The following is a 115343-nucleotide window of genomic DNA, read 5'->3' as shown; positions in this document are numbered from 1 at the left end:
TTGTCATATCTTTTTTATCGTATCCTTGCGTAAGCAAAGTATCGACTGTTTTTTCTAATTCTTGTATAGTTAAATAACTTCCTTCGATAAAATGACTCATTTGTAATTCCTCCTATTGATACTTGCAATATTTGGTTATATGGCAAGTATAAGGAGGATAAAGATTTTATACAAACTATATGCCTTCTAGTGAACGTTTGTTATTTTTATTACATTTTTAAGAAATTTAATAGAAATAATTTTAATATTCATTCAACAAAAGGAGTAGAAGAGGTTATATAGTTAAAGAGGGACTGTTCAATAAAGTGATGTTCTTGTTTATGGATCAGCTCCAAGTATATGTATAAAAAAGATCGAGTGAGTCCATCAAATTATTTAAAAAACATTGAAGTTTGTCGATTAACGATAATTATCTGTTGTTATTCAGTTATATGAATGATATAGTTTCAGTAAATTATTAAAGAAAGAAGATGAATTATGAAGATTAGGACGATTGTATTAAAAATTACATTAGGCATTTTGGCTATAGGAACAATTGGATTTAACTTTCTAGTCCTGCCTTGGGTTACGAATTTACTTAAGATCACTCTGCCAGACATGACGGTTTTACACCCATTGACGCAAGGCGCTTTGATTATTACGGGTGTTTGTTTTTTGTTCATGCTCGCTCAATCGTTCAAATTGATTGTACATATAGATGAAAACGAAGCATTTTCTGTGAGTACCATTAGTTGCTTGAAGAATATAAGAAATGCGGCCTCTATTATGACAGGCATTTATTTACTATTACTGCCAATCGTGTATTTAGTAGCGGATCGAGACGATGCACCGGGGCTTATTCTAATAGGATTGTTCTTCTTGTTTTTTTCTGCAGTTATCGTAGCGTTTGCGGACGTTTTGAATATCTTGTTTTCCAATGCAAGAGCATATAAATTAGAAAATGACTTAACGATATGAGGGGATTATAATGGGAATTATCGTAAACTTAGATGTAGTATTAGCAAAAAGGAAAATGTCCGTCACAGAGCTTTCAGAAAAAGTGGGCATCACCATGGCGAATATCTCAAACTTAAAAAATGGGAAAGCAAAAGCTATTCGGTTTTCTACTCTGGAAAAGCTCTGTGAAGTACTAGAATGCCAGCCAGGAGATATACTTGAGTACGGCCTGACGAGTATTAAATGAAGCAGCGATAACAGGAGACGGAAAGAATAAAGAACGTACACGCAAGTTCACTGGGAACTGTGTGTACGTTCTTTTAAATAATCAATTAAAGTCCGTTTGTTAGATCATGATCTTCATCAACAGAAACGCTTCCGGGAGCATCGTCATTATCTCCAACTGGAACATCACCTGGTGTAGGGTTATCACGCATTGTGTCTGAGTTTGTACCTGTAGTTAGTTTGGAATTCGGGTTAGGATCTTCTGCCGGACTATCCGCCTCATCATTCGTAGCGCCTGTTTTCTGATCGTTATCAATACTTGGATCTTCTTTTACTAACGCAACAAGATGCCCCTGTTCAATGTCTTCCTTGTAAGAAGCTAAAGCTTCGTGTGACGCATCCGTTGAAATATCGATGTCCAAATCTGAAGGAAGTTCCGACTTTTTGGATTCACTTGTCACAAAAGTGATATCTTCTCTTGAGTAACCACGAGTCACCATGGCATTTGTAGCTTGAACCGCTTCTTTCATAGAGGCGTAACTGCCTTCTACAAAATGAGTCATAATATAGTCCTCCTAAAATTTATATTTATTTCTAGTATTATGGTCGATGAAATAAATCGCTATTATCAATATAGATATCCTGGTCTTGATCTTTCTTAAATCCGTCAGTTGTTTGAGGGATAGGGTTAATATCCGGATCTTTTATTGAGCTGTGGTTATCATATCCGCTCGTTGGATCCGTTGTAGGGTCTCGATCCACATCAGAATTGAGCTCTGCCAAAACGATGGTGTTGCCTCGTTCAATGTCTGTTTCGTGATCAGCTAACAAATCAGATACTTTTTTTCCTTCTGAATGATCGTGATCAGAATGAGGCGTTAAGGTATCTTTGATCTTATCCATCGTTGACTGCTCTGCGTTATTCTCGTCTTGCATCAGTAAGGATTTGGTTGTCACTTTGACTTCTGTTTTTGAAGATAGTTCTTCTTTTTTGGAATCATGGGTGACAAGTAATAAGTCTTCCTTTGCATAACCTTGAGTATAAAGTGCATTTACTGCTTGAACGGCTTCATCAATTGTTGCGTAACTACCATCAACAAATTTATCCATTGAACAAGGTTCCCCCTTTATATACGAAGCGAAAATTCAAACTAATCGTTTAGTTGTTAGTCAATTTTTCTAGGCTATTTAGATTATTGTAGAGGTCTACCAGCGCCGATATCATGATCGTCGATTTTGACGGTATCACTTGAAGAATCTTGATCCTCTTCTGTTGAAACGTGCTCCGAGTTCTCATTGCCAATCTCATCAGTTGAAGAAGCCGTAGAATCCAAATCCGGGTCTGGCGCATGGTCTTTAACTGAGCGGTTTGGTTCGTCAGTATGGTCACCAGCGACTAAGTCATCATTAATGCTTGAATCTTCGTCGTACAGTAAAACCAGTTTCCCTGAATCAATTTCACCTTTGTGGTCACTTAATAGCTCTTTGTAAGCAGTAGAGGCATAATCTTCAATATTCACCGCAACTTCTTCCGCATGATTTTCTTTGAGTGTTGAAGTGTTACCAACTAAAACCATACCTTCTTTTGAATACCCATCTGTGACAAGTCCATTGATTGCTATGATCGCTTCTTTCATTGATGAATACGTTCCGTCTACATATTTGCTCATTAAAAATTCCTCCTTAAAGCGATATAATGCTTCTTTGATTTTCAGTATATAAACCATAAAAAAGATTTACAATTCATATGCACTCAATAGAGTTTAGGAGTGACTATATTTGATAAATATTTGGATTATGTAAAAAAATCATGTTTAAAATATAGTATTTCAATAGAGACGAATAAATTTAAATTCCTAAAAATTAGGATTCCGAGAATACTGAAGAAGAAGTTGAAGAATGGATACTAACCTAAAAAAGGTGTCGGCTTTAAATAGCCGACACCTTTTATTAAGCTAGTTAATCTTCCTGATTGCGAATAGCACCTTTTAGTAATTCTGAAGATGCTGGTGGGTTATCGATCAGCTCACGAACTTTATCAAGATCCGGTTCAACATTCCATGTAAGAATTCCGACTGGTTTGTCATCTTTAAGGTAATAAACGACTTTTCCACCGTCTACCTCATCAATAAGTAAATCTAATGATAAGTCGAGTGTTCCGATTGCTTTCCAAGAAATATCAAAGATCATAGAATAGAAGTATGGGGTATGTTTGTACGGTTCATTGATACCAGCCATAATTTCACCTACAGCAGTCCCTGAATTTCTAGCATGGTCCACATGTTCGATACGTTGTCTTCCAAGAATCGGATCTGGATAAGAAGCGATGTCGCCTGCTGAATAGATATCTGGATCAGATGTACGAAGGTACTCGTCAACAATAACGCCATCATCTACGTCAAGGCCAGCTTCTTTTGCCAGGTCCAGTACAGGAGTTACGCCTAATCCTAGAACAATAGAATCAGCTTCCACAGTGGTTCCATCATTTAGGTGAAGAACAAAAGTATCGCCTTCTTTGGTATATTTTTCTGCACGTGTCTTACTGATCATTTCGATACCGTGATCTACATATGTTAATTCATATTCTTTGGCGATCTCTTCTGGGAAACGATTGTCGCCCAATATGGTTTGCGGGTAGATCATTGTAACTTTGGTATTGTTCAAAGCTAGATTTGCTGCAAGCTCTGTCCCAATATAGCTACCGCCTACAACGGCAACGTGCTGATTTTTTCCAGAAAGACTGCGAAGATTAGTGTAATCTTCAAATGATCTGAATGCGAAAACTTTGTCATCTTCAGGACCATCGATTACTTGAGGTTTCCCCCCCGTAACCAGTAATAATTTTTTATATTTAACTACATCACCAGTATGTGTCGTGACGGTGTGAGCTTCTTTATCAATAGAAGTCACTTCTGTTTCAAGCATGAGTGTCGCTTGATGCTCTTCACGAACATTATAGAAAATCTGATCTGTTGTGAAAGAATCATCAGTCCATAACTTTTTAGATAACGCAGGACGCTCGTATGGTCTGTCAGAATCAGCAGAAATAACGCCAATTGTTCCAGCTTTGTCGACTTCACGGATTCCAGCTACAGCGTTCCCAGCTGCAATTCCACCACCGACGATTACATAATCAAAATATTGTTGTTCTTTATCCATAAATAACTCTCTCCTTAGTTAATTGTAGCTACTGAACCAGCATCTACTCTATAATTTGAACCATTGACGAATGAAGCTCTATCTGAACATAAAAATGAAATCACTGCTGCGACTTCTTCGGCTTTACCACGACGTTTCAATTCAAGATGCGGTCTTTCTTCGTCTAAGAAAGTTTCCACAGCTTCGTCAAATGAAACACCCATTTTTTCTGAGCGTTTTTCCATCATTTCATCCGTCATTGGAGTTTCAATAAAGGCAGGAGACACGACATTTACTAGTAAGCCTTCTTTTGCGTAAGAACGAGATAACCCCTTGGCAAAAGAAAGAACGCCAGCTTTTGCGGAGTCATAAGGTAGTTCGTCTTTATAAGGTTGTACAGCATTTTCAGAAGCTAAGTAAACGATACGACCCCATCCACCATTTCTCAGGTCAGGCAAGAATTCTCTGGTTACACGAACGGGTCCAAGCAAGTCGACCTCAATGGTTTCTACCCAGCCAGCATCGTCGATCTCGTGGAACATACCTTGAACGCCAGAAGTTCCAGCGTTTTGAACTAGAATATCAATTTCTCCAACGGTTTCTTTCGTATAGTCGTGCAGTGCTTTTATACTATCAACTTCCGTAATATCTGCCGGATAAGCGTAAACAGTTCCTAAATGTTTTAGTTCTTCAGCGACTTTTTTTAGCTGATCTTCTTGCTTATCCGTCAAAATAACGACTGCCCCTTCGGACAACAATTGTTTTGCTGTTGCTTTTCCAATACCTGAATCAGATCCCGTGATTAGTGCGATTTTACCTTTGATGCCTAAATCCATTAAGAACGCCTCCGTTTATAATTTGCATTAAAAAGTTAAATAGAACTTGTTACCTTTCAGATTACTATTAAAAAAATAAAACTGCAATTAATCGGCTTGTAAGGTAATAGACAAAAAACAGGTATCTCCCAAGAATAGATAGGGAAGATACCTGTTTGTAATTAAATACATTAAGTGAACTGTATATAAATGTCGACATCGTAAGGTTCAAATGCCTCGACAACTTCTTCTTTTGTAGTATCGTACTCTTTGTAGTAGCCGCCAACCACATATGCATAGGCTGTCAGCATAAACTGATTGTAATATCCGCTAAGCTTACCACTGATTGATTCGGGGAGTGTACCTATAGAAATGCCTTCTACGGAAACGGTGAAGGTCTCATTTTGAGGAACTAAATTTACATTTACTGTCGTAATCGCATCATATTTATAAACACGTTTTGACATTGGTGTAAAATCAGCATCTTTTTTACCTGTATAAAAGTTCTTAAAGGGATCTTCTTTGACCATTTTCGAAACGATCATTTCAATCACTTCTTGGCTACTTGTGATTTTTTTTGCAGGGATTTTAGTTTCGTACTGGATTTTCTGACATTTATTGTCTTGAGTTTTTTCGGGTCTACAAGAGGAGGTGGAGGCTTTTGACTTTGATTTGAAAATATTTAATAGTCTCATAATTACGCCTTTCTATATAAGCTTTGTTCCATTCGAATAGTGGTCAGATCTAATATATCTACCTTATACTAGAATACTTAAACTATAAAATTTTGTCAAACAATACCTTGTAGTTTTGTAAAAATATTAATATAATAAAGATGTAAGATGGTATATTTGAAATAGAATTACCATGATGAGACACTAGATGAAACGATGGAAAAGGGGATAGTGAAATGATGCAACAAATCCTTCTTGAAGAAAATAAACCTTATCCTAATAATGGTCTGCCAGTATTAGTTTATCCTGAAGGCTTCAAAGATTTAGTCAATCAAAATCATCCAGCACAGGCTGTAATAGACCAGTTGGCGGAACATCAGTATACAAATGCATGGGTAAACGGTATTTTTGATTACCATCACTTTCATTCAAATACCCATGAAGTATTAGTCTGTCTTTCAGGAGAAGCAACTGTCCAACTCGGAGGTCTTAGTAGCAAAACCATTACGTTTACTCAAGGAGACGTGATTCTTTTGCCAGCTGGTACAGCTCATAAAAGACTGAAAGCTTCCAAAGATTTTAGTATTGTAGGTGCCTATCCAAATGGCAAAGAGTTCGATACGTACAAAGAGAAAGACGTTCAATCAGAAGAACAGTTTTGGAAAATCAAAAGAGAAGTGAAAAAAGTTGATTTACCTCAAAGAGATCCCGTTCAAGGTAAGAACGGTGCTGTTCAAAAATACTGGGGATAGAAAAAAAGACTATTCCTTCTTGTCAGTTTAACTATTAAACCAAACAAAGCGGTCGTAACTCCTACAAAGGAATTACGACCGCTTTTTCTACTAGTTATTAAAAGTCTAAATCATCATCTTCTTTTTTCGTTTTATAGCTTTCATCTGGTTGTGCCGCTTCTTTGTCTTTCTTCAAAATATTTCTCCACCAGACGAATAGAAGACCTACAAGAACTGCACCACCGGCAATGATAGCTGGCGTTATCCAAGGACTTTGCGTTGTTGTCATCATTCGATCTGCAGTTTCTTGGAAGCTTTTAGCAAAGAACTCATCTTCTTCTAAACGATCATCATAATAATATCGTCCCAGATAATCATAAAAGATATCCTGTGCTTCTCGGTCCATAACGCTTCTGGCCTGAGAGCCGATTTCAGTACCGACATAGTAATCACCTAAAGAAAAATTGTCACTTTCAAAGAACAGAACAAGCATATGTGCTTCATCTGTGAACAATTCATCATAGAGATCACTTTTGAATGCATCTAATTCAGCTTCGGTAGGGTTCGTACCACCATTAATTTCTTCTGTGATATAAAGATAAGGTTGAATCCCTGTCTCATTATAAAAATGGCGCATACCATTTTCTAGTGTCGTTGCATTACCGATCCAGCTCGCATTGTCAGTATAGTAATCTGTCTCGTTCACTAGTCCTGATTCTAAAGGTATTCGTTCTCTTGAAGAGGTTTGAATCGAACCACTGTTAGAATTAGAATTAGAGTAGTTAGATCCTCCAAACATACCGACACCACCAATAAAGTTGATCATGATGATGAAGAATATAAATGGACCAAGACAACCTAAAAGACCACAGCCACCACCAGGACCGCCACCATAGTATCTTCTTCGACCCCAGCCACGACCGTAACCCCAGCCGCCACCATAGCCATATCCTCTGTTAAAACCGCCGCCGCCGAAGCCACCACCGCCAAAGCCCCCACCAGATCTTCCGCTTGAGCCACCACGACGTCCACTGGAACCGCCTATACGACTAGAGCCGCCACGGCTACCTCCAAATGAGCCGCCACCAGAACGGCCACCGCCGCCTCCACCTCGTCTACCCATAACATTCACTCCCTCATTTGTTTTATGATAGTTTTATCGTATCACACTTACTAATTGACAAACATCGTACTAGAGTAGGATGTTTGAATGTGAATATCAGTCAGCTACTAGAATTAATACTTCTCTTGGATTGATAATCAATTCTTGTCCAACTTGTACTCCTAAAGATTCTGTTCCAGCGGTATGTCTGTTCGCAATGATCGTCCATTCTTCTGGTAAGGGAAGAGAAGAATGGAGTTGAATGGTTTCAGGCGATAAGCTCGTATTCATAATAACGGCCATTTGTGACCATTTAGGTTGCTCTTCTAACGTATTTGGAATGGTATAAGCAATCAGATTTTCTCTAAGTTCTGTGAAATGCATTTTCTCAGCAGTCTGATTTGTCTGATCTCTTAATGGAGCGTAAGCCTTTCTGATCTGAATCATCCCTCTGTAGTAATCCAGTAAATCTTTGTTTTCGACTACCTGTGACCAGTTCAGTTGATTCGTCTCAATAGAAGAGCTGAAGCTATTCTCGTCACCAAATTTCGTACGTCCAAACTCTTCACCGGCTTGCATGAAGATACCACCCTGAGCTGTAAATAGTAAAGCCGCATTCAGTTTATTTACTTGAATCACTTCTTCGTGGCGATCAAAGTTCTCATCATCTCTCAGTGTCAGTACGAGTTTATCATACAAAGGTAAATTATCATGGGCAGAAGAATAGTTAACGACCTGAGTCGGATTTTTAGCCCAGGCTTTTTCTTCTGGAAGAGAAAAATCACCTACGACACTTTGAGTATTTGCTAGTAAGCTACCAATCAAGTCACCGTTCATATAAGCACTATCTTCATATCCATTAGCGCCTTGAAGAAATGCGCCTTTATGCTCATCAAATACAGGTCCTTTGATAGAGTCACGAAAATCATCATTGAATATCGCAATGCCATCAGCAAGTTGCTGGACATGAAATTTATCAGCAGGCACATTAGGTTCATGAATTTCTACGCTTCCAGCATTCCAAGGTTCCCCGTATAGAAGGAGATCTTCCATACCTGCATCATTAAATGCTTGTCGAATCTGGTTCATTGTATCCACATCGTGTAAGCCCATAAGATCAAATCTAAATCCATCTAAATGATATTCTTTGGCCCAAAAGAGTAGTGAATCAATCATATATTTACGCATCATTTTTCGTTCACTAGCTGTTTCGTTTCCACAACCAGATCCATTCGTAATGTTTCCTTGTTCATCTTGACGGTAGTAATAATTAGGAACAGTGGATTGGAAACAAGAGTCATCATAGGTAAAGGTGTGATTATAAACGACATCTAGTACAACCCCAATATTTTGATTATGCAAGCTCTGAACCATTTGTTTAAATTCATTGATGCGAGAAGCTGGATCGCTAGGGTTTAAGCTGTATTTACCTTCGGGAACCATATAATTCTTTGGATCGTAACCCCAGTTGTACTGAGAACCCATCTCATCATTATCAAAATCGAAAGCGGGAAGGAGATGCACATAATTCACGCCAAGAGATTTCAGATACTGAATACCTGTTGGAGATTCTGAAGATGGGTCGCTGTTCAAATAAGTGTCTGTTTCAGTAAAGGCTAAATACTTTCCTCGATATTCTTCTGAAAACCCAGCATGTTCGTAACTGGAAAAATCTTCCACATGTACTTCCCAAATCATAGCTTCTGTGATCGAAGGTTGCTTAACAAAATGGTCTTCAGACCAACCTGCGGGATCAGTAGTAGATAAATCCAGAATTGCGGATCGATTGCCATGAAGGCCGACTGCTTTACTATAGACATCTTGAGTCTCAGTCTGCGTTCCTGAACTATGCTGGAATTGATAAGTGTAAAATTGGCCAGCTAGATCTCGATTAATCGTGACTGTCCATACCTTATCTTTTTCAACCATTTCAATCTGTTCGATCAAGGTTTCTTCATCAAGATTCCCAGTTTGATATAGGTTCAAGGTAACAGATCCTGCAAGTGGAGACCATACTTTAAAAGTAGATTGTTCTTTAGAATACGTCAATCCAAGATCAGCTTTGTCATATGCCTGTTCTTCTAAGTAGACAATTTTCTGTTGAATAGAATCAAATGTTTTGTTCAAGTGTTTTTCCTCCGTTAAATACCAATATAATCGGTCAAAAAAGTAAAAATGACCGTGAATAGGATGATCAATACCGTAACTGGCATTGAATTTCCTTTCATTAACTATAGCAATCTTGAAAAGTAAAAGCTTGTAAAAACATTTGAAAATTGATCTAGAGCCCATAGACGCAAAAGCTCTTAAGTAAAAAAAGATACAAAAAAAGTGAGTGTCATAAAGACCGCTCACTAATGATAAGGTTAAGATTAGGATACTATTTTTACGAGTATTTTAAAGGCTGCCTTGTGACTGATGAGCGTTTCTAGACCTTCAGTAGACTGCAAGGTCAATGGACCCTCGTATGGCTCAATTTCTTTTAAAACATATTCGTTTCCTAGTTGGACATTTTTATGCAGTAGATATTCTAGAAACTCTTGCTGATCATTTACTTCTTTGATGATAAAGTGGGTGCCCGTCTTGAGTTCGACAAGTGGTGTATGATCTAGCTTTTCAGTCGTTCCATCTTTATTTGGAATCACGCCACCGTGAGGATCGTATTGTGGTTCACCTAAAAAGAGATCGAGCCTTTCAATCAAAGCATCAGATGAAGCATGTTCCAGTAAATCGGCATCTGCATGGACTTCATTCCAGTCGTAGCCCAATTTTTCTGACAAGAAAACTTCCCAGAGACGGTGCTTACGAATGAGTTTATGGGCGATCTGTAGACCTTTAGGAGTGAGTCGCACGCCTTGGTAGGGTGTATGAGTCAGCAAACCCTCTTTTAAGAGCCGACCGTTCATCTCAGTAACAGAAGCAGCTGAGACCGAGAGAGCCTTTACAAGGCTTTTATTTGTGACGACATCATTTTCGCCGCCATGCTCATAGATTGCTTTAATATAGTCTTCTTTGTTTGGTGTCATGGATGTTACTCCTTATATAAGCTTTATTATAGGTATGATCGACTGCATCTTGTACAGAGAATCGAGAGATTACGTGTTGCAAAAGATTCATTTTACATTCTTTTACGCTAATTGACAAGAAACCGAGTAGCATTTTTGTCTAATGACAGTATAACGTATGAAGAGGGAAACAGACAAACGCAATTTAAAAGAGTAAACAATCATTTAAGAAATTATTCAGTTGACTATAAAATATTTTTAGGGTAAGCTAAAAATTGTAAATTAAGCATAGTCTAAAATTAGAAAGAGTGCAAATAGAGATGAAAAAACTAATCGGGTTTATGATGTTCATGAGCATGTTGCTACTGACAGCATGTTCGAGTGAGCAAGAAGTACAAAAAACAGGGGAAGAGCCAATCAATGTGGTCGCTACGACAACGATGATAGCAGACTTGGTTCGAAATATCGGTGGAGAATATGTAGATGTTACGGGTCTGATGGGGCCGGGAGTTGATCCACATACTTATCAACCATCCGCTTCAGATGTTTATACAATGGATGAAGCAGATATGATCGTGTACAACGGATTACATCTTGAAGCGCAATTCATTGAAATGTTTGAACAGTTTGAGTCTAGAGGCGTGCCTACAGCCGTTATTTCCGAAGGGATTCCAAGTAGCGAGTATCAAACGGTTGGTGGTGAAGGTAGCACAGAATACGATCCGCATATTTGGTTCAGTGTAAATAATTGGATCGATGCTTCAGAATATGTTGCGGAGCAACTTGCTGAATATGATCCAGAACACGCTTCCACTTATAAAGCGAATGCTGAAGACTATGTCAGTGAGCTAACAGAGCTATCGGACTATATCAAGACAAGAATTGAAGAAGTTCCAGAACAGTCTCGCTATCTGGTTACTGCGCATGACGCTTTTCAGTACTTTGGTCGAGAATTCCATTTTGAAGTCGTTGGACTGCAAGGTGTGAATACCCAGACCGAAGCAGGGACTGGCGATATCAGTGGCTTAGCAGACTTCATTGCAGAGCATCAAATTAGTGCTGTGTTCGTGGAGAGTTCTGTTTCTTCTAGAAACATTGAAGCGTTGATTGAAGCAGTTAGTAGTAGAGGGCAAGAACTGCATAACGCAGGAGAACTGTATTCGGATGCTTTAGGTGATAAGCAACATGATACAGAAACGTATATTAAAATGTACCGCTCAAATATTGATACAATCGTAGATGCCTTAAATGGCTCAGGAAATTAAAGTTTAAAAGATGATGAAAGAAGGACAAAGAAATGAAACAGCAGAACGCTATCGAAATTAGTCAATTGACCGTTGCGTATGATGCAAAACCAGTACTTTGGAATACATCGGTTGGGTTCAGAACGGGAAAACTAACGGCTATCGTAGGTCCAAACGGTGCCGGCAAATCGACATTAATCAAATCGATGCTCGACTTTATCAAGCCCGTTACCGGAAAAGTTGATTATTCTATAGAAGAACAGACGCATACCTATAAAGAAGTTAAAAATCATATTGCCTATGTTCCGCAGAACAGTTCCGTAGACTGGGATTTTCCCGCCACTGTTTTAGATGTTGTCTTGATGGGAAGATACGGCAAACTCGGATGGTTCAAACGTCCAGGTAAAAAAGACAAAGCGATCGCCAAAGATATGCTGAACAAAGTTGGGATGCCGACTTTTGCGAACAGACAAATCAGTCAACTTTCAGGTGGCCAGCGTCAAAGAGTCTTTTTAGCCCGAGCACTTGCTCAGGAAGCGGAAATCTACATGCTAGATGAGCCACTTGCAGGAGTCGATATCAAAACTGAACGCATTATTATGGATCTTTTACGTGAACTGTCCAAACAAAATAAAACGGTCATCGTTGTCCATCATGATTTACAAACTGTGGAAGAATACTTTGACGATGTTGTGTTTATTAACCAAGAAGTGTTGAATAGTGGACCAATTGACCAAGTCTTCTCAAAAGAGACGATTGAAGAAACCTATCGTCAGGATCGGAACCTTGGAGAAGGGGATGAAGTGTGATGTGGAACCAGATCATCGCCTTATTCAGTGACTACACATTTCAAATAGTGGCACTCGGAACAGGCTTTCTTGGACTGTTGAGCGGAGTGGTCGGAACATTCGTAACATTGAAAAAAGAAAGTCTCCTGGGAGACGCCTTGAGTCATTCCGCTCTACCGGGGATTGGGATCGGATTTCTTCTGATTCAAAGCAAGGAACTGATTGTGTTACTACTAGGAGCCGCAGTTTCAGGACTACTTGCTACAGGTCTGATTCATCTGATGAGCAAAAAGACAACCGTTAAATTTGACAGTGCGCTGTCTTTAGTTCTGTCGAGCTTTTTCGGCTTAGGGCTTGTCATTATGACCTATATTCAAGGAAGCCCAAACGCGCAACAAGCTGGGCTAGACAATTTTATATTTGGACAAGCTAGCGCTATGCTGATTCGCGATGTTCGTCTAATAGCCATCGTAGGAATCATCATTTTACTGCTAGTTGGTCTATTCTGGAAAGAGTTCAAACTATTCACATTCGACAGCGACTTTGGCAAGACAATGGGCTATTCAGAACGATTCGTTGAAATGCTTCTGTCTACAATGGTTGTTTTAACGATTATTTTAGGGTTAGAATCGGTTGGTGTGATTCTAGTGAGTGCCTTACTAATCGGTCCAGCAGTAGCAGCTAGACAGTGGTCAGATAGATTGAATATCGTCGTTATCCTAGCAGGAATCGTTGGATTCGTATCTGGGATTTCAGGAACATTGATCAGTTCAATCGGAAATCGAATTCCCACCGGACCTTCGATTGTGGTCGTACTGAGTGTATTCGTGTTAAGCAGTTTATTTTTCTCTCCTAAAAGAGGGATTATCGCAAAACGTTCCTCTTATCGTAAGCAGAAAAGAACGATTGAACAAAAGTTACAAGCATTGAAAGAAGGTCAGATTAAATGAGTATTATAACGGAAATCACACTCATCGCAGTGGTTGTATCTATTGCCTGCGCTCTGCCAGGCGTTTTTTTGGTTTTAAGAGGGACAACAATGGTGTCGGATGCCATTACTCATACGGTTCTTTTGGGAATCGTCATCGCTTTTTTCATCACTAGAGATTTGAATTCACCCTTACTACTCATTGGTGCAACGTTAACTGGAGTATTTACTGTATGGGCAATAGAAGCTTTGCAGAGAACCAAGTTACTTGGAGATGATGCAGCAATCGGTGTCGTCTTTCCATTATTCTTTAGTATTGCGATTATTTTGATCACACGCTTTACCGGAGATATTCATCTGGATCAAGATACTGTATTAATGGGTGAACTTGCTTTTGCGCCCTTTAGAAGATTAACCGTATTTGGAATTGACATTGGAGCTAGAGCATTCGTAACCATGCTCGTCATCTTATTGATTAACACTGGGTTCGTCGCTTTGTTTTATAAAGAATTGAAAGTGACCACCTTTGACGCTGCTTTTGCAGCTGCGCTTGGCTTTTCACCAGCACTGATCTATTATGGTCTGATGACATTAGTTTCGTTGACAGCTGTTGGTGCATATGACTCAGTAGGATCCATTCTTGTGGTTGGCTTTATGGTAGGGCCTGGGCTAACAGCTTACTTGCTGACACACGAATTAAAGAAAATGATTGGACTCGCTGTAGTATTCGCAGTGATCAATAGTGTGATAGGAGTGAGACTGGCTTTTGCAATGGATAGTTCAATTGCCGGGATGATTGCTGTTGTAACAGGAGTAACTTGCTTGATTGCATTTATCTTCTCACCTAAAAAAGGTCTAATCAAAAGCACCATCACAAGAAAACGAGAACAAAAGATTTTCGACGATAAAATTAAAAACATTGGATGATCATGATGCATAAAAAGAACGTTTCAAATTAGTCGACTAATTTGAAACGTTCTTTTACGTATATATGGTTTTATGTGGTTTCACGTTTGATTAACTTGAATTCTAGCGGATAAAGATCCACAGATTCTTTTTTTAGACCGTTCAGTAATAATCTGCAGGCATTTTTGCCTTGTTCATCAATGGCATAATCAATCGTCGTAATGTTCATAAAGTCGCTGATTTCCAGATTATCAAATCCAATGATCGCAACATCTTCAGGAATACGGTAACCGAGAGATTTTAGTCTAGACACCATAACAGCTGCTATTGTGTCGGAATGGGCAACGATCGCATCCGGTTTGTCGGAGGACGTATGGTACCAAGATACAATTTTTTCAGCCTGTTCCGTTCTTAAAATATCCAAAAACGGTTCAACAGGGTGGGGCGTGATGTCGTGTGCACGACAGAAATCTTGATAAGCCTGAATTCTACGCTTCGTATTGAGGCCATATGCGGTACTGTATAAATTTAAAATGTTTCGGTACCCTTCATTCCAGAGGTACTCCAAAGTTTTCATATATCCATCATAATGATCAATAAAGACAGAAGGGATGGTTGCAGAGTCTATATTATGCAAGGTAACGATTGGACCGTAATGCGCGTACTCTTCTAGTACATCCCATTCGTTTGCACGATAAACCAAAAAGATACCGTCCAGCTGTTTAGACTTTAGCATATCAAAAGCTTCCAGTTCACGTTTGCGGTCGCTTTTAGTAATAAACAAGGTAGAAGTATACCCAGACTCATGGGCAAGTTCCATAAACGGATTGATACGAGCAATGGCGGTATCATTGAACTGCGTACTGATAATTCCAAGGTTTTTAGTAGCACCTTTTCTTAAATACTGAGCATTTCGATTTGGCGTATATCTAAGCTCTTTTACAGCTTTTTCCACTTTGATTCTAGTTTCTTTTCCTACGTAACCACTTGAGTTCATCACTCGAGAAACCGTTGCAGAAGAAACGCCTGCAAGCTTGGCAATATCTTGAATAGTCGTCAATCTGATTCCTCCTTCAGCACTACCAGTATAGCAGATTTTTACCAAAGGTAGTATAAAATCAAGAGGCTTATGCTGGTCTTAAAAATAATGCATGAGTCGATTTTGAGAACTGATGGCTTTTTCACCTTCAGGAGTTCTTTTAATATAAGTAGCATCTGGACCAAGAACCCAAGCTTTTGTATTGTCATACAAGTACAGTTTCATGATGTTAATCACGTGTTGTTTCCATTTTTTATCGAGAATCGGAAAAGCGAGTTCGATCCTTTTTGTCATATTACGTGTCATCATATCGGCAGAAGAAAGATAAAGTTTATGGTCGCCATTATTGTTAAAAAAGTAAACGCGACTGTGTTCAAGGAAACGTCCGACAATACTATGGACACGGATATGTTCACTCACACCTTCAATGCCAGGGATCAGGCAACAGATTCCTCTTATAATTAAATCTACTTGTACGCCAGCTTGACTTGCTTCAAAGAGTTTCATGATCATCTTTTTATCGGTCAGTGAGTTCATTTTAGCGACGATATGACCATTACCATAGTGTTTGTGCAAGTCAATTTCATTATCAATCCTATCAATAAAGGTGTCTCTCATTTCAAAAGGAGAGACGTGTAGATACTGATAATCGGCTTGATCGGAGTAACCGCTCAGGTAGTTAAAGAAATCTGCTACATCTTGAGTTAATATCGGGTTGGTCGTGATGATACCCATATCTGTATAGAATTTAGCTGTCTGTTCGTTGTAATTTCCTGTTCCTAGATGAGCGTAACGCTTGAAGCCATTGTGATCTTTTTTGACAATAAGTGTAGCCTTACTATGGGTTTTAAGATTTTTCATTCCATAAATAATATGAGCACCGGCTTCTTCCAATTCTTTGGCCCAGTGTACATTATTGGCCTCATCAAAGCGTGCTTTTAGTTCAACCAGAACCGTTACTTGGATGTCTCGCTTAGCGGCTCTTTTCAGTGCTTCAATAAAAGGAGAAGCACTACTGACTCGATACAAAGTCTGCTTGATGGCAATTGTATTAGGATCTTCAACAGCGTTTCGAACCAGGTCAATAACCGGTTTAAAAGAATCGAATGGATGATGAAGAAAGAAGTCTTGTTTTTCAGCTGTCTTAACAATATTGTTGTTTTTTAAGATGCTTGGATAATCAGGTGTGAAGCGCGGAAAAACTTCATTAGGCAATACATTCTGTAGATTTGAAGCGATGGAAGACAACACAGTCAGATCTAAGGGACCTTCAACGTTGTAAACATCGCGTTCCAATATATCTAGTTCATCCATCAAATAAGCCACATCTTCTTTAAATGTAGCCGTAATTGAACGGGCATCAATTTCTAGTCTTACGACCATTCCAGCTTTACGTTTTTCAAGATAGTCTTCAATAACAGATAGTAAATCTTCCGCGCCGCTTTCCTGAATTTCCAGATCAGCATTACGAGTAATTCGGAAAGTGAAAGAATAATCGAGATCGTATCCTATAAATAGCTCATCAAGAAAATAGAACAGAATGTCTTCAGTGAAAAGTACAACTTGACGGTCTTCGCATTCTAGAACGTGGTATCTTTCGATCAGAGGTGGAACCGGTAAAATGGCGATAAAAGGACCTTCTTTTGTTTTTAGTCGCACAAAAAGATGGACAACTCCGTCATTTAAATGAGGAAAAGGGCGATAAGCGTCCACTCCAAAAGGTGTGATAGCCGGCTTGATATGATTTCGGAAAATCTCTGCAGCTTCTTCCAGTTGTGGTGGAGTCAGCTCAGTTGGCAACTTGAAGTCGACCTTGTTGTCCTCTAGCTCAACTTTTAGCTGATCAAATAATTTGTATTGATCAGCCACCAACGTTCTGTTTTTCTTTGCAATTTCTATTAATTGTTTTTCAGGACCCCATTGTTTTTTTGAGTCTGGTTCAAGAAAACCTAGCTTTAACTGGTCTTGAAGGCCGGCCACACGTACTTTGAAGAATTCGTCCAGATTAGAGCTACTAATAGAAATAAATTTAAGCTTTTCTAGTAGGGGGTTGGTAGGATCGACTGCTTCTGCAAGAACACGAGCATTAAAATCTAACCAAGATAATTCTCTATTTTGATAGTAAGTCGGATTTTGTAAATCAATTGACGAGTGCTGCATGAGATTCCCTCCGAATAACTTGATTAATGATCATTATTTTCCTGTTTCACTCTTAAATGTAATATGAACAGTGTCACCCAGAACACGTTCAAAATGATTTTTGTGCTTGTTGGCACGGTACTTCTCTGCGATGACTTCACCATTGTAGGTTACGGTCAATTCATATTTATCTTCTGAGTCTTTGTTTTTATTTTTAGATAACTGAATATCCTTGACCATATTGACATGAGAATCGTTCAGAGCTTCTGCAAATTTAATCACACTTCCAAGACTAAGCAGTAAATCTGCTTCCTCGTCACTGAACCATCCTTCTACATTATGGATATATTGATTGAATAAAGAACGGTTTTTATAGCTTGCTAGCAAAGCCAAACGAACGCGATCATAGTGATTGAATCCGTGAAGATTACTATTAGAGATAATATAAAACGTATGTTGCGACTTGGAATCGTCTTCGATATAACTTCCTAAGTTGTAAAGAGAAGCTGCGTAATGAACAAGGATGAGATGTTCTTCATCTATATCAACAATTTCTTTATCTTTTAGCAAATTCAACAGACGATCGGAAAGTAAAATGCGCTGGTAAGCCCCAATTGTACGAATATTATATCGTTTGCTCATACGTTCAACCGTTTGACGCTTGATGTCATATAGCTCGTAAGGCTGGTTATCTGTACGATTAATATAATCGATTACCAAGCCTTCTCGTAAACCACGACTACTAATTGCGAAGTCCGTCGAATCCATGAAATCAAATAATTCAAGAAAGACTAGACCAGCAGGTATGATAATATCTTTACGATCTTCGCTTAAGCCATCTAGTTTAGATAATTGTTGAAAAGAGGTATCTGCAATCAGATCAAAGGTTTCCTCTAATTCGTCTCCGGTCATCATATAACCATGGATGCCCGCGATAGGATAATCGTGTTGACGCTGGTGAATATCTGCAAGATTTCGTGCAGATCCTCCAATTCCAATCAAAGCTACTTTGACATCTGGTAACCACTTCAAAGAAGTGAACTGTTCTTTAACCCATTTCCGCGCTTTCTCAATGGCTTTTTTATCGTTATGATCTTTACCATCAAAAAACTGTCTTTTCAAGCTGACGACACCGAACGGAAAACTATGAGAATCGACGACCTGTTTATCTTTAAATAAGGTCAGCTCGGTACTACCCCCACCGATATCTATGGTTACACCGTTTTTAAGATCCATGGTATGCCTAACAGCGTAATTTCCATAAAATGCTTCTTCTTCCTCTGTTAAAATCCGCAACTTAATTCCAGTTTTTTCTTTTACAGTCTTTAATATTGCTTTAGCGTTTTTTGACTGTCTAATAGCCGCGGTTGCTACTGGAATCATTGTTTCTATATGATATCTCTCAGCAATCTCAGTGAAACTTTCAAGAGCTGTAACCAGTACAGAGATTCCTCTTTTGCTCATCGATCCGTCTTTTTCCAGATACTGAACAAGCCTAGCAGGTGTTTTAATATTTTGTAATTCAGTGATTGTTTGATTCTGATCGATTTCAAAAATGACTAATCTGATTGTATTCGATCCGACATCAATTAGTCCGATTCTTTGATTTGCCATGTAAGCGGTCTCCCTTATACTATATAATCTTACTTTCTCTATTATCATACAGAAAAAAAGAGGTGTTTGTCGAAAAAAACACGATATATTACAAAAACATTACATTAAAGGCGGAAAGCGCTACTATCTACTCTTAGGTTACAGAAATCGCGTGAGATCACTTGTTCTGAATTAGAAATAAGAAAGGTTTGTAATAAATTGTAAGACAATCGAAATGTTCAGGAGAAGTATTCTATGTATAATTGCAAAGCAAAGTGCAATTATACGGAAATAATTATTCATAACAAATTTAATTAGGAAAGGTTGTTCTTACACGCCATGAAAAAATGGATAACAGGATTTGCTGTATTAGCAATAGGGTTCACGCAATTATTAACGACTCAAGTTGTATCAGCTGATTCATTAGATGACATCCGTCAGCAGCAAGAACAGAAAAAAAGTGATATCAGTACAATACAACGAGATATTGCCAAAGCGTTAGAAGAAACAAGTACATTAAGCGAAGAAATCGAAAAACTGAATGAAGACATTTCTGAAAAAGAAGGAACGATTCAGAACAAAGAAGTCGAAATCGACGAACAAGAGAAGCTTGTAGAAGCAAGATTAGAACAAGCAGGTGCAAGACTACAATCTCTTCAAAAAAGTGAATCTACTAATAACGTTGTTAAAGCAATACTAGAAGCAGAAAGCTTAACAGATTTGTTTAACCGCACGTTAGTTGTTATGCAATTAACAGATGCTGGTAACCAGCAAATTGAAGAAGCACAATTAGAAGCCGACACGTTAGCAGAAATGCAAGCGCAACTGGTGACAGAAAAAGAATCATTGAATGAAGATTTAGCACTAGTATCAGAACAGAAATCTTCTTACGATGAAAAATTATCTTCTTTAGAGACAATGGTTAAAGATAATCAGTCGCAATTAACTCAATTAGACGATAAAGAAGCTGATGAACTTGCTAAAATCGAAGAAGCACGTCAAGCTGCTCGAGAAGAAGCAATGAAAGCAGCTGAAGAACTTGCAGCGAAAGAAGCGGAAGCTGAGGAAGAAGCGCTTGTTTCTACTTCTTCAAGCGAACCAGAAACTACACAAGAAGAAACTGTAGAAGCTGCTGAAGTTAAACCAGAAGTTAAACCAGAAGTAAAAGAAGAAGCGAAAACAGAAAAACCAGCTGAAACTAAAAAAGCTGAAAACGCAAGCTCAAATGGACGTACTATTCAAGTTAGTGCGACAGGATATTCTACACAACAAGCCAACTTGAGTACACATACAGCTACTGGAATTGACTTGAGAGTGAACCCGAGAGTCATAGCAGTAGATCCATCAGTTATTCCACTAGGTTCGACAGTAGAAATTCCTGGAAAAGGTATTTATATTGCTGGAGATACAGGTGGCGCAATTAAAGGTAACAAAATTGATATCCACTTCTCAACCGTTTCAGAAGCATTCGCATGGGGAAGAAAAACTATTACAGTTAAGATCTTGAACTAATTCAGCATTATAATTAGAAAAAGCAGCTGCTATCATAGTAGCTGCTTTTTTGATCGCTAAATTTTTAGAATGTAGCGCTTAGGATGAATTGACAAACTCGTGACAGAAGAAATAGAGACGCATCTGATCCTGTTTCATATACCTGACAAACGTTCCCATTTCTGCTAAAATAACAGTATTGACTTCAAAAATTAGATGAAACTCAACCTGAAAAGAGGAAACAATATGCCATCCAACGAAATCGAGTTTTACAAAGGAAAAGATGAAGAATTATTTTTAGCCGCTTGGGAGAAAAAGCATGGCGTACTATCAGATGATGCTCAAGAAAAATTGTATTTAGCAATTGGAGACGAAATAGACCGTCAGATTAAAGAGGGCGAACACAAATTTGGTGAAGTATTTAGTTACAAAGGTATTGAACTTGGGAAATCTGACTACAATCATTTTTACGAACTCTATCTGTTTGACGAAAAGTAGTCAGTGTTTTCGCAAAAGGAGGTGTTTCTTTGTCCAAGGAACTGATTGACAACAAATTGAGTCTGCTCCCAGACCTACCTGGTTGTTATATTATGAAAGACAAAAATGAAAAGATTATATATATCGGTAAAGCGAAAAACTTGAAGAACCGCGTCCGTTCCTACTTTAGAGGCACTCATGAAGGTAAAACAGAACGTCTCGTTCAAGATATCGAAGATTTCGAGACAATCATCACTGGGTCAGATAAAGAAGCACTGCTTCTGGAAGTTACACTGATTCAAAAACATCAGCCTAAGTACAATATTCGGTTAAAAAGAGGAACGAGCTATCCTTATCTTAAGATTACAAATGAAAAAGATCCCAAACTCATCATCACTTCAGATGTTCTAAAAGATGGAGCCCATTACTTTGGACCATATCCAGATGTCTATGCTGCTTCTGAGACGCAGCAGCTGATTATGAAAATTTATCCTCTGAGAAAATGTAACGGACACCAGAAAAGAGCTTGTCTCTATTATCACATTGGCCAATGTATTGGGCCTTGTGATCACGAGGTTCCTAAAGAAGAGTATGATCAGCAAATTCGCAAGATTCGTTCATTCTTAAATGGAAATGTGCATGATATTAAAAGAGATTTAAAGCAGAAAATGGATGAAGCGGCTGAAGAAATGAATTATGAGCGTGCTGCAGAATTTAGAGACCAGATTGCGTATATCGAAAAGACTGTAGAAAAACAGTCCATTATTTCAAATAACTTTATGCCACGTGACTTTTTCAATTATTACATGGATAAAGGCTGGATTTCTATTCAAGTATTTTTTGTTAGACAAGCGACATTGATCAAAAGAGACGCTACAATGTTTCCTTGTTACGGCCCACCTGAAGAAGAACTGATGAGCTTTATCTTACAGTATTACAATAATGGGAATAATATTATGCCAAGTGAGATTTACGTTCCTGAGGCGGTAGATACTGATATGCTATCTCAAGCTATTGAGGCTAAAGTGTTGAATCCAAAACAAGGACGTAAAAAAGAACTACTAGATCTTACGGGAAAAAATAGTGAGATGGCATTAAAGGATAAATTTAGACTGATTGAGATGAATCAGGCCAAAACAACCGGAGCTATTCAAGAATTATCCGAAGCAATGGGACTACCTTACATTGAAAGAATTGAGTCTTTTGACCATTCCAACATTCAAGGGTCAAATCCCGTATCAGCCATGGTTTCTTTTAAAGATGGTAAACCGGATAAAAATAACTACCGTAAATATAAAATTAAAACGGTTGTGGGTAGTAATGAGGCTGCGACCACACAGGAAGTTATTAGAAGAAGATACAGCCGCCTACTGAAGGAAGATAAACCTTTGCCAGATCTGATTCTAATGGATGGTGGGAAAGTCCAAGTGAATGCTGCTGTGGACGTACTCGTAAACGAGCTCGGTTTGGATATTCCTGTAGCGGGTATGGTTAAAGATAACAAACACCGTACGGCCAGTTTGATATTTGGGGAAGTATTGGAAACCGTCGTGTTGAATCCTCGGAGCCAGGCTTTCCATCTCGTCCAGAGAATCCAAGAAGAAGTGCATAGATTTGCGATCACTTTCCACCGAAATGTTCGTAGTAAAAATAGCTTCACATCAAGACTAGATGATGTAGAGGGCGTTGGACCAAAAACTCGGACCAAGATATTAAGACATTTTAAATCGATGAAAAGATTAAAAGAAGCAGACCTTGTAGAAATCACCAAACTAGGCATATCAGAAACAGTTGCAGAACGAATCAAAGAAACCCTAGCGAATTACCAAGGCTGATATTTTTAAATTCTCAAAATAATCGATTAAGTTTCGATAGATAGCTATAGATAAACGTGTATTGAAAAAGCGGTACGCAGAAGAGTTTCCTTCTGTGTGCCGCTTTTGCTTTGCTTATTGAAATCAGGTTAAAAGTTAAAAGCTATATATAATTACACCCAAAACACCAGTAGTTAGCATGATTTGAATAGGACTTAGTTTGTACTTAGTAATTAAAAATAGTCCTAATGAGAATAAGGCTACAGAGATCCAGTTGAGATTTGCAAAATCGATCCCACTTGTTTCTCCAAAGAATGCCGTCAGTAAAATAGTAAGACCTGCGGAAGCAATCAGAGCAACAACTGCTGGGCGTAACCCCATGATGACACCTTGCACCATCTTGATATTGCGAAATTTGAAGTAGATGTAGGCTAAAGTGAGTACGATAATAATAGAGGGTGCTGTTACACCAATTGTAGCGACAAGTCCTCCGAATATACCGCCAACTTGGTTTCCTACGAAGGTAGCTGCGTTAATGGCAATAGATCCAGGAGTCATTTCGGATATCGTCAATACATCTATAAACTCTTGAGTGGTCATCCAACCTCTATTGTCAATGATCTGCTGTTCAATCAAAGGTAAAGCGGCATAACCGCCACCAAAACTGAAAAGGCCGATCTGAAAGAAGCTAATAAATAATTCAATATAAAGCATCTAGTTAGCTCCTTTCTTTTCTGAACGAATTTGGTAGTAAGTTGTTAGTCCACCTATGATTGCGCTGAACGATAAAAGGTATAGGATATTGACATTAAAAATGATTCCGGCAATTAAAGCAATGATCATAACGATTACAGGAATCACTTCTTTTCTCTTGATGATCCTCATGGCCATACTATAAACGACATGCACAATGATTGCAGCGACACCAGCTTGCATGCCAAGTAGCAAGTTTGCGACAAGGGGATTATCTCTAACGATATTGTAAACATAAGAGAGTAACGTAATAATAGTAAGAGGAGCAAGGATAGTTCCGAGAACAGTAGTCAATGCTCCTAGAAAACCAGCCATTCGGTAGCCAATTAATATAGAGGCATTGACGGCAAGAGAGCCAGGAGAGGATTGACTAATAGAAATTAAGTCTAGCATTTCATCTTCGTCGATCCAATTGAGTTCTTGAACAAATTTCTTTTCCATTAGGGGGACAATGACATACCCACCACCGAATGTAAAAGAGCTTAGGTATAAAGTGGATGTAAATAATTTCCAATAAACGTTTGATTTTTTCATAATGCCTCCTACAAGTACTTAAACTATTCTAATTTGACTTTTTAACGATATCTTTAGCACATCTGAATCCCATATTTCCTGTAGAAGAATCAATTGTATTTGATGTTCTAGCAGCTACTCTATACCGATTGCAATAGCTATCGTGACAAAGGTAGCTACCTCCTTTAACAGTTTTACTGTTATCATCTATATTACTCAGATCCCAGTCGAAATTGTTAGCGCACCATTCCCATACATTTCCAGCCATTCCATATAGTCCGAAATGATTTTTAGGAAAAGCTTTAACCGGACTAGTTCCAACATAGCCATCTTCAGCACTATTTTCACTTGGAAACGATCCTTGCCATATATTGCACATATGACGCTGGTCTGGATAGAGCTCATTTCCCCATGAATAACGTTTCTGTATCAAACCACCTCTGGCAGCATATTCCCACTCTTTTTCATTCAGCAATCTTTTTCCGCTCCAAACACAATAGGCCATCGCATCATTCCATGATACGTGAACAACGGGATGATCCATACGATTCTTAATGGAAGATCCCGGGCCTTCGGGTTGGGACCAATTTGCTCCCGCTACTACACACCACCAAGGCGTTTGTGCAGGAACATTTTGTACTTGTGACTTTACTTCTTTAGATAAGAGTAGGTGGAATACAAAGGACCAACCATAGATTTCAGCTTCTGTCTGGTAGCCAGTTTTATCTACAAATTTTTTGAATGATTCGTTGGTTACTGCTGTTTGATCAATGAAAAAGGATTCGACAATTTCTTCTCTGATAGGACCTTCACGATCTTCTATATGAGCATCATCGTCTTCGCTTCCCATCAAAAATGATCCACCTTCGATGAAAATCATTGGATCATCATTAGCAGTTTCCGTATTTATCATTTTCGAAAATTCTAGATTTCGGGATTCGTTCGATTGGTTTAATTCAATATGATTTTTCTTTGAATGGTTTGGATTACAACAACTCATGAGTTCACCTTCCACTGAATAGATTACACTAAAAAGTTATAGAAGACGAAAAATTCATCCGTTTTCTATAACCGTTCAACAAGTCTGTAGAACATTTTGAAACGTATAAATTTCTAGAATCGACTATCTCTTACGTGAGGGACGACATCGCTTGTCTCAACAAAATAATTCAACATTCGACCTTGAAGGTCTTTTATAACTGTTTCGAATTTTTCTGATTCAATAATATTCTTACGTTCGTTAGGGTCTTGTTTTAAATCATAAAACTCATCTTGTTCATATAAACGATAAACATATTTATAATCTTGATTACGAATCATAATAGCTTTCGTGTGCTGAGGCATTTTTTCTTGTTCAGTTGTTCTTGCCCAATAGGGATTAGATGGATCATGTCCTGCATCCATCGCATATGCACCCTCTGATTCTAAGCGTCCACCTTCAGCAAATACAACATCTCTATGCTCGTTAGATCCTTCTAGTACAGACTTCAAAGATTGTCCGAATTGAGTATGTTCAGGTTGAATCCCTACTAAGTCCATTATAGTTGCTTGTATGTCTATCAGTTCCACTAATGCATCTGTGTTTCTAGGTACTACTTCCATATTTTTGGATGGTTTAATAACCAAAGGTACATTTGTCAAAATATCTTCGAACGTATTCTGATTTTTCTCAGCTATTTCGAAATCACCAGTATAGTCACCATGGTCACTAAAGAAAATAAAGATTGTATCATCATATAGATCTTTTTCTTTAAGTGTCTGTACCAGTTTACCAATATGATGATCTAATTTCATTCCCATAGCATAATAAACTTGTTTGATTTTTTTTAAGTCTTCATCTGACCAATCGTATAACTCCATGTGTTTTCTAATTCCACGAAGGATACTAGGTTTATCTTTCCATTCCTCTTCACTTAATCTAACAGCATCTGGAACAAGGTCAGGATCAACTTTGTCGAACCATTCCTGATCTATTTCGTAAGGAGGGTGGGGAAGGCTTAAAGCAAGATATACGCAGAATGGATCTTCATTGAAAGTATCGTTCTCCAAGAATTCTATTGCATTTTGAATTTGATCTTGGTCGACATGATGAACAGATTCTTTAACGCCATGGTAGTGAGTGTAATCTGGTTTGACCTCTGTATCTGTAGATTTAGTATTGTCCTTTTTGCCTTTGAAAAGTTTTGCCATAGATTCATAAAATTGATCATTGATTGTATCTGCATACTTAGTACGATCTCCGTCTGCTTTGATCGTATCGTTTCTTCCACCCCAGTAAACATGATAATCATTGTTTTTCAATGTTTTCAAAATGTTTGGTTCAGAGTCATCCATTAGATAATGCATTGTTCTAAATCCTTTAGTATGAGGATACCAACCTGTTAAAAAGGAATTTCTACTTGGAACGCAAACAGGATTTTGACAGTAGGCATTAGTAAAGCCAACACCTTCAGAAGCTAAAGCATCTATGTTAGGTGTTTTAATGGCGTTATTACCAGTGTATCCAAGCGAATCAGCACGCCATTGATCTGCAACGACCATGACAATATTTGGTTTTTTCTGTGTAGTCATAATTTATCCCCTTTTTTATATGTGACTGTTCTTGTATACTAGTTATACATCATTTAGAAATAAAGTTCAAACTATTTTGGAAAAAAGTCCAAAAACGAATGTGTCTATTCCAATCAAAAAAAGATATACTATCTGAGAGGTGTTTTGATGAATCCAATAAGTGTAATAGAATCTAATTTAGAAACATTTACGAATTCAGAAAAGAGGATTGCTGATTTTATTTTAAAAGATCCTATTCGAATCGTTCAATACTCAGCAGAAGAAATTGCGAAAGCAGCTGGCTCGTCAAAATCAGCTTTTATACGTCTCTGCCAAAAATTAGGATATCAGGGTTACTCTGAGTTCAGATTTTCTTTATCTAAGTATTTAATTTCTCATAGGTTGGAAGATGGAGAAGAATCGTCGATTAGCCAATCTATAACATCCGCTTATAGTGACCATATTAAAGAAATAGCACAAAACTTGAGTGATAAAGACATGCTAGAATTGTGTCAACTGATTACAAGTGCAAATAAAATTAAGATTTTTGGGAATAATCGTACAGGTTTAGCTGCGCAACAATTGAGAATGCGAATGGCTAAAATTGGTATGGATAGTGAATTTGTTAATGATACGATGCTTATGCATGATATTACAAGCTCGTTAGCCAATGAAGACCTCGTAATCATTTTTTCGATTAAAGGAATGTCTTATTACGAAGATGTTATAAAACAAGTCAAAACGAATCAAACAAAAAGTATATTGATCACAATGACTCAAAATAGTCCAATCAATAAGTATTTTGATACTGTTGTTACTTTGCCATTAGTTTCGAGGGCTACTAGTCGGTTTTTAGATGATCAGGCCATCTTCTTTGTCTTCATTGAAATATTACTGGCTGAATTAGCTGAATATGAGGACTAGAATAATGTATAAAAAAGAAAACGTTTAAAAACGCTTGCATAAATAAAATGAATCAGTTACTATTAAGTCAATCGAGTGGGTAGTTACTGGTTAAGCAGGCTATACCTTATTGTATATGTGCTTAGTTTTGCATATAAAATAAGGTATAGCCTGTTTTTATTTTTTCAGTGAGAAAGGAGGAGGAAATGTGGCTTGAAAATCAAAAAAATTCTAAATAACAATTCCGTTCTAGTTAAAAAGGAAGGAAAAGATTATATTTGGATAGGTACTGGTCTAGGATTTGGGAAAAAACCTGGGGATGAAGCTGATCAAACGAAAATTGAGAAGGTCTTCATTTTACATCAGAAGTCCTCAGATCGATTAACACAACTATTACAAGATATCCCCATTCAATACGCTTCCTTGGCAGATGATATTATTCGATATGCAAAACAAACCATAGCATACGAGATTAGTGATTCGATTTATATATCATTAACAGACCATCTTTATAATTTAGTTAAATTAAAAAGAGAAGGTATTTTTATTAATAACAAATTGTCTTGGGAAATCAGAAAGTTTTATCCCAAAGAGTTTAAAGTAGGAACTCGCGCGGTAGAACTGATTGAAAAGAAAATGGACATAAACTTAGATGAATCAGAAATCAGTAATATTGCGATGCATTTCATTAATGCTCAGATTAATAGTAATACTGAGGAATTTGATGACATTCAATCAGTTACGAAAAAAACACGAGATATTATTTCGCTACTGAGAATTCACAACAAAATATCTATTGATCAAAATAGTATTGCATATGAACGATTTGTAACGCATCTTCGTTTTTTCTTTAAAAGGTTGAAAAACCTTGAGAAAAGAGAACACCCAGATAATCCTCTTCTTGTACATGTAGTTGAAAAGTATCCAGAAGCTTATGAATCTACTCGTTTAATCGAAAAATATCTTAAAGTAACTTTATATGACGATGAGCAATTATATTTAACATTACACATTCAGAAATTAATTGAAAATGATAATAGTTAAGGTGTTACTGGTAAAGCAGGCAAGACTTAACTGAACCGTCTCCTATAGTTAGGAAAAGGTTTAGTTGGTCTTGTCTTTTTTTAAAAAATAAAAAGTGAAAGAAGGAAGAATAATGGAATTTCAAGAATTGAATCAAAATATATTAGATAATATTGGCGGAAAAGACAACATTAACGGTCTGACACACTGCATAACTCGTTTAAGGTTCAAATTAAAAGATGAATCTAAAGCAAATACAGAAGTACTCAAAAATGTAAGCGGCGTCGTAACTGTTGTGCAAAGTGGTGGACAGTATCAGGTAGTAATAGGTAACCACGTAGGAGAGGTTTATAAAGAGTTTGTTGAACAAGCTGGTTTGCAAACAGATTCAAACGATCAGAGTGAAGATAAGCCTAAAGGTCTATTAAATAATTTTATTGATGTGATCTCAGGTGTATTTACACCAGTTATTAGTGTACTGATGGCTTCAGGTATGATTAAAGGGCTATTAGCCATTTTATCAGCTTTTAGTTTAATTGATCCTGCTTCTGGATTATACTTAATATTAAATGCTACAGGTGATGGACTCTTTTATTTCTTTCCTTTGTTCTTAGGTTATACTGCATCTAAAAAGTTCGGTGGTAAGCCTTTTATTGGTATGGCTATTGGTGCAGCACTCGTTTATCCAACGATCGCAGCAGCGACGGTGGATGTCGAGCCGCTTTATATATTGTTTTCAGGAACTGCAATTGAGTCTCCTGTCTACGTAACATTGTTTGGAATCCCAGTTATACTGATGTCATACACTTCAAGTGTTATACCGGTAATTGCAGCTGCATATATGGCAGCGAAAGTTGAGAAGACATTAGAAAGAATGATTCCAAGAGCAATTAGAAGCTTCTTTGTAACCTTCGCGACTTTATTGATAACTGTTCCTGTTACCTTTTTACTTGTTGGTCCAATAACAACTTGGGTTGGACTATTAATTGGTCAGGGATTATCTTCAGCATATGAGTTTAGCCCCGTTATTGCAGGGACTATCATTGGTGGATTCTGGCAAGTATTTATTATGTTTGGTCTACACTGGGGATTTGTACCAATTGCATTAAACAATTATGCTACTTTAGGTTTTGATGTTGTTATGATGGCGGGATTGGCAACGCCGCTCGCAATGGCTGGTGTTACTTTGGCAATTTTCTTCAAAACAAAAGACAAAAAATTAAAAGAAATATCATTCCCAGCATTTATGTCGGCACTCTTTGGGATAACTGAGCCAGCACTATACGGTGTAACTTTAGCTAGAAAAAAAGCTTTCTACACTACTTCAGTAGCAACTGCTGTAGCAGGTTTTATTATGGGATTATTTAGAACGAGAGTATATATTAATGGAGGAACTGGAATATTTGCGATACCAAGATTTATCAATCCAGAAATAGGATTTGATAATAGTGTAATAGGATTTACAATCGCTAGTGCAGTAGCATTTGTTCTAGGATTTATGATCACGTATTTTTACGCATACAAAGTTTCAGACGATCAAAATATGGCTACAGAAAAATTAGACAAACAATTAGGAAAAGAAGAATCTATTAATGGGGAACTTGGACAAAATATGTTTTATGATTTGATTACTCCGATAAACGGTGTGATTGTACCTTTAAATGAAGTTGAGGACGAGGCATTTTCATCAGGTCTATTAGGAAAAGGGATAGCTATTATTCCAGAAGAAGGAAAAGTATATGCTCCTGCAGACGGTGTAGTAACAACACTATTCCCTACCAAACATGCTATTGGTATAACGACTACGGATGGAGTAGAAGTTCTGATCCACGTAGGAATGGATACCGTAAACTTGGAAGGTAGATACTTCGATTCTAAAGTGAAACAAGGAGATGAAGTGAAAAAAGGAGAACTGATTCTCTTATTTGATAAAGATGCCATTGTTAAAGAAGGCTACCCAATTATTACACCCGTAATTATTTCTAATACAAATCAGTATATGGATATTGTACAAACTGATAAGACAGATGTTGATAGTAAAACAAATGATACTTTACTGACAGTTATAGCATAAATTACAAAAGTAAGAGCCCACACAAACTAAGGTATTTCTTAGTTTGTGTGGGCTCTATTTATATACGTAAAGATTTTAAGTTGTCACAACACGTAAATTATCTACTAGTAATCCAGAACGACCTTTAAGTTGGAAAGTATTCATTTCTTCTCTGTAGTCAATAGAGGGATCCTCGTCTAAAAATTGTTTGTTTTCTGGCTCTACATAAATAGGTCCTAAGGGAGTATCTAATGATTCAGCAGATTCTGAAATGCTTTCAGTTATTTTAAGCTGAAATACACCTCGAATACTACAAGCATATGAACCTTGAAAGTCTTCATTATAGTGAAGAGACAATTTACCTGAGTGATTCTCTAAAATATTTGTAAGTTTTTTCTGTGCAGATGGTGTAATAACTAATTCCATTGATTTAGCCTCCTAAAGATTTTCTACTATTATGTTCTCATAAATGGAATAATCAAGCAAAAATCTAGTTTCGTTTACTTATTTGAAAAAGGTGAAGGGGTGCATGAAACCTAGGCTATATTTTTCTTTTTTGTATTGTTTCCAAGGAGTATCTCTTTTAGCAGAATAGTGATCGATGATGACAGCGAGTACGCAGCAAAGTGGAGCGTACTCTTCTTTTTCAATCGTTAGTGCATAAAAATCTCCTTGAAATGAATAGTTCTTTTCAAGACGCATGATGACTCCAGATGCACCTCTGACAACATATTTTTGCTCAACGAAATCACCTGTAATAACCCAGTTCAGCTGGCTAACAACATAATAAGGTTTTTTTAGGCCTTGAATGCCTGGAATTTTTTTAACAGTAGCTTTTTTCTGATCCTCTATATAAAAATCGAATTTTGGAAATAGAGATAGCAAAGTTTGTTTTGCCTCTACTAGCCGGTCACCACTCATAGAATAAAGAGAGAGTGCATCTTTTGCACGACCCCATTTTCCTACAATCAAATAGGTGTTTTGTCCAGATGCAGATTTGACGATCATACGATTCTGCATAGACATGTAAGCATGATTAATGAATAGACGAACCATTTTTTTCACCTCTGTGTTCGTTTGGCTTTTACTGCTAGTGATTACTCATATTATACCACCGATACTATAAAAATCGAATAGGCTATAAATAAGGAATTTTTTCGAAGATAAACCTTTCTTTACAAAAAAAGCCACAATCTTATGATTGTGACTTTTACAAGTTTAATGGTTCTTTTGAGTGAGTACAGCCGTTAGTTGATTAACAGCTTGCACGACCGCATTCAGTTTCGCTTCCATACGGTGCAGTAGAAATAATGAGATGAAAATTGGGAATCCAACATTTTCGATCATTTCTATGATCGTAATGAAGATATCTGCCCTTGGTTCCATTGATTCGTCCTTTCCGCTATCCCTTAACTATAATAACGTTTTGAAAGAATAATCTGTTACCTTCGATTGTTTTTTGAATAAAAAACAGCGACGCTTTCCTAAGAAAGAGTCGCTAAAATTTATTAGGATATTAAATTCCTTTTTGCTGATCAAGTCTGTATCCACTGTGGAAAACAGAACCAACAAATTGATTGTATTCGAATCCATTTTTGATTGCAGCAGTTACAAAGTCTTTGGCTTTAAGAACAGCCTCTTTAGGCTCAAGACCTTGTGCAAGACCTGAAGTGATGGCTGCAGCAAATGTACAGCCTGCACCGTGATTGGTCGCTTTTTCTATTTTATCTGCTTCTAATATTAAAAAGTCAGAGCCATCATAGAAGATGTCGATCGCTTTGTCACCATCTAGTGCTTTTCCGCCTTTAACGACGACATATTGAGCGCCTTTTTGATGGATCAGTTCAGCGGCTTTTTTCATATCATCTAATGTTTTAAGCGTGCCTAAACCAGATAGCTGACCAGCTTCAAATAAATTAGGTGTAACAATTGTTGCAAGTGGTACGAGCAAATCTCTTAAGGCTTCTGCATTTTCTGGATTCAGAACTTCTGTTTCTCCTTTGCAGACCATAACTGGATCAACGACTAAATTTTCAAGTTTCTTTTCTTTGATGGTTTCGGCAATAACTTTGATAACAGGGACATTTGGAAGCATACCTGTTTTTAAAGCGTCTATTTTGGGTCCGGCTGTTGCAGTAACCAGTTGAGTTCTGACGATTTCAGCATCAATAGGTGTTACGCCATGGCTCCAGTTATTTTCAGGATCCATTGTAGCAATAACGGTTAAAGCAGCAATACCATACGTTCCGTATTCTGCAAAAGTTTTTAAATCGGCACCAATACCAGCACCGCCGCTAGCATCGTTACCTGCGATCGTTAGTGTAATCTTAGGTTGAGTCAATTTGGTTTCCTCCAGTAAACAGATAAGATTAAAACTCTTTATTCTTTTCATTTTATCATATGTCACAAAAAAAGAAACCATTAAGCGAATAATCGGAAACAGAGATTTCAAATTAAACTTAGAAAAAAAGCTTACAAAACAAAGAAACTGTTCGGTAAGCTTTATACATTATTCTTTATAGATTTTTCCACTTAAAACTCTTGATATTGCTTCTGCGACACCATTTTGAGAGTTGTTAGATGTAGAATAATGAGCAGATTCTTTGGCTTCCGATACCGCGTTTTCAACGGCAGTACCATACTTAGCCCATTCCAGCATAGATAAATCATTGATATTGTCTCCAATTGTCATGACCTCGTCAGCTTTGATGCCTAGCTTTTTAGCGTATTTTGCAACGGCAATTCCTTTTTGAGCAGACTCGTGGTTGATTTCAATATTCTTTTTGCTAGAAGCCGTAATGGCTAATTTTGGAACTTCATTCATTAATTGTTCTTTAAGAGGCTTAAGTATAGATGCGCCTTCTTCTGTATGAGCAGATAGTTTTAAAATAATAATACTATCATCTTCTAAAAGGGCATCAAAACTTTTCACAAATTTTACGTTATTTTCTTCGGCGTGACTAATCGCGTTTTGCATTGCTTCTTCATAAGAAATATCAGGATTTAAATCAGCTAGCATAGAAGCAATTGTATCTAACCTTTTTTCTTGATTATTAGAGTAAATGCCTTCGTTTGTCATCAATTCTTCGTGAAGATCCGGATACTGTGCCAGTATGTTTCTGATTTTCTTAACAGTACTTTTTTCAAGACCTTTGTTGTATAGATTGTGACCGTCTACATCAAAAAGCTGAGCGCCATTCAAGGCGATGATCGGACATTCGATATCGTGAGCTTTCAAAGGATGAGCAGCCATCGGGTAGTCTCGACCAGTAGCGATAACGAAGTGAATGCCTTGCGATTGTGCACGTTTAATAGCTTGAGCATTTGACAGTGAAACATCCATATGGTCGTTTAATAAAGTCCCGTCCATATCTGAAGCAATCAGTTTAATCATAATAGTTTTCCTCCAATAATAGATTCCTCTCTAAGTCTAACAGATTGGTGTAAAAAATAAATAGATTTACAGTGTTTACTTAGAAAAGATCCTGTAAGGTTTGTTACAATCAATGTAGAGAATTTATGATATTCTAGTAAAAAGGAGTGGTTCTATTGCCTATACCGGTAAAGAATGACTGGAAACCCATTTTAGAAAAAGTAGAGAAAACAGAAACCTACCAGCAACTTAGAGAATTTCTAGTTGAAGAGTACAACACAGAAACGATTTATCCAAAAAAAGAAGCCATCTGGCAAGCCTTTGAATGGACGCCTTATCACGAAGTTAAAGCAGTCATTCTTGGGCAAGATCCTTACCACGGTGCGCATCAAGCGCATGGACTAGCCTTTTCTGTTCAGCCTCAAGTCAAGTTACCACCGTCTTTGAGGAATATTTATAAGGAGTTACAGAGTGATCTAGGCATTGAGCCAGTGACGCATGGGTATCTTGAAAGTTGGGCCAAGCAAGGTGTCCTACTTTTGAATACAGTTTTAACCGTTCGAGCAAAAGAAGCACATTCTCACAAAAATAAAGGATGGGAATTGCTGACAGACGAAGTCATCAAATCTTTAAATGAAAGAGAAGAGCCAATCGTCTTTATCTTATGGGGATCGCCAGCGCAGAAAAAAAGAACGCTGATCGATGAAAGTAAGCACCATGTGTTAACAGCTGTGCACCCAAGCCCATTAGCTGCATACAGAGGATTCTTCGGGTCGAAGCCTTTTTCGAAAACCAACGAACTTCTGATAGAGAGCGGGCAAGCACCAATAGACTGGAAACTTCCAGAGAACCCTACGATGGAATAAGACTTTTCTGTAATAAAATGAGAATAAGTGTTATGATAAAGAGCGTAAAAACAAACCTTGGAGGGAATTAGAAGTGGAATTATTTGAAAGTTTGAAAGAGAAGATTCAAGGAAAAGAATTGAAGATCGTCTTTCCAGAAGCGAATGACGAACGTATCTTAGGCGCAGCGGTTCGCTTACAGGCAGAAAAGATTTTGAACCCGGTCTTATTAGGAAACAAGGAAGAAGTAGCGAAATCAGCTAAAGATCACGGATTTGATTTAGGCACAATCGAAATTGTCGATCCTCAAAATTATGAAAAATACGATGAAATGGTTGCTGCGTTCGTCGAACGTCGTAAAGGTAAAGCAACAGAAGAACAAGCACGTGAGCAGTTAAGAAATGTAAACTATTTTGGAACAATGCTTGTCTATATGGATTTAGCAGATGGTCTTGTTAGTGGAGCGATTCATTCAACAGGAGACACTGTTCGTCCTGCTCTTCAAATTATCAAAACACGTCCTGGTGTGAGCCGTACTTCTGGTGCGTTCATTATGTTACGTGGTAGAGAACAAGAAAAATACTTGTTTGCAGATTGCGCGATCAATCCGAATCCAGATGAGCAAGTACTTGCTGAAATCGCAGTTGAAAGTGCTCGTACAGCTAAGATGTTCGGTATCGAACCAAAAGTTGCAATGTTAAGCTTTTCTTCTAAAGGTTCAGCTAATGCACCTGAAGTAGAAAAAGTTCAAAGAGCAACGAAACTTGCACAAGAAATGGCACCTGAATTTGAAATCGACGGTGAATTACAATTTGATTCTGCATTCGTACCAGCAGTAGCACAACAAAAAGCGCCTGGTTCTAATGTTGCTGGAGCAGCGACTGTATTTGTCTTCCCGGAACTACAATCAGGAAATATTGGTTATAAAATGGCACAACGTTTAGGTGGGTTTGAAGCCGTTGGACCGATTTTACAAGGTTTGAACAAACCGGTTTCCGATTTATCTCGTGGATGTGTTGAAGAAGATGTCTATAAGACAGCCATCATCACTGCCAACCAATCTATTATGGGTTAATTAAAAAATATGATGAAATAAGCATATGAAATCTTCTTCCTTTACTATTTTGTAGTAAAAGGAAGAAGATTTTTTTGTATCAGTTAATCAATATTATTAAAGTTTAAGTGAATGATTGCACTTATCATTAATAAGTGCTCCCGTTAGAATCTTTAAATCATGAATGTTATAATATATTTGGTGAGAGTAAGCCTTTTCAATAAAACGCAGAGGAGAATGCAAATATGGCTAAGTATATTTTATCAATTGATCAGGGAACGACAAGTACACGAGCGATTATCTTTGACGAAAAAGGAGACCCAACATGGAGTTCTCAAAAAGAAATTGAGCAGTATTTTCCAGAACCGGGTTGGGTAGAGCATGATGCAAATGAAATCTGGCTAAAAACCTTACAAGTTATTGCGAATGTCATGATTGAATCGGGTCTTGAACCGGAAGATCTGGACAGTATCGGAATTACAAATCAGCGCGAAACAACCGTTGTATGGGATAAAGAAACTGGAAGACCTATCTATCATGCTGTTGTGTGGCAGTCCAAGCAAACTTCTGGAATCGCCGATCAACTGATTAACGATGGTCATAAAGAAAGCATCCATAAGAAGACCGGTTTAATCATCGACTCTTACTTCTCTGCAACTAAAGTTAAATGGATACTCGATAAAGTAGAAGGATCAAGAGAACGTGCTGAAAATGGTGAACTTTTATTTGGGACAATCGATACTTGGTTATTATGGAAATTAACAGGTGGAGAAGTTCACGCAACGGATTACTCGAATGCAAGCCGTACGATGTTGTATAATATATATGACTTGGAATGGGATAAAGACATTCTTGAGTTACTAGATATTCCAGAATCTATGCTACCAGAAGTTTTACCTTCATCGGGCATTTTCGGTGAAACAATGGAAGCTGTATTCCACGGTACAAAGGTTCCAGTTGCTGGTATTGCGGGTGACCAACAAGCTGCATTATTCGGCCAGACTGCCTTTGAAAAAGGTATGGTTAAAAACACTTATGGTACCGGAGCCTTTATTATCATGAACACGGGGAAAGAACCGATCCAATCGACCAACGGACTTCTAACGACGTTAGCTTATGGACTAAATGGCGAAGTTTATTATGCCTTAGAAGGTTCAATATTTGTTGCCGGTTCTGCGCTTCAATGGTTGCGTGACGGGATGGATATGTTCAGAGAGTCACCCGAATCAGAGGAAATTGCTAAAAAAGTCGATACGACTGATGGTGTGTATGTTGTGCCTGCCTTTACAGGTCTTGGCGCTCCTTACTGGGATCAAGAGGTTAGAGGTTCTGTGTTTGGATTGACCAGAGGAACAACGAAAAGCCACTTTGTACGGGCAACTCTTGAGTCACTTGCGTATCAAACCAGAGATGTTGTGGATGCGATGAATGAAGATGCAGGTCTGAAAACAGAAACCATGCGGGTTGATGGTGGTGCTAGTATGAACGATTTCTTGATGCAATTTCAGTCAGATATTTCAGATGTGAAAATTGAACGTTCTAAAGTCATGGAAACAACGGCTTTAGGTGCTGCTTACCTTGCTGGTCTTGCAACTGGATTCTTTAAAGATCAGGAAGAAATTAAGGCGAAATGGGAAAAAGCTAGTTCATTTGAACCTAAGATGGATGAAGAAAAAAGAGAAGATTTATATGCAGGTTGGCAAGCTGCCGTAACAGCAGCGCAATCATTTAAATTTAAACCGAAACGTGTCAACAGAGAAGAGTAACTTATACTAGAAAGGGCTGAGTGCAGTATGACTTTTTCGGCTCAAACGCGAAAAGATAATATTGACAAACTGAAACAAACAAAACTAGATTTATTAATCATCGGTGGAGGCATTACTGGTGCTGGTCTTGCGCTTCAAGCAGGAGCAAGAGAAATGAAAGCTGGTCTAGTTGAAATGCAGGATTTTGCGGCTGGAACATCTAGTCGTTCAACTAAACTAGTTCACGGAGGACTGCGTTACTTAAAGCAGTTCGATGTTGAACTAGTCTCAGACGTAGCGCAAGAACGTGCGGTAATTGGCAAAAATGTTCCTCACGTTGTGCAACCAAGCTATATGCTTATGCCAGTCTATGATGAGCCAGGAGCTTCATTCAACGAATTTTCTGCAGAGGTCGTATTACATTTATACGATTATCTTGCACATGTGGAGGATGAGTGGGCACACTATATGGTCGACAAGGAAGCGGTCATAGAAGAAGAGTCGGGTCTAAGAACTGAAGGGTTGCTCGGTGGAGGTTATTATCTCGATTATACAAACGACGATTCGAGATTAACGACTGAAATCATTAAAAAAGCACATGACTTAGGAACTTTGATCACCAACTACGTTAAAGCTATTGATTTTATCTATGATGATGCAGATAAAATCGTTGGGATTAAAGCTGAAGATATCCTAAGTGGAGAAGTGTTTGACATTCACGCTTCTGTTGTCGTTAATGCGGCTGGTCCATGGTCGGATGAAGTACGTAAGCAATCGAAATTCGATACAAAGAAAAAACTGTTCCCGACAAAAGGTGTTCATTTTGTTGTTGATCATAGTAGACTGCCAGTAGGCCGGACTATTTATGCAGACACGGGAATGGATGACAACCGTATGATGTTCTTTGTTCCTCGTAGTGGGAAAACGTACTTTGGAACAACAGATACACCATTTGAAGGTGAGTATCAAGAGCCTGATATTACTCAAGAAGATATTGATTATCTCTTGGAAGCTGCGAATTATCGTTTTCCAGATGCAAATATTACTCTGGATGATATTGAAGCAAGCTGGGCAGGTTTGAGACCTCTTATTCAAGATGAAGACAATTCAGATCCTTCAGGCATATCAAGGGGACACGATGTCTTTGTTTCGGAAGGTGGACTCGTCACTGTTGCAGGCGGGAAACTTACGGATTATAGAAGAATGGCAAATGATACATTTAAAACGATCGATAAAGAGTTCGAACAGTTAGGTCAATCATTCAAGCAAGTAGATACAGCAGATATTCGTTTATCTGGTGGAGATCTTCCAGATGGCATGTCCTTTAGCGACTATGCAGATCAGCAGACATCAAAAGGGATGGAAATCGGCCTGAAAGAAGACGAAGCAAGAGCTTTAGTAAATTGGTATGGAGCAAACGTAGAAATTGTCTACGGATTGAAAGACCAAGTTACAAATAGCGAGTTACCACTAAAAGATGCACTTCAGTTAGAATATGCAATTCAATACGAAATGACTTTACTACCAGAAGACTTTTTATCACGTCGTACGGAAACATTGTTGTTTGATGTTCCTCGTATAGAAGAATTGAAGCAGCCATTAGTAAATCATTTTGCTGAACAATTCAATTGGACGGATGAAGAAAAACACAAACGTGCTGGAGAAATTGATCAGCGTGTATCAGAAACAACGTTAAGTCAGTTTAGATAAAGTGAGATAACAAGAGTAGGAAGGGAAGAGACAGTCTTTCCTTTCTCACTTATTGTTAAAGTGATTTTTTAAAGTTTCAGAAGCAAAAATACACTTTACTCTATGTATGATTTAGTACATAATATTTAATTGAAATAAGTGTATAAGTTATCTCAAATGAATCAGGCATTTATTCAGATAGATTATATAAAAAATGAGAGGGGAAATGATTTTGGACACAACTTTATGGCAACAATTAATTGGAGAATTTTTAGGAACGATGGTTCTTGTTCTTTTAGGAGACGGTGTTGTAGCGGGGAACGTTTTGAAAAAGACTAAATCTACTGATACAGGTTGGTTACTAATTACACTTGGATGGGGGCTTGCGGTAACAATAGCTGTCTATTCTGTAGGTTGGTTATCACCCGCACACCTTAATCCAGCCGTAACGGTTGGGATGGCAATTACGGGTAATGTAGGATGGGGTGTAGTTGTACCATATATTATTGCTCAAGTAGCCGGTGGTTTTGCTGGAGCAACATTGGTATGGATTCATTACATGCCACACTTTGGAGCTACAGATGATCAAGAAGCAATTTTAGCTGTATTCTCTACAGGTCCTGCTATCCGTCGTAGTGCTTATAACTTGATTTCCGAAGCCATCGCAACAGCTGTTTTGGTTTACGGATTACTTGCCTTTACCCAAGGAGAATTCACAGATGGGTTGAATCCTGTTGTTGTCGGTTTCCTGATCGCTTCAATTGGTATCTCTCTAGGAGGAACGACTGGATATGCAATCAACCCAGCTCGTGACTTAGGACCAAGAATCGCTCACCAGATTCTTCCAATCGAAAACAAGGGAACTTCTGACTGGGGTTATGCATGGATCCCAATCGTTGGACCGTTTATCGGTGGTATTGTTGGAGCCTTGTTGTTTGTACTCGTTACAAGTTAAACCTTAGAATATAAAGTTTGAAGAGCAATGAACCGTGTTCATAACGGATCATTGCTCTTTTTTGTAGGAATATTTTGAAATTACAAAATAAGTGATGTGTTTGAATATAATGTGTAATAAAATAGTTGAAATACTTTTTTATTTAAAAATTCTAATAAAGCGGAGAGTGAGATATGAATATTAAAAAAGTGAACTTAGGCCTTGTTCCTAAGCTACTTCTAGCAATTCTATTAGGTGTTATCGTTGGGCAATTATCTTTTATTCCTACAGTGTTAATGAGAATACCCGTAACCTTTTCTAATTTATTCAGTAGTTTATTAGCATTCATTATTCCATTGATGATTATTGGGTTCATCGTTAAAGGGATATCAGACTTAACAGAGGGCGCGGGGAAATTACTGGGATTAGCTACAGTGATTTCATACGGCTCAACGATTCTTGGGGGACTCGTTGCGTATTTCGTAGCCTCTGCAATTTTCCCACTATTTATAAGCGCTCAAGGCCAAACAGATGTACAAGAAGCAGGAGCTGGATTGACTACGCTTTTTGAAATTCCATTGGAACCGATGTTAGATGTGACAGCTGCGATTGCTTTTTCCTTCATTATGGGTATGAGTATTTCATGGTTAAAATCTCAGAACAAAGGTGAAACCTTGTATCATGTATTCGATGAATTCAATTTAATCATCGTAAAGGTATTGAACACAGCTATTATTCCATTATTACCATTTTTTATCTTCGGAAATTTCGTTAGTCTAAGTTATTCAGGGGAAGTATTTGAAATTCTATCAATCTTTTGGAGAGTTTTCCTAATTGTTATTGTACTTCATTTAACTTTGATTACGCTTTGGTTTACGGTCGCAGGTCTATATCGTAGAAAAAATCCAATAGAGCTTTTGAAAAATCAAATTCCTGGATACTTTACGGCCATCGGAACACAATCTTCTGCAGCTACAATTCCAATTAATTTAGAATGTGCGCGAAAGAATGGTGTATCTAGAAAGATTCGCGAATTCATGATTCCACTTTGCGCAACGATTCATCTACTGGGGAGTATGGTCACAATCGTTTCCTGTGTGTACGCCGTACTGACACTTTACGGTATGCCAGTCAATTTAGGGATGATGACAAGCTTTATCGCGACATTGGGTATCGCTATGGTTGCAGCACCAGGAGCACCGGGGGGCGCAATCATGTCAGCATTACCGTTCTTAACTATCGTGGGAATTGACCCTACAGGAATATTGGGTAATTTGCTGATCACACTTTATCTGACTCAAGACAGCTTTGGAACAGCAGCGAATGTATCTTGTGATAATGCCATCACGCTAGTCGTTGAGAAACTTTACTTTAAGTATATTGCAAAAGAAGAAGCAAGTGAACTTGTCGAAGAAGGATAAGTAAGAGGCGAAAAGCTGGATAACGGATGGAAAAGTCCGCTTATTCAGCTTTTTATCTGAATTGAACGATAGGTTAGAAAAAGAGACTTAACGGACTAGGAAATTGTGCTAAAATAATGAAATACGAATAAGTTCAAAGGAGATAATATTTTGGAAAACTGGCAGCATCGCGTGCAATATTACGAAACGGATCAAATGGGCATCGTACACCACTCTAATTCCATTCGCTGGTTTGAAGAAGCGAGGACTTGGATGCTAGATGAAATGAACTTTCCATATAAAGAAATGGAAGCTAAAGGGATACTGATTCCTGTGTTAGAAGCTTCCGCAAAATATATCAGTATGGTCAAGTTTGGAGAAACGGTTGAAATTTCTACTAAAATGGCACAATTCACTGGAGTCAAAATGTTAATTGATTACGAAATTAGAGATATCGTTACAAAAGAACTCAGAACAACTGGACAGACAAAACATGCTTTCTTAGACAAAGAGACGTATCGACCGATATCACTTAAAAGAAACCACAAGGAATTATATGAGATGTTTCAAAATTCTTTTGAAATTAAATGAGCGAGAGTAGGGATAATATGGATCTGATTCTACTTGTAGGTCCACAAGCTGTTGGTAAGATGACAGTAGGAAAAGCTTTGGAAAATAAAATCGACGCTAAACTATTGTTCAATCACGAAACGTTGGATATATTCGCTAGATTTCTAGGTTATACCAGAGAAACATTCGAGTTATCTGACTGGATGCGTAAGCAACTATTCAAAGCATTTGTAGAAAACGAAGAAACCAATCAGACAAAAGGTATCATTTTTACCGTTGTTGTAGGATTTGACGTAGAAGAAGATTTTGATTTCTTGAGAGAAATAACAGATATGTTCACCAATCAAAACGGACAAGTCTATTTCGTGGAATTAGAAGCAAATATAGAAGAAAGACTGGAAAGAAATAAAACAGACTTTAGACTTCAAGAAAAACCATCTAAAAGAGATCTCGTCTTCTCAGAGAACGAGTTGAAGTCGAGTCTGGAAAAGCATCGATTGAATTCTTTTGATGGGGAAATAGAAGCGCAATTAAAACATGTCCATTATCTGAAGATCGACAATTCAACTCTATCTCCAGAAGTTGTAGCAAGAAATATACAACAATGGATATCAAATAAAAAAGCACAAAAATAAGCCATCCGAACTTTTGGATGGCTTATTTTCTAGTTATTCTTTAATTTTTAATTCGTCAAGTTGTGCAACAATTGCATCTTCTCCAACATCAGCTTGAATCAATGAAGCAGCTGTGTAGGCACTTTCGATGAAGGCTGTATCAAATAGCCTGACTTCTTTATCAGATGATTCCATAGCCATTTCAAGATTCATCTTGGCGCTGCCTAAATCGTAGAATGCCCAAACTTTATCTTCTTCAAATGAATCCATCGCTTCTTGAATACGAGCGTAGTCTGTTCCGACTTCTCCATCATTTCCACCGACTGCTTTAATGGTCACACCTTTAGCGACTTGATCCAGTAATGTGGTTAAACCAGTTGCAATTTCATTGACGTGTGAAACGACTAACATACCAATTTCTTTACCCATTTACAACACCCGCTTCCAATAGAGTTTCGAATAGATAAGCACTAGATTGAGCGCCTGCGTCTATATGACCAATAGAGCGATCACCGAGATAAGAAGCTCTACCTTTAGTAGCTTTCATATCTTTTGTTTTCTGTAGACTATCTTGGATCACTTCTGAAGTTAAAGCGTCTCCTTTTATGGCATCAAGAACGGGTACCCATTCATCGATCATTGTTTTTTCACCAGGTTCAGCTTTACCACGTTTTTGGATTCCTTCAAGACCTGCTTCAATAAGTTCTGCTAAGTCGTCAGAATCTTTTGCAACTTTTGCCATAGAGATAAAGGCAGATCCATATAATGGTCCTGAAGCTCCACCAACTTTACTGACTAATGTCATTCCAACGTCTTTGAAAAAATCAGATAAGTTATCATACTCAGATCCGTCAATTTTTTCTTTTACAGCAGTAACCCCACGGACCATATTACTACCGTGATCACCGTCACCAATATCAGAATCTAGCTTATTCAGCGTTTCTTTATTTTCTGTTACTTTGTCTGCAAATAATTCTATCCATTTTTTTAGTGTAGTTACTTCAACCATATTTTTCTTCCTTTCTTGTGTTTGATCTTACCAACCGATAACATTTACGGGTGCATCTAAATAGTCTACCCACTTAGGATCTTCTAATTTCAATACTGTTAAAGAAACACCTTCCATATCGATTGCTGTCATGTAGTCTCCAACCTTACGAAACTCTAAGTTCAGACTTTCTTGATCAACTAGTAATTGTTTCACATCATTCATAAATACAAATTGTTCCATTAATGGTGTCGCGCCCATACCGTTCACTAAAACAGCATATGAATCTCCAGGAGACCAGTCGCACGTCTTTTTGAGTTGCGTCACTAATTCTTTTGCTAAATCTTTAGAAGGTTGCAATTTTTCACGACGATAACCTGGTTCTCCGTGTATACCGATACCAAATTCAATTTCGTCAGCCGCTAGTTCAAAACCAGGGTTTCCGACTTCTGGATTTGTAGCTGGATTTAATGCCAGTCCAATTGAAGCAATATTTGGAACGACTTTGTCAGCTAGCTCTTTGATTTCTTTTAAAGACATCCCTTGTTCAGCGGCAGCTCCTAAAATTTTATGCACAAGAACCGTTCCGGCTACACCACGTTTACCAGCTGTGAAGGTACTATCTTCTACTGCGATATCGTCATCTACAACAATTGATTCTACTTCAATGTCTTCTAACTCAGCCAAATCTTTCGCCATGTCGAAGTTCATAACGTCACCAGTATAGTTTTTAATAACTAAAAAGACGCCTTCGCCTTCGTCAGCGGCTTTAATACCTTCTAATACTTGGTCTGGTGTAGGAGATGTAAAGACTTGTCCAGCCACTGCTGAAGACAGCATTCCTTGTCCTACAAAACCAGCATGTGCAGGTTCGTGACCGCTACCGCCACCACTGACGAGACCAACCTTACCACTTTTTTCATGTTTCCGATGGACGACCATCGTTTCTGGAATCCGCTCTACAATTGAATCATACGCAAAGACTAAACCATTTAGCATTTCGTCTACTATCTGATCTGGATTATTGATGATTTTCTTCATTGTCATTTTTTACTTCCTCCTTCTTCATGATCATTTTCATTGTAATTCATTTATACTATAAGTTCTAATAATAAGGTGTTATAAAAATGAATTTGTTATACTATTAATGGAAAGATTATCAAATAAAAGAGAGTGATCAACTATTTAAAGGAGCATATAAGTGAAAACATTAGTCATTATTTCACATCCAGAATTAGATGAATCGAGTAGTCAACAGTTTCTGGTCCAATCATTTCCAGAGTCAGAAAATGTTACCTTACATCATCTAGAAAAAACCTATCCAGAAGGCAAAATTGATAAAAAAAGAGAACAAGCCTTGCTAAAAGCACATGACAGAATCTTATTTCAATTCCCATTTTACTGGTATTCTTCACCGCCGCTGCTGAAACACTGGCAAGATGAAGTATTAGAAGAACACTTTGCATTTGGTCATAGAGGTCATCATTTAAAAGGGAAAGAATTTGGCTTAGTACTGGTTATTGGGGTAGGAGAAAAAGAATATCAGACAGGTGGCCAGGAAGGCTTCAGCATCAGTGAATTGACTAAGCCTTATCAAGCCGTTGCTAAAAAAACAGGCATGAATTACTTGAAGCCGCTGGAGATTTTTCAATTTCCCTATATGACAGAAGACGAAAAAATGAAACTCTTGATCAGGTATCAGCAGTGGTTGACGATTGACCGACCAGATTCTTTGCGGTCACGAGAAGAATGGATGATTCAGGAACTGGAAGCCATTGATCATCAACTGCTTAACTCTGCTGACAGTGCTTTTGTAGTCGAGAAAGCCATTGAATTATTAGAAGATAATCGAATGGAATTAGATGAGCTTGCGATGCATATCGATCAGACACATCAGTGAAAAAATGAGAAAACGTAAAGGAGACTCAACGTATGGAAGAACAAGAATGGCTACTTAACAAGTTGACGGACTTATTCAGAAGTAGTAGAGATTATAAGCAGAAAGCACTCATTCAAGCGACGATTGAGACAATAGAAGAGCAAGAAAAACGAAAAACACAATTACAGGGAGAACTTGACGGAACGTTGTGGAGTCCTGGAAACTGGAATGGGTCATAATCGTAAAAACGGTACAAAAAACATTAGATATTGGTTAAGATGATCCGAAAAATCAGTCTTAGGTCCGTATGAATGGGATATTTCTTTTGGTAAGATGAAATCAGAAAACAAAAGAAAGGAAAAAAAGATGAAGAAACTAGCGGGTTGTTTAATTGGGTTAGGTATGGTTGTTGGAGGACAAACTGTACATGCAGCAGAAGAAGAAGTGAACACAATGCCATCCATAGACATTGAAGTTGATCTTCAAGAAGATGGCTCAGGTATTATAACTGAGCATAGAAAAATGAATATGGTTGAAGGAACAGAGTTATTCATCAATATGGAAAACCTTAATGATTCAGAGGTCGAAGACTTTTATGTGGAAGGATATACGTACAATCCGGATTGGGACTTTGATAATAGTCGTGAGGAAAAAGCAGGCACCTACGGAATGAGTACAGAAAATGGGTTAGAACTCATTTGGGGAATCGGAGAATACGGCTTAAATGAATATGAATTAACCTATACAGTGACTGATCTGGTTCGTCAACTAGACGACGGACAAGCACTGAATTGGGATTTCAATACGTTTGGTGATATCCCGCCAGAAGCAGTCAGCATAACGATTGATGGACCATTTGAATTCAATCAGGAGAATACGCTGATTTGGGGGTTTGGTTATGATGGCCTTGTGGAATTAGATAACGGCCAACTGGTGTCTTCAGCTAGAACGGCTCTGGACTCAAGTTCTTCGCTTGTCGTCTTGATGCAGTTCCCTGAATCTCCATTCATGGTAGATTTAACAATGGACCAGACGCTTGAAGAACAACTGGAACGTTCGCAAGACGGTGCAACATATAACGAAGCTGAGAGTATCAATACAGGAGCGCTGATTGCGATTTTCGGATTTGTGGGAGCGATTGTTGCTGCAATCGGAGGATCGTTATTCGCTGTAGAATCTCGTAAGAAAAAAGCAGGAAAAATCGTTACAGGCTATGCACGTAAAAGTCAGAATAAGGGTCAAACATATGCAGATATTCCATACGAAGATGGAGACATTTTTGATATAGCCTATTTTTTAAATGAACTTCAACACGGGTCTTTCGAAGATTACTTTTTTGCTTATCTATTGAAATGGTCAAAAGAAGAAAAAATTAAGATCCATAATGTACAAAAAAACAATTGGATCAGTAAAGAAATGACCGTCATTGAATTGGTAGAACAATATACAGAAGACATGGCGCCGTTTGAAAAAAGAGTTTGGGAAATTCTGGAATCAGCATCAGATCTTAGTGGTAAGATTACAGAAGACGATATGAAAAACTGGTCTAAAAAGCATGCTAGGAAGCTAGGTAATCTTGCGGAAGACATTAAAGAAGATTCCAAACAAATTTTGATTGAAAAAGGTTACCTCGAAATGGATTCCATTCAATTTATGGGAGCCGATTCCTCTTTTATAAAAGCAAGTAGAGAAGGCGACCAACTATTTGATCGAATCACTCAGTTTGGAAATCATCTAGATGATCTAGAGTCGGATGATTCATTGGCCTACAGACAAACCTTACCTTGGGTAGACTTTATTATTTGGGCTACATTGTACGGTAAAGGATCAGATATTGTAGAAAGTCTGGAAGAACTTTATCCAGAACAATTCCAAGAATGGGTAGCACACTATCCTGTCTTTTATGGTGGTTATCATAGAATGTATGGATTCTCCAACAGTATGTCATCAGGTATGCAAAGTGGTGGCTATAATGCTTCTGGAGGGGCTGGAGGCTCTACTTCTATCGGTGGCGGAGGCGGCGCTATGGGTGGAGGTGGAGGCGGTGCGAGATAATCGCATCCTCAGCCTATAGTTTTATAAAGGGTTCGACGTGATTGATTAAGCGTCGAACCTTTTTTGTGCTTTACTTTAACAATGTTAAAGAATATAATGATTTTATTAAATAAAAAGTAAATGAAAATTAAATATTGTTAAAGGAGTGAATGGTTATGGACATCATCCCGAAATGGATCAGTAAACTGGACGATGAAGATATTCAGTTTATCAGACGATTTCTGCTTGCGTCAGGATCCCTAAAACGAGTCGCAGCGGAATATAGTGTGACCTATCCGACAGTCAGGTTAAGGCTAGACCGATTGATTCAAAAAATCAAACTGAATGAAGAACAGCAGGCAGATACTTATATTTCTACAATAAAGCAACTGGCATTAGAAGATAAACTAGATTTCAATACAGCTAAACTATTGATTTCAGAATATCGTAAAACAAAGGAGGAAAATGACCATGCTTAATTCTATTGTGGTATTACTTTTATTAGCAGGAGGTATCTGATTACAGATATTTTTATCGAAATCAGAGAAAAAATGGCCAGGATTAGTGATTCCTGCTATATTTTTCATATGCTCACTTTTACCTATTTCATCTATGGGTGGCTACTCTATAGAAGAATCGAGTGTAACTTATATAGATGACGAGGGGAACGAAGTAACTGAAGTATTCGAAAGCGAACCGATCTACGACGACACATCTACAGGAGAATACATAGTTATGGGGGTATCTTCTCTCCTTATTTTTAATGTTCCAACAGCGATATGTCTAGCCATCTATTATAGTGTGAGAGATAAAACGAAGAAATCTGATCAAATGAATAAAACAAAAATTCAGGATTTATAGACTACATAAAGGGGAAATGATTATGGCGATTATAGGAGCGATTTTACCTATTCTATTGATGCTGATTTTAGTAGGTATGATTATTATGTTACAAGTATATCTGTCCAAAACGGACAGTAAATTTCCGGGACTGATCTTACCTTTCATTAGTTTTTTATTCGCTTTGATGACTACTGTAGGTATTGCTAGCTATCTTACCGTTACACCATCATATGAAGAAACAACTTCTATTGAAGTGATGGAAGTAAACGAGTACGATGATTCAGAGGAAGCGGTCGAGTTATCGGAAGGTGAAACAGGGGTCACCTTATTCGGGGAAGAGGATGGAGGAATGGAATCGGGTGGTACAACAACATCTATGATATTAAGCGCTTTAGGTATCTTCCTTCTCTCAAATATCCTGACACTGATACTTATTGTGATTTATATCCTCACGCGTAAACGAATGAATAAAGAAAGATCTGTAAACCGGACGAGAATCCAGGATTTATAATTAAAAAGAGGCCTATTATGACAGTTTCGAATTGTCATAATAGGCCTCTTTTAGTTAACTAATTTAATGATCTGTATTTTCTAGCTCGTCAACAGCATCTAAGTCGAATTTGACGAAATCCTCTTCAGTACTCTCAGCTTCTTTGTCATCTGGAAACAGAACTTCTTCTTCAACGTGTCGATCATGTAGAGCTTTTTCGCTAGCGACTTCAATAGGCGTGTTTGAACCACCTTCAGTCATGTTCGTTGTTGTTTCGTTTGGGATTAAATCTTCGTCTAATGGCATAATATCAGTCCTTTGTTAGTTTATCCGTATCTTATCCTTTTACTGATCCAACTAGTGCACCTTTTACAAAGTACTTCTGTACGAATGGATACACGAGTAACATGGGAACGGTTGCGACCACAATAACGGCCATTTTGATACTCTGGGCTGGTGGAATAACATCTACCGCAACACCCTCTCCTTGCATCCCACTTGATACGATAACGATCTGGCGCAGCAGAATTTGTATTGGCCATTTAGCAGAATCGTTGATATAAAGAATCGCATTCATATAGGTATTCCAATAAGCAACAGCATAGAAGAGAGAAATCGTAGCGACAGATGGCATAGCTAGAGGAAGCATAATTTTTCTGAAAATTAAGAAGTCACTTGCTCCGTCCATTTTTGCTGACTCTTCCAAACTCATCGGTAAACCTTGGAAAAAGTTTCTCATGATAATCATGTTGAAGGCATTGACAGCGATTGGTAGAATCATTGACCATAATGAATCAATGAGTCCCAAACTGTTTACAACAAGGAAAGTAGGGATCATACCTCCACTGAACAACATAGTGAAGACGACTAAGAAATTCATCATACGACGGCCAGGTAAATATTTTCGAGATAAACCATAAGCCATCATTGCAGTTAAAATCATACTTGTAATGGTGCCGGCAACTGTAACAAAGATTGTTACCCAGAGGGAATTAAATATTGTAGGGGTAGACAAGATGTAACGGTAAGCATCAAGTGAAAAGGTCTCAGGAATAATCACGAATGGTTTTGATACGATTTCTTCAGTAGTTGCAAGGGAACTTGCAATAATATTGATAAAAGGGACTAAACAAATCAAAGCAATTAATACAAGAAAGGTTGTATTAAATACGCTGAAGATTTTTGAACTTAATGGTTCTTGTCGTTTAGACAATACGGGTGTAGCTTTTGCCATAAAAATCCTCCTATAATAAAGAAATAAGTTGCTTGTTGTTTTGGTAGATTTGCTAAGTTGTTTGGTATGACACAACAGTATCAAGAATAATGAGTACCGTATATAATCTTTTTGTATGATAAATAAATAAAATGGAAAGTAGCTATAGATCAAAGTCAGAAAAATAATAGTGGTTTATAATCATTAAATCTGATAATTGCAAACATTATTATAAAACGCTTTCATATAAACTTTTTTCAACTACAGAAATGATTATTTATCTAGCAAAGAATCTCATATAAGATAAACTAAACAATAAAGAAGGAGCAAATCATTTTGGTAGAAAATAATATAACGGTTTTTATTGCAGGAGATTCTACAGCAGCAGATAAGTCTTCAACTGAAAAACCGATGAGTGGTTGGGGAGAATTTATTGCAGATTATTTCAATGAGACTATTCAATTTAGTAACCAAGCTATTAATGGTAGAAGTACCAAATCTTTTCTGGAACAAAACAGATTAGAACCTATTCTTTCAAAAGGGAAAGCTGGAGACTATCTATTGATACAATTTGGTCATAATGATCAAAAAATAGATGATCCGGAAAGGTTTACAGATCCATTCGGAAACTATATGGATAACTTGAAGTACTATATTGATAAAACAACAAAGAATGGTATGATTCCTATCCTAATGACTTCCATTAGTAGGAGACAATTCAAAGAGGGCAGACTAGATCCAATGTCGCTAGGATCATATCCAGAGGCGATGAGAAAGGTTGCTACTGAAAAATCTGTATCAATTATTGATATGCACCGAATTACTTCAGCTTATATAGATAAACTGGGAGAAGCTTCCTCGAAAGAGCTTTTCCTGCATCTGGAACCGAACATGTATAGTAATTATCCTGAGGGGTTAACAGATAACACCCACTTTTCAGAAGAAGGTGCGAAAATGGTTGCTTCCCTAATAGCTGAGGAACTTACAAAAACGGTTCCTGCATTCCACAAGAGACAACGGATGACGGAAAGAGCGGGTGAAAGATGAACTTTCCGCTTAATTTAGGGATTAGAGCGCATGATCTCGGACTAATAGAGATGAATCAACTAATTGAAAAACTGAACTGTTATAATTTAAAGCATGTTCAGTTTGCGATTAAAAAGTCTTTTCCAGAAGTTATGGATACTTATGACAAACTAACACCAGGTTTAGCTACTTACTATGCTGAGCAATTCAATAAAGCAGGAATCAAAATCTCCATACTGGGGTGTTACGTCAATATTATTGATAGAAATGTGGAAAAGAGAGAAATTGCTTTAAATGATTTTATAAAGCACTTAAGTTTATCACAGTCATTTAATGCGAGTATGGTTGCAACAGAAACGGGTAGTGTGGGAAAAGGATATACAGAAGAAAACTTCACAACAAAAGCTTTTAATGAAGTGGTGTCTTCTGTAAGAAAGCTGACTACGGTAGCTGAGAAATTTGGAACAATTGTGGCAATAGAGGCTGGAATGAATCATCCTCTGCATTCGGCTAAGTTAGCTTATCAAATGATACAAGAAATTCAATCACCAAATTTGAAGATTATACTCGATTGTGCGAACTTGATCAGTATCGATAACTACGAGCGGCAAAGTGCCGTTATAGAGGAGGCTCTGGATCTTTTAGATGAGCATATCGTAGCTATGCATATCAAGGATTACGTCATCAAAGAAAATAAGGTTGAAATCGTACCGGTCGGAACAGGCGAAATGCAATACGAGAAGATTTTAAGTTTTATAAAATACAAAAAACCAAATTTATTTGTGTCACTGGAAGCAACAAGAGAACCAGCATTAGAAAAGAGTCTCCAACTGCTCAAAGAATGTTACGAGAACGTATAAAAAGCTTAGACACTGACTGAAATTAATTGTCAGATGTCTAAGCTTTTTATGCTATTACTGTAGTTTAACTTGCTTACGATATTGACCAGGTGTTAATTGTTCCCGTTTTTTGAATGAACGTATAAAATTTTGGGAGTTACCGTACTTAAGTTTTTCTGCAATTTCTTTTACGGTTAGTTCTGTTTCACTTAACCAGTCTTTTGCTTTAGTTAATCTGTAATCAATCAGGTAATCACTGAAAGTGATGCCTGTTTCTTTTTTAAAAATACTACTTAGATAATTGGGATTATAGTTTAGTTCTTCGCTGATTGTATCTAAAGAAATATCTTCATCATAGGCTTCGTGAATTTTTTCTTTGATTCGGTGAGAAACCTGTTTGAATTGTTCTGTCGTTCGCTCAAGTATTTTTTTGGACATAGGAACAACCATCTGTGTGACAAGCTTTTCTTCGATGTCGACTAGATTATGGTGAAAGAGTACTGTCTGGTAATAGTCTTCAATCAAATTACGATCAATCACATTGGATTCTAGAGATTGATCAAGTCTGGATAAGTTCATAAAAAAGCGTAATAGAGCAAATTCTATAGATATTGGATCTGGATTATGTTTAAATAAATCTGCTAGAAATGGATAAAGATGTTTTTTTGCATCTTCAACATTTCCTAATTGAATAGACTGGAATATAGGTTTCTCCAGATCTGTAGCATACTGTCCAGAATAAGCATTCGCAGTGATTTCTTGAATATCTTCATAAGCAATAATAGACTGATTTCCCAAAAGGATTTTGTAAGATAAAGCTGCTTTAGTTTGCTTGAAAGCTGACCTAGTAAGATTGAAGTCTGTATAAGGATTACTGATACCAACACTGACAAGTAAGCTCGCTTCTGATTTAGCATTTTTCACGATAGCCTCACTGTATTCAATTATAGTTTTATTGATATCTTCAGTATCAGCATTAAAAACTAGAATAGTTGCTACATGCTCATCGGATAAAACAACTGGTGAGAATAGGTTCAATGAAGGAATGTTTTCTTCTAGAATATGCAGTAGTGTAAATAGGCGTACAGTATCATCTTTGAACTTACGATTGTCTAATTGAGTGATTAGGACGTAATAAATAGGGTGCTTGTAAGTTGGAAAATTATATACAGCTTGTTTCTCGTCAAGGTTTTCTAATGTATTTTTACCAAGCAGAGCATTTAATACAAACTGCCGTTTCAATGCAGGCTTTTCAACATCAAAAACAAGCTCCAATGTATCATTTTTTGTCCTGATCGATTCAAAAGAAGATTTAATGAAATCAAATTCGTTGGTCACAGTACCAATCGGTTCTAAGTTCAGCGCATTCTTTAATTGTTTTAAAGGACGAGAAAGAACCGTAGCGAGTATCCAAGAAAGTCCGATTGAAAATATTATTAGTAACCCGCCTAAAACCAAGAAAGCATTTTGGGTAGGAGAAAGCGTTTCATGAATTTCGTAATCATAAAGCGCAGTCACATAAACAAGATTATTGAATGGAGAACTGTTTGCAAGTAAGGTGAGCGGTTCTTCGCCGGCAATATGTATCGGTAATTCAGTAACTGTTTCTCCTTGCGCTAATAGATTTTCTGTGGAAATTTCAGGAATAACCGTTGTCAAAGTAGAATCTTTGTAGTCAGAATCATATAATAGGTCGCCATCATTATTCATGATCAAAATAGGAAAGTGCATTTCCTGATTATTAATCAGCTGATCAATGTCATTGTCAGCTACATGAGCAATCCCAATACCATTTTTATCGGTGGAGTGCGTTGGTAGAGTAGTCACTACAGACATCCCGCCAGCATCTTTATCCCAATATAGGTTTGAAGCTGTGCTTCCTGTGTAGTAAGTTGTAATATCTTCTAATTCTGAATCGGTTAATTGCAGCAATCGCCCTTCAGAAATAGCCCATCCTTCTCTTAAGCTAATCAAAGTATAAGTCGTATTAGATAAGCTCGGAGTTGAAAAGTAATTCAACTGTGTATTGACGTCTCTATACTGGCTGAAATCACTAGAAGCCAACGGATTTTCTATCACAGATTGATACGAACTTGTCGTACTGTAGGCATTAAAAGCATATTCCACATTTTGTAGTTCTACTTCTAAAGAGTGAGCCATTTGTTCGAGATTATGTCTTCTATTAATCAGAAATTCATTCTCAATATTAGCACGTGTTGATAAATAAAAGGAAGAAACAAAAATAATAATTAGTAAAGAGGTTAAGACAGATAAAAGTAGGAAAAGCGTATGAAATAAACTTCCTTTGTATTTCATTTTTTATCTCCTTTCGTCACACGAATAAATTATAACGCTTACATTAGGCTTATTCAAGGCATTTCTAAAATAAAATCATAATGGAATTTTTAATTGAAAAATCAAGCGATATTTATAATTTACTAGTAATCATCATCTGTGATTACGTGATTAAAGGTAATCATTAAGTGTGTTTTAAAAGGAAAGGCGTTATTGGAAGCGTTATCAATAAAATGATTATAGAAGTTATGTGGGTTGTCCCTTAAAGTGAACTCGTAAGTTGTTTTGGTAGATGCCTTACACGTTTTAAAATGAGTTTCATGAAACAGTATCGATTGATACAACTCAAATCAACGCATTCAAATAAAAGAGTAAAGATTGCTACTTTAAAAGAGTGTTGGATTTGAGGATAAGAAGAAAGGAGCTTTCTATTGGAAGAACAAATTTTAGAGTCTAGTGTAGTGAAGCCGAAAAAAAGGACTTCTGACTGGTGGCAGCATAAGTATCTTTATATGATGATTTTACCGGGTTTATTGTATTTTATTATTTTTAAGTATTTACCTATGGGTGGTCTAATCATAGCCTTTCAGGATTATCAACCGTTTCTAGGGATATTCGGAAGTCCGTGGGTCGGGCTTAAGCATTTCTCCAGATTATTTACTGATGACGTATTCTTTATGTTACTTCGAAATACTTTGAATTTATTCGCACTGAATATTTTTGTGTTTTTCCCAATGCCAATTGTCTTGTCACTTATGATGAATGAAATTGTTAATAAACGATTCAAGTCGATTATTCAGACAATCATCTACATTCCGCATTTCATGTCTTGGGTTATCATCGTTTCCATTTCGTTTGTTCTGTTATCTCTAGATGGTGGACTCGTTAATGAGCTAATTGCTTATCTAGGTGGAGAGAAAATTAGTTTCTTGACTTCTCCAACATGGTTACCAAGAATCTATATTCTTCAAGTTATGTGGAAAGAGCTTGGCTGGTCTACAATAATCTATCTTGCAGCTATTACAAGTGTAGACACACAGTTGTATGAAGCAGCTGATATGGATGGCGCAGGACGTTTAAGAAAAATATGGCATGTTACATTGCCGGCTATCAGAGGAACTATTATTACACTGATGATCCTTAAGATTGGTAATGTATTGAATCTTGGATTTGAGCATCTACATTTACTACTAAATTCTATGAACCGTTCAGTCGCTGAGATTTTTGATACGTATATCTATACTGCAGGACTGCAAAACGGTCAATTAAGTTTTAGTACGGCAGTAGGTATGTTTAAAGGTGTTGTTGGCTTTATATTAGTATGGGCAACAAATAAATTAGCGAAGAAAATAGGAGAAGACGGCGTATATTAGAGGAACAAAATTGAAGTAAGGAATGGTTTGTATGAAAAATGTCGAAAAATTGAATATGATTCTGACTCGAGTTTTAAAGTTAACTTGTTTGAATTTCTTATGGATGATTGGAACAATGATGGGATTAGGGATTTTAGGTATAGGACCTTCAACTGCTGCAACATTCAGTGTTATAAGAGAATGGTTAAGAGGAAATGATGATCTTCCGCTTATAAAAACTTTTATTGCGGAGTATAAGCGTTATTTCAAAAAAAGTAACCTTTTAAGTTTAATCTACATGGTTGCTGGAATCATCTTGATCATGGATTATATCTATGCTAGTCGCTGGGAATTAAGAGTCGTCTTCGGTGTATTGATTTTTCTTTATACAATCTCTGTAACTTACATCTTTCCTGTCCTCGTTCACTACGAGCTGAAATCTTTAAAGGAGATGATTCGGTACTCATTTTTAATTGGATTTTCTTACTTGCAATATACATTGGTTTTGTTTGTCAGCATTCTGGCAATTTACTCCATAGTAGCGAGAGTGTATCCTGCCTTAGTCACCTTTTTTGGAACAAGTTTTCTAATTTTCATTGTTATGAAGATGGCTTATATGGTTTTCGCTAGAATAGAACGAAGTGTGAACGAATCAGAAGCAGTAAAAAATTAGAACATAGAGGAGTATCACAATGAATAGAAAATGGAAACGATATGCAGCTTTAACGATTTTTGGTAGCGCTTTACTAGTTGGTTGCGGTAGCGGTGGTTCAAGTTCAGGTTCCCAAAGTGGAACAAACGCTTCAGGGGAGCCCGAACAAACAACAATTTCATGGATGAATATGTTGCACTCTGCTTCTCCTCCAACAGATACCATCACAAATGCAGTTGAAGAGTATACGAATACCCAACTTGAATTCCAATGGATTCCTGACGCATCTAAAGAAGAACGACTGAATACCGCATTGGCTTCAGGTAATCTGGCAGATATCGTTACGCTTACGATTATGGAAAACTCATCTGTCCGTAATGCACTAAAAGCTGGTCAATTCTGGGACGTAGAGCCGTACTTAGATGACTTCGAAAATCTTGCTGAAATCTCTGAAGAAACTAGACGTTCTGCTTCTATTGAAGGCGTACTTTACGGTATACCTTTCCAGAAACCATTGGCACGTAATGGTGTCATTTTAAGAAGAGACTGGTTGGAGAATTTGGGAATGGAAGAACCGACTACAGTTGAAGAACTCTTTGAAGTAGCGCGTGCCTTCACTGAAGATGATCCAAACGGTAGTGGTCAAAATGATACGACTGGTTTTATGGATCGTGCTGATCTTAAATATGGCGCGTTCAAAACGCTTGCTACTTATCATGGGGTACCAAATGAGTGGAAAGAAGAAAATGGTGCTTTCACACCTCAGTTTGATACACCGGAGTATATCGAAGCAATGGATTACATGAGAGCTCTTTATGCAGGAGGCATGATTAATCAGGATTTTGCTGTTACAGCTAAAACCGATCAACAAGAAAGCTTTGCACAAGGACGTGCTGGAATATATGTTGGAGGACTGATGGATGCAGTAAACCTGTATACACTTGCTGAAGGTATTCAAGATGATATGGATTTAGCACAATTAAACAAAATCAATAAAGATGGCAGCGATGAGTATGCAATCTGGTCAGATAACAATGGTATCGGTGGATTACTCGCATTCCCAAGAAGTGAAGTTGCTGATGAAGACGAATTAAGAGCGGTACTTCAATTTGTAAATGATCTACATGATGAAGAAGTTTACACCTTGATGTCTTCTGGTATTGAAGGTGTTCACCATGAAATGGATGGCAATGTTTCAACACGTTTAGATGAAGACTTATGGCAACAAGAAGTACAACCATTTTCTTCTTCAAGACCAAAAGAAATTGGTTATGACATTGTTACAGGAAATGAACTGAAGTTGTATTCTGATGGATTAATTTTAGAAAATGAGGAAATTGCTGTATTGAATCCAGCTTATTCTCTTGAATCCAATACCTTTACTTCACAAGGTTCTGAATTATCTGTCGCTATCGATGATGCAACTTATCAATATATTCTTGGAGATATTGATTTGGATGATTTTGAAGCAGTGGTAGAAAGATGGTACAGCTCAGGTGGTCAACAAATCATAGAAGAATACGAAGCTGCTTTTGCAGAAATTCAAGAATAGATTCACGTACAGGCTTATCCCCTTTTCCTTTAGAGAAGGGGACAAGCTTATACTTAGGAAAAAAAGAATGTATAGGAGTGGGCGGATGTACATGTTAAAAGAAACGATCAGCTGGTCAACTGAAATGGCAGACACTGTCATTGAGCGTTATCCAGAACTGTATGCATTAAGACCCTATCGTGGGAAATGGTCTTACGATTACGGCGTCGTGTTAAAAGGATTGGAAAAAGTCTACAAAGAAACAAATGAGCAGAAATATTTCGATTATATCCAGAAAACAATGGATTATTTCATCGGAGAAGATGGGAGTATCAAAGATTATGAAAAAGAAAAATTCAACATAGACTTCATTAACAATGGAAAAGTTCTTCTGTTCCTTTATAAAGAAACAAAACAAGAAAAATATAAAAAAGCAGCTGAACGTCTTAGAGATCAACTAGCAGATCATCCCCGAACTTCAGAAGGAGCTTTCTGGCATAAGAAAATATACCCTTATCAAATTTGGCTCGACGGACTTTACATGAGTTCACCTTTTTATCTTGAATATATCAAGATGTTCGAAGATCAGGACTACTCAGACGTGATCAAACAGTTTGAACTCTGTGACGAGCATACTCGTTCGGCGGTTACTCAATTGAGACATCATGCATGGGATGAAAAAGCGGTACAACCATGGTGTGATCCAGAAACTGGTTTATCCAGACATTATTGGTCTCGGTCACTCGGTTGGTATCTGATGGCGCTAGCAGATGTCATTGAATTACTGGATGAAGACAGTGAAGATAAAGAAAAACTAATCTGGATTTTCAGAGATACGCTTGAAGGTGTCATTCGTTACCAAGATCAATCAGGGACATGGTATCAAATTATCGATAAGGGCGGCCGTAAGCCGAATTATCTTGAATCTTCTGGTTCGTGCATGTTTTTATATGCCTTAGCAAAAGGGAGAAGACTTGGTCTACTTGAAGAAGAAAAATGGTTTCATTCAATGGAAAAAGCTTACGAAGGTATTCTAGACGAATTTGTTCTTACAACAAAAGAAGGTTGGCTGAACTTAAACAAATGCTGTGAAGTGGCAGGGCTAGGTGGCGCTGATCAAAGAGACGGTTCCTTTGCATACTATATGAGTGAAGCTGTTATTATGAATGATTTCAAAGCTGTAGGTGCTTTTATTCAAGCGATGAATGAATATGAAAAAGTTACAAAATCTAACTAGAAGGTGAATGAAAATCATGTATTCAATTAAAGATTTCGGCGCAAAAGATGATGGAACTTTAGTAACAGAAGCAATAGATCAGGCAATCCAAGCTGCCAAAGAAGACGGAGGCGGTACGATACTGATTCCTAGTGGAACATATGTAACAGGGTCCATCAGATTGTATAGTCATATGACGCTTCATCTTTCCCCAGGAGCGGTACTTAAATTCAGTACAAATCAAGAAGACTATCCTGTTGTTAAATCAAGATGGGAGGGTGTTTCACGAGAAGTGTATATGTCTTGTGTTTACGGAGATAACGTAGAGAATGTTACGATTTCCGGCAGTGGAACGCTTGATGGAAACGGAGCAGACTGGTGGGACGTATTCAGAAACCGAAGAGAAGAGCTACTGTATCCAAGACCGAAACTGATCAGTTTTGAAGAATCTTCTCGTATTACGATCAAAGATGTCATGATGATAGATTCTCCAAGCTGGACGATCAACCCTATCAGAAGCTCAAATATCACAATCGATAATGTATCCATTCTGAACCCTGCTGATTCGCCCAATACAGATGGCATTGATCCTGAATCTTGTAGTAACGTTAGAATCAGTAATTGTAATATCGATGTTGGAGATGATTGCATTGCGATCAAATCAGGGACAGAAGAAGCTGCTGAAAAGATTGCCTGCGAAAATATTACAATCACAAATTGTACGATGAGTCATGGACATGGTGGTGTAGTCCTCGGCAGTGAAATGAGTGGAGACATTCGTAATGTAGTGATCACTAACTGTGTATTCAAAGAAACAGATCGTGGCATCAGATTGAAATCTCGTCGCGGTAGAGGCGGTACGATTGAGGATATTCGAGTCAGTAACATTGTAATGGAAAGTGTCTTGTCTCCGTTCATTTTGAACCTGTATTACTTCTGTGGACCAAAAGGAAAAGAAAAATACGTCTGGGATAAAAATTCTTATCCCGTTACAGAAGAAACGCCAAAATTCAGACGGATTCATTTTGCAAATATTACAGCTAGAAATGTTCGAGCGTCCGCTGGTTTCCTATATGGTTTAGCAGAACAGTATCTATCAGAAATAACTTTTGAAAACATTGATATTAGCATGACCGATGATGCAGAACCAGGAGTTCCCGCCATGATGACTGGAATTGAACCCGTCACGCATCAAGGTTTTTATATCGGTAATGTGAAAGATGCTTCCTTCAGAAATATTACCATCGAAAATCATAAAGGTCCTGCCTTTTATATGGAGAATTGTCAAGATATTGAAATCCATCGTGCTTATAGCAAAAATACAAAAAAAGAAGAAGAGCTCGTTGTCACTACCCAGTCAAGCGGGAATACAAATGAGTAGGGAGAAGTTATTTTCACTACTTGGTCAACGACCGGAATCAGCTATCAGTCAGTCCATTCAAGTGAACGAAGAGGTTACTCCGGATTATGTGATTGAAACGCTTCTTTTGGAGTTGAACGGGATAGAAAGTGTTCCGGCTTACTTTATCAAACCGATAGAAGTAAACGGAAAACTACCCGTGGTCATTTACAATCATTCTCACGGTGGGAATTATGCACTGGGGAAAGAAGAGGTGATCAAAGGGAACGGTTATCTCCAAGAACGCCCTTTTGCTGAGGAACTCACTAGGATGGGCTACGGGGTGCTGGCCATTGACGCATGGGGTTTTGGTGAACGAAGTGGGAAAAAAGAAAGTGAACTGTTCAAAGAAATGCTGATTAGAGGCAGAGTTTTATGGGGAATGATGCTTTACGATACTATTCATGCCCTTGATTATTTGGAGACACGCTCTGATGTAGATACCCAAAGGCTTGCCACGATAGGCATGTCAATGGGCGGTTTAATGTCTTGGTGGCTAAGTGCAATGGATGAAAGAATCAAGGTAACTGTTGATATCGCCGCACAAGTTGATTTAGAAACTTTAATTGAACAAAGACTACTAGACAAGCACGGCTTCTACAGTTATGTACCAAACTTGCTTTCAACCTTTTCGACTTCAACCGTTCAACAGCTGATATTACCTAGAAATAGGCTATCGCTTGTTGGCAAAGATGATCCGCTATGTCCAATTCAAGGAGTGGAAAAATTGAGAGATGGTATTGAAAAAGTGTGTTTCGAACAAAACATCACAGGAAGTTTTGAACAGATTGTTTCCACTGGTGGTCACCAGGAAACGGCCCACATGAGATCGAGATGGGTGCCATATATACAGAAACATTTATAGGATGTGAGTGGAGTGATAATAGGAAAGCAAGATTTCTGTGACTTTCAAACAATCCAGTCAGCCGTTGAATACCTAGAAAAATTACCAAAAACGGATAGCTGGACTACGATGTATATTCTTGACGGAGTATATGAAGAGCGAGTCACTATGACTCTTTCAAAAATCAGATTGATCGGAATTGGACATGTCGTAATCAAATACAATGCTTATGCAAGGCAAAAAGATTCAAGTGGAATGGAAATCGGGACTTTTGAAACGGCCACAGTGCATCTCGAAGGAACAGATATCCATCTGGAAAATCTTACGCTAGAAAACACAGCAGGGCAAGGTGAAGTCGTAGGCCAAGCACTTGCCCTGTATGCAAATTGTGACACAAGTACCTTCAAAAATTGTCAGTTAAAAGCTCATCAAGACACTTTGTTTTGTCCGCATCTTCCCAGTGCTAGAAAAGATGGTTCTGCCTTTCAAGGGAAAAGAATTGCCTATGAACAGTATAGACAAGTCTTTTCTCAGTGTGAAATTGAAGGCACCGTTGATTTCATCTTTGGAGGGGCAACAGCCTATTTTGATCGATGCGTGATTAAAAGTAAGAACAGAGATTCAGGCAAAGAGAGCTATATTACAGCTGCATCCACACCAGAGAAGCAAGCCTTTGGTTTTGTATTCAATGAGTGCTTTCTTATTGCAGAAGCGGGTAGTTCCCAAGTTTATCTAGGACGTCCGTGGCGACCGCATGCTCACGTCCGCTTCCAGCAATGCTATATGTCTGGTCACATCCACATAGACAGGTGGCATGACTGGGGAAAACCAGAAAATAGAGAAACGGCTAGATTTGAAGAATACGGAACAATCCAGAATCAAACAAAGATAAAGAAGAAAGACAGTTGGTATACAGCGTCGGAATCGGTGGATCATGTACTAAAACTGTCGGATCTATTCGATCATACATTTTATAAAAGAGTAGAAGAGAAAGGGATTTGAAGATGAGGAGAAAAGCGGAAGCGATTATCGGGATGATTGGTGGAGTCCTTTCAATCATTATATTTGGAGGATTTTCAGCAACGATGCTCTCCACAGATAGAGATGTTTTTGAACAGACGTTATTTCCATTATTACCAGATGTTGAGCGTTTTAGTGGAGTCGATGAAGCGTATGAATTGATGACGCAGTTTTCAAACTGGATGGGGATTTTTTTGTTCTTGATGGCAGCAAGCCTTGCGGCAGCTACGGTACTAATCATCAAAAATAAAAAGCCTAAATTGGCCGGTTCTTTTTACGCTGTCTCTGGAATATGCCTCCTAATTGGAACACAAGGACTGGGTTTTATGTTCGCTTTTCTCTTATTTACTTCAGCGCTTTTATCTTTTATCAGAAAACACTTATCAAATGAACCAGAGAGCGTAACACAATCTTAGTGGAGGTTAGCATGAAACAGACCATACAAAATCCAATCCTAAAAGGATTCAACCCGGATCCTAGTGTCACAGAAGCGAATGGTAAGTACTACATAGCTGTCTCGTCTTTCGAATGGCTACCAGGCGTTCGTGTCTATTGTTCAGAAGATTTAGTGAACTGGACACATGAAACAGATATTTTGACAAATCAGTGCGATCTGAGAGGAAATCCATTGAATTGTAGTATTTGGGCACCACAAATCAGTTTCTCAGAAGGTACGTTTTACCTTGTTTATACGGATGTTAAAAGTACGAACCGACCGTTCAAAGATTGTCGAAATTATTTGATTACAGCAACGGACATCAATGGACCTTGGAGTGAGCCGATTTATTTGAACGGATCTGGTTTTGATCCTTCACTTTATCATGATGAAGACGGACGCAAGTGGATACTCAATGCTTTGTGGGATTACCGAATGACAACTTCCAACAAATCAAGTGGTATTGTTTTGCAAGAATATGATCCTGTGAAAAAACACCTGACAGGAGATTTTAAGAAAATATTTGACTGTACCCATCTAAAGAAAACAGAAGCACCTCATATCTACAAATTAGGAGCCTATTACTATCTGATAACGGCCGAAGGAGGGACAGGTATCAATCATTCGGTTACAGTAGCTCGATCAAAAAACATCGAAGGACCTTATGAAGTGGATCCGCATTTCCCGATGATGACATCGAGTGACCATCCAGACTGGCCACTTCAGCAGTCAGGACATGGCAGTCTGATCAAAACAAAAGAAGATGAGTGGTATATGGTTCATCTGGCAACAAGACTAATTGACGGGAAATATCCTATTTTAGGAAGAGAAACGTCTATACAAAAAGTTTACTGGGATAATTCGGACTGGTTGCGTTTAGAACACGGAGGAAAACTTCCAGCTGTTCAAGTACCTGTTCCAGAAAAATATACTGGAGAAGTTGAGCAGAGTACTTCTAGACTATTCAAAGACGTCTTTGATTCCGAAAAATTGAATAAAGAATGGAACACACTTCGAATTCCAGCTGATGAATCTTGGTTATCACAGAAGGTTCATTCAGGGAAATTGCATATGAAATCTGGAGAATCTCTTCAAAGTTTGTTTGATCAGCATATGATCGGAAAAAGACAGGAAAATTTCGAATTCACAGCGGAGACAAGTATGGATTTTGAACCAAAACATTATATGCAAATGGCGGGCATGGCGCTCTACTTAAGTGCGGAGACATACTTGTATGCTTATGTGACTTATGACGAACACTCCGGAAAAGTCTTGCGGATGATGCAATCAGTTGAAGGAAGTTTTCAATTGCTGGAAGACATTGTGGAGTTACCAGAAAACGAATCGGTAAAACTCAGAGTTGAAGTGGATCAGGTACGTGCACAATTTTATTATCAAACAGCAGATGATTCCGAGCCACAAGCATTCAGTTCCGATAAAGACATTTCCTTCCTGTCAGGAGGCTACACCGGAAACTTTATTACCTTATCTTGTCAGGATATGAATCAATTCCAAGGATGTTCAGCGGACTTTGATTATTTTGTTTATGAAGGCAAAGACTAAAAGAGAGGGTGAAGAGTTGTGAGTGAGCAAGTTCAGAAACAGACTTTAATGCTTACGGGTGCAACAGGACAAATCGGAAAAGTACTAACCCCACATTTAGCTGATACCTATCACTTGGTCGTTGTGGATAAAGATTTATCTGAATTAGACAAAGACCTAAGCAATAAGGTGAAAAAGGTTGAGTGTAATCTTTCTGATCCAAAACAAACAAAAGATTTATTGAAAGACATCGACTATGTTGTGCATTTAGCTGGAGATCCAAGGCCGGATGCAGACTTTTATGATTCTCTGTTGGATGCAAACTTTAAAGTGACATTCAATCTTTTCAAAGAAGCAGTAGAAACAAAGAGCGTTGAGCGAGTCATTTTCGCGAGTTCCATTCATGCGGTCGGAGGGTATCCTCTAGACACACAAGTTAACGTAGATATGATCCCAAGACCGGCAGATTTATATGGTGTATCCAAAGTCTATGCGGAAGTGCTGGCGAGTCATTTTGCCTTTAAGCATCAAAAGACATTTATTGGAATAAGGATCGGTGGTTTTGATGGTATAGAAGGGGAAAGTGAAACGCTAGAAAATTTGATCAAGTATCTATCGCCTAGAGATATGTGTCATCTAGTAGATCGATGTCTGAATGCTTCCTTGAAAAAACCATTTTTACTAGTGAACGGTGTTTCAGATAATACCTATAAACGACTAGATATTCAGGAAGCGCGTGAAACGATTCAATATGAACCTCAAGACAATGCTTTTGAACAATATGGTTTGTTTGAAAAAATTACAGATAATATAGGAAACATCAAATAAAACATTGGAGGTAAAAGATGAAGATCAAAGAAGGAACGCTCAGAGAACTTTTGAATACGAAACCAGCATATACACTTTACGAACGCTCGTTTAAACAATTAGAAGACAGTGAATGGGCAATGGTAAAAGAGGGGTTAGAGAAAAAACTACTGGTGTCAGGAAAGCAATCTGTATTGGACCAGCTTGAAGGCGAAATGATTTCAGAACAGATCAAACTGTGTCCGACAAACTACCAAAACCGTTTAGTTCTGAACAAGTACTTCGACTGGACAGTACCGAAAGCCTTTGGCAACAAAGTAACCACAATTGGATTAGGGGATCGCCTGGGATTAGCTTCTCCAGGACATATCTCAGCAATCAGAGACAAAAAAGCGAAGCCGATTCTTGCACAACAAAGTATACGAGAACTGACACTGATGGACCGAACGATTGATGATATCGTAGATGCAGCAAGTTACGCAGTATTTCAAGAAGATTATCAAGATGGATTTGGTGCAGATGGGGATCATCTGAAAGAAGAAGCCGATATCAAGCGTGCACTGGATGCGGGTATGACGATGCTGACGCTGGACTGTTCCGATCACATTGAAAATGCAGTAGCCAATTATACAAAAGAAGAAGTTCAAGCACATTACGATGAACTTCCAGAAGATGAGCGTACAGGATACGAAAAACGTTATTTAGATCAAACGTTCCATATCCATAGCTTTGACCTCTCTTTTTCAAAAGAAGCCTTGATGTTCAATGTACTATTGTATAAAAAAGCCTTGGATTTCACAGTGTTTGTTTTCGATGAATATGTACAGAAAGCAAATCAGGAAATTGATTTTGAATTATCGATCGATGAGACAGAGACAGTAACGAGCCCAGCTTCGCATTTCTTCGTAGCCAATGAACTGGCAGAGCGAGGCGTGAAAGTGAATAGCTTGGCACCAAGGTTTATAGGAGAATTTCAAAAGGGTGTTGACTACATGGGAGAGCTGGATCAATTTGAAGCGGACTTCAAACAACACGCTGAAATTGCCAAGACATTAGACTATAAAATCAGTATTCATTCAGGTAGTGATAAATTCTCTGTATTCCCAATTATCGGTAACCATACTGAAGGACTGTTCCATTTGAAAACAGCAGGAACGAACTGGTTGGAAGCTATGCGGGTACTGGCGCAAACTGAACCTGAACTGTACCGAAAAATGCACAGCTATGCTTTTGAACATTTCCCAGAAGCTCAGAAATATTATCATATTACGCCAGATCTGTCAGGCATTCCTGGATTAGATAAAGTGAATGATGCAGAACTTCCAGAATATTTGAACGACCGTAATGCCAGACAAGTTCTACATGTGACTTACGGCGTATTACTGACAGCAGAAACGAATGAAGGACAGCCACTATTCAAGAACATCTTCTTTGAGAAAATGAAAGAACGTGAAGAAGAATATAGACGAACACTGACTGAACATATTGGAAAACATTTAGAAACCTTAAGGATTCCAAACCAATAAGATAGAAGGACTGATTAGATGTCATTTATAGATAAAGACTTTATGCTGCTGAATGAAACAGGAAAACATCTCTATCATGATTATGCTGAATCTATGCCGATTTTTGACTATCATTGTCATTTGAGTCCACAACTAATAGCTCACAATCATGAGTTTGAAACAATCACAGAAATCTGGCTGGCTGGCGACCACTATAAATGGAGAGCCATGCGCGCTAATGGCATACCGGAAGAAAAAATCACAGGCAATGCTTCCCCAGAAGAGAAATTCAAAGCTTGGGCGGAAACGACTGAAGCAACCATCGGAAACCCTCTTTATCACTGGACGCATCTTGAATTAAAAACCTACTTTGGAATAGAAGAAACCTTGAACAGCCAGAACTGGAAAGAAATCTATGACAAGATGAATCAAGTGATTCGAGAAGAAAAATTAACTACTCAGAAATTGATCCAAAATTCGAATGTGACCTTTGTAGGCACAACGGATAGTCCAACAGATTCTCTGAAATACCATGACCAGATCGAGCAAGATACTGCATTTTCAGTAACAGTTGCCCCTTCTTTCCGACCTGATGAAGCTTTTCATATTCAGGACGAAAGATTCAGTGGGTTCTTGGAACGAATGGAAGTTATTTTTGGAGAGAAGCCAGCAACGTACAATCAACTAATGGAACAATTAAGTGAACGTGTAGACTATTTTGATAAAAGAGGCACCTTAGCTTCAGACCATGCGCTCGATAAAATGATCTTTGAAGAAGCAAGTGAAGCAGAGATAGAAACAATTTTTCAAAAAGCCGTTAAGCAAGAAGCTATTACAGAACTTGAAAAAGATCAGTATCTGACTAGAATTTTAATTGACTTAGCGCATCTTTATCACGAAAAAGGTTGGGCGATGCAGATTCACTTTGGGGCTCTGCGTAATGCGAATCGTTACTGGTATGATCGTTTAGGTCCGGATACGGGATTTGATTCAATCATGGATTCAGTTGGAGAAGCTAAAGCGCTGAATCAATTACTCGACGAGATGGCCTATACAGATTCACTGCCTAAAGTGATTTTGTATAATTTGAACCCGACTCAAAATCATATTGTAGCGAGCGCAGCCAGTAATTTCCAGACTAATGACGAAGGCATCAAGAGTAAAGTGCAATTTGGTGCTGGCTGGTGGTTCAATGATACGGAAGCGGGTATGTTGAAACAGATGGAGGCACTGGCAGATCATGGTCTACTGATGAATTTTGTAGGTATGCTGACGGATTCCCGTAGTTTCTTATCTTATCCGCGCCATGATTACTTTAGAAGGATTTTGTGCGACTTTATTGGAAAACAAGTAGAAGAAGGCAAGTACCCTAAAGATGAAAACTTATTAAAACAAATGATTGAAAATATCTGTTACAACAATGCCATAAATTATTTTAGAAAATCAGGAGGACAAGTATGATGGAAATGACATTTCGCTGGTACGGCAAGGAAGACCCAATCTCACTAGATTACATTAGACAAATACCGAACATGAAAGGGATCGTATCTGCCATTTACGATGTACCTGTAGGAGAAGTATGGTCACCAGGAAAAATACAAGATCTAAAAGAGACGGTTCAAGCAGCCGGTCTGGAACTTTCCGTTATTGAAAGTGTTCCTGTTCATGAAGACATCAAGCTAGGAAAATCAACTAGAGATCAATATATTGAAAACTACAAACAAACGATTCGAAATCTAGGAAAAGCTAATATTCCGGTTATTTGTTATAATTTTATGCCTGTATTTGACTGGACACGCTCTGATTTAGCGTTTGAATTAGAAGATGGCTCAAAAGCTTTAATATTCGATGAGGCAGAAGTCAATAAAATGGATCCACGCGAATTATCTCTTCCTGGCTGGGATGAAAGTTATACAAAAGAAGAACTTAATCAATTATTGGATGACTATAAAAAAGTAGATGAGAATCAGTTATGGGAAAATTTAGCTTACTTTATTAAAGAGATTATACCGGTTGCTGAAAAAGCAAATGTGAAAATGGCCATCCATCCAGATGATCCTCCTTACAGTATCTTTGGATTGCCTAGAATCATTACAGATAAAGAGGCTTTAAATAGATTTGTAGACTTATATGATAGTCCAAGTAACGGCGTGACTTTATGTGTCGGTTCATTTGCTTCTGACCCTAAAAATGATGCAGTGGATATTCTAAAAACGATGCTGGATAAAGACCGCGTTAACTTTATGCATACGAGAAATGTAAAATTAGTCGGTGGTAAGTCTTTCCAAGAATCAGCCCACCTTTCTTCAAAAGGCTCTATTGATATGTATGAAGTGATGAAAGCCTTAGTTGAACACGACTATGCCGGTCCGCTTCGTCCCGATCACGGAAGAATGATTTGGGGAGAAGAAGGCAAGCCAGGATATGGATTATTTGATCGGGCACTGGGTGCGACTTACTTGAATGGACTGTACGAAGCTTGCGTGAAAGTCAAAGGAGGACAAACGTCATGAGCCAAAACAAACATGATTTCACAGACAAAATCGTTGTTTTAACAGGTGCGGGAGGCGTGCTAGTCTCTCAATTCGCTAAAGCTTATGCTGCTGCTGGAGCAAAAGTGGCGCTACTGGATTTAAATAAAGAAGCTGCTCAGGTGAATGCAGACGAAATCAACAGTATGGGTGGGAAAGCATTCGCTTATGAATGTAATGTATTGAAGAAAGAATCGATTGAAGTTGCGCGAAAAGCCATCGAACAAGATCTAGGAAAAGCAGATATTCTCATCAATGGCGCGGGTGGAAACAACCCACGAGCAACAACAGAAAATGAGTTTCACGAAACAGAGGGTCTTGAAGGAGTCAAAACATTTTTTGACTTGGACGAAGATGGAATTTCTTTTGTATTCAATCTGAATTTTCTGGGTACTTTACTTCCAACACAGGTATTCGCAAAAGATATGTTAGAAAAAGAACATGCAAGTATATTAAATATTTCGAGTATGAATGGTTTTACACCATTAACGAAAATCCCGGCTTACTCGGGAGCGAAAGCAGCCATTTCAAATTTCACAGAATGGCTTGCGGTTCATTTCGCACACGTTGGCATCCGAGTCAACGCGATTGCGCCTGGCTTTCTTGTAAGTAATCAAAATCGATCTTTGCTTTTCGATGATTTGGGAGAACCAACTGCGCGCGCAAACAAAATTTTAACTAACACACCTATGGGAAGATTTGGGGAAGCAGAAGAACTCATCGGGGGCGTACTTTACTTAACGGATGAAAAAGCAGCAAGTTTCGTTAATGGCGTCGTTTTACCTATTGACGGTGGGTTTAATGCTTATTCTGGTGTTTAACCTCAACGCTATACAAATTTCTGATGGATTATCCAAAGAACCAATAGATTAATCGATTTAGAAAAAGGAGTTTCATCTCGGCGTAAAAATCGGTCGATTGGAAACTTCTTTTTTTGAAGTGTTATAATGAACCAGACTAAATGAATCTATAAAAAAGGCTGGTATGATATGAGAGAAAACAAGTACTTAGAATTATTAAATGAAAAATTCGAACACCCAGAAGCCATTTATACTGAACTGATCAATCTGGAAGCGATACAGAACTTACCTAAAGGAACGGAGCTCTATTTGTCTGATGTCCATGGCGCAGATCAAGCTTTTAATCACATTTTAAAAACAGGCGCCGGAAACTTAAGAGAGAAAATCGGGAGCTTTTTTAATGAAGACTGGACCGTAGAAAAAATGGACTGGTTTAACTTATTTATCAGTTATCCTGAAGAAGCTTTGAAAAATAGCGAACACGCGCAGCAAAAAGATAAAGATTGGTACATGCAGATGATCAGAGACTTGATCGACTTCATGCAGTTCTGTGCGGTCAAATATACGCGCTCCAAACTTAGAAAAGCTTTACCGGAAGAATACAGTTATGTAATTGAAGAATTACTTTACACGGATTTATCCCAAAATGAAAAAGACCTTTACTACAATAATATCCTTTATAGACTGATCAGCTTAGGACAAGCAGAAACCTTTATGACCAAGCTTTGCCAAGTAATTCAAAGACTGGTCATCGATCATTTGCATCTTGTCGGAGACATCTTTGACCGAGCAAGCGGAGAAAAAGTTGTTATGGAGAGACTAATGACCCATCATTCTATTGATATCCAGTGGGGGAACCACGATATTCTCTGGATGGGCGCGATGTACGGGTCTAAGGCGAACTTAATCACAATGCTTCGAATTGCTGCAAGATACGGTTATTTATTCGAATTAGAAAAGACTTACGGGCTGAATCTTAGACCGCTTTTCCTCTTTGCGGAAGAACAGTATGGGATTCACGAAAACTTCAAGCCAAAAGTCGTCGAACCGACCAATACGTTCCAAGAAGAAAGCGAAGAACTGTTGACTAAAGTACATCAAGCACTTGCTATCATTCAATTCAAACTTGAAGGACAAATCATCAAACGAAGACCGGATTTTGATATGAATGATCGATTGTTATTAGACAAGATTGATTTTGATAAAGAAGCCATCACACTTGACGGTAAAGAGTATACTTTGAATCATTTTCCAGTAAACCAAATTCAAGAAGATGATCCTTATCAATTGAACCTGGAAGAAGAACATATTGTTCAAACGCTACTGGAAAGTTTTCAACAGTCCGAAAAATTAGTGAGATACATGAAATTTCTTCTAAAAAAAGGCAGTATGTATTTAGTCTATAATGGACAGTTACTTTACCATGGCTGTATTCCTTTGACAGAGTCAGGAGAGTTAGACTCATTTACTTTTGAAGGGGTGTCTTTGAAAGGGAAAGACATGCTCGATAAGTTTGAAGAATATATTCGAACAGCTGCTTCATCCAGATCCGAAACAGAAGATTACGCTACAGATCTTCTTTGGTATTCGTGGACAGGGAAAAAATCGCCTTTGTATGGAAGGGACCGTATGACCACTTTTGAAAGATACTACATCGATGATGACTCGGTTGCACAGGAAAACCGTAACCCATATTTCAAACTTCGAGATAATGAAAAGGTCATGACAAACATTTTAAATACATTTGATCTTGATTCAGCGGATGCAAAAGTGATTAATGGACATACACCTGTCAAAGCTAAAAAAGGAGAGTTACCTGTCAAAGCAAACGGAAGACTTGTTGTAATTGATGGAGGGATGAGTGCGGCTTATCAGGAATCAACAGGTATTGCAGGATATTCCTTAATCAATAATTCTTATGGATTTCAGATTGTAACACATCAGCCATTTGAATCGGTTCAGGCACTATTTGAAAAACAAAAAGACGAAACGAGTCTAAAGCATATTATTGACGGTAAACTTGAAAGAAAACTCATCAAGGATACGACAATTGGAGAAAGCCTCCAAGAACAAATCAATGATCTTCAAAAACTGCTTTATTATCTGAAACGCAAATCTTCTAGTAGTGTATAAAGTAATGCGCATGTCTAAATGAAAAAATGCCTTTAACCTATTAGATCAGCAAAACGATCGAATAGTTAAAGGCATTTTTTTACAGTAATACGTATTGATGTTTTTTTTACAATTTAAACTGTTCAATTATAAACTTTTAAAAAATGAGAGCGTTTTATATACTTGGTTTATAGATATCTATGAGCAAGCAAAACCGGCTCCAAGAAGAGGTGAAATAAATAATGAGAGAAAAAATACTAGTTGATCTCTTATTGAACTGCAAGGAACCAATTAGTTTAGCCGATATAGCAAAAAATCTCAGTTATTCTGAAAGTACAATCAGAAAACTAATCAAAGATACAATAATTACCAGTGAAAAAAATGGATTTATCATTGAGCTGAGAAAAGGAAAGGGGTATACCCTTTCGGTACAAGATGAAAAACAATTTACACAGTATCAAGATGAACTAAGTAGCGAAATTGACGTACTAAATTCTGATCAACGTTTAGAGGCGATTTTGTTTCATATTCTTCAAGCAGATGGATATATCACACTAGAGGAACTAGCTGAACGTATACTTGTAAGCCGTTCCACAATTACGAAAGATTTGGTATTTGCAAAGAAAAAATTAGCAGAATACCAGTTGGAACTAATTAAAAGACCACACTATGGTCTGAAAATAAAGGGAAAAGAATTAAATACAAGAAAAGCTTTTTCCAGATATGTCTTGCACTCAACGATTTACTTAGAGCCTACTGCTCAGTACAAAAACTTTTTAAAAAATTGTGAAACAGGAAAATTAAGTGAATTTTTGAGAAATTTGATTGATCGAAAACAAATTTCAGTAAGTGAAGTCATTTTTGAGAATTTATGTACTCATTTGAAGATCATTTTGTTTAGAGCTATGCAGAACAATTATATCAAAGAAGAACAAATCAAAATTAAACAAGTAGATGAGATTTTTGAAGAAACAGCTTTTGAACTAGCAGATTGGATTGAGAGAGAGTTTGGCTTGAAATTACCAAAAGCAGAAGTCGACTTTTTAGCGGCTCATCTTAGTGCTAAATCCAAGACAAAGGAAATCAAAGTTAGAAGTCAAGATCGATTATTTAAAGATCTGAAAGAGATTTTAAATGCATTGGATGAAGAGTTTTTAACCAATTTTTCTAATGATCCAGAACTCATTTTGGGACTTTCACTTCATATATATCCTTTGCTGGAAAGACTATATTATAATCTGCAATTAGAAAATCCATTAGTAGATGAAATGAAATTGAAGTACACAAACGTGCTAGTTGTTTCATTTAGATTTGGTGAATTGATTGAAGAAAAGTATGGTTACACGCTGACTCGTGATGAAATCGGTTATATTGCTCTTCACTTGGCAGCTCATTTTGAAGGAGAAAAGCAAAATCTTCTCGATAAAGTTAAGCGAATCGTTGTCATTTGTTCAACCGGTGGCGGTAGTGCACATCTAATTAGACTTAAGCTGGAAAAATTATTTTCAAGTGCTTTGATTATGACTGTTTCAAATAAAAATATAGCAGCTTTTAAGGAAGACTTACCAGACCTATTTTTATCGACCATTCCGATGGAAAAAGAATTCCAAGGTGTTCCAATTATTCAGATAAAGAATTTTCTTGATGATATGGAAATCAAGCATATAAAAGATTTAACAACACAACAAATTTCCGCTAGAAAGATGAATTCAAGAGTTGTCGGATTAAGAGATTTGTTTTCTAAGGAGTATCTCAACATCCAAAAAAATGGACAATATCTAGATATGATTCGAGAACAATCAGATAAAATGGTTCAGAATAAAATTGCTTCTAAAGATTTTACAGAGCTGGTCATGGAAAGAGAGCAACGATTCTCGACAATATATGATAAAGGAGTCGCAGGTCCACATCCTATTAGTTTAGGCGCAGGTCATAATGTAGTGGGTGTAACAATTCTAAAAGAACCTATCAAATGGCAGCAAAGAGAAGTTCGAATCATATTTTTAATTAATTTAAAAAAAGGACACTTATTCTTGCATAAAGAAATCAGTCGTTTTCTAGCAGTGTTAATGGATGACGAAAAATGGATCGCAAGAATTACCCAGATTCAGTCATTTGGAGAATTTATAACAATCATAGATGAAATGATAACGGAGGATCAGTAATGAATAACGAGCAGGAAATCATGCAAATCATTGTTCACGGCGGAAATGCAAGGTCGAAAGCATTGATGGCAGTGAGAAGTAGTAGAGAACAGGATTTTGAATTAGCAGATGAACAAATAGCGGAAGCAAAAGAAGCAATGGGGATAGCACATAAGGTGCAAACAAAATTGATTCAAGCTGAAACTAGAGGAGAAAAAATAGAGATTAACTTATTGATGGTTCATGCACAAGATCACTTGATGAATGCGATGACGGTGGTTGATTTAGCAGTAGAAATGATAGCAGACAAAAAAGAGAGAGTGGGAAAATAAAATGACTAAAAGTATATTATTAGCGTGTTCAGGTGGATATTCAACAAGTATGTTAGTGGAAAGAATGAAAAAGGTAGCCAGTGAAAAAGGTGTAGATGTAGTGATTGAAGCTACTGCTGAAAGTAGTATTGATACATTTGCGGATAGTATCGATGTTATTATGTTAGGACCACAAATGGCCCATGCAGAAAAAGATTTGAAAGCGAAATATGATCTTCCGATAGCAACAATCGACATGATGGATTATGGAATGATGAATGGTGAAAAAGTTCTGAATACGGCATTGAAATTAATCGAAGGAAACCAATAATCGATTTCTAAGGAGAAGAGAAAACATGAAAGAAAGATCAGAAGGATTTTTAGATAAAACTAGAGGTTTAACAGAGAAAATATCAAGAAATATCTATTTACAAGCTGTTTCTGAGTCAATGATGTCCATTTTAGGGTTGATGATATTTGGTTCAATCATTATCATTTTCCAAGCTTTTCCAATTGCTAGTGTAGCAGAATTTTTTGCCAACGTAGGCTTAACACCAATTTTTGCAACCATCAATACCTTTACAATTGGTTCGATATCTCTTTACCTAGTTTTTTTAATCACACGGAATCTGGTTAAAAAATTACTTAAAGAAGATGGTGTGGCAGCCGGTATTATGGGATTGATGTTCTTTCTGATTCTTACACCACTAGGCGACATCGTACTCGAAGAATCATCTGTTAGAGCCCTCCCAGTAACTTGGATTGGGACATCTGGAATGTTTACAGCAATTATCGTAGGACTTTTCGTCGGAAGAGGGTACACGTTTGTTAAAGAAAAAAACTGGACGATTAAAATGCCTGAAGGTGTACCGCCGATGGTATCCCAAACTTTCGAAGCTTTAATTCCTACATTTTTACTTGGAACAATTGCTGGAATGATTGCATGGGCATTCAGTTTGACTGGGTTAGAAACATTTCATCAAATGATTTTCCAATTTATCCAGACACCACTTCAAAGTGTTGGTAGTTCGATCTGGGCAGTAGCAGCAATCATTGCATTCCAACAATTACTTTGGTTCCTGGGAATGCACGGAACAAATATTATTGCACCAGTCGTAACACCGCTTTGGTTGTCCTTGAATTTACAAAACTTGGAAGCGTTCCAAGCAGGTCAGCCGTTACCACATATCGTAACAGCTTCTTTTGTAAATATCATTTGCTGGAGTGGTTCAGTATTTGGACTAGCATTACTGATGAACTTTGCTAAAAGTAAGCGATACAAAGAGATGGGTAGATTAGCAATAGTCCCAGCTGCTTTCGGAATTACAGAACCAGTTATTTTTGGTACACCATTAGTATTGAACTTCAAAATGGCGATTCCATTTATTACAAATAACAGTATTGCATTATTACTTGCTTATTTTGTAACGAACATTGGTCTTGTAGAAAGAGTAATTGGAGCACAAGCGATTTTCGGCTTACCATTAGGATTCCACGCTTCTGTTGGTGGACACTGGACAATTATTGTTATGCAGATTGTGATTCATGCAGTATTATCTCCAATCTTATGGTACCCGTGGTTTAAACGTATTGATAATGAAGCTTACGCATTAGAAGCTAATTTAGAAAACAACAAATAAAAATTAATGGAGGAATTGCATGCTATTTCCAATTCAAACAACAACCAGAACATTGATCGATCTTTCAGGAACTTGGGATTTCCTACTTCCTGAAAAAGGGCAAGTAGTGGATCCAAATAAGAAATTACCAAATAGTATCACGATGGCTGTTCCGGCATCATTCAATGACCAGATTACAGAATCAAAGTTAAGAGATTATGCTGGGGACATTTGGTACGAAAAAAATCTATTGATTCCTCAGACTCTTGAAGATCAGCGCTTAGTCTTACGTTTTGGTTCAGTATCCCATACTGCAAAAGTCTATTTCAATGGAAAACTTATTGTAGAGCATATTGGAGGGTTTACGCCTTTTGAGATTGAATTAGATAAAGCCTTAATGCAAGAAAACAATGACCTTAAAGTTTGTGTTTCCAGTATTCTGGATTCTTCAACATTACCGAATGCGGTTCACATAAAAAATGAAAAAGAAGAAAAAGTACTTCCTTTATTCGACTTCTTCAACTACAGCGGAATTCATCGCCCGGTCAAGTTATATTCTACACCGCAAACTTATATAGAAGATATTATTGTGAAATATAACGTGGAAGGTAAATCCACAATAATCGAACCAGAAGTTTCAATAACCGGTGACTACAAAGAACTGGAACTGGAATTATTTGATGAAGAAGATGCGCTTTTACTTCAAACGACTAGTGGTCAGATGACTTTGGAAAATACACGTTTTTGGGCACCATTGGATGCTTATTTATACAAATTGAAAGTCAAAGTAAAAGATGAACAAGGAAAAACAATTGATACGTACACGGAAGAGTTTGGAATCCGTACATTCAAAGTTGAGAATGACCAATTTTTGATCAATGGTAAACCATTTTACTTCCAAGGCTTTGGTAAACATGAAGACTTCCCAGTACTTGGTAAAGGAATGAATGAAGCGGCTTATAACTATGATTTCAACTTAATGAAATGGATGGGAGCAAATTCACTTCGTACTGCTCACTATCCATATGCTGAAGAATTTATGAGAATGGCCGATAGAGCGGGTATTGTTGTAATCGATGAAGTTCCTGGAGTAGGGTTGTTCTCCAGATTTAATCCAGATGTAACTAAAAACCAAGGTGCTGCTGGTAATACTTGGGAAATCGTAAAATCGTTTGATAATCACAAAAAAGTGATACAAGAATTGATTGAAAGAGATAAAAACCATGCGTGTGTGGTTATGTGGGCTGTAGGAAATGAACCTGCTGCACATCAGGATGGCGCTAGAGAATACTTTGAGCCATTAATCAATCTTGCTAGAGAATTGGATTGGAATGACCGACCTGTCATTATTCCAAATATTGTTAATGCAACTCCGGATACAGATCTTCTAGCAGACCTGGTGGATGTTATTTGCTTGAATCGTTACTACGGGTGGTATATTGATCATGGAGATCTGGATGCTGCCAAAGTTCACTTAAAAGAAGAAATAGAAAAATGGCGTGAAAAGTATCCTGATAAACCAATCATGTTTACAGAATTTGGAGTAGATACGATTCAAGGATTGAGAAGTATTCATGACATTCCTTATACAGAAGAATATCAAGTCAACTTCTTTAAAGCGCAGTTTGAAGTGATTGATCAGCTACCTTACTTTATAGGAGAGCACATCTGGAACTTTGCAGACTTTGAAACACTACCATTTATTAGAAGAATTGATGGAAATAAAAAAGGTGTCTTTACAAGAGAAAGAAAGCCTAAAATGATTGCACACAGCTTGAAAGATCGCTGGACAAGTACAGATTATTTTGGAATGAAATAGTTGCATCAGAATAAGAGTGCGTATCAGTAATATGCGCTAGTGATAAGAGGTGTGATGGAATAACCGGCTAAACAATGCGGTCATGAACATCACACCTTTTATTGATTAAAAGCTAATGTTAGATTTAACGGATTGTAATAATAATAACCATAATAGGAGGAAAAAAGTATGAAGATGAGTTTTAGATGGTATGGAACAGAAGATGCCATATCTTTGGAGTATATACGCCAAATACCCAATATGAAAGGAATCGTTTCTGCAATTTATGATATCCCAGTTGGAGAAGTGTGGCCGCTTGAGAAAATTGAATCTTTAAAACAGACAATTGAATCTGCAGGTCTAGAGTTATCTGTGATTGAAAGTGTTCCAGTTCATGAAGACATTAAACTTGGGAAACCAACTAGAGATCAATATATCGATAACTATAAAGAGACCATTCGTAATCTAGGAAAAGCGGGTATTCCGGTAGTATGCTATAACTTTATGCCTGTATTTGACTGGACACGTTCCAATTTAGCCTATCCTCTTGAAGATGGTTCTACAGCCTTGATTTTTGAAGAAGAAGAAGTCAATAAGATGGATCCTAGAAAACTTTCACTTCCAGGATGGGATGAAAGTTATACAGAAGAAGGCATCAATCAACTGATGGATGAATACAAAGAAGTAGATGAAGAACAATTATGGAGTCATTTAGAGTACTTTATTCAAGAAATTATACCCGTAGCAGAAGTAGCTAACGTAAAAATGGCCATTCATCCAGATGATCCTCCATACAGTATATTTGGATTACCCAGAATCATTACAGGAAAAGAAGCATTGAACCGTTTCATTAAAATGTACGATAGCAAATATAATGGCGTAACGTTATGTGTCGGTTCATTTGCCTCTGATCCTAAAAATAATGCCGTAGAAATTTTAAGAGACATGTTAGAGAAAAACCGAGTCAACTTTGTACACGCTAGAAACGTGAAATTAACCGGAGGTAAGTCATTCCAAGAGTCAGCTCATCTGTCCGAAAAAGGATCAATAGATATGTTTGAAGTTGTTAAAGCTTTGGTAGAACATGGCTTTGAAGAGTCGATCCGTCCAGACCATGGCAGAATGATCTGGGGAGAAGAAGGAAAACCAGGGTATGGACTTTATGACCGTGCACTAGGTGCGACTTATCTAAATGGATTATACGAAGCAAATGTGAAAATTTTAGATCAGAATCGATAAAAAGGGGCGTAAACAAAATGATAAAGCACGATTTTAAAGATAAGATAGTAGTATTGACAGGTGCTGGGGGCGTTTTGATTTCTCAGTTTGCTAAAGCCTACGCAGATGCAGGTGCCAAAGTAGCTTTATTGGATTTAAATAGAGAAGCTGCTAAAAGAAATGCAGATGAAATCAAAGCATCAGGTGGAATAGCCTTTGCCTACGAGTGTAATGTATTAAAAAAACAAAGTATTACAGATGCTCGAAATCAAATTGAAAAAGATTTGGGAACGGCGGATATCCTTATCAACGGAGCGGGTGGAAACAGTCCTAAAGCTACAACAGATAATGAATTCCATGAAGAAACTGGTTTAGAAGATGTCAAAACCTTTTTTGATTTAGATGAAGAAGGGATATCTTTTGTATTTAATTTGAACTTCCTAGGTACACTTTTACCTACACAAGTATTTGCTAAAGACATGATTGGAAAAAAAGGCGCTAGTATTTTGAATGTTTCAAGTATGAATGGATTCACACCGTTAACGAAGATTCCTGCTTATTCAGGTGCTAAGGCAGCTATTTCTAATTTCACAGAGTGGCTAGCCGTACATTTTTCTCATGTAAATATTAGAGTGAATGCTATTGCACCAGGATTTTTAGTAAGCAATCAGAACCGTGGGCTTTTATTTAATGAAGATGGAACACCTACAGCTAGAGCAAATAAAATTTTATCAAATACACCTATGGGGCGATTTGGAGAAGCTGAAGAACTGTTAGGAGGCGTGCTCTACCTTACTGATGAGACGGCTTCAAGTTTCGTAAATGGTGTAGTTCTGCCAATTGATGGAGGATTCAACGCTTATTCAGGTGTTTAATATACTTTAATAGTGTAAAAAGTAGATCAGGAAGGAAGCATCTAGAATGAATTTCATACACGCAGATTTTATGTTGAATAATAAAACAGCTAAGCACTTATTTCATGACTACGCTAGAGATTTGCCTATATTTGATTACCACTGTCACTTGTCGCCAGAAGAAATTGCAAAAGACCATGCATTCGAAAATATCACTGAGTTATGGCTTTCAGGTGATCACTACAAATGGAGAGCGATGCGTGCAAATGGTGTTTCTGAAGAAAAAGTGACCGGATCAGCTAGTCCAAAAGAAAAGTTTCTAGCTTGGGCAAATACGGCAGAGAATGCGATTGGCAATCCTTTGTTTCACTGGACGCAACTGGAACTGAAAAAGTATTTTGGCATTGAAGAGTTACTTAATAGTGACAACGCGGAACAAGTTTATGAAAAAATCAATAAAAAAATCGAACGTGAGTCTTTGACAGCACGTAAATTTATTCAAGAATCTAATGTAGAGTTTATCGGAACAACAGATTCACCTTTGGATTCACTTGAGTTTCATGAACAGATTGCTGAGGATGATTCATTTGATATCACTGTAGTTCCTGCATTTAGACCAGATGAATTTTTCCTGCTGAAAAAGAGCACAGTGAAAAAATTAGAAGAAATTTGTGGACAGAAAGCTTACTCCTATAAATTATTTATTGAAATGCTCGAAACTAGAGTAGAGCACTTCGACAAACATGGATCAGTCCTGTCAGATCATGGATTGAATGAATTAATCTATAACGAAACAACTTCTGAAGAAATTGAGCATATCTATCAAAAAGTATTAGAGGGACAAACGCTAACAGCGATTGAGTGTAATCAATGGACCACTAGACTTCTTATTGATTTAGCTCAGATGTATGCAAAAAGAGATTGGGTCATGCAAATTCATTTTGGGGCAATTCGCAATGCGCATAGTCAGTTGTTTACTGAATATGGCCCAGATGCTGGAGCGGATTCCATTGCCGACCAGCCTTATCTCGCCGAGAACTTGAATGCTTTATTAGATGCCATGAATAAAAAAGAGGCTTTACCTAAGATGGTTCTTTATAACTTGAATCCAGAATATAATGCAATTGTAGCTAGTACAGCTGCTAATTTTCAGTCCAATGAGCAAGAAATAAAGAGTAAGGTACAGTTTGGATCGGGCTGGTGGTTCAACGATACAGAAAAAGGGATTCTTAGACAATTAGAAACTTTATCGGATCATGGTATGCTTATGCATTTCGTTGGGATGATCACTGATTCTAGAAGTTTTATCTCGTACACAAGACATGAATATTTTAGAAGGATTTTATGTAACTATGTGGGTGAACAAGTAGAGCTAGGTAAGTTTCCTGAAGAAGAAAGCTTATTGAAAAAGCTCATTCAGAATATCTGTTATTTCAATGCTAAAGCTTATTTTAAACCAAGAAGCTCCTAATAATTATGGAAAGTAGTGCTAGCGATGTCTAGGGCTACTTTTTTTGAAATTATAAAGCAAGAAGAATTGGATTGGTTTTTTGTTCCTTTAAGAGACCAATCTCTATTGAGTCAGTATACCGAGTAAGGTATACTAGATATTAAGAAAACGCTAACTATTAGGAGGCAATCATGACTAAGAAACAAGCTATTTTGTCAAAACTGAAAGAGAATTACTTATTTGCCGTAATTAGAGGGAACGCTGCTACTGAAGCAACAGAAATTTCTGAGGCTGTATATGAAGGTGGCATCAAGAATATCGAAGTAACGTTTACGACACCTCAGGCGGACGAATCTATCAGAGACCTTTCGAAAAAATATGAAGGAACAGATATGGTTGTTGGAGCAGGAACCGTTATGGATGACATTACAGCGCGTATCGCTATTATTGCTGGTGCGGAATTCATTGTTAGTCCTAATTTCGTCCCTGAAATCTCTAAAGTTTGTAATACTTATGCCGTACCTTACTTACCGGGATGCGCGTCTGTAACGGAGATCACAAGTGCTATGGCAACTGGTGTTGAAGTCGTCAAAGTCTTCCCAGGAGGAATCTTAGGACCCGCGTTTATTAAAAATGTTCATGGACCGATTCCTCAAGTAGAAATGATGCCTTCAGGCGGCGTTAGTCTAGATAATATGCATGAATGGGCTGCGAATGGTGCTTGGGCAGTAGGTATTGGTAGTGCACTAACACAAAACCTTGCAAGCGATGGCTATACAAGTGTTACTGAAATGTCTAAGAAGTTCGTAGACAAATATAATGAAATCAAATAAGGTGGTGGACTGAATGACAGACGTACTATTACTAGGAGAACCGATGGGGTTGTTTTCTGCAACAGAATACGGGTCATTGAAAGAAGCCACTTCTTTTAACAAATCAGTTGCTGGTGCAGAGATCAATGTAGGAATCGGTCTTTCAAGATTGGGACACACAGTCCAATATATTTCAAAACTGGGCAAAGATCCAATTGGTGAGTATATCTACGAAGCACTTGAAAAAGAAAAAATCGGCACCGATTATGTCACATTTGATGAAGACCATCAAACAGGGTTAATGTTGAAAAATAAAGTCAAAGATGATGATCCTGACACAGCTTACTATAGAAAAGGGAGTGCCTTTTCTACCTTGTCAGTTGAGGACATAGATCAGATTGATTTCGACCAAATCAAAGTACTTCATGTAACCGGTATTCCGCCGGCATTGAGTGCATCTGTCAGAGAAGTGACCGAGCACTTGATGATTAAAGCAAGAGAAGCAGGCACTTTTATCACATTTGATCCAAATTTAAGACCTGCACTCTGGGCGTCAACAGATGAAATGCTAGAAGTTTTGAACACTCTCGCAACGTACGCAGATGTTGTTCTACCCGGTATTTCTGAAGGAGAAACATTGATGGGGTCTTCAGAAATTGAAGATATTGCACGTTTCTACCATGAAAAAGGTGCTAAAGTTGTGATTACTAAGAGTGGAAGCCAAGGCGCTTTCGTCTCTGAAAAAGGACACGAAACAGTCAATGTACCAGGATTTAAAGTGAAAGAAGTTATTGATACAGTTGGAGCTGGAGATGGTTTCGCAGTAGGCATTCTTCATGCTTATCTAGAAGGCTTGAGCTGGAAAGAAGCTGCAAAGCATGCGAATGCAATCGGTTCTCTGCAAGTTCAACATGCTGGAGATAATGAGGGCTTACCTACAAAAGAGGCTTTAACAACATATTTAAATGACCATTGTTAACATAGAAAAAGCTTAGCTGTCCCAACAATGTGGGTAGCTAAGCTTTTTTTACGATAAAAAATATACGCCCTTTTTACTCTCAATTAAAAAGGACGCATATTTGTGAATCGATTATTTAGATGTTTCAGTTGTTTTGGGTACGAGCATATAAGTGATCGCAAACGAAACGGACAGTGCGATGATCATACCGATAATGATAAAGATAAAATATTCTCCAACGTAAGCTGGTAAGCTGAATACACTGGATAAAATATAACCGTAGATTCTCACTCCGAAGAAGCTGATGAAAGCAGAAGCAATAGAACTACCTATCGTAGCTGCAATAAAGGCTTTAGCATTTTTAGTTAGAATACCGAACAATGCTGGTTCTGTAATTCCCAAGAATCCAGAAACGACTGCTGACAGTGCAATACTTTTTTCTTCTTTGGTATTTAGTTTCACGTACATCGCAGCAGTTGCTCCGGTGATAGACATGTTCGCCATGAACATCATTGGCATAAGCATGTCGTATCCTTGGTTGGCGAAGTTTTGAAGTGCGATAGGCGTCATTGCATGATGTAAACCTGTAAAGACTGCAATTGGTCGAATACCACCAACGACGATTCCTGCTAAGATTGGAGAAACACCAAACAGCCATTCAACACCAGCTGCTAGCCAGTTCCCTAAATAAATACCTGCTGGACCGATAACGACAAGTGTTAATATACCTGCTACAAATAGAGATAAAGTCGGTGTAAAGACCGTTCTGAGAACTTCTGGAAGGATCTTATCAATGAATCGGTGGATATGACTCAACGCCCAGATTGCAATAATGATTGGAATAACCGTTCCTGCGTAACTAAAGACTGGAACAGGCAAAAATCCAAACAAGTTGAACTGATCAATAACACCTTCAGCTACAGCGTTCGTCATAGCCGGTACTTGTAAACTTGCTGCTATAGCAATTGCCAAGTATTGATTCGTTTTGAAAATTCTTGCAGCAGATGCTGCTACAAAGAATGGTAAGAAGGTGAAGACACCTTTTGAAATCATATCAATAACAATATAAGTGTGAGATTCATTGCTGATAATATTGAGCGCACTCAACCCTGACATCAATCCCATAATCATACCGGCACCAGCAATAGCAGGAACGATTGGTCCAAATACGCCTGAAACGATATCCATAAAAGTAGAAATCAATCCTTTGCGTTCTGTAGGCTCATTTGAATCAGCACCAGCTGAGGATTCTTCTGTATCCATTCCTAAAAGTGATGCGACCGTCTCGTAGTACTCGGTTACATTTGTTCCGATGACAACTTGCAGCTGCTCGTTTTTATGATTTGTACCAACAACGGCTTGTTCTTTTAGTAAGGCGTCATGGTCTACGATATCGTAGTTCTTTAGTTTGAACCTCAATCTCGTCATACAGTGCCAGACGTTTTGGATATTTTCTTTTCCCCCTACATTTTCAATGATGCGTTTCGCAACATCATGATGTTTCATATACCTCTTCCTTTCCCTATTGGATGTGTCCGTTTACAGTTAGAATCATAACAAATAAAAAACCATCCGTAAACCAGTCCTAAACTGAATAGATTTCTTTAAAAACGTTGATACGTTAAGGTTTTTAAAGAAGCAGAGCTTCAATTGGAATGGTATTAATGGTGTAATGGGCTGTTTATCAGTCCAAATTGACAGCGTTCTATCCTTCGTGTTCTAATACTAGTAGATCAAAGATTAGCAGGAGAGGAAGTAGTGATTTGAAACCCACTATTATTACCGATATCAAAAGTTACGGTATTAGACCGGACAGACACAATCTCGTTATTGTAAAAGTTGAAACTGACAAAGGTGTTTCTGGTTTTGGATGCGCAACTTTCCAATTTAGACCAAAAGCCGTTCAATCAATCGTGGACGACTATTTGAAACCTCTACTAGTAGGAAAAGATGCCAATGAAATTGAAGATATCTGGCAGTTGATGTATGTGAATGCATACTGGCGCAATGGACCCGTTTTAAATAATGCAATCTCTGGAGTGGATATGGCACTTTGGGATATTAAAGGAAAACTGGCTGATATGCCTCTTTACCAATTACTTGGAGGACGCTCTAGAACAGCAATTCCGGCATATACACACGCAGTGGCAGATACAATGGAAGATTTAACAGAACAAATCGACCAGTATATGTCAGAAGGCTACCGTTATATTCGGTGTCAATTAGGATTTTATGGCGGAACAGCAGAAAGTATTCAAGCACCAGATCAAGCCATCGAAGGTAGTTACTTTGACCAGCAAGACTATATGGATACAACCCTTAAGATGTTCGAAGAAGTTTATGAAAAGTATGGACATTCGTTCCAAATGCTACATGATGTCCATGAAAGATTACACCCAAACCAAGCTGTTCAATTCGCTAAGAAATCTGAACCGTATAACCTTTATTTCTTGGAAGACATTTTACCTCCCGACCAGACAGATTGGTTAAGTCAGGTAAGAAGTCAGACAGCTACACCAATCGCAATTGGTGAATTGTTTAATAATCCAATGGAATGGAAATCCATTATTCAAAATCATCAGTTGGATTACTTGAGAGTTCATATCTCGCAAATCGGTGGGATCACACCAGCGCTTAAACTTGCACATTTATGTGATGCATATGGAATTAGAGTGGCTTGGCACACACCATCTGACATTTCTCCTATTGGACTGGCAGTGAATACACACTTGAATATTCATTTACACAATGCAGCAATCCAAGAAAATATTGAATTAAAAGAAAACACAAAAGCTTTATTTAAAGATGCTCCAGAACCGGTTAAAGGGTATTTCTATCCAATTGATCGTCCAGGAATTGGTGTTGGATTTGACGAGGAACTAGCAGAGTCATTCCCCGTCGTTTACCGTCCGCATGAATGGACTCAAAGCCGTATACCTGATGGGACATTGTTCACACCGTAAATCAGATGTTTGTTCTACGAGCTTGATGCCCTTTTTTATCAAATGGCGTAATATAAGTACACGTATAATCGATTGCGGTGAGCTCGCTGTACTCATAAACTTTTCCATCGTTCAGCAGGCACCTGTTCTCGATTTTCATAGCTGGGGTATTGCGTTTGCACATCAGTAACTCAGATTGGTTTTTGGAGAGAGTCACTGGACTGTAACTGGTAATGTAATGGGAAATAGCAAATTTTTTGCTTAAGACATATTCTTGAATCGACTGTTCAATAATCTCTTCCGTCAAATCAGGGAACATTGAAGCCGGCATTTTAGAGCGCTCGATTTGTTCGATTTTGTAATCAACAATTCTAACCCGTTCAAATGTCCAAATTTCTTCAGAATCCGTTAGTTGAAAAATCTGCTCCTCTTCAGGAGTGGATTTTTTCTTTTGGAGTGAAATGACACGTGAAGTAATTCTTTCGTAGGGCGTTCTAGTTAATGTGTTAAAGATCAATGGATTCATCTGAAACTGCTTTTTCACATACATACCTGATCCTTGAATCGTCTGAACGATTCCAATTTCTTCTAATGTTTTGATGGCCTCTTGTATCGTGTATCTTGAAACTTGATAAGTTTCGGCCATCGTACGCTGATTCGGTAATTTCCCGTCTTTGAATTGTTCCTGATAGATCTTGCTTAATAAATCCTGAATCACGAATTCTCTTTTTTTCATTTTAGCACCTCTTTATATGGTTTTAGGTTCAATTGGTTCAGAAAAAAGACTGGTGCTTTTTTTCAGCTCTCCAACAGATTATATAAGCAGTTTTAAAAAAAAGAAAGATGTATCGAGATATAAGGTTGTGAAAGCCTTACGTATATCTTGACACTACAACTTGTGAATGCTATAACTAAGTTGCAAGTGATAATCATTCTCACTATAGACTGATTTAGAAAAAGGAGCGTTGAATCATGACTGTTAAGGACATAACGATTATTGGCGGAGGTCCAGCTGGATTATACGCAGCTTTTTATGCAGGCATGCGTGATTTAACGGTGCGTCTTATCGATACTCAAAAATCTCTTGGTGGGAAAGTACATTTTTATCCTGAAAAGTTGATCTGGGATGTTGGTGCGTTACCAGCAGTTACTGGTGCTAAGCTTATTGATCAAATGGTTGAACAAGGTCTGACGTTTGACCCAGAAGTTGTGTTAAACACAAAAATCACCACATTTGAAAAAACAGAAGATCATTTGTTTGAAACAGTTAGTGATTCAGGAGACACTTTTCTAAGTAAGCAAATCATTGTTGCTACAGGTGGAGGATTGTTCAATCCTAAAAGATTACCTCTACAGTATGCTAGTCATTTTGAAGAAGCTAATTTACATCACAATGTATACAGATTAAATCATTTCAAAGATAAAAAAGTGGTGATTGTTGGTGGAGGGAATTCAGCAGTGGACTGGGCAAACGATTTGCTTGAGGTAGCTGGGGAGGTCCATCTGATTCACAGAAGTGAAACCTTCAAAGCACATGAATTCAATACTAGAAAGCTTTGGAATTCTGATGCGATCATACATACACATACACTGGTCAAAGAATTGATTCCAGACTCCTCGGGGCAATATATTCAATCTATACGAGTCAGAAACAATCAAGCCGATCATGATGAACTGATTGAGTTGGATGAACTGATTGTAAATATTGGATTCGACAATGAATTGAATTTTCATCATAATCCTGCTTTGAAGTTCAATCTGAAAGATGATTACTATATCGAGGGTTCTTCCAGAGCTGAGACGGCTGTTGAAGGGGTTTATGCCATTGGTGATATATTAGATTTTGAGGGGAAAGTTCGTTTGATAGCTGGTGCATACAATGATGCTGCGAATGCCGTTAACCAGATCAAGCTTGCCTTGGATCCAACGGCGGAAGAAAAAGCGCCAGTCTCTTCTCATAATGATAAATTTAATGATAAAAATCAGGAAAAGAAAGAACGTTACTATTTATAAATTGTCTACATCACAGAAAAGGAATGACTATGGAACAAATTAGAAAAAGACAATTGAACAAGAAAGCAACAAAACAACGAATTCTTAAACGATTTCAATCTAGATCTGCTGCTACGTATTTTGTGATCAGTCTTGCGATACTATTGGTTACGATGATTCTTTCTGTCTCTTATGGAGCGGCACAGATTAACTGGACAGTGATCAGAGAATCGCTGATGCATTTTGACGTACAAAACACGCAGCATTTGATTCTATATGATTTAAGATTTCCTAGAGTACTGGCAGCTGCTTTGATTGGTGCGTTTCTTGCGATATCTGGGGTTATTATGCAAGGGCTAACCCGTAATCCTTTAGCCTCGCCTTCAATAATGGGTGTTAGTTCAGGTGCGGGCTTTATGATGGCTCTTGCTTTAGCATTTTTTCCTCACACTAGTCAATTCGGTTTGATCTTATGGGCATTTACCGGTGCCGGTATAGGAGCAAGTATGGTTTTCTCTGTAGGTTTATTTTCTAAAAGAGGACTGACACCTGTTAAATTGGCGTTAGCTGGCGCTGCTGTCAGTGCATTGTTGCAGTCTGCCTCTACGATGCTTGCAATGTACTTTAATGTAACCCGTGATATCAGCTTTTGGTATGCAGGAAATATAGCAGGGATACCAGCGAGTAGTGTGCGTCTCGCACTAATCATTGCTGTAATCGGGTTTGTATCTGCTGGTTTGCTATCTCGTTCCTTGACACTGATGAGTCTAGGGGATGAAGTCGCGAAAGGTCTTGGACAAAGAACCGGACTCGTCAGAGTTTGCGGCATTTTGATTGTTCTATTACTAACAGGGACGGCTGTATCCATCTCCGGTACAATTGGATTTATAGGATTAATCATTCCACACATAACTAAAAAAATGATAGGAATGGATTACCGCTGGTTGATACCCTTCTCAGCAGTTATTGGAGCCTGGTTACTAGTGACAGCAGATATTGCTGCACGTATGGTTAACCCACCATATGAAACACCTGTTGGCGCTTTGACCGCGTTGATTGGCGTACCATTCTTCCTTTTCTTGGCCAGAAGAGAAGGAGGTGGACTCATCTGAATACACACAAAATGATCTTTAAAAATATTCACTACTTAATACTAGCTCTGATCTTTATCATTATCCTGATGGGGATACTTAGTTTAGCTACGGGGCACTTGGCCATCTCACCCAGCGAATTAGTGGAAACGGCTCTTGGAGAGGGGAGTAGGCGTAATGAACTATTACTTTTTGAATTCAGGCTGCCACGCCTCTTTATCGCCATTTTGGCAGGAGCTGCACTAGGCGTCGCGGGGACCTTGCTTCAAGGAATCACTCAAAACGAGCTAGCAGATCCAGGAATCCTTGGTATCAATGCCGGAGCCGGGTTGTCTGTTGTTCTTTATTTGACGTATGTTTCTAACCGAGAAACTACTTCACCGTTAGGACAAATGATGACGCTACCGTTTGCTGCGTTTTTAGGCGGACTATTAGCGGCTTGTTGTATTTATATCGTTGCTTGGAAAAATGGTGTCACTCCAATTCGGTTGATTCTAGTAGGAATCGGTGTAAATGCTGGGTTTGGTGCTGTACTAACGCTGTTTCAGTTGAGAATGAACCAGAGTGCCTTTAATCAGGTCACTGTCTGGCTATCTGGATCGATCTGGAACGCCCATTGGTCAGCTGTAATCAGTTTACTGCCTTGGGTATTCATTTTGATTCCTTTAAGTTTGTATAAATCTAGAACTTTGAATTTACTACAGCTAGGAGATGAAATGGCAACAGGGCTTGGTATAAATACAGAACGGGAAAGAATTAAGTTGGTTGCGATAGCTGTTGCACTTACTGGTGCAAGTGTATCGGTAGCAGGTGGGATTTCATTTCTTGGCTTAGGGGCGCCACACATTGCAAGAAAACTGGTTGGGAACAAACACCAGCGACTTGTACCAACGGCGGCCTGCATAGGAGCCCTAATCTTACTTATTTCCGATATGATTGCCAGAAATCTCTTTGCGCCTTCTGAATTGCCGGTCGGATTGATTGTAGCTTTTCTAGGAGCGCCTTATTTTATCTATCTTTTAATCACAACAGAAGCATAAAAATGGAGGAATTTAAAATGAAACATTTATGGACAACGAGTGTCATGCTTAGTGCCAGCTTTATGTTAGCGGCATGCGGAAACAGTCAGGTTGAAGCACCAGAAGAAGAGACAACCGAAATACCAGAAGAAGCTGCAGAAGGCCCGAAAACACTTATAGATGGATTAGGAAACGAAGTCGAGATTCCAAGTAATCCTGAAAAGGTTCTTGGCTCGTACCTTGAAGATTATCTTGTTTCTTTGGATGTAACCCCCGTAGCTCAGTGGTCTGTTTCCGACGGTGAAAGCATTCAGGATTATCTTCAAGAAGATTTATCTGGCGTACCGTTGATTCCGCATGATTTACCTTACGAGTCTGTATTGGAGTATGAACCTGACTTGATGATTATACGTGATGCTGTTGAGCAAGATATGTATGAACAGTATGCACAGATTGCACCAACTTATGTATTGAAGTCCAGCCCAACTGAATGGCGCGAGACATTGACTGAAGTTGGAGAAGTACTGGGAATGGAAGGCAAAGCAGAGTCCGTTCTAGAAACTTACGATGCAAAAGCACAAGAGAAAGCAGAAGAGCTATCAGCTGTTGCAGATAGTGAATCAGCAGCTGCGGTGTGGATGGTCAATAATAGTTTGTTTGTTGTGCATCCTGAGCGTTCTAGTGGCGCTGTCATGTATGGAGATCTTGGTCTAGAAATTCCAGAAGTTGTATCCAATTTATCCAGCGACGCTGACTGGGCCGCGATTTCGCTTGAAGAACTGGCGCAAATGGATGTAGATCATTTATTCTTTGTAAACAGTGATGGACCTGAAGCCGAACTGTTTGAAGATAGACTATGGCAAAATATTCCAGCAGTCCAACAGGATCAAGTTTATCAGTATGGACCAGAAACTTCTTGGCTTTATTATGGTCCGATTGCAAGTGAACAAGTTCTAGACAATGTAGTCGATAGTATTACAAAATAAAAAGCAATATGAAGAGGAGAGGAGGATAGAGCATGTCAGAAATCCGGACAAAAGCAATGACCGTAGGGTACGGTAAACAAGAGATTATTTCAGAGCTTTCAGTTACGATACCTAAATCTAAAATTACTTGTATTATCGGGCCAAATGGTTGCGGGAAGTCCACGTTGTTGAAGACCGTTGCTCGCCTCCTTAAACCATCAAGTGGAACAGCTATGATAGATGGGAAAAGTATCCACAAGGAATCCACTAAAGCAATCGCTCAGGAGATTGCGATATTGACACAAGCGCCCCAGACCCCAGAAGATATCACAGTTAAAGAACTCGTATCTTATGGCCGCGCGCCTTATCAAAAAGGATTTGGACAATTAAAAGCACATGACTGGGAAAAGATCCATTGGGCACTAGATCAGACGCAGCTTTTAAATCAAGCGGATCGTTCAGTCAGTTCTCTTTCAGGTGGACAAAAACAACGCGTTTGGATTGCAATGGCACTAGCGCAAGATACCGATTGCCTTCTGTTGGATGAACCAACCACTTATCTGGATATGGCTCATCAGCTGGAAGTTCTTCAAGTACTGGAGTCATTGAATCAAACACTCAATCGGACAATTGTAATGGTCTTGCATGACTTGAACCACGCAGCTAGATTCGCAGATCATTTGATTGCAATCAGAAAAGGGAAAATTATTCAGACAGGCTCGCCTGAAGAAGTCATGAAAACGGAAGTGCTTCGTGAAGTTTTTGATATTGAAGCCAGTATCGTCACAGATCCACACACAGGGAAACCAACACTATTGAGTTATCAATTAAGTCACTAAAAACAGTCCCCTTAAGGAATGCTCTGATGTTAAAGATCGGAAGCAACCTTTAAGAGGTCTGTTTTTTTCTATATGGATATAACTTGTGGACAAAGAAGAAGACCTCTATAATTGATATTGAGAATCATTATCAATTAGGGGTGGGTGTTGCGAATGATGGAAACAACAAATCAATCAACTGAAATGAAAGATATTACGATTATAGGCGGAGGATCAGCAGGACTTTACGCAGCATTTTATGCAGGGATGCGTGATTTATCTGTTCAAATTATAGAGTTAAGAGATCGCTTAGGTGGGAAGATTAATTTTTATCCACAGAAACTGATCTGGGATGTGGGCGGTATTACGCCAATTGGTGGTGGAGAGTTGATTGATCAATTGGTGGAACAGGGGAAAACGTTCGATCCAACAGTGTACTTAAATGAACAGATTGTAAAATTAGAGAAAATAGATGATTTATTTGTCGCAACGGGTTCTTCAGGGGAAACCTTTCTTAGTCGTAAAGTGATACTGGCGACGGGAACTGGAATAGCACAACCTAAAAAACTGCCATTAGAAGATGCCATAAAATTTGAACGTACAAACGTACATTATCAGATCAAAGAACTAGAATACTTCAAGGGAAAACGAGTCTTAATGATTGGTGGAGGGAATTCTTCAATCGATTGGGCTAATGAGATTGAACCTCTAGCAAAAGAGATGACCTTGATTCATAGAAACGATCAGTTTAAAGCGCACGAAGCACAATTGAGCAAACTGGAGAAGTCTTCTACCACTATCAAAACACATACAGAAATAAAAAAGCTTATTCCAGATCATACACAGACAAAAGTCGCCGCAGTTACTTTATTTCATAATCAGACTGGTATTGAAGAACAGATTTCTGTCGATGAAGTCATCGTAAACATTGGGATTGATCGACAAGCGAATTTCTTTCACGATAATGAAAAATTAGATCTTGAGCTTGTAGATAATGGATATTTAATTAAAGGTGACTCTAAAGGAATTACCAATATAGAAGGACTCTATGCTTGTGGGGATACAATGGACTTCGACGGTAAACTTAGACTGATTGCTGGAGCTTTCAATGATGCGGGGAATGCAGTCAACCATATAAAATTAAATCTAGATCCGGATGCAAAACCAAAAGCAAAAGTTTCTTCTCACAACAAACGCTTTGATGAGAAAAATCAAAAACTTCGCGCACATTTATACGGAGATAAGTTGTAATCATTGGTTTTTATTTCTAACTTTGTTAAAGTAAGTATAGACAAAAATTGAAGGAGCGATCATTGATGCAAGTATTAGTTGTTGGAGCAAACGGACAGATTGGAACGCACCTCGTTGAACAGTTAAAAGAAGAGGGAAACCATACACCGATTGCATTCGTTAGAAAACAAGAACAAGTAGATAAATTCAAAGAAAAAGGAATCGAAGCACGTCTGGGTAACTTGGAGAGTTCAGTACAAGATATCAAGAAACAAATGGACAATATTGACGCTATTGTATTCGCAGCTGGATCTGGCGGAAGCACCGGTATAGATAAAACCGTTATGATTGATTTAGACGGGGCAGTGAAAGTGATGGAAGCTGCAGAAGATATGAATATCAAACGGTTCATCATGATTAGTGCTTTCCAGGCAGATGTTAGAGATAACTGGAATGAAGATATGAAACCTTATTATGCTGCTAAGCATTATGCAGACAAATTTTTATTAAACAGTGACTTGAACTATACAATTGTTCGTCCAGGTATGCTTGAAAATGAACCTGCAATTGGTAAAGTTTCGTTAACTAGAGCTATGAACGAATTTACGGATCCAGTAACGATTCCAAGAAAAGATGTGGCGGATCTGATTGCTCAATCATTAGATCACGAACGCACGTATCGTCAATCATTTGACGTAACAACAGGAGATCAAAGTATTGAAGAAGCGTTGAATCAACTGTAAGATTATCCTTTGTTTAAACGCTATTGAAAAGTTGAAGAGTCCTTCCAAGTATGTTTTGGAAAGGGCTCTTTTTTTATATTGATTGGGATAAAAGAATCATTTAAGTGAGTGGAAACTTTAAGAAACGTTATAGATTTGCCTAAATCAGTGCAAACAGACTACAGAGTCGATATAATGAGAATAGAGTAATTCAATTAAAGTGATTTTGAAAGGAAGCTTAATAGATGAAACAGTTAAAAAGAACTTTTCTAAAAGCGATAGCAGTATTAACGACGATGACTTCTGTTGCGGCTTTTAACACGGCTCAACCCGTGGAAGCAGCTGGAATCGATACGAGTGTAGTAAACGAAGCGTGGGGATTACCAACTTTTGTTTACGGTGGTGGGCTGAATCAGGACCAAGTTCAGGAAACAGCTGATATCTTGAGAATAGATAATATGGATAATGTGGCTAGCGTGGATGTTACGGGAGCTGATTTGCAGCAATACTTAGGAACTGGATCAGGAAATACAGCAAGTATGATTTCTTCTGTGCTCGTTCAAAGAGAAAATGAAGGTTCGGGTGTAGAGGTACTAATTGAAACGCCGGATGATATCACTCAAATTACACAAGAACAGTATGCGAATGCAGCCATCACTGCTGGGGTAGAGGATGTGACGATCATGGTAGCGAGTATTCGTCCTGTAACTGGTGAAAGTGCCTTGACTGGGATTTACAAAGCCTTCGACGTGAATGGTGAAGAATTAGATCAGGACCGTATGGAAGTAGCGCAAGAGGAGCTTGAAACAACTAATCAGATTGCACAGGAAAACAACGCTGAATCTGACTTCGATACCTCTCGCTTTGATCAGGCAATTGTTGAAATCAAACAGCAACTAGCAGATTTAAAAGAACGCCAAGGAGAACTGGCTACAAGAGAAGATATTGAGCAAATCATCAACGATGCATTAGAAAACAACAATCTGCAAAATGTGATTTCACAAGACCAGTTGGATCGTTTGCTGGCTTTCTTTGAAAAATATCAACAGACAGGCGCAATTGATTCGGCGCAAGTAAAAGAACAACTAGAACAATTATCTAGTAACATCCGTGACCGATTCGGAGATGCGTTCCAGCAAGCTGAAGAAAGTGGATTATTTGATCAAATCGGGAATTTCTTCCGTTCGATCTGGGAAGCTATAACAGGATTCTTTAACTAAAAGAAAAACGACTGACTCGATAACAATAGACGAGTCAGTCGTTTTTTTTAATCTTCCAGATTCACTAAGAAGTATTTTTTCTTACCTCGTCGAACGATTACAAATTGGTTCTCGAAGCTATCTTTTTCAGATAACTCGTAATCAACATCTTGAATTTTTTCTCCTTTAATTGTGATGGCACCATTTTTAATATCTTCACGAGCTTGACGACGAGAAGGTTCGATTCCTGTAATATCTACTAGGAACTCAACTAAATTATGCGTGCCTTTTTTGGCTTGAGAAGAAGGTACATCCTTAAAGGTTGTCGCAATTTGATCTGCTGTAAGATCTTGAATTTCTCCAGAAAATAGGGCTTTTGAAATTTTAAGAGCCTCGTCTAGCGCTCCTTGTCCATGAACAAATGTCGTCATTTCTTCAGCTAACGCTTTTTGAGCAGCCCGTTTATGTGGTTCAGTTTCTACCTGTTCCGCTAGCGCATCAATGTCTTCTTTAGATAAGAAAGTAAAGTATTTCAGGTATTTCACAATATCACGGTCATCTTGGTTGAACCAGAATTGGTAAAATTCGTAAGGTGTTGTTTTTTCAGGATCTAGCCAGATGGCACCTTCTGCTGATTTGCCAAATTTAGTGCCGTCCGCTTTGAGTAGTAGTGGAATCGTTAGGCCAAAGGCTTTCGCTTCAGAGCCTTCTTTTTTACGAATCAAGTCGAGACCGGCAGTAATATTTCCCCATTGGTCAGATCCACCAATCTGTAGTTTAACCTCTTCATTCTGAAATAAGTGTAGAAAGTCGACGGACTGGATGATTTGGTAGCTAAATTCAGTAAATGAAATACCCGTATCCATACGGTTCGCTACAACATCTTTTGCCAGCATCGTATTGATATTGAATTCTTTACCAAAATCTCTCAGGAAATCAAGAAAGCTCAAACCACTCAACCAATCGTAATTGTTCACGAGTTTAATACCTGAGTGCTCAGATCCAGCTTCAAATAGTTGACGCATTTGTCCACTAAGTTTTTCTGCATTGGCAACAATTTGGTCCATTGTTTGAAGGACACGTTCAGAGTTACGCCCACTTGGATCACCGATTGATCCAGTACCACCGCCAATTAAAATGACGGGTTTATGTCCAGCAAGCTGAAATCTTTTCAAGATCATAAAGGGAATCAAATGCCCAACATGCATGCTATCTCCAGAAGGGTCAATTCCGCAGTATAAAGCAATACTTTCTTCATCCGTTAATTTCTTTAGACCTTCTTCATCTGTTTGCTGGTTAATAGCTCCGCGCCATTCCAGTTCTTCTAATATATTCATTCTTCATCTCCTATAGTCAGTTGTTTTGTCTTCAAAAGCTGTACGAACATTCCAATTACTGAAATGCATTTTATCCAATAAAAAGGGTCCTTTTCTTTGTTCTTCAAGGGCTTTTAAAATCAGTGGAGAAGCGTTTTCTGTCGTCAATTCTTCTAAAGGAATCCAACAGGCACCTTCTGAATCATTCAAACCATCTACCACAAATTTTGGTAAGTCTTCAACTGTTTCGCTAAGCAATACCGTATATAATGCGAAAACATGATGTGTAGGGAAATTTAGTTTTTCGGAGTGAATAAACGCATCATATATCCTGGGGGAGTCATACTGTAAAACTTTACGCCCAGTTTCTTCAAGTACTTCTCTTACAAGGGTCTCCGTTAGCCCTTCGCCAGATTCTTGACTACCACCAGGTAAATCATAACGATACTGGTAAGGACCAGAGTTTTTTAGAATACAGAGCAACGCATTCTGTTTTATACAGACGCCGTAAACGCCGAAATGTGTTTTATATGCATAGTCATTCAGTACAATCACCCCCTTAATAAAAAAATCAAAATCTGAACACAAAAAAATCCCCATAAAAAGTCTATACTTTTTACCGGGACGAACATAGCCGTGGTACCACCCTGATTGAAATAAGCCATTCCACTTATTTCCACTCATACCCATAACGCTGGGTAGCGCCCGCAAAGGTTCGCTCCAAGGTGTAATTCATTCGATCTGTGTGTGCGAATTTTCAGCATCCATTCGCTTCCTGAGACAGTGACAGTCAAACTACTTTGCCTATTCATAGCAATTTGTATTCTATATAGCGTTCAGTATAATTTATAGAAAATCATTAGTCAACAAGTTTCAGTTTGATAAGCTTATATGTCAGTGAAATAGATAGTTTCATCATTCAATAAAAGAATCACTTCAATTCTACTGAAAAAAGACAAAGCAGTTCTATCACACTTTTAGATATGATAAACTGAACTACAACAGTTATTAGCAGAAAGGAAGACGATCATTTGGTAACCAAAAGAAAAGAAACATTTAAAATCGAAGTAGAACCAGTGGCTCCCGAGGAATCTCAAATTATTTGGGGGAATTATCGCTTTTCTGTATTAACATCAGCGATGATTCGAGTAGAATATGATCCGAGCGCAGACTTTGAAGATTCTGCTACTCAGACAGTATTGAACCGAAATTTTGAAACACCTGAATTTAAGTTAAAAGAAACAGACGATTATATTGAAATTATCACGTCTCATGTTCATTTGAATTTTCATAAGGAGCGAGGCGGTTTCACTAAAAATAATTTACACATTGAAGCCTTAGGTAATTACAGTCTATACCATAGTAGTTGGTATTTCGGAGATCAACCAGATACACTAAAAGGAACAGCTAGAACCTTAGATTTTTCAGATGGTGAAATTGAACTTGAAGAAGGTTTGATGAGCAAGAATGGTTATTCTATCATTGATGATAGTAGCTCAATGCGTCTTACAGATGATGGTTGGGTTGAAAAGAGACCCGGAGATATCGTGGATATCTATTTCTTAGGGTATGGGCGAGATTATTTAGGAACACTAAGAGATTATCACCAATTGACAGGACACACACCTATGCTACCTAGATATGCTTTAGGAAACTGGTGGAGTCGTTACTATGCCTACTCAGAGTCTGGTTATAAAAAACTCGTTCGAAAATTTGAAGAAAAGAAAATTCCATTTTCTGTAGCGGTGCTTGATATGGACTGGCACGTAACAGATATTCCACCAGAATATGGATCGGGATGGACTGGTTACACTTGGAACAAAGAATTATTCCCGGAACCGGAAGAATTTTTGAACTGGCTCCATAAACATGGAATGAGAACAACTTTGAATTTACATCCGGCAAACGGTGTTCAGCCATTTGAAGAAATGTACGAACCAATGGCTAAAGAACTCAACGTGGATGTCGAAAACAATGAGCCAATAAGCTTTGACATTGCAGACACAGAATTTTTAAATGCTTATTTTGAATATCTTCATCATCCCCACGAAGAAATCGGTGTTGATTTCTGGTGGATAGATTGGCAGCAGGGAAGCGTCACAAAAGTGGAAGGGTTGGATCCGCTTTGGATGCTAAATCATTATCATTTTCTTGATCATGGAAGAGGAAACGATCGTCCACTAATCTTTTCACGCTATGCAGGGCTAGGTTCTCACCGTTATCCAATCGGGTTTTCTGGAGACACGGCTTCAACATGGGATGCACTAGATTTTCAGCCTTACTTTACATCCACTGCATCAAATGTAGGATACAATTGGTGGAGTCACGATATCGGTGGGCATCTCGGCGGTGTCAAAGATAGTGAATTATTTATCCGATGGGTTCAGTTTGGCGTCTTTTCACCTATTAACAGACTTCACAGTCAGGATGGTGAATTCAGCGGGAAAGAACCTTGGAGATACGGTGCGAAAGCCGAAAAAATCGTTACGGATTTCATGCAGTTAAGACATAAAATGATCCCTTATTTGTATACGATGAATGTCTTAACCAATAAAGATAACTTCCCATTGATACGTCCAATGTACTATCACCACCCATGGGAAAATGAGGCATATGATGTGCCAAACCAATACTACTTTGGTACGCAATTGCTGGTTGCACCGATCACGTCACCGAATAAAGGAGACTTAAGGTTAGCCCGTGTCAAAACATGGTTGCCGGAAGGTATGTGGATTGATTTCTTTAACGGTAGAGTATACGAAGGTGGAAGAGTTCTTGATGTATATAGACCTTCTTCAACTATGCCAGTATTTGCTAAAGCCGGCGGAATCGTTCCAATGGATCAAAGATGTGAAAATGGGACAGATAATCCTAAAAACATGGATATCAAAATTTTTGCAGGAGCAGATGGTAGTTTTTCTATGTACGAAGATGATGGGTTTGCAAAAGATACAGAATACGGTACAACGAAGATGTCGTTGAAATGGCATGAAAAAGATACCGACTGGTCCATATTCCAGATCCAGCAGCCAGAAGGTAATCTACATTGTCTACCGGAAAAAAGACAATTCAATTTAACTTTCGTAGGATTCTCATATGATGACGAACCAGAAGTATACGTAAAAGATCAAAAAGTGGATGTGAAGGTCACGAAAAAAGGTCGATTCACGACAATTGAGATTCCGGAACAAGATATCGATGCTTGGTACTTTGTGAGATTCAAAGGCGTTTCAGCCAAGAAAAACGATATGCTTGGAGAAGTATTCAGTTTTCTAGACCGAGCACAGTTATCAACGAATTTAAAAGAGAAAATTTATACAACAGTACGTAAAAGTAGAAATAGTGCCAGAGTGATCAGTGGTTTACTAGCACTAGATATCGATCCTGATTTACTTGAAGCTTTGAGTGAACTCATCTGGGCAAATCCAGGAGATACAGATTAATAGAAAGAATAAACGAATAGTAAGTGGTAAAAAGGGGCTAGAAAATATTCTAGCCCCTTTTTCATTTAGTATGATTAAAGTGAAGAGAATGGTATAATAGAGACTAGAAAAGTTCTACAAATAAACCCTTACGAGCCATTTGAAGGATTATAAAAATAGAGTATTACAAATTTTTTTAGGGAAGCGAGTTTGTCTATGAAGAAAGTTGTATTTTTTGATATCGACGGTACACTGGTATCAAGTCAGAATCACGTTCCTGATTCCACTAAGAGAGCTATAAAAGCTCTAAAACAACAAGGTATTTTACCGGTTATTGCAACAGGTAGAGCAACAGTCTTGTTAGAAGAAGTTAGAAAAGAACTGGAAATCGACAGCTATATCGCCATGAATGGCCAGTTGGTTGTCTTAGAAGGGGTACCAATATTTACAAATCCTTTACCTCAGGACGTGTTGAGTCGTCTAATGGAAAAGGCTGCACAAGATCGGAAAGGGATTGTGCTATGTGGAACAGAAGATATTTATAGTAACTCCTTCATTTCTCTAGTCAAAAGGAGCTCTGTGTTGAGCGTCTTGAAACATATAGGCAAGCTGATTCCAAATCGTATCCAGATGTCTTTGTTTAGTCGTTTGATTCGAAAACCACCGAAACCAGAAGACTTTGAAGGTAAAGATATTTGTCAGGTTCTTTTAGAATTAAATAAAAAAGAAGAAACTGCCTACAAAAATCAGTTCAAGGAACTTCACTTTACAAGGTCAAATGATTATACTGCTGATGTGATTAGTGCGGGGATTTCTAAAGCTACAGGAATTGATCGGATCATTCAGGAACTAGGAATTGATATCCAAGATACGTATGCTTTTGGCGATAGTTTGAATGATCTCGAAATGATTCAGCATGTTGGAACAGGCGTTTCAATGGGAAATGGTTGGAAAGAACTAAAACAAGTTGCAGATATGATCACAGAAGATGTTTCTGAAGACGGTATTGAAATTGCACTAAAAAAACTGAACTTGATTCCTTAAATCTAGCATAACTGCCTCGTTTATGGGGGCAGTTATTTTGTTATCCAATGGTTTTGTTTGAAAAATGGTTAGTCAACTACATCAAGCCTGAATGTTTTGTCGTCGATTTTGATACAATACAGCTTGGAAAGAGGATGTATTGTAAGTTAAACGCATATGCTAACCAGCCTAAGGCAGGCTTCTGGTTCTCGTCTTCAAACTATTGTTGTTGTATGCTATACTATTCAAGTATTCAATTAAAGAATGATAGACGATCGAATAAGATGTGCGCATCTTTATAAATAAGTATCAATTATCTAGGAGGACACGAATTTGTCTGGAGAAAATTCATTTTACATTACTACACCAATTTATTATCCGAGTGGAAAGTTGCATATCGGTAATGCTTATACAACGATTGCATGTGACGTTGTAGCGCGTTATAAGAGACTACAAGGATTCGACACGTTTTATTTAACCGGAACAGATGAACATGGACAAAAAATCGAAACAAAAGCAAAAGATCTAGGTCAAACACCGCAAGAATATGTAGATGGTATGGCAGAAGGTATCCAGGATTTATGGAAAACACTTCAGATCTCAAACGATCAGTTTATTCGTACAACAGATAAACAGCACAAAGAAGTAGTTGCGAAGATTTTTGAAAAACTTCTTGCACAAGGCGATATCTATTTAGGAGATTACGCTGGATGGTACTCTGTTTCTGATGAAGAATTCTTTACAGAAACACAGCTCGAAGAAGTATATCGCGATGAAGTAGGAAATGTAACAGGCGGAATTGCACCAAGTGGACACGAAGTAGAATGGGTAAAAGAAGAATCGTATTTCTTTAAGATGAGTAAATACGCGGATCGATTACTGGATTACTACGAAAATCACCCCGAATTTATTCTTCCAGAATCTAGAAAAAATGAAATGATCAATAATTTTATCAAGCCAGGTTTAGAGGATCTAGCTGTATCTCGTACAACATTTGATTGGGGCGTTCCAATCAAATCGAATCCTGAACATGTGATTTATGTATGGATCGATGCACTATCTAATTATATTACAGCTCTGGGGTATGATCCCGATTTAGGTGGGTTTGAAAATCAACCTGAACAATTCAGAAAATACTGGCCAGCAGACGTGCATATGGTCGGTAAGGAAATCGTTCGTTTCCATACCATTTATTGGCCAATCATGTTGATGGCTCTTGACTTGCCATTACCGAAACAAATCTTCGCACACGGCTGGTTATTGATGAAAGATGGAAAAATGTCCAAATCTAAAGGAAATGTCGTTTATCCGGAATTCCTTGTTGAACGTTATGGTTTGGATGCTTTGAGATATTATCTAATGCGTGAAGTCACGTTCGGAAGTGACGGCATTTTCACTCCAGAAGAATTCGTTAACCGTATGAACTTTGACTTGGCGAATGACCTTGGGAATCTATTGAACCGTACGGTAGCGATGATCAACAAATATTTTGACGGTCAAGTTCCTGAATATAAAGGCGATGTAACAGTATTTGATGAAACATTACGTCAGACTGCTACCGAATCGATAAAAGCATACAATGAACACATGAATACGATGCAATTTAGTTCGGCATTATCTTCAGTGTGGACTTTGATTTCTCGTACAAATAAATATATTGATGAGACACAGCCGTGGGTACTTGCAAAAGAAGAATCCAGTAGAGAAGATTTAGCTAGTGTGATGGTTCATTTGGCTGAAAGCCTAAGAATCGTTGGTATTTTACTTCAGCCGGTGCTCGTTGAAACACCTGCTAGAATCTTTGAACAATTAGGTATCACTGAGCAAAGTACTGCTTGGGAAACAGTTGTATTCGGGCAATTCCCTGAAAATACTTCTGTTGTTAAAAAAGGCGAACCAATTTTTCCAAGACTAGACAAAGAGGAAGAAATTGCAGCTATACAAGAGGCAATGACTTCTACAAGCCCAGTTCAAGAGGAAGAAGACGACTGGAATCCAGAAGAGGTTCAACTATCTTCAGTCAAAGAAAAAGAAATCAAATACGATGTGTTTGATAAAGTGGAACTAAAAGTAGCTGAAATCATTTCTTGTGAAAGAGTTGAGAATGCAGACAAATTACTGAAGTTCCGACTAGATGCAAATGATGAAGGTGGACACCGCCAGATTCTTTCAGGTATTGCAGAATATTATCCAGAATTCGATCAATTGATTGGCAAAAAAGTTGTGATTGTTGCGAATCTTAAACCACGCAAAATGCGTGGAGAAATTAGTCAGGGTATGATTCTTTCTGCAGAAGATGAAAAAGGGAATTTGACGATTGTTGAAGCACCTGCTCATATGCCTAATGGATCAATCGTAGCATAAGGTGAAAAAACGATTAAATGTAATCAGTAAAGAGCTGGGGATCGTCCTGGCTCTTTCGTTTTGACTGGTTATAGAATAAGAAAAGAAAGGAAACTGGTTTATATGTTTTTTGATACACATACACATCTGAATGTCGACAAGTTCAAAGGCGAAGAAGCTGAACTGATTGAAGAAGCTAGAAAACAGAATGTTAAAAAGATGGCTATCGTAGGATTTGATACGCCAACAATTGAAAAAGCATTACAGCTTAGCCGGGATCACGAAGGGGTTTATTCAATCGTTGGCTGGCATCCGACAGACTCCGAAACGTATACAGATCAAGTTGAAGAAAAACTGATTGAGCAGTTGCAGCTTCCGAAAGTCGTTGCGATGGGTGAGATGGGACTGGATTATTACTGGGATACCGCTTCAAAAAAATCTCAACACGAAGCCTTTAAGAGACAAATCAAAGTCGCTAAAGAATTAAATTTACCCATTAGTATTCATAATCGTGATGCGACGGAAGATACCTATAACATTTTAAAAGAAGCACAGATTCAGGATATTGGTGGAATCATGCATAGTTTTAACGTCGATACGTATTGGATGGAAAAATTCCTTGATTTAGGGATGCACATTTCCTTAAGTGGGGTTGTAACGTTTAAGAATGCGCCTGAAGTAAAAGAGGTTGCTCAAGCAGTGCCGTTTGATCGATTACTGATTGAGACAGATGCGCCTTATCTAACGCCGATGCCTCATCGCGGAAAGCGAAATGAACCGAGTTACGTAAGGTTCGTTGCAGAAGAAATTGCGCGCTTGAGAGACTGTTCGATTGAAGAAGTTGCTACTCAAACCACGAAGAATGCTGATAAGCTGTTCAGACTGACTTAAGACAGGAGTCGTGAGTTGAAAAAAATAAAAGAAATGATCGTCGTTGAAGGAAGAGATGATACGAAAAGAATTCAACTAGCCGTTAATGCGGATACGATCGAAACGAATGGGTCTGCTATAAATGAAGAAATCTTGGAGAGGATCGCGCTTGCACAAGAGACGCGAGGCGTCATTGTCTTTACAGATCCTGACGTGCCAGGAGAAAAAATTCGCAAGATCATTTCTAGGAAAATACCTGGCGTAAAGCATGCTTTTTTGAACCGGGATGAAGCTCGGCCAAACAAAAAAGGTAGCTTGGGCATTGAGCATGCGTCCGTTGAAACCATCCAAAAAGCACTAGATGGATTATATGGTGAACGTATAGATAAGCTCCCAGCTATTGATAAGAAATTTCTTTTAAGCGAAGGTCTGATTGGAAAACCAAACTCCAAAGAGCTCAGAATTAAATTGGGCAACGAATTAAGAATTGGGTATACTAATGGTAAACAGCTAGAAAAAAGGTTGAACATGTTTGGTATTACTCAGGAAGAAGTCGAAAAAACACTGATGAAAATACGAAAGGAGGAAGCAAATGGAGGAATATAAAGAAATTGCCACACCCGCTAGAACAAAGGCGATACTGGATAAATACCGTTTAGCTGCCAAGAAAAGTCTCGGACAAAACTTTATTGTTGATACGAATATTTTGGAAAAAATTGTCCACGCTGGTGAAGTTGATGAACGTACAACTGTAATAGAGATAGGACCTGGGATTGGCGCTCTGACTGAACAAATTGCTAAGCAAGCAAAAGAAGTCATCGCTTTTGAGATTGATCATCGTCTGCTTCCAGTTCTGAAAGATACGTTGTCTCCATATTCAAATATCAAAGTGATTAATCAAGATATTTTGAAAGTAGATTTGAAAATCTTTCAAGAAGAATATTTAAAAGATGCAGAAAAAGTGGTCGTAATTGCTAATTTACCTTATTACATCACTACACCGATTATCATGAATTTTTTAGAATCATCATTGCCAATCGATGGTCTAGTCCTGATGATGCAAAAAGAAGTAGCAAATCGTTTATCCGCAAGTCCAGGAACAAAAGCTTATGGCTCGCTTTCAATTGCTGTTCAATATTATATGGATGCAGAAGTAGCGCTTATCGTACCTAAAACAGTGTTTACTCCTCAGCCAAATGTAGAGTCAGCAGTCATTAAACTGACGCGCAAAAAAGATGCAGAAGTTATTGTGAAAGACGAAACCGTCTTTTTCCAAGTAGCTCGTTCCGCTTTTGTTCAAAGAAGAAAAACCTTATGGAATAATCTTCAAGTAGCTTACGGGAAAGAACCGGAAATAAAGGAAAAACTTCAAGTCGCGTTGGACCAAGCTGGAATTGATCCTAAAAGAAGAGGAGAAACATTATCATTAAAAGAATTTGGAAAGCTTGCTGATGCGCTCGTTGAACAGAATCTAGTTATGCAAAACAATCAAAAGAATTAATCACATATACTCATCTCACTATCTAGGCAGCGTTGTCTAATAGCGGGGTGGGTATTTTTTGTTGATTATATACGAACGAACGGAACGAAAGGGTTTTTCGTATGATTTGAATAAAGAATGTTCGGATTTCTTGATTTCAATCGAAATAAATAAGAAGTTGAATAGAAGCTTAGTACGAAAATCAAAGCTTAGTATAATAAAAAAGTCAAATAATAAGAAGTAAAGACTACTAAATTTAAACCGACCATATTAACTAGAGAACGTTATAAAGGTAACTGTAAAGTTTAAGTAAAGAGTATAAGATTATCGTAAATTGTCTATATAACAAGGAAATAGATCGTTTATGAAATGAAGAAAAGAAATATATAGTAATAGTCCATGCTAAAATAATACGGAATAATTGGAGGGGAAAAAGAGATTAGACATAGTCAAAATGACAAGGTAGTTAGATTATTAAAGATTTGTCATTTTGTAACGTATAATTTGAATTTGGTCTTTATTTTCAAATGTTCTTTTAATTTTCGTGTTTATGTGGTATACTACGTTTATAACTTTGTGAGGTGAGTCGATTATGCCAATTACTATAGCAAGTATAAAGCAAAATCTTGACGGTCAATTAGGGAAAGAAATTAAATTGACAGCTCAAGCCGGACGGAAAAAGACGACGGAACGCAAAGGAATACTGACAGACACATTTCCTGCCGTGTTCATTGTTGAATTAAACAAAGAAGAAAATGCTTATGAACGTGTTTCATATAGTTATGCCGATGTTTTAACACAGACAGTTGAACTAGAATTTTTAGGTAGCGAACTTTAAAGTGAATTAGTTTGATGAAAGTAAGTCTCATTTTTGACTTGCTTTTTTTATAAGCTAAGCTGCAACTCGTACATATCTCAACTAACATAAAGCCATCCGATTTCAGGGGATTATCCTGAAATCGGATGGCTTTTCTTTATGGTGCTACAAGTTCAACTTTTATTCTATCGGGATCTTCAAAATAAACAGCGTAATGTGATTCCCCTCCTGCGAATGGGTGTGTTTTCGAATAAAGAACAGGTATCTGCTTTTCTTTTAATTTTTGTGTAAGTTGATCAACATGTTCTGTTGATTGAGCATGAAAAGCTAAGTGGTTTAGTCCTACTCGGCACCTATGGTAAGGAACATCTAAAAACCGTTCTTCTACTTGTATAAAAACGAGATAAGTATCTGCTAGCTTCCAGCTTTGTCCTTGTGCCCATTTCTGATAGGGTGAATACCCCAAATCCTCTAGTAGCCAGCCCCAAAATTGAACGGATTGTTCCAAGTTCGATACATACAGTTCCAGGTGATGTAATAGACCACGATTCATATCATCCAGCTCCTTCATCTTCTTAGTTTCTAGTTTATCAGAAACAAATGGTATTGAGAACGAATGGATACAAAGAGAGTCTTTAATAAAATTTCATTGGAAAGAATCATTTAGCATGCGCAATCTGTGTCACAGCAAGACAGGTCTTCCAAAAACATTTGATAATCTTTGTAAAGTTGTAAAGCTAAAGGATTAACAGGAAGAGAAGCTCTGCGAGCAATCTCGTTGGCGATATAGGCAAATCGCTGGCGATACTTGTAGATGAAACAAAGGATAACGCCATCGTGTTCAACCTGAGAACCGACCATGAATAAGTTTTTAGAAATCGTTGACTCATCATATAAATTTAACACTGCACGGTCCTCATCGATATCAAACAAGTTTTCAATCAAGGGTGATTGAACGTTTGAAAAACCTGTGGCGATGATGGGCTTACTTGGAATAGAGAAAGTTTCATCTTCTTCAGATATTAAAATATACTGATTTTTAACAGTAGTAATCTCTTTAATTCGAATGTCAGTATAGATAGTAATGAAGTCAGCTACTTCTCGGTAACGTTCTCTCGTGTAAAGAGACAGAGATTGGCTTGGATCTGAAGACTCGGAATCAATTCCTGCATTGCTTGTGTAAATAGTTGATTTAATATTCATTTTAGCCAATTGAATTGCAGCATCAAAACCAGATTCATTTCCTCCGATAATAGCAACCTCTTCTTGGTCAGCAAAACGAGTATAGTCTCCTAGTTCTGTGTACCGTAATCCATATTCATACCCAGATATATTTTTTTGATCAGGGTAAGAAACATCCCCTAACGCTGTAATCAGATAAGTAGAATGGTAGGTGTTAAATTCGCCGTAAACGATGTAACCATTCTCTTGTTTCTCAATTTTTTCTATCATTTCATTTGTCGAAACTGGGACGTTAAAGTATTGAGCAACTTCTGTAAGGTATTCCGCATAAGATTCTCCAGAAAGATGTTCTGAATCTGCATAGTAACCTGGAGAAGTATCTGGAGTAATGGCATTCATATCGGGGAACCCAAACCCATTTGTGTTGAACGATGGAGATATAAATCTTGTTTTCGTATTCCAATCTAAGAATGATTGACCAATTTCACCTTTATCAATAACTTGAATGTCTTCAATGCCTAGTCTCAACAAAGCAGTAGCGGTGCCGATACCAGCGGGGCCGGCACCGATAATAGTCACGAGTTTATTGATTTTCATAAATTACGACCTTCTTTCTTGAATAAATGAGATTTGTTAGCGTAACAGAAATTTGTGCTCCGATAGTAGCTAAAGCGAAAATGATTAGAAGAGCGAACACTTGGCTCAGGGCAAAGGTGAAGTGACCACCAAGTAGTAATCCTGTTTGGCCAGCAGGAGTAAATAATGGATTAGCAAAAAGAATTAGTCCTAAAGTGCCGATGATTCCACCTATTCCATTTAAAACAAATGAATCAACCGGATCATTAAAATAAGTTAGCTTTCGTAAATGACAAGTCACGACTCCACTAATGAGCGGCACGATAAACAACATAATAGGAGAAGCGTATCCAACCAGTGCAGTGCTAGTCACCAATCCCACAATCATTCCAGTAAGGACATCTTCGCTAGTTAGCGAGGATTTTTGTATGATTAAGTAGCCAAGAATTCCACCTGAAATAGCTAAGATAGTGTTTAGAATAATAAGCCCAGAAAAAGTACTTGCTGAACCTAAAGGACCAAGATTGAAGCCGAACCAGCCGAAACAGATTAGGGTAGTCGCGATGTAGTTGATAATCATATTCGAATGTCTATCCGGTACTTCTAAAACACCCTCTTTAAATGTTCTAGATAAAATTAAGCTAGTTGTACCGGCTGTAAGATGAACAACTAGTCCTCCTGAGAAATCTAAAGCACCTATCTGGTTTAAAAACCCTTGTTCATTCCATAGCAAGAATGCCGAGGGAACATAGACAACAAGCAACCATATAGGAATAAACAAAGCAAAAAACTTCCATTCCACTTTATGAATTAGGGTACCAATGAACATTCCAGCTGCATATAAGAAAAAACATCCTTGCAACACAACTTCAAGTATTAATTCGTTGTCTCCTCTTTGTAAAGCCATAACATAAGAAAAAAATCCTTCGAATAAAGACGAACTTAAATTAAACACTAAAAAATATCCAAATGATACCCAAGCAAGAAAAGCTACGAATAAACCAATTGAAGTCATAATCAATGTATCGCTAGTTTTTTCTTTCTTAGAACTACTACCATATAAAACAGGAACACTAAACAACATGGGCCACATGATCAAAATACAAACGATGATAAATATAGTATCCAAAAACTCACTCCTAATCTTTAAAACGTAATTATTACGATTTGTGTTTAGTATAGCATAGTTGTCAAGTGTCGTTAGAATTTTAGATAAAGATTCAAATATGTTGAAGTAAAATTTTTTAAATTCTAGAGCATATCCTTTAAGATAGAGATAATTAGATTTTTCGTGATATTAAAAAGGAGGGAGAACTTGGAAATCAATGAAAAAGCGCCTGCGAAAATAAATTTAACTTTAAATGTGATCGACAGAAGGAAAGACGGCTTTCATGAAATGAGACTGATCATGACATCGATTGATTTATCCGATAGACTGACATTCACTCAATTGAATGAAGACATTATTTCTTTATCTTCCAATTCGGCCTATATGCCTTTAAACAAAAAGAATATAGTTTATAAAGCTGTAAATTTACTAAAAGAACGCTATGGAATTAAAAGAGGCGTCCATATTGTAATCGAAAAAAACATACCTATTGCAGCGGGGTTAGGCGGTGGAAGTAGCGATGCGGCAGCTACTTTAAGGGGGCTAAATAGACTCTGGAATTTGAGGCTGTCTTTAGAAGAGTTATCAGACATTGGGAAAGAGCTAGGATCAGATGTACCTTTTTGTATCTACGGTAAGACAGCCTACGCGACTGGTAAAGGAGAAGTAATTCAGCTTATCGGTGATTTCCCTCAATGCTGGGTTATCGTGGTTAAGCCACCTAAAGGAATTTCAAGTTGGACGGTTTTTGAAGAACTGGATTTTTCCGCAATTCCAACTTACGACCATCATAAAATGATTGAAGCAATCAATTCTCATCGTTATCAAGAAGTCGTGCAGCTTGCCGGTAACGCTCTAGAAGAAGTCTCTGCTAAAAAATATCCGATGATTAAAAGAATAAAAGAAAAAATGGAGTCTTTTGGGGCTGACGTAGCAGTAATGAGCGGAACAGGACCTACAGTATACGGATTAACACAGCAACGCTCAAAAGCGCAAAGAATTGTAAACGGACTCAATGGGTTCTGTAAGGAAGTCTATTTAGTCAGAACCTTAAAGTGACAGAACTTACAAATTGAACTTCAAATAGAGGTTCAATTTTTTTGTCTAAAAAATGTTGACAAGATTTGAAAAATAATATAGTGTTATACATCGTAATGGTTACGATTTAAAAAATAGAAAAGGATGAGTACATAAATGAATAAGATTTTGAAAATGTCTGGTATCGTGTCTTTAGGAATGCTAATGGCGGCATGCCAGGATAGCACAAGTGCAGATTCTACAGAAGAACCTGCGGAAGAACAAACAGAAGAGAATGCAACTACACCTAGTTCAGTTGCTATCGAAGGATTAGCGCATCACTATCATACAGGGGATGAAATAGAATTAACGGCTGTAACGGATACGGAAACAAATGAAAACAATTGGCAATGGTATATGAAAGATGCTGAAGCGAGTGATTGGTCACCTATAGCTGGACTGAATTCAGATACTTTTTCAAGAGAAGCAACAGAATCAGGTGTACAGATTAAAGCTGAACTTTTGGATTCTAATGATGAGTTACTAGTTGAATCGGAAGCAGTAGAAGTTGAGATTGATGATCACGGTGCTAATGACGAAGTGGGTAGAAGAATTTATAATGGTTTCTTCTATAATGCTGAAGTCGGAGATCGTCCGTTATCAGATTGGGCAGGAGACTGGCAATCCGTTTATCCTTATTTAGAATCAGGCGCTTTGGATGAAGTATTTGAAGCTAAAGCAGATAAGAGTGATTCAATGAATGCTCAAGAATATAAAGAGTATTACACAGAAGGGTATATTACAGATGTAGATCGCATGGTCATTGACGAAGATAGCTTTACGTTCTATCAAGAAGACGGAACAGAAATGACTGCAGACTATGATTATGATGGTTATGAAATCTTAACATACGAAAAAGGTAACCGAGGCGTACGATTCGTTTTTAATAAAGTGAATGGTTCTGACGAAATGCCTGAATATATTCAATTCAGTGACCACGATATTTCTTCTGAAAAAGCACATCACTATCATTTATACTGGGGAGATGACCGTTCAGAATTGTTAGAAGAGATGGAACACTGGCCAACGTACTACCCTTCAGAGTTAGATGAAGCAGGTATTGTTCAAGATATGTTGGCACACTAAAAAGAGTTCAATATAAAATTGACTTAGGGTGCCTATCTATGATATCTTTTAAATCGTAATGTGTACGATTATTAAAACTAGTAGATAAAAATTCAGCTGCTTTCAATAAGGTTTTGAAAGTGGCTTTCTATTTGAACAAAAAGGAATTTTAACGATAACGGTCAAAGGAGACTTTTATATGAAACATAAACGTTTAGCTTCGGCAATGATTGGGCTGACAGCAGCAACTACGCTTTTTGCCTGCGCGCCGCAAGGATCTGGTCAGAATTCAGATGCAGATACAAATGAAGAAGCAGAAGTATCTATCGTTACATCTTTTTATCCAATGTATGAGTTCACTAAACAAGTAGCAGGAGATCGTGCAGACATTCGTCTAATGGTTGGTGGTGGAGATGACGCACATCATTACGAGCCAAGTGCTCAAGATGTCGCAGCAGTAAATGAAGCAGATTTATTTGTTTACAGTAGTGATAGTATGGAAAGTTGGACAGAAAGTTTATTTGATACGATTGACAATGATGACCTGATGATTCTAAGTGCATCTGATGGGGCTGTTTTAGATACTGAAGACCAGAACAGTAAAGGTACTGAGGAATCCGGAAATGTAACGATTGAAGGTGCTTCTGGACATTATCATACTGGAGATAGTATTGAGTTGACAGCAACTGTAGAAGAAGAGACTACTTTAGATCATTGGCACTGGTATACACGTGAAGATGAAAACGCAGAATGGGAAACAATTTCTGATGAATTCGGTTCAGAATTGACTTACGAAGTGCCAGGAGAGAGTTTTGAAGTTCAAGCAGTATTGTTTGGAGACGACCATGATGTGTTTGCTGAATCTGAACCTCTTATGATAGAAGTAGATAATCATGGCGAAGATCACAGTGAAGGTGAAGCACACGACCACGAACATGGTGAAGAAGATGCGGACGACCACGAACACAATGAGGGTGAAGTACACGACCACGAACATGGAGAAGACGATGCGGACGACCACGAACACAATGAAAGCGAAGCACACGACCATGAACACGGCGAAGTGAGTGGTGGTTCAGAAGGTCTTGAAGTTGCTGGATTAGCTGGACATTATCACACTGGAGATGCGGTTACCTTAAAAGTAGAAACACAAGAAGATATTGCAGAATGGCAATGGTCAACACGTCAAGACGAATCAGCAGAGTGGGCAGTTGACGCAACCCAAACAACAGAAGCATTTGATGCGACTGTTGAAAGTGAAAACTTTGAAATCCAAGGCGTTGGACTTGATGACGAAGGTAACGAAGTTGCAAACACAGGAACGATTAGTGTAATGGTAGATAACCACGAAAATGAAGATCCACATAGCTGGTTAGATCCAGTATTTGTACAAGAACAAGTTAACGGAATCAGAGACGCATTGATTGAAATCGATCCTGAGGGCGAATCAGTGTACACTGAAAATGCAGCGAGTTTTAATTCGGAACTTCAAGCTTTAGACCAAGAATTTCAAGAGGCGTTTGAAGGTGCTGAAAACCGCGTGTTTGTAGTTCAACATCAAGCATTCGGATATATTGCTGAAAGATACGACTTGGAACAGGTAGCCATTGGTGGGCTGTCTACAGAAGTAGAACCAAGTCCAGCAAGAATTGCTGAAATTGGTGATTTGGTTCAGGAAAACAATGTACCAGTCATTTATTATCAACAAGGTGCAAAGTCTTCTATTGCTCAAACAGTAGCAACAGAAACAGGAACAGAAACAGCTGTACTGCATGACTTGGAAAGTTTATCCGAAGAACTACAATCTGAAGATCTAGGATATATTGATGCTATGAGAGAAAATATTGAATCTCTAAAATTAAGTATAAACTAATAAAAACGAGACAAAACAGGGCAACGCTTTGGGTCAACTGACTTTAAGGCGTTTGTCCTTTTGTTCCGTTTAGATTAGTATTGTATTGCATTGACACGAGTATTAAAGTAGAATACCGAAGAGAACTTAGGCGTTTGTAGAGAGGGTGTAAAGATGCATTATATAGAAGTAGATAATCTTGCTTTCCATTATGAAAATGAACCAGTATTAGATAATATTTCATTTCAAGTAAACTCTGGCGAATTTGTTATGCTGACAGGAGAAAATGGTGCAGCAAAAACGACATTGCTCAGAAATATTTTGGGTTTACTGAAACCAACGAAAGGGAGCGTACAGTTATCTAAAAAAAATAGATGGGGGACAAAACTTGTCGTTGGGTACGTTCCACAACAAGTTGCGTCCTTCAATGCAGGGTTTCCTAGTACAGTTCTTGAACTAGTACAATCTGGTCGTTATCCAAGAGGAAGATGGTTCAAGAAATTAGACAAAGAAGACAAAGAACATGTTCGTCGCTCCCTTGAATCTGTTGGAATGTGGGATATGAGACATAAAAAAATTGGAGAATTATCGGGTGGTCAAAAGCAGAGAATTTCTATTGCACGCATATTTGCAACCGATCCAGACTTATTCGTACTGGATGAACCGACTACTGGAATGGATGTAGAGTCTAGAGAAGAATTCTACAAACTCTTAAAACATAATAGTGAAGTTCATGGTAAAGGTGTCCTTATGGTTACGCACGATCACGAAGAACTTAAACAGTACGTGGACAAACACATTGAGTTGATTAGAAAGGAGGATTCACCTTGGAGATGTTTTTCTATGGATTCATGCAAAGAGCCTTCCAAGCATCATTCCTTATCTCACTGATTGCTCCGATTCTAGGTCTGTTTTTAATCTTACGTAGACAATCACTGATGGCAGATACCTTATCACACGTGTCCCTTGCAGGTGTGGCATTAGGAATGCTTATGGGAGTGAATCCAACAATTACAAATCTATTAGTCGTAGTAGGAGTTGCAATTCTTTTAGAATACTTGAGAATTATTTATCGATCTTATTCAGAAATCTCAATTGCAATTTTAATGTCGGGTGGTATGGCCGTTGCGCTTGTCCTAATGGGACTCAATAATGGTGGTGGGACTGTGAGTATTGATCAGTTTCTCTTTGGATCCATCGTAACGATTAGTCAGCAACAGATTTGGATGCTTTTAATTTTAACGATCGTCATATTAATTTTATACATCGTGTTTCGTAAACCGATGTACATTCTGACTTTTGATGAAGAGACGGCCTTCACTGCCGGCCTGCCGATTAAAGTCATGTCTATTTTGTTTAATGTATTAACAGGAATCACGATAGCGATCATCATGCCGATTGTTGGAGCATTGCTCGTATCCGCAATTATCGTTTTGCCGGCAGCGATTTCTATGAGATTAAGTAAAAGTTTCACAGGAGTCATTCTTATTGGAATCTTAATTTCAGTGTTTGGTATGATTACTGGACTAATGTCTTCCTATCAATTTGGAACGCCACCTGGAGCGACTGTTACGTTAGTCTTTATCGCTGTATTTATTGTGACATTGAGTTTCAATAAAGTGAAGTCTAGAATTCAAGCAAACAATATTTAA

General features: G+C 38.0%; 108 protein-coding genes, 1 pseudogene and 1 other annotated feature (1 of these 110 only partly in view). Of the genes and pseudogenes, 74 read left to right on the top strand and 35 right to left on the bottom strand.

Features of this window, described 5'->3' with window-relative positions; all coding sequences use genetic code 11:
- Positions 1-100, bottom strand: partial view of a general stress protein gene (locus tag VXN63_RS05750; RefSeq protein WP_327757038.1) — the start only. The gene continues 533 nt to the left of window position 1, outside the view; the window shows 100 of its 633 coding nt (coding positions 1-100); it begins with the start codon at positions 98-100; the stop codon falls past the left edge of the window.
- A gap of 377 nt (positions 101-477) precedes the next feature.
- Here VXN63_RS05750 and VXN63_RS05745 point away from each other — a divergent pair, with 377 nt between their 5' ends.
- The gene (locus tag VXN63_RS05745) at positions 478-957 is read left to right on the top strand and encodes a DUF2975 domain-containing protein (protein ID WP_327757037.1); all 480 of its coding nucleotides are present in this window, start codon (positions 478-480) and stop codon (positions 955-957) included.
- A gap of 10 nt (positions 958-967) precedes the next feature.
- Positions 968-1183, top strand: coding sequence for a helix-turn-helix domain-containing protein (locus VXN63_RS05740; protein WP_208559065.1), 216 nt, complete (start codon positions 968-970; stop codon positions 1181-1183).
- 85 nt (positions 1184-1268) lie between these two features.
- Here the strand turns inward: VXN63_RS05740 and VXN63_RS05735 are convergent, their stop codons facing one another.
- The 6 genes from VXN63_RS05735 to VXN63_RS05710 all read right to left on the bottom strand — a co-directional run bounded on the left by VXN63_RS05735 (position 1269) and on the right by VXN63_RS05710 (position 5809).
- On the bottom strand, positions 1269-1724 hold the full coding sequence (locus VXN63_RS05735; RefSeq protein ID WP_327757036.1) for a hypothetical protein: 456 nt from the start codon (positions 1722-1724) through the stop codon (positions 1269-1271).
- A gap of 37 nt (positions 1725-1761) precedes the next feature.
- Complete coding sequence (locus VXN63_RS05730) at positions 1762-2271, bottom strand: general stress protein (protein WP_327757035.1); 510 nt, start codon at positions 2269-2271, stop codon at positions 1762-1764.
- An 83-nt stretch (positions 2272-2354) separates the two neighbouring features.
- Positions 2355-2831 (bottom strand): hypothetical protein, encoded by a 477-nt coding sequence (locus VXN63_RS05725; RefSeq protein WP_327757034.1) that lies wholly within the window; start codon positions 2829-2831, stop codon positions 2355-2357.
- Between the two features lie 289 nt (positions 2832-3120).
- Positions 3121-4320, bottom strand: coding sequence for an NAD(P)/FAD-dependent oxidoreductase (locus VXN63_RS05720; protein ID WP_327757033.1), 1200 nt, complete (start codon positions 4318-4320; stop codon positions 3121-3123).
- A gap of 14 nt (positions 4321-4334) precedes the next feature.
- Entirely contained in the window at positions 4335-5135 is an 801-nt protein-coding gene (locus tag VXN63_RS05715) for an SDR family NAD(P)-dependent oxidoreductase (RefSeq protein ID WP_327757032.1), read from the bottom strand.
- 170 nt (positions 5136-5305) lie between these two features.
- Entirely contained in the window at positions 5306-5809 is a 504-nt protein-coding gene (locus VXN63_RS05710; protein WP_327757031.1) for a hypothetical protein, read from the bottom strand.
- 215 nt (positions 5810-6024) lie between these two features.
- Between VXN63_RS05710 and VXN63_RS05705 the strand changes: the two genes are divergently transcribed.
- Positions 6025-6540 (top strand): cupin domain-containing protein, encoded by a 516-nt coding sequence (locus tag VXN63_RS05705; protein WP_327757030.1) that lies wholly within the window; start codon positions 6025-6027, stop codon positions 6538-6540.
- Positions 6541-6637: 97 nt separating this feature from the next.
- Here the strand turns inward: VXN63_RS05705 and VXN63_RS05700 are convergent, their stop codons facing one another.
- The 3 genes from VXN63_RS05700 to VXN63_RS05690 form a co-directional block, all read right to left on the bottom strand.
- Positions 6638-7642 (bottom strand): hypothetical protein, encoded by a 1005-nt coding sequence (locus tag VXN63_RS05700; RefSeq protein WP_327757029.1) that lies wholly within the window; start codon positions 7640-7642, stop codon positions 6638-6640.
- A gap of 96 nt (positions 7643-7738) precedes the next feature.
- Entirely contained in the window at positions 7739-9748 is a 2010-nt protein-coding gene (pulA, locus tag VXN63_RS05695) for a type I pullulanase (RefSeq protein ID WP_327757028.1), read from the bottom strand.
- Positions 9749-9993: 245 nt separating this feature from the next.
- Positions 9994-10647: a metal-dependent transcriptional regulator gene (locus tag VXN63_RS05690; RefSeq protein WP_327757027.1), complete on the bottom strand. Its 654-nt coding sequence runs from the start codon at positions 10645-10647 to the stop codon at positions 9994-9996.
- A 299-nt stretch (positions 10648-10946) separates the two neighbouring features.
- Here VXN63_RS05690 and VXN63_RS05685 point away from each other — a divergent pair, with 299 nt between their 5' ends.
- Genes VXN63_RS05685 through VXN63_RS05670 form a run of 4 tightly spaced genes read left to right on the top strand, consistent with a single transcriptional unit; the run spans position 10947 to position 14513 of the window.
- A complete protein-coding gene (locus VXN63_RS05685; RefSeq protein ID WP_327757026.1) occupies positions 10947-11891 on the top strand; it encodes a metal ABC transporter solute-binding protein, Zn/Mn family in 945 nt (314 codons plus the stop codon).
- A gap of 32 nt (positions 11892-11923) precedes the next feature.
- Entirely contained in the window at positions 11924-12679 is a 756-nt protein-coding gene (locus VXN63_RS05680) for a metal ABC transporter ATP-binding protein (RefSeq protein WP_327757025.1), read from the top strand.
- Complete coding sequence (locus VXN63_RS05675; protein ID WP_327757168.1) at positions 12679-13608, top strand: metal ABC transporter permease; 930 nt, start codon at positions 12679-12681, stop codon at positions 13606-13608. Before VXN63_RS05680 ends, VXN63_RS05675 begins: the two co-directional genes overlap by 1 nt.
- Entirely contained in the window at positions 13605-14513 is a 909-nt protein-coding gene (locus VXN63_RS05670; RefSeq protein WP_327757024.1) for a metal ABC transporter permease, read from the top strand. Before VXN63_RS05675 ends, VXN63_RS05670 begins: the two co-directional genes overlap by 4 nt.
- A 70-nt stretch (positions 14514-14583) precedes the next feature.
- On the opposite strand, the gene VXN63_RS05665 is transcribed toward VXN63_RS05670, so the two are convergent.
- The 3 genes from VXN63_RS05665 to ppx all read right to left on the bottom strand — a co-directional run bounded on the left by VXN63_RS05665 (position 14584) and on the right by ppx (position 19284).
- Entirely contained in the window at positions 14584-15552 is a 969-nt protein-coding gene (locus tag VXN63_RS05665) for a LacI family DNA-binding transcriptional regulator (protein WP_327757023.1), read from the bottom strand.
- A 78-nt stretch (positions 15553-15630) separates the two neighbouring features.
- Entirely contained in the window at positions 15631-17691 is a 2061-nt protein-coding gene (gene ppk1, locus VXN63_RS05660; protein WP_327757022.1) for a polyphosphate kinase 1, read from the bottom strand.
- A 33-nt stretch (positions 17692-17724) separates the two neighbouring features.
- Positions 17725-19284, bottom strand: a complete 1560-nt coding sequence (gene ppx, locus VXN63_RS05655; RefSeq protein ID WP_327757021.1) for an exopolyphosphatase — start codon at positions 19282-19284, stop codon at positions 17725-17727.
- 318 nt (positions 19285-19602) lie between these two features.
- Between ppx and VXN63_RS05650 the strand changes: the two genes are divergently transcribed.
- From VXN63_RS05650 to uvrC, 3 genes are all read left to right on the top strand, one after another.
- On the top strand, positions 19603-20775 hold the full coding sequence (locus VXN63_RS05650; protein WP_327757020.1) for a 3D domain-containing protein: 1173 nt from the start codon (positions 19603-19605) through the stop codon (positions 20773-20775).
- A 225-nt stretch (positions 20776-21000) separates the two neighbouring features.
- Complete coding sequence (locus VXN63_RS05645; protein ID WP_327757019.1) at positions 21001-21252, top strand: hypothetical protein; 252 nt, start codon at positions 21001-21003, stop codon at positions 21250-21252.
- A 29-nt stretch (positions 21253-21281) separates the two neighbouring features.
- Positions 21282-23066 carry an excinuclease ABC subunit UvrC gene (uvrC, locus tag VXN63_RS05640; protein WP_327757018.1) on the top strand — a complete coding sequence of 595 codons (1785 nt, stop codon included), beginning with the start codon at positions 21282-21284 and terminating at the stop codon, positions 23064-23066.
- Positions 23067-23201: 135 nt separating this feature from the next.
- On the opposite strand, the gene VXN63_RS05635 is transcribed toward uvrC, so the two are convergent.
- From VXN63_RS05635 to VXN63_RS05620, 4 genes are all read right to left on the bottom strand, one after another.
- Positions 23202-23759: a chromate transporter gene (locus VXN63_RS05635; protein WP_327757017.1), complete on the bottom strand. Its 558-nt coding sequence runs from the start codon at positions 23757-23759 to the stop codon at positions 23202-23204.
- Positions 23760-24332, bottom strand: coding sequence for a chromate transporter (locus VXN63_RS05630; protein ID WP_327757016.1), 573 nt, complete (start codon positions 24330-24332; stop codon positions 23760-23762).
- Between the two features lie 28 nt (positions 24333-24360).
- Complete coding sequence (locus tag VXN63_RS05625; RefSeq protein ID WP_327757015.1) at positions 24361-25224, bottom strand: formylglycine-generating enzyme family protein; 864 nt, start codon at positions 25222-25224, stop codon at positions 24361-24363.
- A 200-nt stretch (positions 25225-25424) separates the two neighbouring features.
- Positions 25425-26882, bottom strand: a complete 1458-nt coding sequence (locus VXN63_RS05620) for a sulfatase-like hydrolase/transferase (protein ID WP_327757014.1) — start codon at positions 26880-26882, stop codon at positions 25425-25427.
- A gap of 147 nt (positions 26883-27029) precedes the next feature.
- On the opposite strand from VXN63_RS05620, the gene VXN63_RS05615 reads away from it, so the two are divergent.
- The 3 genes from VXN63_RS05615 (at position 27030) to VXN63_RS05605 (ending at position 30861) form a co-directional block, all read left to right on the top strand.
- A complete protein-coding gene (locus VXN63_RS05615) occupies positions 27030-27785 on the top strand; it encodes a MurR/RpiR family transcriptional regulator (protein ID WP_327757013.1) in 756 nt (251 codons plus the stop codon).
- Positions 27786-27977: 192 nt separating this feature from the next.
- On the top strand, positions 27978-28808 hold the full coding sequence (locus tag VXN63_RS05610; RefSeq protein WP_327757012.1) for a PRD domain-containing protein: 831 nt from the start codon (positions 27978-27980) through the stop codon (positions 28806-28808).
- A gap of 112 nt (positions 28809-28920) precedes the next feature.
- On the top strand, positions 28921-30861 hold the full coding sequence (locus tag VXN63_RS05605) for a beta-glucoside-specific PTS transporter subunit IIABC (protein WP_327757011.1): 1941 nt from the start codon (positions 28921-28923) through the stop codon (positions 30859-30861).
- A 75-nt stretch (positions 30862-30936) separates the two neighbouring features.
- On the opposite strand, the gene VXN63_RS05600 is transcribed toward VXN63_RS05605, so the two are convergent.
- The 5 genes from VXN63_RS05600 to VXN63_RS05580 all read right to left on the bottom strand — a co-directional run bounded on the left by VXN63_RS05600 (position 30937) and on the right by VXN63_RS05580 (position 34234).
- The gene (locus tag VXN63_RS05600; protein WP_327757010.1) at positions 30937-31266 is read right to left on the bottom strand and encodes an iron-sulfur cluster biosynthesis family protein; all 330 of its coding nucleotides are present in this window, start codon (positions 31264-31266) and stop codon (positions 30937-30939) included.
- A gap of 78 nt (positions 31267-31344) precedes the next feature.
- Positions 31345-31896 (bottom strand): LURP-one-related/scramblase family protein, encoded by a 552-nt coding sequence (locus VXN63_RS05595; protein WP_327757009.1) that lies wholly within the window; start codon positions 31894-31896, stop codon positions 31345-31347.
- Between the two features lie 162 nt (positions 31897-32058).
- On the bottom strand, positions 32059-32226 hold the full coding sequence (locus VXN63_RS05590) for a YvrJ family protein (protein ID WP_327757008.1): 168 nt from the start codon (positions 32224-32226) through the stop codon (positions 32059-32061).
- 130 nt (positions 32227-32356) lie between these two features.
- Positions 32357-33181 (bottom strand): bifunctional hydroxymethylpyrimidine kinase/phosphomethylpyrimidine kinase, encoded by an 825-nt coding sequence (gene thiD, locus VXN63_RS05585; RefSeq protein ID WP_327757007.1) that lies wholly within the window; start codon positions 33179-33181, stop codon positions 32357-32359.
- Between the two features lie 168 nt (positions 33182-33349).
- Positions 33350-34234, bottom strand: coding sequence for a Cof-type HAD-IIB family hydrolase (locus VXN63_RS05580; RefSeq protein WP_327757006.1), 885 nt, complete (start codon positions 34232-34234; stop codon positions 33350-33352).
- Between the two features lie 155 nt (positions 34235-34389).
- On the opposite strand from VXN63_RS05580, the gene VXN63_RS05575 reads away from it, so the two are divergent.
- The 8 genes from VXN63_RS05575 to VXN63_RS05540 all read left to right on the top strand — a co-directional run bounded on the left by VXN63_RS05575 (position 34390) and on the right by VXN63_RS05540 (position 43085).
- Positions 34390-35079, top strand: a complete 690-nt coding sequence (locus VXN63_RS05575; protein ID WP_327757005.1) for a uracil-DNA glycosylase — start codon at positions 34390-34392, stop codon at positions 35077-35079.
- A gap of 73 nt (positions 35080-35152) precedes the next feature.
- Positions 35153-36133, top strand: coding sequence for a phosphate acetyltransferase (pta, locus tag VXN63_RS05570; RefSeq protein WP_327757004.1), 981 nt, complete (start codon positions 35153-35155; stop codon positions 36131-36133).
- A gap of 224 nt (positions 36134-36357) precedes the next feature.
- Positions 36358-37878: a glycerol kinase GlpK gene (gene glpK / locus VXN63_RS05565; RefSeq protein ID WP_327757003.1), complete on the top strand. Its 1521-nt coding sequence runs from the start codon at positions 36358-36360 to the stop codon at positions 37876-37878.
- A 27-nt stretch (positions 37879-37905) separates the two neighbouring features.
- Positions 37906-39567 (top strand): FAD-dependent oxidoreductase, encoded by a 1662-nt coding sequence (locus tag VXN63_RS05560; RefSeq protein ID WP_327757002.1) that lies wholly within the window; start codon positions 37906-37908, stop codon positions 39565-39567.
- 205 nt (positions 39568-39772) lie between these two features.
- Complete coding sequence (locus VXN63_RS05555) at positions 39773-40501, top strand: MIP/aquaporin family protein (RefSeq protein ID WP_442915298.1); 729 nt, start codon at positions 39773-39775, stop codon at positions 40499-40501.
- Between the two features lie 173 nt (positions 40502-40674).
- Positions 40675-41901 carry a dicarboxylate/amino acid:cation symporter gene (locus tag VXN63_RS05550; protein WP_327756999.1) on the top strand — a complete coding sequence of 409 codons (1227 nt, stop codon included), beginning with the start codon at positions 40675-40677 and terminating at the stop codon, positions 41899-41901.
- A 150-nt stretch (positions 41902-42051) separates the two neighbouring features.
- Positions 42052-42471: an acyl-CoA thioesterase gene (locus VXN63_RS05545; RefSeq protein ID WP_327756998.1), complete on the top strand. Its 420-nt coding sequence runs from the start codon at positions 42052-42054 to the stop codon at positions 42469-42471.
- A gap of 17 nt (positions 42472-42488) precedes the next feature.
- The gene (locus VXN63_RS05540) at positions 42489-43085 is read left to right on the top strand and encodes an AAA family ATPase (protein ID WP_327756997.1); all 597 of its coding nucleotides are present in this window, start codon (positions 42489-42491) and stop codon (positions 43083-43085) included.
- A 33-nt stretch (positions 43086-43118) separates the two neighbouring features.
- On the opposite strand, the gene VXN63_RS05535 is transcribed toward VXN63_RS05540, so the two are convergent.
- From VXN63_RS05535 to dhaK, 3 genes are read right to left on the bottom strand one after another with little or no spacing between them, the layout of a single operon-like run.
- Entirely contained in the window at positions 43119-43493 is a 375-nt protein-coding gene (locus tag VXN63_RS05535; protein ID WP_327756996.1) for a dihydroxyacetone kinase, read from the bottom strand.
- The gene (gene dhaL, locus VXN63_RS05530) at positions 43486-44073 is read right to left on the bottom strand and encodes a dihydroxyacetone kinase subunit DhaL (protein WP_327756995.1); all 588 of its coding nucleotides are present in this window, start codon (positions 44071-44073) and stop codon (positions 43486-43488) included. The genes VXN63_RS05535 and dhaL overlap by 8 nt, the downstream gene beginning before the upstream one ends.
- A gap of 27 nt (positions 44074-44100) precedes the next feature.
- Positions 44101-45093: a dihydroxyacetone kinase subunit DhaK gene (gene dhaK, locus VXN63_RS05525; RefSeq protein WP_327757167.1), complete on the bottom strand. Its 993-nt coding sequence runs from the start codon at positions 45091-45093 to the stop codon at positions 44101-44103.
- Positions 45094-45253: 160 nt separating this feature from the next.
- Here dhaK and VXN63_RS05520 point away from each other — a divergent pair, with 160 nt between their 5' ends.
- The 5 genes from VXN63_RS05520 to VXN63_RS05500 all read left to right on the top strand — a co-directional run bounded on the left by VXN63_RS05520 (position 45254) and on the right by VXN63_RS05500 (position 49319).
- Positions 45254-45952 (top strand): NAD(P)H-dependent oxidoreductase, encoded by a 699-nt coding sequence (locus VXN63_RS05520; protein ID WP_327756994.1) that lies wholly within the window; start codon positions 45254-45256, stop codon positions 45950-45952.
- Positions 45953-45984: 32 nt separating this feature from the next.
- Positions 45985-46170 carry a hypothetical protein gene (locus VXN63_RS05515; RefSeq protein WP_327756993.1) on the top strand — a complete coding sequence of 62 codons (186 nt, stop codon included), beginning with the start codon at positions 45985-45987 and terminating at the stop codon, positions 46168-46170.
- Between the two features lie 127 nt (positions 46171-46297).
- On the top strand, positions 46298-47986 hold the full coding sequence (locus VXN63_RS05510; RefSeq protein ID WP_327756991.1) for a DUF2207 domain-containing protein: 1689 nt from the start codon (positions 46298-46300) through the stop codon (positions 47984-47986).
- Between the two features lie 155 nt (positions 47987-48141).
- Positions 48142-48444 carry a DUF2089 family protein gene (locus tag VXN63_RS05505; RefSeq protein ID WP_327756990.1) on the top strand — a complete coding sequence of 101 codons (303 nt, stop codon included), beginning with the start codon at positions 48142-48144 and terminating at the stop codon, positions 48442-48444.
- Between the two features lie 404 nt (positions 48445-48848).
- The gene (locus VXN63_RS05500) at positions 48849-49319 is read left to right on the top strand and encodes a hypothetical protein (protein WP_327756989.1); all 471 of its coding nucleotides are present in this window, start codon (positions 48849-48851) and stop codon (positions 49317-49319) included.
- Positions 49320-49382: 63 nt separating this feature from the next.
- Here VXN63_RS05500 and VXN63_RS05495 read toward each other — a convergent pair whose 3' ends face one another.
- Both VXN63_RS05495 and VXN63_RS05490 read right to left on the bottom strand, forming a co-directional pair.
- A complete protein-coding gene (locus tag VXN63_RS05495; RefSeq protein WP_327756988.1) occupies positions 49383-49604 on the bottom strand; it encodes a hypothetical protein in 222 nt (73 codons plus the stop codon).
- Between the two features lie 31 nt (positions 49605-49635).
- Positions 49636-50532: a carbohydrate ABC transporter permease gene (locus VXN63_RS05490; RefSeq protein WP_327756987.1), complete on the bottom strand. Its 897-nt coding sequence runs from the start codon at positions 50530-50532 to the stop codon at positions 49636-49638.
- Between the two features lie 315 nt (positions 50533-50847).
- On the opposite strand from VXN63_RS05490, the gene VXN63_RS05485 reads away from it, so the two are divergent.
- Positions 50848-51558: a rhamnogalacturonan acetylesterase gene (locus VXN63_RS05485; protein ID WP_327756986.1), complete on the top strand. Its 711-nt coding sequence runs from the start codon at positions 50848-50850 to the stop codon at positions 51556-51558.
- Entirely contained in the window at positions 51555-52397 is an 843-nt protein-coding gene (locus tag VXN63_RS05480) for a sugar phosphate isomerase/epimerase family protein (RefSeq protein WP_327756985.1), read from the top strand. The genes VXN63_RS05485 and VXN63_RS05480 overlap by 4 nt, the downstream gene beginning before the upstream one ends.
- Before the next feature lie 54 nt (positions 52398-52451).
- On the opposite strand, the gene VXN63_RS05475 is transcribed toward VXN63_RS05480, so the two are convergent.
- Positions 52452-54692, bottom strand: a complete 2241-nt coding sequence (locus VXN63_RS05475) for a helix-turn-helix transcriptional regulator (protein ID WP_327756984.1) — start codon at positions 54690-54692, stop codon at positions 52452-52454.
- 422 nt (positions 54693-55114) lie between these two features.
- On the opposite strand from VXN63_RS05475, the gene VXN63_RS05470 reads away from it, so the two are divergent.
- From VXN63_RS05470 to VXN63_RS05350, 25 genes are all read left to right on the top strand, one after another.
- Entirely contained in the window at positions 55115-56044 is a 930-nt protein-coding gene (locus VXN63_RS05470; RefSeq protein ID WP_327757166.1) for an ABC transporter permease, read from the top strand.
- Between the two features lie 31 nt (positions 56045-56075).
- The gene (locus VXN63_RS05465; protein WP_327756983.1) at positions 56076-56696 is read left to right on the top strand and encodes a YesL family protein; all 621 of its coding nucleotides are present in this window, start codon (positions 56076-56078) and stop codon (positions 56694-56696) included.
- A 19-nt stretch (positions 56697-56715) separates the two neighbouring features.
- Positions 56716-58227, top strand: a complete 1512-nt coding sequence (locus tag VXN63_RS05460) for an extracellular solute-binding protein (RefSeq protein ID WP_327756982.1) — start codon at positions 56716-56718, stop codon at positions 58225-58227.
- Positions 58228-58312: 85 nt separating this feature from the next.
- Complete coding sequence (locus VXN63_RS05455) at positions 58313-59443, top strand: glycoside hydrolase family 88/105 protein (RefSeq protein ID WP_327756981.1); 1131 nt, start codon at positions 58313-58315, stop codon at positions 59441-59443.
- Between the two features lie 16 nt (positions 59444-59459).
- Positions 59460-60803, top strand: a complete 1344-nt coding sequence (locus tag VXN63_RS05450; RefSeq protein ID WP_327756980.1) for a glycoside hydrolase family 28 protein — start codon at positions 59460-59462, stop codon at positions 60801-60803.
- Positions 60796-61686, top strand: coding sequence for a dienelactone hydrolase family protein (locus VXN63_RS05445; RefSeq protein WP_327756979.1), 891 nt, complete (start codon positions 60796-60798; stop codon positions 61684-61686). Before VXN63_RS05450 ends, VXN63_RS05445 begins: the two co-directional genes overlap by 8 nt.
- A gap of 12 nt (positions 61687-61698) precedes the next feature.
- Complete coding sequence (locus VXN63_RS05440; protein WP_327756977.1) at positions 61699-62667, top strand: pectinesterase family protein; 969 nt, start codon at positions 61699-61701, stop codon at positions 62665-62667.
- A gap of 2 nt (positions 62668-62669) precedes the next feature.
- Entirely contained in the window at positions 62670-63101 is a 432-nt protein-coding gene (locus VXN63_RS05435) for a DUF4064 domain-containing protein (protein ID WP_327756976.1), read from the top strand.
- An 11-nt stretch (positions 63102-63112) separates the two neighbouring features.
- Positions 63113-64684 carry a glycoside hydrolase family 43 protein gene (locus tag VXN63_RS05430; protein WP_327756975.1) on the top strand — a complete coding sequence of 524 codons (1572 nt, stop codon included), beginning with the start codon at positions 63113-63115 and terminating at the stop codon, positions 64682-64684.
- 18 nt (positions 64685-64702) lie between these two features.
- Complete coding sequence (locus tag VXN63_RS05425) at positions 64703-65491, top strand: NAD-dependent epimerase/dehydratase family protein (RefSeq protein WP_327756974.1); 789 nt, start codon at positions 64703-64705, stop codon at positions 65489-65491.
- A gap of 17 nt (positions 65492-65508) precedes the next feature.
- Positions 65509-66996: a tagaturonate epimerase family protein gene (locus VXN63_RS05420; RefSeq protein WP_327756973.1), complete on the top strand. Its 1488-nt coding sequence runs from the start codon at positions 65509-65511 to the stop codon at positions 66994-66996.
- 18 nt (positions 66997-67014) lie between these two features.
- Entirely contained in the window at positions 67015-68436 is a 1422-nt protein-coding gene (gene uxaC, locus VXN63_RS05415) for a glucuronate isomerase (RefSeq protein WP_327756972.1), read from the top strand.
- Positions 68436-69488 carry a mannonate dehydratase gene (gene uxuA / locus VXN63_RS05410; RefSeq protein WP_327756971.1) on the top strand — a complete coding sequence of 351 codons (1053 nt, stop codon included), beginning with the start codon at positions 68436-68438 and terminating at the stop codon, positions 69486-69488. The genes uxaC (VXN63_RS05415) and uxuA (VXN63_RS05410) overlap by 1 nt, the downstream gene beginning before the upstream one ends.
- Entirely contained in the window at positions 69485-70327 is an 843-nt protein-coding gene (locus VXN63_RS05405) for an SDR family oxidoreductase (RefSeq protein WP_327756970.1), read from the top strand. Before uxuA (VXN63_RS05410) ends, VXN63_RS05405 begins: the two co-directional genes overlap by 4 nt.
- 168 nt (positions 70328-70495) lie before the next feature.
- Entirely contained in the window at positions 70496-72439 is a 1944-nt protein-coding gene (locus VXN63_RS05400) for a fructose-1,6-bisphosphatase (RefSeq protein ID WP_327756969.1), read from the top strand.
- A 221-nt stretch (positions 72440-72660) separates the two neighbouring features.
- Positions 72661-74583, top strand: coding sequence for a BglG family transcription antiterminator (locus tag VXN63_RS05395; RefSeq protein WP_327756967.1), 1923 nt, complete (start codon positions 72661-72663; stop codon positions 74581-74583).
- Positions 74583-74894 (top strand): PTS lactose/cellobiose transporter subunit IIA, encoded by a 312-nt coding sequence (locus tag VXN63_RS05390; RefSeq protein WP_327756966.1) that lies wholly within the window; start codon positions 74583-74585, stop codon positions 74892-74894. The genes VXN63_RS05395 and VXN63_RS05390 overlap by 1 nt, the downstream gene beginning before the upstream one ends.
- A 1-nt stretch (position 74895) precedes the next feature.
- Complete coding sequence (locus VXN63_RS05385; protein WP_327756965.1) at positions 74896-75204, top strand: PTS sugar transporter subunit IIB; 309 nt, start codon at positions 74896-74898, stop codon at positions 75202-75204.
- Between the two features lie 25 nt (positions 75205-75229).
- Complete coding sequence (locus tag VXN63_RS05380; protein WP_327756964.1) at positions 75230-76513, top strand: PTS sugar transporter subunit IIC; 1284 nt, start codon at positions 75230-75232, stop codon at positions 76511-76513.
- Between the two features lie 19 nt (positions 76514-76532).
- Positions 76533-78311: a beta-glucuronidase gene (uidA, locus tag VXN63_RS05375; protein ID WP_327756963.1), complete on the top strand. Its 1779-nt coding sequence runs from the start codon at positions 76533-76535 to the stop codon at positions 78309-78311.
- A 168-nt stretch (positions 78312-78479) separates the two neighbouring features.
- The gene (uxuA, locus tag VXN63_RS05370) at positions 78480-79529 is read left to right on the top strand and encodes a mannonate dehydratase (protein WP_327756962.1); all 1050 of its coding nucleotides are present in this window, start codon (positions 78480-78482) and stop codon (positions 79527-79529) included.
- 17 nt (positions 79530-79546) lie between these two features.
- The gene (locus VXN63_RS05365) at positions 79547-80383 is read left to right on the top strand and encodes an SDR family oxidoreductase (RefSeq protein ID WP_327756961.1); all 837 of its coding nucleotides are present in this window, start codon (positions 79547-79549) and stop codon (positions 80381-80383) included.
- Positions 80384-80429: 46 nt separating this feature from the next.
- Positions 80430-81833, top strand: coding sequence for a glucuronate isomerase (gene uxaC / locus VXN63_RS05360; protein WP_327756960.1), 1404 nt, complete (start codon positions 80430-80432; stop codon positions 81831-81833).
- Between the two features lie 170 nt (positions 81834-82003).
- The gene (locus tag VXN63_RS05355; protein ID WP_327756959.1) at positions 82004-82645 is read left to right on the top strand and encodes a bifunctional 2-keto-4-hydroxyglutarate aldolase/2-keto-3-deoxy-6-phosphogluconate aldolase; all 642 of its coding nucleotides are present in this window, start codon (positions 82004-82006) and stop codon (positions 82643-82645) included.
- Between the two features lie 13 nt (positions 82646-82658).
- A complete protein-coding gene (locus tag VXN63_RS05350; RefSeq protein WP_327756957.1) occupies positions 82659-83603 on the top strand; it encodes a sugar kinase in 945 nt (314 codons plus the stop codon).
- Positions 83604-83738: 135 nt separating this feature from the next.
- Here VXN63_RS05350 and VXN63_RS05345 read toward each other — a convergent pair.
- A pseudogene (locus tag VXN63_RS05345) lies at positions 83739-85088 on the bottom strand (PTS transporter subunit EIIC); the annotation flags it as partial.
- A gap of 257 nt (positions 85089-85345) precedes the next feature.
- Here VXN63_RS05345 and VXN63_RS05340 point away from each other — a divergent pair.
- The gene (locus tag VXN63_RS05340; RefSeq protein WP_327756956.1) at positions 85346-86545 is read left to right on the top strand and encodes an enolase C-terminal domain-like protein; all 1200 of its coding nucleotides are present in this window, start codon (positions 85346-85348) and stop codon (positions 86543-86545) included.
- A gap of 1 nt (position 86546) precedes the next feature.
- On the opposite strand, the gene VXN63_RS05335 is transcribed toward VXN63_RS05340, so the two are convergent.
- Positions 86547-87260, bottom strand: coding sequence for a GntR family transcriptional regulator (locus VXN63_RS05335; protein ID WP_327756954.1), 714 nt, complete (start codon positions 87258-87260; stop codon positions 86547-86549).
- A 236-nt stretch (positions 87261-87496) separates the two neighbouring features.
- On the opposite strand from VXN63_RS05335, the gene VXN63_RS05330 reads away from it, so the two are divergent.
- From VXN63_RS05330 to VXN63_RS05295, 8 genes are all read left to right on the top strand, one after another.
- Positions 87497-88537 carry an NAD(P)/FAD-dependent oxidoreductase gene (locus VXN63_RS05330; RefSeq protein ID WP_327756952.1) on the top strand — a complete coding sequence of 347 codons (1041 nt, stop codon included), beginning with the start codon at positions 87497-87499 and terminating at the stop codon, positions 88535-88537.
- A 29-nt stretch (positions 88538-88566) separates the two neighbouring features.
- Positions 88567-89628, top strand: a complete 1062-nt coding sequence (locus tag VXN63_RS05325; protein WP_327756951.1) for a FecCD family ABC transporter permease — start codon at positions 88567-88569, stop codon at positions 89626-89628.
- 11 nt (positions 89629-89639) lie between these two features.
- On the top strand, positions 89640-90647 hold the full coding sequence (locus VXN63_RS05320; protein WP_327756950.1) for a FecCD family ABC transporter permease: 1008 nt from the start codon (positions 89640-89642) through the stop codon (positions 90645-90647).
- 17 nt (positions 90648-90664) lie between these two features.
- A complete protein-coding gene (locus VXN63_RS05315; protein WP_327756949.1) occupies positions 90665-91612 on the top strand; it encodes an ABC transporter substrate-binding protein in 948 nt (315 codons plus the stop codon).
- Between the two features lie 32 nt (positions 91613-91644).
- Complete coding sequence (locus tag VXN63_RS05310; RefSeq protein ID WP_327756948.1) at positions 91645-92430, top strand: ABC transporter ATP-binding protein; 786 nt, start codon at positions 91645-91647, stop codon at positions 92428-92430.
- A 153-nt stretch (positions 92431-92583) separates the two neighbouring features.
- Entirely contained in the window at positions 92584-93660 is a 1077-nt protein-coding gene (locus VXN63_RS05305; RefSeq protein WP_327756947.1) for an NAD(P)/FAD-dependent oxidoreductase, read from the top strand.
- Positions 93661-93725: 65 nt separating this feature from the next.
- On the top strand, positions 93726-94382 hold the full coding sequence (locus VXN63_RS05300; protein ID WP_327756946.1) for an SDR family oxidoreductase: 657 nt from the start codon (positions 93726-93728) through the stop codon (positions 94380-94382).
- Positions 94383-94606: 224 nt separating this feature from the next.
- A complete protein-coding gene (locus VXN63_RS05295; protein ID WP_327756945.1) occupies positions 94607-95581 on the top strand; it encodes a DUF1002 domain-containing protein in 975 nt (324 codons plus the stop codon).
- Positions 95582-95628: 47 nt separating this feature from the next.
- Here the strand turns inward: VXN63_RS05295 and tyrS are convergent, their stop codons facing one another.
- Positions 95629-96897, bottom strand: coding sequence for a tyrosine--tRNA ligase (tyrS, locus tag VXN63_RS05290; RefSeq protein WP_327756944.1), 1269 nt, complete (start codon positions 96895-96897; stop codon positions 95629-95631).
- Between the two features lie 3 nt (positions 96898-96900).
- Positions 96901-97431: an NUDIX hydrolase gene (locus VXN63_RS05285; RefSeq protein WP_327756943.1), complete on the bottom strand. Its 531-nt coding sequence runs from the start codon at positions 97429-97431 to the stop codon at positions 96901-96903.
- Between the two features lie 62 nt (positions 97432-97493).
- Positions 97494-97697: a binding site (T-box leader), on the bottom strand.
- A gap of 210 nt (positions 97698-97907) precedes the next feature.
- Here VXN63_RS05285 and VXN63_RS05280 point away from each other — a divergent pair.
- The 7 genes from VXN63_RS05280 (at position 97908) to VXN63_RS05250 (ending at position 106852) form a co-directional block, all read left to right on the top strand.
- Positions 97908-100319, top strand: coding sequence for a glycoside hydrolase family 31 protein (locus VXN63_RS05280; RefSeq protein ID WP_327756942.1), 2412 nt, complete (start codon positions 97908-97910; stop codon positions 100317-100319).
- A gap of 195 nt (positions 100320-100514) precedes the next feature.
- Positions 100515-101342 (top strand): Cof-type HAD-IIB family hydrolase, encoded by an 828-nt coding sequence (locus VXN63_RS05275; protein ID WP_327756941.1) that lies wholly within the window; start codon positions 100515-100517, stop codon positions 101340-101342.
- A 312-nt stretch (positions 101343-101654) separates the two neighbouring features.
- On the top strand, positions 101655-103685 hold the full coding sequence (metG, locus tag VXN63_RS05270) for a methionine--tRNA ligase (RefSeq protein ID WP_327756940.1): 2031 nt from the start codon (positions 101655-101657) through the stop codon (positions 103683-103685).
- Positions 103686-103787: 102 nt separating this feature from the next.
- Positions 103788-104555, top strand: coding sequence for a TatD family hydrolase (locus tag VXN63_RS05265; protein ID WP_327756939.1), 768 nt, complete (start codon positions 103788-103790; stop codon positions 104553-104555).
- 33 nt (positions 104556-104588) lie between these two features.
- Positions 104589-105140: a ribonuclease M5 gene (gene rnmV / locus VXN63_RS05260; protein ID WP_327757165.1), complete on the top strand. Its 552-nt coding sequence runs from the start codon at positions 104589-104591 to the stop codon at positions 105138-105140.
- Entirely contained in the window at positions 105127-106035 is a 909-nt protein-coding gene (rsmA, locus tag VXN63_RS05255) for a 16S rRNA (adenine(1518)-N(6)/adenine(1519)-N(6))-dimethyltransferase RsmA (RefSeq protein ID WP_327756937.1), read from the top strand. The genes rnmV and rsmA overlap by 14 nt, the downstream gene beginning before the upstream one ends.
- Positions 106036-106606: 571 nt before the next feature.
- Positions 106607-106852 carry a Veg family protein gene (locus tag VXN63_RS05250; protein ID WP_225744723.1) on the top strand — a complete coding sequence of 82 codons (246 nt, stop codon included), beginning with the start codon at positions 106607-106609 and terminating at the stop codon, positions 106850-106852.
- 136 nt (positions 106853-106988) lie between these two features.
- On the opposite strand, the gene VXN63_RS05245 is transcribed toward VXN63_RS05250, so the two are convergent.
- The 3 genes from VXN63_RS05245 to VXN63_RS05235 all read right to left on the bottom strand — a co-directional run bounded on the left by VXN63_RS05245 (position 106989) and on the right by VXN63_RS05235 (position 109718).
- Positions 106989-107384 carry a VOC family protein gene (locus VXN63_RS05245; RefSeq protein ID WP_327756936.1) on the bottom strand — a complete coding sequence of 132 codons (396 nt, stop codon included), beginning with the start codon at positions 107382-107384 and terminating at the stop codon, positions 106989-106991.
- A 110-nt stretch (positions 107385-107494) separates the two neighbouring features.
- On the bottom strand, positions 107495-108610 hold the full coding sequence (locus VXN63_RS05240; RefSeq protein ID WP_327756935.1) for an NAD(P)/FAD-dependent oxidoreductase: 1116 nt from the start codon (positions 108608-108610) through the stop codon (positions 107495-107497).
- Positions 108597-109718: a hypothetical protein gene (locus VXN63_RS05235; protein WP_327756934.1), complete on the bottom strand. Its 1122-nt coding sequence runs from the start codon at positions 109716-109718 to the stop codon at positions 108597-108599. Before VXN63_RS05235 ends, VXN63_RS05240 begins: the two co-directional genes overlap by 14 nt.
- Positions 109719-109904: 186 nt before the next feature.
- Between VXN63_RS05235 and ispE the strand changes: the two genes are divergently transcribed.
- The 5 genes from ispE to VXN63_RS05210 all read left to right on the top strand — a co-directional run bounded on the left by ispE (position 109905) and on the right by VXN63_RS05210 (position 115343).
- On the top strand, positions 109905-110756 hold the full coding sequence (gene ispE / locus VXN63_RS05230) for a 4-(cytidine 5'-diphospho)-2-C-methyl-D-erythritol kinase (protein ID WP_327756933.1): 852 nt from the start codon (positions 109905-109907) through the stop codon (positions 110754-110756).
- 135 nt (positions 110757-110891) lie between these two features.
- Positions 110892-111860 (top strand): ZinT family metal-binding protein, encoded by a 969-nt coding sequence (locus VXN63_RS05225; RefSeq protein ID WP_327756931.1) that lies wholly within the window; start codon positions 110892-110894, stop codon positions 111858-111860.
- Between the two features lie 178 nt (positions 111861-112038).
- Positions 112039-113712, top strand: a complete 1674-nt coding sequence (locus VXN63_RS05220) for a metal ABC transporter solute-binding protein, Zn/Mn family (RefSeq protein ID WP_327756930.1) — start codon at positions 112039-112041, stop codon at positions 113710-113712.
- Between the two features lie 153 nt (positions 113713-113865).
- On the top strand, positions 113866-114582 hold the full coding sequence (locus tag VXN63_RS05215) for a metal ABC transporter ATP-binding protein (protein WP_327756929.1): 717 nt from the start codon (positions 113866-113868) through the stop codon (positions 114580-114582).
- Complete coding sequence (locus VXN63_RS05210) at positions 114519-115343, top strand: metal ABC transporter permease (RefSeq protein ID WP_327756928.1); 825 nt, start codon at positions 114519-114521, stop codon at positions 115341-115343. The genes VXN63_RS05215 and VXN63_RS05210 overlap by 64 nt, the downstream gene beginning before the upstream one ends.

Source organism: Marinilactibacillus sp. XAAS-LB27, from assembly GCF_036039175.1.
In the GTDB taxonomy this organism is placed as follows: domain Bacteria; phylum Bacillota; class Bacilli; order Lactobacillales; family Carnobacteriaceae_A; genus Marinilactibacillus.
This window is presented reverse-complemented; position numbering and strand designations above follow the sequence as displayed.

Excerpts from the sequence above, each read along its gene's own strand:
- VXN63_RS05745 (WP_327757037.1), top strand. The coding sequence starts at position 478 with ATGAAGATTAGGACGATTGTATTAAAAATTACATTAGGCATTTTGGCT.
- VXN63_RS05740 (WP_208559065.1), top strand. The coding sequence starts at position 968 with ATGGGAATTATCGTAAACTTAGATGTAGTATTAGCAAAAAGGAAAATG.
- VXN63_RS05735 (WP_327757036.1), bottom strand. The coding sequence starts at position 1,724 with ATGACTCATTTTGTAGAAGGCAGTTACGCCTCTATGAAAGAAGCGGTT.
- VXN63_RS05730 (WP_327757035.1), bottom strand. The coding sequence starts at position 2,271 with ATGGATAAATTTGTTGATGGTAGTTACGCAACAATTGATGAAGCCGTT.
- VXN63_RS05725 (WP_327757034.1), bottom strand. The coding sequence starts at position 2,831 with ATGAGCAAATATGTAGACGGAACGTATTCATCAATGAAAGAAGCGATC.
- VXN63_RS05720 (WP_327757033.1), bottom strand. The coding sequence starts at position 4,320 with ATGGATAAAGAACAACAATATTTTGATTATGTAATCGTCGGTGGTGGA.
- VXN63_RS05715 (WP_327757032.1), bottom strand. The coding sequence starts at position 5,135 with ATGGATTTAGGCATCAAAGGTAAAATCGCACTAATCACGGGATCTGAT.
- VXN63_RS05710 (WP_327757031.1), bottom strand. The coding sequence starts at position 5,809 with ATGAGACTATTAAATATTTTCAAATCAAAGTCAAAAGCCTCCACCTCC.
- VXN63_RS05705 (WP_327757030.1), top strand. The coding sequence starts at position 6,025 with ATGATGCAACAAATCCTTCTTGAAGAAAATAAACCTTATCCTAATAAT.
- VXN63_RS05700 (WP_327757029.1), bottom strand. The coding sequence starts at position 7,642 with ATGGGTAGACGAGGTGGAGGCGGCGGTGGCCGTTCTGGTGGCGGCTCA.
- VXN63_RS05690 (WP_327757027.1), bottom strand. The coding sequence starts at position 10,647 with ATGACACCAAACAAAGAAGACTATATTAAAGCAATCTATGAGCATGGC.
- VXN63_RS05685 (WP_327757026.1), top strand. The coding sequence starts at position 10,947 with ATGAAAAAACTAATCGGGTTTATGATGTTCATGAGCATGTTGCTACTG.
- VXN63_RS05680 (WP_327757025.1), top strand. The coding sequence starts at position 11,924 with ATGAAACAGCAGAACGCTATCGAAATTAGTCAATTGACCGTTGCGTAT.
- VXN63_RS05675 (WP_327757168.1), top strand. The coding sequence starts at position 12,679 with ATGTGGAACCAGATCATCGCCTTATTCAGTGACTACACATTTCAAATA.
- VXN63_RS05670 (WP_327757024.1), top strand. The coding sequence starts at position 13,605 with ATGAGTATTATAACGGAAATCACACTCATCGCAGTGGTTGTATCTATT.
- ppk1 (WP_327757022.1), bottom strand. The coding sequence starts at position 17,691 with ATGCAGCACTCGTCAATTGATTTACAAAATCCGACTTACTATCAAAAT.
- ppx (WP_327757021.1), bottom strand. The coding sequence starts at position 19,284 with ATGGCAAATCAAAGAATCGGACTAATTGATGTCGGATCGAATACAATC.
- VXN63_RS05650 (WP_327757020.1), top strand. The coding sequence starts at position 19,603 with ATGAAAAAATGGATAACAGGATTTGCTGTATTAGCAATAGGGTTCACG.
- VXN63_RS05645 (WP_327757019.1), top strand. The coding sequence starts at position 21,001 with ATGCCATCCAACGAAATCGAGTTTTACAAAGGAAAAGATGAAGAATTA.
- VXN63_RS05635 (WP_327757017.1), bottom strand. The coding sequence starts at position 23,759 with ATGCTTTATATTGAATTATTTATTAGCTTCTTTCAGATCGGCCTTTTC.
- VXN63_RS05630 (WP_327757016.1), bottom strand. The coding sequence starts at position 24,332 with ATGAAAAAATCAAACGTTTATTGGAAATTATTTACATCCACTTTATAC.
- VXN63_RS05625 (WP_327757015.1), bottom strand. The coding sequence starts at position 25,224 with ATGATAAATACGGAAACTGCTAATGATGATCCAATGATTTTCATCGAA.
- VXN63_RS05620 (WP_327757014.1), bottom strand. The coding sequence starts at position 26,882 with ATGACTACACAGAAAAAACCAAATATTGTCATGGTCGTTGCAGATCAA.
- VXN63_RS05615 (WP_327757013.1), top strand. The coding sequence starts at position 27,030 with ATGAATCCAATAAGTGTAATAGAATCTAATTTAGAAACATTTACGAAT.
- VXN63_RS05605 (WP_327757011.1), top strand. The coding sequence starts at position 28,921 with ATGGAATTTCAAGAATTGAATCAAAATATATTAGATAATATTGGCGGA.
- VXN63_RS05600 (WP_327757010.1), bottom strand. The coding sequence starts at position 31,266 with ATGGAATTAGTTATTACACCATCTGCACAGAAAAAACTTACAAATATT.
- VXN63_RS05595 (WP_327757009.1), bottom strand. The coding sequence starts at position 31,896 with ATGGTTCGTCTATTCATTAATCATGCTTACATGTCTATGCAGAATCGT.
- VXN63_RS05590 (WP_327757008.1), bottom strand. The coding sequence starts at position 32,226 with ATGGAACCAAGGGCAGATATCTTCATTACGATCATAGAAATGATCGAA.
- VXN63_RS05580 (WP_327757006.1), bottom strand. The coding sequence starts at position 34,234 with ATGATTAAACTGATTGCTTCAGATATGGACGGGACTTTATTAAACGAC.
- glpK (WP_327757003.1), top strand. The coding sequence starts at position 36,358 with ATGGCTAAGTATATTTTATCAATTGATCAGGGAACGACAAGTACACGA.
- VXN63_RS05560 (WP_327757002.1), top strand. The coding sequence starts at position 37,906 with ATGACTTTTTCGGCTCAAACGCGAAAAGATAATATTGACAAACTGAAA.
- VXN63_RS05555 (WP_442915298.1), top strand. The coding sequence starts at position 39,773 with ATGATTTTGGACACAACTTTATGGCAACAATTAATTGGAGAATTTTTA.
- VXN63_RS05550 (WP_327756999.1), top strand. The coding sequence starts at position 40,675 with ATGAATATTAAAAAAGTGAACTTAGGCCTTGTTCCTAAGCTACTTCTA.
- VXN63_RS05540 (WP_327756997.1), top strand. The coding sequence starts at position 42,489 with ATGGATCTGATTCTACTTGTAGGTCCACAAGCTGTTGGTAAGATGACA.
- VXN63_RS05535 (WP_327756996.1), bottom strand. The coding sequence starts at position 43,493 with ATGGGTAAAGAAATTGGTATGTTAGTCGTTTCACACGTCAATGAAATT.
- dhaL (WP_327756995.1), bottom strand. The coding sequence starts at position 44,073 with ATGGTTGAAGTAACTACACTAAAAAAATGGATAGAATTATTTGCAGAC.
- dhaK (WP_327757167.1), bottom strand. The coding sequence starts at position 45,093 with ATGAAGAAAATCATCAATAATCCAGATCAGATAGTAGACGAAATGCTA.
- VXN63_RS05515 (WP_327756993.1), top strand. The coding sequence starts at position 45,985 with ATGGAAGAACAAGAATGGCTACTTAACAAGTTGACGGACTTATTCAGA.
- VXN63_RS05510 (WP_327756991.1), top strand. The coding sequence starts at position 46,298 with ATGAAGAAACTAGCGGGTTGTTTAATTGGGTTAGGTATGGTTGTTGGA.
- VXN63_RS05505 (WP_327756990.1), top strand. The coding sequence starts at position 48,142 with ATGGACATCATCCCGAAATGGATCAGTAAACTGGACGATGAAGATATT.
- VXN63_RS05500 (WP_327756989.1), top strand. The coding sequence starts at position 48,849 with ATGGCGATTATAGGAGCGATTTTACCTATTCTATTGATGCTGATTTTA.
- VXN63_RS05495 (WP_327756988.1), bottom strand. The coding sequence starts at position 49,604 with ATGCCATTAGACGAAGATTTAATCCCAAACGAAACAACAACGAACATG.
- VXN63_RS05490 (WP_327756987.1), bottom strand. The coding sequence starts at position 50,532 with ATGGCAAAAGCTACACCCGTATTGTCTAAACGACAAGAACCATTAAGT.
- VXN63_RS05480 (WP_327756985.1), top strand. The coding sequence starts at position 51,555 with ATGAACTTTCCGCTTAATTTAGGGATTAGAGCGCATGATCTCGGACTA.
- VXN63_RS05475 (WP_327756984.1), bottom strand. The coding sequence starts at position 54,692 with ATGAAATACAAAGGAAGTTTATTTCATACGCTTTTCCTACTTTTATCT.
- VXN63_RS05465 (WP_327756983.1), top strand. The coding sequence starts at position 56,076 with ATGAAAAATGTCGAAAAATTGAATATGATTCTGACTCGAGTTTTAAAG.
- VXN63_RS05460 (WP_327756982.1), top strand. The coding sequence starts at position 56,716 with ATGAATAGAAAATGGAAACGATATGCAGCTTTAACGATTTTTGGTAGC.
- VXN63_RS05455 (WP_327756981.1), top strand. The coding sequence starts at position 58,313 with ATGTACATGTTAAAAGAAACGATCAGCTGGTCAACTGAAATGGCAGAC.
- VXN63_RS05450 (WP_327756980.1), top strand. The coding sequence starts at position 59,460 with ATGTATTCAATTAAAGATTTCGGCGCAAAAGATGATGGAACTTTAGTA.
- VXN63_RS05445 (WP_327756979.1), top strand. The coding sequence starts at position 60,796 with ATGAGTAGGGAGAAGTTATTTTCACTACTTGGTCAACGACCGGAATCA.
- VXN63_RS05435 (WP_327756976.1), top strand. The coding sequence starts at position 62,670 with ATGAGGAGAAAAGCGGAAGCGATTATCGGGATGATTGGTGGAGTCCTT.
- VXN63_RS05430 (WP_327756975.1), top strand. The coding sequence starts at position 63,113 with ATGAAACAGACCATACAAAATCCAATCCTAAAAGGATTCAACCCGGAT.
- VXN63_RS05420 (WP_327756973.1), top strand. The coding sequence starts at position 65,509 with ATGAAGATCAAAGAAGGAACGCTCAGAGAACTTTTGAATACGAAACCA.
- uxaC (WP_327756972.1), top strand. The coding sequence starts at position 67,015 with ATGTCATTTATAGATAAAGACTTTATGCTGCTGAATGAAACAGGAAAA.
- uxuA (WP_327756971.1), top strand. The coding sequence starts at position 68,436 with ATGGAAATGACATTTCGCTGGTACGGCAAGGAAGACCCAATCTCACTA.
- VXN63_RS05405 (WP_327756970.1), top strand. The coding sequence starts at position 69,485 with ATGAGCCAAAACAAACATGATTTCACAGACAAAATCGTTGTTTTAACA.
- VXN63_RS05400 (WP_327756969.1), top strand. The coding sequence starts at position 70,496 with ATGAGAGAAAACAAGTACTTAGAATTATTAAATGAAAAATTCGAACAC.
- VXN63_RS05395 (WP_327756967.1), top strand. The coding sequence starts at position 72,661 with ATGAGAGAAAAAATACTAGTTGATCTCTTATTGAACTGCAAGGAACCA.
- VXN63_RS05390 (WP_327756966.1), top strand. The coding sequence starts at position 74,583 with ATGAATAACGAGCAGGAAATCATGCAAATCATTGTTCACGGCGGAAAT.
- VXN63_RS05385 (WP_327756965.1), top strand. The coding sequence starts at position 74,896 with ATGACTAAAAGTATATTATTAGCGTGTTCAGGTGGATATTCAACAAGT.
- VXN63_RS05380 (WP_327756964.1), top strand. The coding sequence starts at position 75,230 with ATGAAAGAAAGATCAGAAGGATTTTTAGATAAAACTAGAGGTTTAACA.
- uidA (WP_327756963.1), top strand. The coding sequence starts at position 76,533 with ATGCTATTTCCAATTCAAACAACAACCAGAACATTGATCGATCTTTCA.
- uxuA (WP_327756962.1), top strand. The coding sequence starts at position 78,480 with ATGAAGATGAGTTTTAGATGGTATGGAACAGAAGATGCCATATCTTTG.
- VXN63_RS05365 (WP_327756961.1), top strand. The coding sequence starts at position 79,547 with ATGATAAAGCACGATTTTAAAGATAAGATAGTAGTATTGACAGGTGCT.
- uxaC (WP_327756960.1), top strand. The coding sequence starts at position 80,430 with ATGAATTTCATACACGCAGATTTTATGTTGAATAATAAAACAGCTAAG.
- VXN63_RS05355 (WP_327756959.1), top strand. The coding sequence starts at position 82,004 with ATGACTAAGAAACAAGCTATTTTGTCAAAACTGAAAGAGAATTACTTA.
- VXN63_RS05350 (WP_327756957.1), top strand. The coding sequence starts at position 82,659 with ATGACAGACGTACTATTACTAGGAGAACCGATGGGGTTGTTTTCTGCA.
- VXN63_RS05335 (WP_327756954.1), bottom strand. The coding sequence starts at position 87,260 with ATGAAAAAAAGAGAATTCGTGATTCAGGATTTATTAAGCAAGATCTAT.
- VXN63_RS05330 (WP_327756952.1), top strand. The coding sequence starts at position 87,497 with ATGACTGTTAAGGACATAACGATTATTGGCGGAGGTCCAGCTGGATTA.
- VXN63_RS05325 (WP_327756951.1), top strand. The coding sequence starts at position 88,567 with ATGGAACAAATTAGAAAAAGACAATTGAACAAGAAAGCAACAAAACAA.
- VXN63_RS05320 (WP_327756950.1), top strand. The coding sequence starts at position 89,640 with ATGATCTTTAAAAATATTCACTACTTAATACTAGCTCTGATCTTTATC.
- VXN63_RS05315 (WP_327756949.1), top strand. The coding sequence starts at position 90,665 with ATGAAACATTTATGGACAACGAGTGTCATGCTTAGTGCCAGCTTTATG.
- VXN63_RS05310 (WP_327756948.1), top strand. The coding sequence starts at position 91,645 with ATGTCAGAAATCCGGACAAAAGCAATGACCGTAGGGTACGGTAAACAA.
- VXN63_RS05305 (WP_327756947.1), top strand. The coding sequence starts at position 92,584 with ATGATGGAAACAACAAATCAATCAACTGAAATGAAAGATATTACGATT.
- VXN63_RS05300 (WP_327756946.1), top strand. The coding sequence starts at position 93,726 with ATGCAAGTATTAGTTGTTGGAGCAAACGGACAGATTGGAACGCACCTC.
- VXN63_RS05295 (WP_327756945.1), top strand. The coding sequence starts at position 94,607 with ATGAAACAGTTAAAAAGAACTTTTCTAAAAGCGATAGCAGTATTAACG.
- tyrS (WP_327756944.1), bottom strand. The coding sequence starts at position 96,897 with ATGAATATATTAGAAGAACTGGAATGGCGCGGAGCTATTAACCAGCAA.
- VXN63_RS05275 (WP_327756941.1), top strand. The coding sequence starts at position 100,515 with ATGAAGAAAGTTGTATTTTTTGATATCGACGGTACACTGGTATCAAGT.
- VXN63_RS05265 (WP_327756939.1), top strand. The coding sequence starts at position 103,788 with ATGTTTTTTGATACACATACACATCTGAATGTCGACAAGTTCAAAGGC.
- rnmV (WP_327757165.1), top strand. The coding sequence starts at position 104,589 with ATGATCGTCGTTGAAGGAAGAGATGATACGAAAAGAATTCAACTAGCC.
- rsmA (WP_327756937.1), top strand. The coding sequence starts at position 105,127 with ATGGAGGAATATAAAGAAATTGCCACACCCGCTAGAACAAAGGCGATA.
- VXN63_RS05250 (WP_225744723.1), top strand. The coding sequence starts at position 106,607 with ATGCCAATTACTATAGCAAGTATAAAGCAAAATCTTGACGGTCAATTA.
- VXN63_RS05245 (WP_327756936.1), bottom strand. The coding sequence starts at position 107,384 with ATGAATCGTGGTCTATTACATCACCTGGAACTGTATGTATCGAACTTG.
- VXN63_RS05240 (WP_327756935.1), bottom strand. The coding sequence starts at position 108,610 with ATGAAAATCAATAAACTCGTGACTATTATCGGTGCCGGCCCCGCTGGT.
- VXN63_RS05225 (WP_327756931.1), top strand. The coding sequence starts at position 110,892 with ATGAATAAGATTTTGAAAATGTCTGGTATCGTGTCTTTAGGAATGCTA.
- VXN63_RS05220 (WP_327756930.1), top strand. The coding sequence starts at position 112,039 with ATGAAACATAAACGTTTAGCTTCGGCAATGATTGGGCTGACAGCAGCA.
- VXN63_RS05215 (WP_327756929.1), top strand. The coding sequence starts at position 113,866 with ATGCATTATATAGAAGTAGATAATCTTGCTTTCCATTATGAAAATGAA.